This window comes from Ruegeria atlantica, assembly GCF_013032005.1.
Classification (GTDB): Bacteria; Pseudomonadota; Alphaproteobacteria; order Rhodobacterales; family Rhodobacteraceae; genus Ruegeria; species Ruegeria atlantica_A.
Map to the genome: position 1 here is coordinate 230,687 of NZ_WQBE01000003.1, position 115,343 is coordinate 346,029.

The window sequence follows — 115,343 nt, forward strand, 5'->3', positions numbered from 1 at the left end:
ACGCAGCGGTGCCCTGAAACCTGGCCAGACGGTTGTTGAGGCCACCAGTGGTAATACGGGCATCGGTCTTGCGATGGTCTGCGCGCAAAAGGGTTATCCGCTGGTTGTTACCATGGCCGAAAGCTTTTCGACTGAACGTCGTCGCTTGATGCGTATGCTGGGTGCAAAGGTTGTTCTGACGCCAAAGGCGGAAAAAGGCTTTGGCATGTACCGCAAGGCAGTCGAACTGGCCGAGGAACACGGTTGGTTTCTGGCGCGTCAGTTCGAAACCCAGGCCAATGCCGAGATCCACGCTGCAACAACCGCGCGGGAAATTCTGGGGGATTTCAATGGCGACAGGCTGGACTATTTCGTGACTGGCTATGGCACCGGCGGCACGGTCACCGGAGTGTCGCGGGTTTTGCGCGCTGAGAGTCCTGAGACCAAAATTATCCTGACCGAACCGGCCAATGCGCAGTTGGTGGGCAGCGGCGTCGCGACTGAGCGTGGTAAGGACAGCGATCCAGTTTCAAGCCACCCCGCGTTCGAGCCACATGTCATTCAGGGCTGGACGCCGGACTTTATTCCCGCAGTTTTGCAGGAATCCATCGACAACCGCTATTTTGATGAGCTGATCCCGGTGGCTGGTCCGACAGGGGTTGAATGGGCGCAGAAGTTGGCCAGCCAAGAGGGTATCCTAACCGGCATATCCGGCGGCGCGACCTTTGCCGTCGCAATGCAGATTGCTGAACAGGCCGAGCCCGGCGCGTCGGTCCTGTGCATGCTGCCTGACACGGGTGAGCGGTATCTGAGTACACCCCTGTTCGACGGGTTCCCGGTTGAGATGACAGAAGAAGAGACTGCGATCTCACGCTCGACACCCGGATATCACACCGGCTGACGATCAAGCGATTCTTGCCTAATACCCCCTGTAACTGCAATGATATCGGCAAGTTACGGGGGAGCGCAGATGCGAAAACGTCTATTGCTGCTGAAAGTCGCAATCGCGATGACTGTGGTCAGCATTGGTCTTTTTACCCTGGATGCCCGGGCCCAGGGAACGACCAGCCCCGCTGCGCAGGGTCAAAGCTTGGCTGATGTAAAATCGATCATGGACCGTCGCTGTGTCGTCTGCCACAGCTGCTATGACGCACCCTGTCAGTTGAAGCTCACCTCGCCCGCAGGCGTTCAGCGCGGGGCAAGCAAACAGGCCGTTTATCATACCGAGCGTTTGACCGATGCCCAGCCCACGCGGCTGGGGATTGATGCGCAAACGGTCCCCGAATGGCGGGCGCTGGGATTTCACACGGTAACCCGTGATCCAAATGATGCCGAAACTCCGGGCCTGCTGGAACGGTATCTTGAGCTGGGGCGACAGAATCCGATGCCGATTAACGCGCCACTTCCGAGCGAGCTTGGTCTGGCGCTTGATCGCCCTCTGGTTTGTCCGACATCCGGAGAATTTGATCAGTTCAGTCGCGATCATGAGCTTGCCGGCATGCCCTATGGCACTGCACCGTTGGCGGATGCCGAATTTCAGGCCCTCATGACCTGGGCGCGCAGCGGCGCAGCGCTGCCATCTGTTGCAACCGAAATTCCCTCAGAGATTCAGGACCAGATCACGCAGTGGGAGGTATTCCTGAATTCAAACGACATGCGCAGCCAGTTGATGAGCCGGTATCTGTACGAACACCTGTTTCTGGCCCGCCTCCATTTCCAAGATGACAATTCGCGGCGGTTCTTTCAGCTCGTCCGCTCGACCACCGCGCCGGGTGACACCATAGACATTATTGCCACGCGGCGGCCATTCGATGATCCGGGGGCGGGTGCGTTCTACTATCGTTTGCAGCAGGTCACCGAAACGATCGTACACAAGGAACATCTGGTCTATTCGATGGGACCAGATCGCATGGCGCGTTATCAACAATTGTTTTTGGATCCCGATTGGACACTCACTGAGCTACCCCCCTATGGCGATGCCGAGGGCGGCAAACCATTCAGCACCTATATGCAGATGCCCGCCAAAAGCCGCTATCAGTTCCTGTTGGATGATGCGCTGTTTTTTGTCCGCAGCTTCATACGCGGCCCTGTCTGTCACGGAGCGACCGCAGTTGATGTGATCGAAGACCGGTTCTGGGTCAGCTTCCTTGACCCGGAAGCGGATTTGTCAGTTACCGACCCCAGCTTTCTGCAAGACGGGGCCATCTATCTGGAGTTGCCCGTGTCAGAGGCCGACGCCAGTGCATTGGGCGCGTTGCCGGGGTTTTCGCACAAGAACCAGGTTCGGTATCTCGAGTTTCGGGACGCACGGTACAAGAAGGCCCCGATATACGAAACCGGGTTTGACTATGGCTCGATCTGGGACGGCGACAGCTCTAACCCCAACGCTCTGATCACCGTGTTCCGTCACTTCGACAACGCCTCGGCCATGACCGGATTTCACGGCGGCATTCCCGAAACCGCGTGGGTTCTGGATTTCCCGGTGTTCGAACGTATCTACTATGACCTGGTCGCGGGCTATGATGTTTTCGGCCGGGTCGAGCATCAGCTGACCACGCGGCTTTATATGAACGAGCTGCGGATGGAGAGTGAGGATACGTTTCTGTTTTTCATGCCACGGGATGTCAGGTCGCAGATGCATCAAGGCTGGTATCAGGGCGTGTTGGCCGAATGGCTTACCTATTGGCACCGTCGCAACGTTGATGGACATTTCCCCACCGGCATCACCTTTGCAACCACCACTCCTATGCAAGAGTTCCTCTTGACCTTGCTGGAACGTGGCAACGGCCTGTGGCCCACCACCGACCCGATCAACCGATGTGTGGACGGTGATTGCCCCTCGGATCAGTCAGGCATTTTGCTGCGCGATCTGGCGGATCAGACCGGAGATTGGGTGAAATATCTGCCCGACCTGTCCGTTCTTGTGGTCGAGCAAGATGGCGGCGCGGCAGAGCTGTTCACCCTGGCCCATGACAAGGCGCATTCCAACGTCGCCTTTCTGTTTGAAGAAAAGGCGCGCCGACTCCCGGCCGAGGACACGGTGACAATTCTTCCGGGCCTGATCGGCAGTTATCCGAACTTTTTTTTCCATGTCCGGCAGAACCAGTTGGCTCCTTTCATCACTGGATTGAAATCCGTCAGATCGCAAAGCGATTACATGGCCTTGGTGGCAGAATACGGCGTGCGCCGGACAAGCCCCGAATTCTGGGCGCTCAGCGATCGGATTTACGAGATATTCCTGGATCAGAAGCCAATACAGGCAGGGGTGTTTGACCTGAACAGGTACAAAGACCCGAAGGCGGGGGATGATCCGACCTAAACTTGCCGGGTTGCGATCCGGCCCCTAGATTTGAGACATGTGGTCTTTTGCAGATATCCGGCCGGCCTATACCCGGGCCGAACGTATCAGCGATGGGGTTGTACACGTATTGGGCGTGGCCGCGGCCCTTGTTGCCGTGCCAGTTCTGATCACGATCACCGCCCAGCACCGCTCCGAGCCCGAGGCGGTACTGGGAGTTTCGATCTATGGCGTGACGCTGGTGTTGATGCTGACGTTTTCCGCCCTCTACAACATGGTCGACAATGACAGATGGTCCGATCTACTGCGCCGGCTGGATCATTCGGGTATCTACGTCAAGATCGCTGGCACCTACACGCCGTTCGTTTTGCTTTCGGGCGGGCAGGCATGGGGGCTTTTGATTGGCTTATGGTCGTCGGCGACGCTGGGATCAACATTGAAGCTGATCGATCCAAACCGGTTTCGGTGGTTTGGTCTGGGCCTGTATCTGATGATGGGATGGGCCATCATTTGGGCCGGACAATCCATGCTGACCGAGCTGTCGCCGACTATAGTGTGGCTGATGATGGCGGGCGGTGTCGTTTATACCGTCGGCGTTGCATTCTATCTTTCGGAACACCTGCCGTTTCACAACACCATCTGGCACGTGTTTGTCCTGACCGGCAGCGTGCTGTTTTTCATCGCGATTTCGGTTCGAATTCTGTTGGAACCACACCCGTTTTCCTGACGGTGGCGTCGGTTAACGGGGCTCAAACCTGATCGGTACAGAAAAGCGAAAGCTGTCGCCCTGTAACCCCTTGGGTGCTTTCGGTACGCGCTTTGTACGGGCCACAGCGCTAAGCGCGGCCTGATCCAGTGCCGAATTGCCCGAGGATTTCAGCAGTTTATGCGACAGCAGACGCCCATCGCGCGAAACGGTCAGGGTGATCATGGCGCTGCCACCATCCGTGCGGCGCAACGATTGCTTGTTGCGCTCGATGCGGGCGCGAACTTTTGCACCCCAAAACACCTTGAGCTTTGCTTGCTTTCCAGAGGACCCAGCGTTCACTTCCGCCGATCCCGCCCCGGCCTGCGATCCGTCACCTGAACCTGCGGAAACCTGTTTGTTGACACCTGCGGCGGTTACCTTGGCTTTTCGACCGTCCTGCGCGGGCGTCTTGTCTGGCTGTTGAGATTCACGCTCGGCCCTTTCCGTCGGCGCGACAACTGGTGGCGGCTGTGCCGTGTCCACCTGCGGCAGCTTCTCCGGTTCTGGCGGGGCAAGTGCGATTGTCATTTGAGCCATTGGGGCCTGATCGATTTTCAAGGTTGGCCCGGCGGGGACGGCCGGGGTTTGCGGCACTTGCACGGTCGGCGTCTGCCGGGTGGGCGTGATGGGCGCAGCCTCCCACGTATTGACCATCTCGGCCACCGAGGGGGCGGCAGCTTTTATCGTTGCCAGATCCGCACCACCAACACCGCCCGCAACAACACCAGACTTTGGCTGGCTGGCAAAGGCGGCGAGATGCAAGGCGGCGGCCAGAGCAACAAAAACAAAGGCTTCAACCCAGCGTTTCATTTTCGGGCCACCACAAGCTCGACCCGGTTCAGCCCCGCTTGTGCAAGACCACGCAGCAGCCCCGACATCACTTTGGCCTCAAGCTGCGCATCGGCGCGAACCTGGACGACGCTGTTGGTTTCGCTAATCGTTGCCAAGGCGACCAGCGCCGCGTTTCCTTCCTTCCCTTCGAAGGACATACGGCCAGTTTTGTCGACATAAAGCACCCGCTCGACCTTGGGGTCGGTGTCGGATGTCGATTTTGGTGGGGAAACTTCGAACGGCTCGGGTTTGATTAGGTTCGCCGTCATCAGGAAAAAGATCAGCAGTAGAAACACGACATTGATCATCGGCAGGATGGATGCAGGGCGCGGTGTGCCGGATGGGTCCGAGAAATTCATCGCGCTATTCCACCAAAACGACCGAAATAAGCCCGGCGTCACGCAGGATCTCGGTGACGGTCACGATCCGTTGCAATGTCGCGCCATCCCTGCCGCGCAAGATCACCAAATCCGTGGGGGCCTGCATCAGTGGTGCAAGATCGCGAGCTATATCCGCGCTGGCGATGCCGTTCAGCATCTCTTGGTCGGGCAGGACGTCAATCAGGCGCGGCGGTCCGCTATATTCGTGGCCCGCAGAGGCCAGCGGCAGCGGCAAGATGGTCTCGGTCCCGAAGCGGGACGCCAGCATGAAGAACACCAAAAGCAGGAACACCACGTCGATCATCGGCGTGAGGTTGGGCTTGCGTCTGGGTTTTGCAATTGGGGCGAATTGCATCAGATCACTCGGCAGCCAGTTTCAGATTGCCCGGCTTGCCTGATACGAAAATACGGGTTGCGCCGTCTTCCAAATCGCGGCGGATGCGGTCGATTACGGCCTCGAACCACGTCAGCGCGGCCGAGGCTGGGATGGCCACGGCCATACCTGCTGCGGTGGTCAGAAGCGCCTCCCAGATGCCGCCAGCCAATAGGGAGGGATCGGCGCGGTTGCCTGACTGTTGCAGCGCCTGAAACGCTGCAATCATGCCCAGAACTGTGCCTAACAGACCCAACAGAGGTGCGATCGTTGCGATTAGCTCCAGCGCTCGAAGGCCGGTACCGGCATCGGCAATCTCGCGTTTGGCCACGCGCGAAACCTCTTCGCGGGCGCGGTCTTCGGGTAGGGTGCGAATGGACCGGATGGCATGGCTCATCACCTTGGATCGAATTCCCCGGCGGCCATGGAGCGTCGTAACAGCGGCATCGGACTCCCCAGTTTCGAACAAATCCACGGCCTGACCGGCCTTGCCCCGTGACCATGCCCCGATCAGGGCCAGCCGCCAAATCTTCCACAGGATCAGGGCGACGGTGAGCACAGACAGCGCCGCGATGGCCCAGATCGATGGTCCGCCTTTGCGCAGAAACTCGGCCGCCTGGACCGAGGCATCCTGCGCGGTTTCCACACCTGTGCTGTGTTCAGGCGCGGGTTCGTTGGGTTCAGCCGAAACTGGTTGCGCTGGTCCAATCTGGTCGCCTGATACCAGAACCTCTGGCGCTGGGGGTGTCAGGGTGTCTTGCGCGGCGAGGGCAACCGGTACCATCGCAAGGGCCATAAACAGGATCAATCGGGATATCATAAGGTTCTCCTGTGTGCAGGGCCAACCGGGTTACCCCGTGGCCCCGCTGTTCTCCGGGTCAGAAGGTTGCAGTCACGAATAGGTTGATATTGCGTCCTGCAGCCGGGATCTGGTCATTGGCCCGGTAGGACCTGTCGAGGATGTTGTTAAGCTCGAGCGTCAGCAATGCGTTCTCGGTCAAATCCACGCTGCCGCGGAAGTTCAGCGTGGTCCAGCCCGAGGTCGGGTTGGTGCCGGTGGCTGTCCCGCTGTCGACGATATTGCCGTTTTCGTCGCGCAACTTGGCCGCGCTTTCGCCCCGCAGGAACATATCCCAGGTGCCCGTCAAGCTGGCTGTCTGCCAGTCTGAGCGCACACCAAGCGTCCCCGTCCATTCCGGGGTGCCACTGTCTTTGGTGCTGAACCCGTTGGAATAGGTGAACTCTCGGGTCACATTCGACACGATGACATAGGGGCGTACACCGCCCCAGCCGGGATCAACCTCGGCCGCGATTTCAATGCCCCAGCTGTCTGCGCTTTCGACATTGTCATAGATCAGCTCGGCCGGATTGACCGGATCGGCCACGGTGGTGATGTAGTCCTTGGCTTCGGTATAGAAAATGGCCGTATCCAGCACGAAGTTCCCGCGATCCACACGCGCACCGATTTCATAGTTGGTCGCGGTTTCGGGTTTCAGGTTCGGATTGCCATTGATGACCTGGCCGCCAGCCGACGTGGACAGGTACAGCTCGGACAGGGACGGGAAGGTATAACCTTGCGAGATGTTGGCCCGCAGGATGGCGTCATCTGACAGATTGTAGACGGCACCAATCGAGCCGAGCCAGCGGTCATCGCTGTTGCTGGCATCCGGCAGCGGAAACCCGTTGACCTTGCGTTCGTTCAGATCGCTTTCGACGCTATAGTAGCGCGCGCCGACCGTGGCGACGAAATCGCCAAAGGTTGCTTCGTGCTGTCCAAAAATACTGGCCGTTCGGATTTCCGCATCCGTGAAAGAGGGCACGCTGATTTGGCTGGGCGGTCCAAAGGGCGGAATGATCGTGATATCAGAGGTTTTGGTGGTCTCTAGCCGGTCATCGTCATATTCAAGCCCGATGACCGATCGGTGACCGGGTGCAAATTCAAAGTTTGCTGTTGCCACGAATCCGCTGGTTGTCTGTTCATCGTCCGATCCCGCGTTGACAATGGTGGTGACCGGCCCGCCGCTGCTGGTGAATTCGCTGTCGAACACGCGGTCGACCTTTTGCGTATAAGCGCTGAACTTCAGCATCGACATCCAGGGCGTCAGGTCTTCGCCTTCGTAGAACGCGCTGTATTTGCGCAGGTCCCGTTTGGGCAGGTTGATCTGGGCATCCGGGCTGCCGGTGAACACCTCGGTCGAGGCGTCGAAATCCTGTGCGCGCAGGCCGACATAGCTGTTGCCAAAGCGGTATCCGACAAAGCCCAGCACGCCGTGTTCTTCACTGCTGGAGGGCACCAGATCACCGTTGGTTGTTTCGCGGTCGTTCAGGTCCAGTTTCGAATACGACAGACGATAGTCAAAATCGTTGAACGTACCTGCGATGCTGGCAGCGGCGCGATAGCCGTCATTGGACCCGATGTAACCTGCGGTGCCGGAAACCTCGACCGGTTTGTCTGCGCCGCGTTTGGTGATGATGTTCACGACGCCACCGATGGCCCGATTGCCTGAGACAACCGATGAAGGGCCACGCACGATCTCGATCCGTTCGATATCGGTGGGTGACACCAGCAGAGGTGTTCCATAACGGTTGTGATCCGACAGGCGCTGACCGTCCAGCACGATGGCGACGCGCTGCGAATCTTCGCCACGGATACGGATACGATCCAGATCATTCTCGGACACCTGAACGCCCGGCACATCCGACAACAGATTGGCGACTGAGGCTGGGGGGATTTCGCGGATTTCACCGGCATCCACAACGGTGACGGAGGACGGGCTGTCGAAAACCTCGGTTGGAAGCCCGGTGCCGGTGACGATGATGTCATCGAGTTGGATGATGTCGTCTTCTTGTTCTTGCGCCCATAGCGGCGTTGCCGCCAAAACGGCGCTGGTCAGGGCCACGCTTGCGGTAGGCCGCTTTAATGCTGATTTCATTGAAACCCCCAGTATGTGTATCGTGCAGTCAGAGATGCACCCGCCTGAAACAGGCGAAATTCAGATGCTACCTCGCGATGTGCTGGGTGTTTCTACGGGCCTGCGCGCTAGATGCTGCGCGCTGTGGTCCATGTGGGCGGCTCCTTAGCGGATTAGATTTTTCTATACCAGACTATTTTTGTCAGAAAAATGCTGCGTGCCCTTGATGCCACAGGCAGGACCGCTTAGGACAAGGGCAAAGAAAGCTAAAAACAGCGCGCAGCCCGGTCGTCTCGGTCCCAGCCAAATGCGTTTCGATACCATTGTGGAGACGACCATGACCCATCCAAGCCCTTCTGAAATCCGTGCTGCGCGGTTGGAAAACCCCAAGCGGCGCGAGCGTGATCTGGCGGATCAACTCGGCATCACCGAGGCACAGCTGGTGGCCGCGCATGTCGGACACGGAGCCACCCGCATAAGCCCCGACATGGACCGGCTGATGCCCTTAGTGAACCGATTGGGCGAGGTCATGGCACTGACTCGCAACGAAAGCTGCGTGATCGAGAAGGTGGGGATTTACGATGATTACCGTGGCGGCCCCCACGCGGCGCTGATCGCCAATCACGAGATTGATCTGCGCATGTTCCCACGTCACTGGGTTTACGGCTTTGCTGTACACAAAACTCTTGAGGATGGCTCGGAACGCCTGTCCCTTCAGATTTTCGACGCCGCAGGTGATGCGGTTCACAAGGTCTTTTTGCGCGATACCTCTGTGATCGAGGAATGGGATGCCGTGATCGAGGCCCTGAAACTGCCGGACCAGTCAGACACTCTGACAGTTGAATCGCGCGCAGCGGTTGAACCCGCCAAGGTCGAGCCCGAGAAAACCGACCGTCTGCGTGCTGGATGGGATGAAATCACAGATACCCATCAGTTTCTCCAGATGGTTCGCAAGCTCAAGCTGAACAGGTTGGGGGCCTATCGCATGGCCGGGGCGCCATATGTGCGGGCTCTGGTGATATCGGCCGTCGACACAATTCTGCACAGCGCCGCCAAAACAGGCCTGCCGATCATGGTTTTTGTTGGTAATCAGGGGTGCATCGAAATTCACACCGGACCCATCAAGGAGGTCAAGCAGATGGGCCCATGGCTGAATGTGCTGGATCCTGGCTTTAACCTGCACCTACGAACCGATCACATCGCCGAGGTCTGGCAGGCCAGGAAATCCACCAAACGAGGCGATGCGATCTCGGTCGAGGCGTTTGACGCGCAGGGTGCACTGATATTGCAAATCTTTGGCGTGCTGGCCGAGCCTGCCTCAGCTGCAATCTGGAACGACCTTGTTGCGTCGCTTGAGGGCCGCCCAGAGGAGGTTCCGGCATGACTCGGGTGCGCGCAAAACTGAAACTTGCCGGATTGTTGCTGTTGGTATCTGCATTTGGTCTGCATGCCGACCCGGCGCAACGCATTGTCTCGGCCGGGGGATCGATCACCGAGATCATTTATGCGCTGGGACAAGAACACCGGTTGGTGGCACGCGACAGCACGTCGAACCATCCGCCGCAGGTCGCCGCATTGCCAAACATAGGCTACGTGCGCCGCTTGTCCGCCGAGGGGTTGCTGTCGGTCAGCCCCGATCTGATCTTGGCAGAAGAGGGCGCAGGCCCGCCGGAAACGCTGGAGGTTCTGGCCGAAACTCATATCCCTTTTGTCAGTATACCGATGGGCCATGATCGCGCGGCGGTTGTCGCCAAGATCAAGGCCGTTGCCAAGGCGCTGGATGTTCCTGAAGAGGGCGAAGCACTGGCGCAACGCGTTGGCGGCGCAATCGATGCCGCCACTGCGCACAGTGAATTGGCCGATCAGCGTGTTCTGTTTGTACTGGCAATGCAGGGTGGGCGCGTGCTGGCCGCAGGGCAGGATACAGCAGCGCAGGGTATTATCGAACTGGCCGGGGCCACAAATGCTGTTGAGGGGTTTCAGGGCTATAAACCATTGGGGGATGAGGCGATCATTACAGCAGCCCCCGATGTCATCTTGCTGATGGACAGCGGCCGACAGGTTTCCCTGACAGATGAAGAGGTTCTCAAACACCCTGCGATTGCGGCCACACCGGCAGGTCAGAACGCTAAATTGTTGCGGATGGATGGCATGTTGTTGTTGGGTTTCTCGGTGCGCACCGGGCAGGCCATCTCTGATCTTGCAGCTGGATTGCGCGGCGCCAATGGCTGACCAAACCGCTGACGGGATGACAATCGACGGCGACCGGAGCGTAACCGCGCGTCGGCTCAGCTGGGTTTTGATCGTTGTATTGAGTGTGGTGGTGCTGACCGGGCTTGCAACGGGATCGGCGGGCACGTCGTTGTGGCAGGCATTGATTGATATGGCACAGGGCCAAGACCTGTCCTTGCGGGACCGGGTGGTTTTGCTGGATATCCGCGCGCCCCGTGTGATCATGGGTTGTTTTGTTGGGGCGGCGCTGGCTGTGTCTGGGGCGGTGCTGCAGGGCTTATTCCGCAACCCGCTGGCCGATCCGGGCATAGTTGGCGTCAGCGCCGGGGCCAGCTTGGGGGCGGTCGGTGCGATTGTTCTGGGCGGGACTTTGACCGTTGCCGCCGGGCTGGTAACATGGCTTGTCCCGATTGCTGCGTTTCTTGGCGCCTGGATCACCACAATGCTGCTCTATCGGGTTGCAACGCGGCGTGGCCGAACCTCTGTTGCAACGATGCTGCTGGCCGGGATTGCGCTGACCGCACTGGCGATGGCATTGACAGGCATCCTTGTCTATGTGGCGGATGACGCGCAGCTGAGGGATTTCACCTTTTGGTCCATGGGCTCACTGGCGGGCAGCAGTTGGAGCAAGATCATTGTTGCGGCCCCTTTGATCCTGATCCCCCTGATGCTGTCGCCATTTCTGGCGCTTGGTCTGAACGGTCTGGCCTTGGGCGAAGCCGCAGCCGGGCATATCGGCATCCGCGTGCAACATCTGAAAACCTGCGCCATTCTGGTCGTCGCCGCATCGACCGGGGCAGCTGTGGCCGTCAGTGGTGGGATAGGGTTTGTGGGTATCGTGGTGCCACATCTGCTGCGACTGGCCTCGGGGCCCGATCACAAATACCTGCTGGTCAATTCGGCCCTTCTGGGTGCGGCGCTTCTGGTGCTGGCCGACCTGATCAGCCGAATGATCATCGCGCCGTCTGAGCTGCCCATTGGGATTGTCACCGCAGTCATCGGCGCGCCGTTCTTTCTGTGGATTTTGTTGAGGCAACGCGGAATTGTGGACCTTTAGACCATGTTGATTGTCACAGACCTGAGCGTTCGGCTGGGACGCCGCACGATCCTGAGCAATCTGTTTTTCTCAGCCCAGCCCGGACAGGTGACTGCCGTTGTGGGCCCGTCGGGGGCGGGTAAATCCACGTTGTTGGCGGCGCTGACCGGCGATCTGGACCATGACGGGGCCGTTACGTTGAACGGTCGGGATATCGCGCGAACTAGCGCTGCTGAGCTATCCGACATTCGTGCCGTCCTGCCACAAGCGACTCCGATGAGCTTTCCTTTCACCGTGTTAGAGGTGATCCGCATGGGGCGTATGCGCAGATCTATGGACGACCGGATTGCCCTGCATGCGCTGACTCGTGTCGGTTTGGGTGGATTTGAAGGGCGGTTCTATCAGGAACTGTCAGGGGGTGAGCAGCAGCGTGTTCAACTGGCCCGCGTTCTGGTGCAGGTGTGGCAACCGACCGGGCCGGCAGGGTCGCGCTGGTTGTTTCTGGACGAACCCGTTTCCAGCCTGGATATCGGCCACCAATTGCAGGTGATGCAAATTGTTCGGGATTTCGCGACCAGTGGCGGCGGGGTGGTCATGGTGATGCATGATCTGAACCTGACGGCCATGTGCGCCGACAATGTGATTCTACTGTCGGATGGGCAAATCCTCAGCCAGGGCATGCCGGTGGATACATTGTGCGACGATTTGCTCAGTCAGGCGTATGGCTGCCGTATTGCGGTCAATTGTGCCCCTGAAACAGGAGTCTACCTTTTACCGCAGGTGGCTGGGCTTTGATCACGCTTCGCGGTTCGGCGCTGTTGAATTAGATTTAAGTTGTAGTTTGCATGATTATCGATATTAGAAAAGCTAGGCATGGAGTTTTGGATAGATTATCGATAAAATGGAAAACACCTCCCCCACTTGGACCCGCGAGGCGGCGCAGGCCGTATATGATCTTCCCCTGATGGATTTGCTGTTCCGCGCGCAGACCGTGCATCGCGAGAATTTCGATCCCAACAAGATTCAGACCTCCAAGCTGTTGTCGATCAAGACAGGTGGCTGTGCCGAAGATTGTGCCTATTGCTCGCAATCGGCGCGCAACGGCTCAAAACTGTCGGCCTCGAAACTGATTGAGGTTCAGCGCGTGCTGGCCGAGGCCCGCAAGGCCAAGGATGGTGGTGCTACCCGGTTCTGCATGGGCGCGGCCTGGCGTGAACCGAAAGATCGCGACATGGATGCGCTGGTGGCCATGGTCGAAGGCGTTCGCGAGATGGGTATGGAGACTTGCATGACGCTGGGCATGCTGGACGACAACCAGGTGTTTCGCCTGCGTGACGCCGGCCTGGACTATTACAACCACAACATCGACACGTCCGAGCGTTATTACCCCGAGGTGATCACCACCCGCACCTTTGCCGACCGGATCGATACAATGACCCGCGTGCAGGAAGCCGGGATCAAAGTGTGTTCCGGCGGTATCCTGGGGATGGGTGAAGAGGTCGGCGACCGTGTCGATATGTTGGTCACACTGGCCAATATGGGACCCGCACCTGAATCAGTGCCGATCAACATGCTGATGCCGCAGGAAGACACACCGCTGGCGGACGCCAAGCCGATCGATCCAATCGAGTTCGTGCGTGTGATCGCCACCGCCCGTATCATGATGCCGAAATCCTATGTTCGCTTGTCTGCCGGACGCAGCGATATGACCGATGAGCATCAGGCCATGTGTTTCTTGGCCGGGGCGAACTCGATTTTTGTGGGGGAAACGCTGCTGACGGCAGAGAACCCGGAAGAAGACACCGACGCGATCCTGTTTGCCAAGCTTGGGCTGCAAGCCGAAACCGTGGCCGGGCAAAGCTGCGCGGAAGCTGCTGAATGAAAGCATTGGGTCGCCTGAACTCGATGCTTGAAACATTAGGCGCCCGGCATCGTCGCCGGGTGCTGACCCCGAGGCGTGGGCTGGACTTTGCCTCGAATGATTATCTGGGTCTGTCCGAATCTGCATGGCTGCAAGGTGCCGCGCAAAAGGCGCTGGATCGCGGTGTGCCGCTGGGATCGGGTGGGTCGCGGTTGCTGCGCGGCAATCACCCGGAACATGAGGCGTTGGAGGCTGAGGCCGCCGCGTTTTTCGACGCCGAGGCCGCCTTGTTCATGGGTGGCGGGTTTCAGGCCAATCAGGCGATTTTTTCGACCCTTCCCGCCGGCGGTGATCTGATCCTGTATGACGATCTGGTTCATGCCAGCGCTCATGAAGGAATGCGTATGGGCCGGGCCGACACGCGGGCCTTCGCTCATAACGATGTGGCCGACGCACGCCGTGTTATTGCCGACTGGCTTTCCGCAGGAGGGTCCGGTCAAATCTGGATTGCCGTGGAAAGCGTTTATTCGATGGAGGGTGATCTCGCGCCCCTGAACGCGCTGTCCGATCTGGCTGTGGAGCAGGAAGCGGTGTTGGTCGTGGACGAAGCCCATGCAACCGGTGTTTTCGGCCCACACGGCAAAGGACTGGCGCATGGGTTGAAGGCCGAAGTGCTGACATTGCATACCTGCGGTAAGGGTCTGGGCGTTTCGGGCGGACTGATCTGTGGCCCACGGCTGATGATCGACGCGCTGATCAACAGGGCACGGCCGTTCATTTTTGCGACCGCGCCATCTCCGTTTAACGCGGCCCTGGTGCGAGCTGTACTGGCGCATTTGCAATCAGACACCGGACTGACCGAGGCGGCGAATGCTCGAATACATCATGCCCATGCCGAAGCGCGCCGGAACGGCGTGTCGCCGGGTGCGCTGAACAGTCAGATCATCCCCGTCATTCTTGGGGACGAAGCGCGCACGATGCAGACGGCCGCAGCCCTGCAGTCGCAAGGCTTTGACGTGCGCGGCATTCGCCCTCCTACGGTTCCGCGCGGCACATCGCGGCTACGGGTTTCGATTACAGGCAATGTTTCACAGGCCAATATTACCGCCTTGTTCGAAACCCTAGCGCAGCAACAAAGCGAGGCCGCATGAGCCCTGTCATCGTAGTCGGAACGGATACGGGCATCGGGAAAACTGTCTTTGCAGCGGGCCTGACAGCAGCCCTTGGCGCGCGGTATTGGAAACCTGTGCAGTCGGGGCTGGAAGAGGCCACCGACTCGGAAACCGTCAAGGCCCTGACCGGGGCCGAGGTGCTGCCCGAGGCGTATCGGCTGAACATGCCCGCCTCGCCACATCTCTCGGCCGAGGATATGGGGATTGAAATCGACCCGGCCCGCCTAACCTTGCCGCCGGTGCCCGGCCCACTTGTGGTTGAAGGCGCGGGCGGGTTGATGGTGCCGCTTAACCGTCAGATCTTTTTCCTGGATGTGATTGCACAGTGGCAGGCCCCGATTGTGCTGGTGGCGCGTACCGCACTGGGTACGATCAATCACACGACCCTATCCCTGATGGCGTTGCGCAATGCAGGATGCAATGTGATTGGCGTGGCCTTTGTCGGTGATGCTGAGTCGGACGTGGAACAGACCATCGCCGAAATGACCAATATCCGCCATTTGGGCAGGCTGCCCTTCGTCGAAAACCTTTCACGCGAAACTCTGTCTAACGCATTTTCTGCCATCGACATTAACGCGATCCGAGGTGCCTTATGACACCGCTGGAGTTTGATGCCCGCCATCTGTGGCACCCTTACACAAACGTGCTGGAACCCGGCCCGATGCACCTGATCACGGGGGCAGATGGGGTTTGGCTGACGGCTGAGGATGGCACGCAGATGATCGACGCCATGTCGTCCTGGTGGTGTGCGGTGCATGGGCATCGTCACCCGGCCATCATCGCAGCCATGCAGTCGCAGTTGGAACAGATGCCGCATGTGATGTTTGGTGGGCTGACACATGAACCCGCGATTGAACTGGGCCGGAAAATGATCGGGCTTTTGCCCGACGGGCTGGATCGCATTTTCTACAGCGACAGCGGGTCGGTCGCCATCGAAGTAGCCCTGAAAATGGCGGTGCAGTACCAAATTGCGCAGAGTCGCAAGGGGCGAACGCAGTTTGCCACCATCCGCGGCGGCTATCACGGCGACACCTGGAAAGCGATGAGCGTGTGCGACCCGGTCAACGGAATGCACGGGTTGTTTGCGGGCGCCCTGTCCGTTCAGCATTTTCTGCCGCGCCCTCAGATCGCCTTTGGTCAGGACTGGTCCGAGGACGGTGACCTGAACGGGCTGAATGCACTGGAACAGTTGCTGGAGGCGAAAGCTGACCAGATCGCGGGGCTGATTCTTGAACCTGTGGTTCAGGGGGCAGGGGGGATGTATTTCTACCACCCGACCTGGCTGCAGCGCGCCCATGAGATGTGCAAGGCACATGACGTGCTAGTTATCTTCGATGAGATCGCCACTGGCTTTGGCCGCACCGGTGAGCTGTTTGCCCTGCACCATGCCGACATTGTGCCAGATATCCTGTGCGTGGGTAAGGCGCTGACAGGTGGGCATATCACGTTGGCGGCCACGGTCACCACCGAAACCGTCGCACGACGGATTGGGGAAAGCGAGGCCGGCGTCATGATGCACGGGCCCACCTATATGGCTAACCCGCTGGCCTGCGCGGCGGCGGTGGCCAGTCTGGAACAACTCTCGGTCCGCGATTGGCGGTCGGAAGTGGCGGGTATCGCTGCGCAGATGACGCAGGAGCTGGCTCTGGCGCGTGACTTGCCCGGTGTGGCGGATGTGCGCGTCTTGGGTGCCATCGGTGTTATCGAGATGGAAGGCTGGGTCGACCCTTCGGTGGCGCATGGGTTGGCATTGGAAACCGGCGTCTGGCTGCGACCGTTCGCGCGCAACATCTATTGCATGCCGCCCTATATCATCTCATCAGATGAGCTAAGCCGCGTAACCTCGGCCATGGTATCGCTGGTTCGAGGGATGTCATGAAACAGCGCTGGTTGTCCCGCTCAGGCACGGCCGAGGTGCTTTTGGTCTTCGGGGGCTGGGCCCTTGGCCCAGGTCCTTTCGAAAGCCTTGAGGGCAATACGGATGTCTTGTTCGTCGACGACTATATCCGTTTGGATAACCCGCTGAGCGAGCTGTCAAACTATGACAAGGTCACCCTGATCGCGTTCTCGTTTGGTGTGGTCTCGGCCGCGCATTGGTTGGCACAAACGGGGGTGCGGCCAGATCGGCTGATCGCGGTCAGCGGCACATTGCATCCCTCCGATGTCGAACGCGGCATCGCGCCAGACATGATCCGGGCCACGGCCGATCAACTCAGCACCGCCAGCTTTGCCAAGTTCTGCCGCCGAGCTGGGCTGGAAGGTCCAGCGCCCGAAATAGATATCGACACGGCAAAAGCAGAGTTGCACGCGGTGATCGAACGTGGCCCGGCACCCGATCCCGGGTTCGACCGGATTTGGATGCCGCTGAGGGACCGGATCATTTCCACATCCGCCCAAAAGGCAGCGTGGGCCGATCAACAAGAAGCAGTCCGAACTGTTCCAACCGCGCATATACCCTTTGCCAGCGGTCAGAACTGGCAGGAGTGGATCGCATGAATGCCCAGATGACCAGCCGCGTCCAGCGTAGTTTTAGCCGCAGTTTCCGCTCGTACCACGAGGCTGCCAACCAACAGGCGCGGATAGCTGAGCGATTGGCGCAGGATTTGCAACGTGACGGTGCTCCGACGCATTTTGCGTCCGGATTGGAGTTTGGCTGTGGCACCGGTCATTTGACCCAAAGGCTTTGCGCGCAGTTCGCGTTTGATGGTTTGACCGTCAACGATCTGTCACCCGAGGCATATGAGACCGCCGCGTCCTTTGGTGCAGGATTTCTGTGTGGTGATGCGGAAACGGTCGCATGGCCTGCGAAACCGGATCTGATTGCCTCGGCTTCAATGATCCAGTGGTTGCCCGATCCCGCCGCGTTCCTGCACCGGGCCGCGCAGGCGCTGGCCCCCGGAGGCTGGCTGGCGGTTTCCGGTTTTGGCCCGCTGCAATATCAGGAACTGGTGCAGATTGGATCGGCGGCGAAGGCGCCCGGCCTTTGTGGACCGGAGGTTTTGGCCGCTGCTGTCGAAGGTATTCTGAACGTCGTCAGTGCCGGAGAATCCAAACAGCAGATGCAGTTTTCCTCTCCTCGCGACGTGCTGGACCATCTGCGCAGAACCGGAGTGAACGGGCGCGCGCAGAAGCCGTGGACAAAGTCGAGCCTGCTTTCCTTCAATAATGACTATGTTCGGCAGTTTGGCGGCAAGGACGGGGTTCCGTTGACCTATCACCCGACCTGGATCATCGCCCGGAAACCCGACTGATCCCGCCTAGGGCAGGCGGGTCAGGTGGCGCTGCATAACCGAATGCGCCTTGGCCGCATCGCGATCCTTGATGGCGGCCAGAATTGCAGCGTGATCCGGATCGGCGCGCGGTCGCCATTTGGCGGTGTACAGGTTGTTGAAATGCCACGTGTACAGCACTTGCAGGTTCCTGATCTCGTCAATCATGCGCGGCATGTTGCAGGCCGCGATGACGGCCATATGAAAACGCTGATTGGCGTCTTCCCAATCTTCAGCAGTTTGGGCGCTGTCGCAGTCTTCGTGTACTTGTTCGATCTGGGCAATCTGCTGGGCCGTCAGGTTTGGAACGGAATGTAGCAAGGCCACCGGTTCAAGCGCGCGTCGCATCACGCGCAGCTCTTGAATGGCGTTCTGGTCCATTGGCGCCACGCACATACCTCGGCGTGGTACAGCGACGGCCAGTCCTTTTGATGCCAGATTCAGCAGCGCCTCGCGTACAGTGACCTGGCTGACTCCGAACTCACGCGCGATCAGGTCCTGCCGCAGCTTTTCACCGGGTTTCAATGCGCCACGGACAATCCTGGTCAACAGTTTCTGCGCAATGTCATCCGATTTTTTGATCTGCTGCTCAGACACCTGAACTCCGTCGCATTGGTGCTTTGGTCATATGATCAGACGATTATCGCTCTGCAAGGTGATGGGCAACAGGTGATGGTTGTCGTCGCAACAGCTTGGTCGTTAACTCGGCCACGCTTGACGATACAAAACCCGGCAAGTCCTGTCGCAACTCAAATGACCTTGCGGCAAAAACCGTTGGAAACCAACTGGCAGCTTTCACAAATGCGGTGGGTGCGGATAGGGTACCCGCAGAGGCAACGTAGTGTTGCAACGTTCTGAAAAGGGACCGTCATGGACTTTGCCCCATCGCCACGCGCTGCGGAAATCCGCGAGCAGCTGAAACGCTTTATGCAGGCGCATATCTACCCGCGCATCCGTGCCCATAAGGAAGAGATTGAAGCAGGCAAATTCCCGGTCTCATTCATGGAAGACCTCAAGGCGCTGGCCCGGGCCGAAGGGCTGTGGAACCTGTTCCTGCCTTCCTTGCGCGACGATGAACCCGGCACCCGGCTGAGCAATCTGGAATACGCCCCGCTGGCCGAGTTGATGGGGCAGGTCAGCTGGTCCTCTGAGGTGTTCAACTGCAATGCGCCGGACACCGGCAATATGGAGCTGTTGCACATGTTCGCCACGCCCGAGCAGCGCCAAGAATGGCTGGTGCCATTGCTGAACGGCGAAATCCGTTCGGCCTTTGCGATGACGGAACCGGATGTGGCCAGTTCGGACGCGACAAACATCACCACTTCGATCCGGCGCGAGGGGGATGAATATGTCATCAACGGGCGCAAGTGGTTCATCACCAATGCCTGTCATCCGAACACCAGAATGTTCATTGTCATGGGCAAGACCGATCCCAATGCCGACAGGCATAAACAGCAAAGCATGGTGATCGTGCCCAAAAACACATCCGGCCTGGAGATTGTCCGAAACCCCACGATCCTGAATATGCATGACCCCGAAGGCCATGCCGAGCTGCTGTTCAAGGATGTACGCGTGCCGGTCGGCAATCTTCTGGGCGAAGAAGGCAGCGGGTTTGCTCTGGCGCAGGCGCGGCTGGGGCCGGGACGTATCCATCACTGTATGCGCTCAATCGGGGCCGCAGAGATGGCGTTGTCGCTGATGGTTGAACGCGCGCAAGAACGGAAAACCTTTGGCAAGCAACTGTCAGACCAAGGCGTGATCCGGGAATGGATCGCGAAATCGCGGCTTGAGATCGAACAGGCACGTTTGCTGACCCTGCAGGCTGCGTGGAAGATTGACCAGGTGGGCGCCAAGGCGGCGCGGCGTGAGATTTCCCTAATCAAGGTGGTGGCACCCAATGTGCATGCCGCCGTGACCGACCGCGCAATGCAGGTCTTTGGTGCCATGGGGATGACGCCGGATACGCCACTGGCCGACAGCTATACATGGGCGCGGGCATTGCGATATGCGGACGGCCCGGACGAGGTGCATCTGCAAGCCATCGCGAAGCAGGAGATCAAAGAGTCAAACTTCGGGATGTCAGCGCAATGGCTGACTCCGCCGCCGCGCTGAACGCTTACTTTCCTTTCCAGACCGGGTCGCGTTTTTCCGCAAAGGCGCGCGCGCCTTCCAACTGATCTTCGCTGGCATACAGCACATCTACCGTGCGCAACTGGCGCTTGGTGATGCGGTTCATGGCATCCTGAAACTTGCTGTCCTCGGCGTCGCGCACGACCTCTTTGATCGCGGCGTAAACCAGCGGAGGGCCCGAGGCCAGCAGCCGGGCCAACTCCCACGCGCGATCCATCAACTGGTCGGCGGGGATGATTTCGTTCACCAGCCCCCAGCGGTTGGCTTCTTCGGCGTCGAACCAGCGCCCGGTCAGCAGCAGCTCCATCGCGATATGATAGGGGATACGCTTGGGCAGTTTGACGCTGGCCGCATCCGCAACTGTACCCGAGCGGATTTCGGGCAGGGCGAATGTGGCATGCTCTGCCGCCAGGATCATGTCTGCCGACAGGGCCAGTTCCAGACCGCCACCGCAGGCGATCCCGTTCACAGCTGCAATCACCGGCTTGTTCAGATCGCGCAGTTCTTGCAGGCCGCCGAACCCGCCAACGCCGTAATCGCCGTCAACCGCATCGCCATCGGCAGCGGCTTTCAGATCCCAGCCGGGGCAGAAGAATTTTTCGCCCGCGCCTGTCAGAATTGCGACACGCAATTCGGGGTCATCGCGAAATTCGGCAAAGACCTCTCCCATGATGCGGCTGGTGGCCAGATCAATGGCGTTGGCCTTGGGCCGGTCCAGCGTCACCTCAAGGATCGCGCCATCGCGCCGGGTTTTGATTGGATCCATATCTCAGGCCTTTCTAATCAGGGCATCCACTGCGACGGCCGTGTCGGGTGTGCAGAGAAGCGGGTTAATTTCGACCTCGCCAAGCGTGTCGGCATTTTGCATGACATAAGCCTGAACGGCCTGAACTGCGGTGATGATCGCATCCATATCAGCCGCAGGTTGGCCGCGATAGCCCGCAAGTAACGGGGCTATTTTCAACTTGGCCAGTGCGGTGCGGATATCGTCGGATGTGCTGGGTACCAACAGCGACGTGGTATCGCGTAGCACTTCGGTCAGCACACCGCCTGCGCCCAGCGTCAGGACGAACCCATGCGCCGGATCGCGGACGACGCCGATTAAAAGCTCGACTACGGTACCGGTGATCATCTCTTCGATCAGCACCTCATCCGTCCCGATATCGGCGGCCACATCGGCTACGTCGTCAACCTGGACGCCAAGGCATACTGCGCCGTGTTCGGATTTATGGGCCAACCCGATGCCTTTGATAGCAAAGGGCGCGGTCATATCCGACGCCGCAGCGCGTGCTTCGTCAGCGCCCCGAACTGTGCGGTTCTGAGGGACGCGTAAGCCACACACTTCCAACGCTGATTTTGCCTCGGCCTCGGTCAATGTACGCGTTGCCTCGATCGTGCCGGGCAGGCAAACTACGGCCTCGGCGGGTGCTTTGACCTGACCCGCTGCACAGGTGGCGCTAAGCGCTTCTTGCAGACCCATAAGAGGGGCGACGCCACCGGCCATAAGGTCTTGCGCGATGTCCTGGGGCAGAAGTTCAGGCAGAGTTGCCGCGATAGCGAAACGAGCTCCGGTCTCGGCCCGCACTTTCAGCGCCGCTCGCGATGCGCAGGCCCAATCTGTCGGATCAGTGGTCGGGTAATCGACGATCGAGAAGGTCAGGTCGATATCGTCGCCTGTCATTCCCGACCACGCCCGCGTCATCGCACCCTCATCGCGCCAGATATAAGTGTGGTAGTCCAGCGGGTTATTCAAAGCGACCATCGGACCAAGCGCATCACGCAGTTGGGTTTTCTTGTCGTCAGTCAACTGAGGGAAACTCAGACCAGTGCCAATGGCCATATCGGCGATCAAGCTGGCCTCGCCCCCCGAGCAACTGATCGAGGCGATGTTGCCACCCGGCAATGGCCCGTAGCAGTGCAACAGTTTCAGCGTTTCCAGGAAATCGGGTAGGGCAGACAGGCGCGGTATGCCCAATCGCTCCAGCAGCGCCTGCGCCCCGGCGTCGCTGCCTGCCAGAGACGCGGTGTGCGACACGGTTGCCGCCTGCGCCTGTTCCGACGCGCCGACCTTGAGCGCTATCAGGGGGATGCCCTTTGCATGCGCCTTGGCGGCCAGCGCCTCCCACTGTCGGATATCCTTGAACCCTTCGATATGTAGGCCAACGGCGGTCACGCGCGGGTCGTCGATCAGGGCCGAGGCAATCTCGGCCTGACTGGTTTGCGCCATGTTTCCGCAAGTCACCATATAGGCAATCGGTAGCGCGCGTTTCTGCATCGTCAAGTTGATCGAGATGTTCGAGCTTTGCGTCAAGATCGCAACGCCCTTGTCCACCGGCGTTGCACCATGCTGATCCGGCCATAGCAGCGCCCCGTCGAGCGCGTTGATGAAGCCGTAACAATTCGGTCCCAGAATGGGCATGTCTCCTGCGGCGGCTAGCAGCTGCTCCTGCAGGTCCGCGCCGGTGTCATCTTCGGCCACTGCTTCGGAAAAGCCCGAGGCGAAGCATACCGCCCCACCGGCACCCATGGCGGACAGCGTCTGTACCGCCTCAATCGTAGCGTGTCGGTTGATGCCGATGAAAACGGCATCCGGGGCCTGTGGCAAGTCTTCCAGACGGGCGAAAACCGTGTGCCCTGCGATGTCACTTGCCTTGGGATGGACCGGCCAGACCTGGCCGGCATAGCCCATGCGTTCCGATTGCAGGATGACCTGCTGACACCACGCCCCACCGCCGATAACGGCAATGGATTTCGGGCGTAGCAGCCGGTTCAGATCTTTGCTCATCTTCAGGCGCCCAAGGGACGCAGCAGATCGCGGCTGATGATGTGGCGCTGAATCTCGCTGGTGCCGTCCCAGATACGTTCAACTCTTGCATCGCGCCAGAACCGTTCGATCGGGAAGTCATCCATCAGACCCATGCCGCCGAAGATTTGCAGTGTGGTATCGGTCACCCGCGCCAGCGTCTCGGAGGCATAGAGCTTGGCCGAGGCGATCTCGCGGTTCGATGGCAAGTTCTGGTCCAGTCGCCACGCGGCGGCGAGGGTCAGCCAGTCTGCAGCGTCGATCTCGGTGATCATGTCGGCGATCTGAAAGCCGACGCCCTGAAACTTGCCGATGGGTTGGCCGAACTGCTTGCGTTCGGCCGCATAATTCAGCGCATAGTCAAAGCACCGGCGCGCGCGTCCGACTGAAAAGGCCGCAACCGTCAGCCGGGTAGCATATAGCCATTCGTTCATCACCGCAAAGCCACCATCGACTTCGCCCAGAACCTGGGCATCGGGCAGGCGGCAATTGTCGAAATAAAGGATGTAGTTCTTGTAACCTTTATGGCTGACCGAGTTATAGCCCTCGCGAACCTCGAACCCCGGGGTGCCGCGATCCACGAGAAAGGTGGTGATCCGCTTCTTTGGACCTTTCGGGGTCTCATCGACCCCGGTTGCGATGAAGACAATGAAGAAATCCGCGTGTTCCGCGCCCGAGATGAAGTGTTTCGAACCATTGACGACCCAGTCCCCGCCATCGCGCACGGCCTGGCATTTCATGCCCCGCACGTCCGATCCGGCATCTGGTTCGGTCATCGCCAGCGCGTCCATCCTTTCACCACGCACGGCGGGCAGAAGATAGCGCTCGCGCTGATCGTCGTTGCAGGCCATCAGGATGTTTTGCGGGCGGCCAAAGAAGTGGGTCAGCGCCATGGAACCGCGGCCCAATTCTCGTTCGACCAGTGTGAAATCGAGATGCGACAGACCAGCGCCGCCGACTTCTTCGGGGAAGTTGCAGGCGTAAAAACCAAGGTCGATACACTTCTGTTTGATCTCTTCGCCCAGCTCTGATGGCACGGTTCCGCTGCGCTCGACCGCGTCTTCGTGGGGGTAGATCTCTTTCTCGACAAAGCTGCGGACCGTTGAAACGATCATTTCCTGTTCTTCTGACAGACCGAATTGCATGGCGCGTGTTCCCTGGCTGGTGGTTGACGAATGAAACGCCACAGGTCACGGTCACGACATGCAAAGTTAGCCGCTTAGTATGCAGAGTTAGAAAAAATTGTCCCAACGCTATAATATTCTGTTGTTTGATGGGTTTTCGAACCACTGCCTCGCCAACATGGTCGAACCGCTGCGGGCGGCCAACTCGTTGTCGCGGCAGACGCTGTATCTCTGGCGATTCTGTTCGTTGGATGGCAAGCCCGTGCAAAGTTCCAGCGGGCTGGTCGTCACGCCACATGGGGCCTTGCACGATCACAGCGGCGATGTATTGGTCGTGATGCCATCTTACGGCTATTTGTCGCTGGATACCCGTGCCACCACGCGCGCCCTGCTGGCGGCGGCGCGGACCCATCCGCAAGTGGCCGGGCTGGATACCGGCAGTTGGCTACTGGCGCGCGCTGGCTTGCTGGACGATCACCGCGCGACGATTCACTGGGATGAGCTGTCGCGGTTCGAAGAAGCCTTTCCAGCAGTTGACGTTGTGCAGGAACGCTTTGTCATAGACGGCAATCGGTTGACTTGTTCGGGGGCGATGGCGGCCTTTGATCTGGCCTCGGCCCTCATTCGTCGGGATCATGGCCCGCTACTGTCGATGGAGGTAGCCCACCTGCTGATGAGCCGCAGCGCGACCGATCCCTATGCCTTACCTTTGAAATCCGAAGATACGCTGGTCAATCGCACGTTGACGGTGATGCAGGGGAACATAGAAACACCGCTGACGATCCGGGACGTTGCCCGCAAACTTGGCTGTTCGCAAAAGAAGATTGAGATGCGGGTTCAGGCCGAGTTGAGCACCACGCCGCAGGCGCTGTATCGGCGACTGCGGCTGACTATGGCCCGGAAACTGGTCGAGGAGACCGAACAAACCATCGCGGAAATTGCCGGTCGCAGCGGGTATGAAAACGCCAGCGCCATGACCCGTGCGTTCAAGGCCGAATTCGGGCGAACCCCAACTGCATTCCGCAGCGGGGCGCCGAATTGATGCAAAGTTTGGCGAATTCAGACTGTCGCACCCTTGATGCGGATGACCGAACCCAACGTACCTGCGCACAGGCCGATGACGACGGCGATTAACAGTTCGACCATACTGACATTGGCAAAGTTCCAATGGGCGAAGATCACCGTTTCCAGCACGCCGACCACGGCCCCCATCAAGCCGCCCAGCCACAGGCGGCGGGTCATCATGCCAAGCGCAAGGCCCAGAATGCCCGGAAGGCTAATGATGTTGGCCCCGATTGTTCCCAGAAGTTCCAGCATATCGTGCCTCTCTTTAATCCGCGCTCTTGTTCAGAAATGACCGGATCTCATCGCTGCCATCTGCAACCTGATGCGATTGTGCGCCCGTTGTCTCACCAGCCAGCTCATCCGTAACTCTCTGGTATTCCTCAAGGTAATCCGAAGGCAGGCTGTGCGCGATGCCCTGGTGGCAATCGATGCACGTCATGTTGGTGTCGATGGCGCGTTGGTGTTCGGATGCGGCGCGAGTTTCCTGAATGGTGAAATCCATATAGTCGAAGTTGTGGCAATTGCGGCATTCGCGGCTGTCCGACGCCTTCATCTTTTTCCAGACGGCCGAAGCCATGCTCAGACGGTGCGCTTCGTATTTTTCGGGCGTGCTGATGGTTCCGGCCAGCTCGTGATAGACGTCTTTGACGGCCATGATCTTGGCCTTGATCTTGTGGTTCCACTCATGCGGCACGTGGCAGTCGGAACAAATCGCGCGCACACCGGAATGGTTGTTGTAGTGGATCGTTTCGCGATATTCGCCCAGATTGACCTCCATCGTGTGGCACGAGGTACAAAACTCCTCGGTGTTGGTCAGTTCCAGTGTCCAGTGGAACCCACCCCAGAACAGGATGCCGGCCAGAAAGCCCGCTAGGATCAGAAAGCCCGAGCTGAACGCCACGGCCGGTGTCCAGATCCAGTTCCAGAGGCGGCCAATCCAACCGCGTTTTTCGGGGGAGTCTGCCATCTTGGTGCTCCTTTCAGACATGCGTTGGATTAGTTGCCGGACGAGGGTTCAAACACGTTGTCGACCAACGCAGGCGCGTCTGCCTGAGGCACGTGACATTGGTTGCAGAAATAGCGGGTGCCCGCAATGTGATCCAGCTCGTTGCCGTCGCGATCCAGATAGTGGGTCATCGACAGGGTCGGCGCGTTGCGTTCACCTGCCTTGGTCCAGTCGTGGCAGGACAGACACTGATTGGTGCGCACGTCGATTTGGTATTGTTCGATCGAATGAGGAACCAGCGGCGGTTGCTGGCGATAGTTGCGCTGCATGCGCCCTTCGACATTTTTGTGGATCTGATCGAGTGGAATAAGCTCATCCACATCCGCCCCACGCAGGGTTTCCACTTGGGCCGACTGGGCAAGGGCGAACCCGCTCAGGAGCAAAACGGGGATCAGGGCCATTCCGCCTGTCACGATTGATTTTTTCATCTTGGCACTCCCTTAAATAGGTCTGGCTGCGCGCCGGTTGGGCGCGGGAACTGGATCAGAAGGCGCGGCGACATGGTCGTCGAACCGGTGAGTAAAGGTGAAGACATCGACAGCGCATACGTCGATGCAGCGGCCGCAATTGGTGCAGTCCGGGGAAAGGATCAGTGGCGTTGTCCCGGGCTTGCCCTTCAACGCGGGGGATATGATTTGATTTTCTGGGCAGACGGCATAGCAATCCATGCAATCGTCACAGGCCGCCCGGTTTGCGGCGCTGACTCGCAGCAAGCTTTTGCTGCCGATCAGACCATAGAAAGCGCCGACCGGGCAGATATGACCGCACCATCCGTGGCGCGCGACGAACAGGTCAAAGATAAAGATCGCAGCAACCATGGCCCAGACAAAACCCGCGCCAAAAATCAGCCCGCGATGCAGCATGGTGATGGGGTTGATCAGCTCCCAAGCGATCACGCCGGTCAGGCCCGACACGACCAGGACCATTGCCAGTACCCATAGGCGTGTGCTGCGTTTTGGTTGCCAACCTTTCGGCAGGTCCAGTCGCCGGTGCAGCCAATTGGCGGCGTCGGTTACCGGGTTGATTGGGCAGACCCAGGAGCAATAGACACGGCCCCCGATCAGCGCATAGGCGACCAGAACGATTAGCCCGCCGATCAGAGCAGTCAATTCAGGCCAATGCCCGGCAATGATGCTTTGCAATACGATAAACGGATCGGTCAGAGGCAACACGCCTAGGGTCAGGGATCCGGCCAGTGTGCCTTGCACGATCCAGATGCCGAACCAAGGGCCCAGCAGGAACAGGACCAGAAAGAACAACTGGCTGGTACGACGCAGTAGCAGAAAACGATGCGCTCCGATCCAGCCTTTGGCTTCGATCGCTTCGTGACCGACAGGAATATGCGTGCGCGCGCTCATTGGCCTACCCCCGGCAGGTCATATGACGGTGCAAAGCCGCCCGGTGTGGTCAGGTTGTCTGTGCCCGGTCCCGGCAAGCGGTCGGGCAGATCGATCAAGCCGTCCACCAAAGGCCCGCCATGGGCCTCTTTTTCTTCCCAGCCTTTGCGATAGTGGTCGGCCGCGCTGCCCCGCGCCAGTCGTTCCGGCAGAACCTTGATGGCAGCTTCCGGTAGGACACAGCTTTTTTCGCACATGCCGCAACCGGTGCAGCGCTCGGCATGCACGGTGGGGATGAACATCGCATGATGGCCCGATCGGGCGTCATGGGCCGCTTCCAGCGTGATCGCGTCATCAATGACGGGGCAGACGCGATAGCAGACGTCGCAGCGCAGGCCCTGAAAGTTCAGACAGTTCTCCTGATCGACCAGAACGGCAACGCCCATTTTCGCGTCGTCGATATTGTCCAGCCCCGGGTCCAGCGCACCTGTGGGGCAAGCGGCAACGCAGGGAATGTCGTCGCACATCTCACACGGCACATTGCGCGCCGTGAAATAGGGGGTGCCGGTGGCCACGGCATCCACCCCAAGTTCGGCCAGTTTCAACGTATCGTAAGGGCAGTCCCGCACGCACAGCCCACAGCGGATGCAGGCCGACAGGAACGCCTCCTCAGGCAGTGCGCCGGGTGGACGCAGCGCCTCGGCCGGTAACGCACGGGCATCACGGGCCAGCCAGGCCAGCAAAGACCCTGCGACCACGCAGCCGCCTGCCGCGCGCGCCGAATCCTGCAGGAAACGGCGCCGTTGAGGCGAGAGGGGGGTACCAGCCAGAGACATGGGGGCTACCTTTGCGATCCGGGCCGGTTACGCGCGCTCGACCTTGCAGGCGCACTTTTTATAGTCGGTTTCTTTCGACAGTGGGCAGGTCGCGTCCAGCGTCAGTTTGTTGGTCAGCTGGTGTTCGTCGAACCACGGCATGAAGACCAAACCGCGCGGCACCTTGTTGCGTCCGCGGGTTTCGACCCGGCTGGTAACCTCGCCACGGCGAGTGGACAGAATGATCTCTTGCCCGCGGCGCAGACCCCGATCCTTGGCGTCCTGCGGATGCATGTAGACGACAGCGGATGGGAAGGCGCGGTGCAATTCCGGCACCCGGCGGGTCATCGAGCCCGAGTGCCAATGTTCAAGCACACGTCCCGTGGACAACCATAGATCAAATTCTTCATCCGGCTCTTCAGCCGCGGGTTCGTAGGGCGCAAAGATGATCTTGGCCTTGCCATCCTTGTGGCCGTAGAATTTTACGTCAGCCCCTTCGGGAACATACGGGTCAAAGCCTTCGCGGAAGCGGTATAGCGTTTCTTTGCCATCCACGACCGGCCAGCGCATACCGCGTGCCTGATGGTACATTTCGAACGGAGCCAGATCGTGCGCATGGCCGCGACCGAATTCAGCGTATTCTTCGAATAGACCTTTCTGAACGTAGAACCCAAAGTGCTCGGCGTCGTCGTTATGGAACCCTTCTGCCGTTTCGGACAGCGGGAACTGATCCACCTTACCGTTGGCATAAAGCACGTCGAACATGGTCTTACCGCGATGCTCGGGCATCTTGGCCAGCAGTTCTTCGCCCCAAACCTCTTCAACCGTGAAGCGTTTGGAAAATTCCATAAGTTGCCACAGGTCGGACTTGGCCTCACCTGGGGCCTGCACCTGCTGCCGCCAGAACTGGGTGCGGCGTTCGGCGTTGCCATAGGCGCCTTCCTTCTCGACCCACATGGCGGTGGGCAGGATCAGGTCGGCAGAGACAGCGGTGACCGTGGGATAAGGGTCAGAGACAGTGATGAAGTTTTCGGGGTTGCGATAACCGGGATAGCCTTCTTCGTTGATGTTGGGCGCGGCCTGCATGTTGTTGTTGCACTGCACCCAATAGGCGTTCAGCTCACCATCTTTCAGCTTGCGGTGTTGCAACACAGCGTGGAAGCCCGGTTTGGGCGGAATGGTACCTTCGGGGATGTTCCACGCAGTTTCGCAAATCTCGCGGTGTTCATCATTCGCCACCACCATGTCGGCGGGCAGGCGGTGGGCAAAAGTGCCGACTTCGCGTGCAGTCCCGCAAGCTGACGGCTGACCGGTCAGCGAGAAGGGCGAGTTGCCCGGTTCGGAAATCTTACCCACCAGCAGATGGACGTTGTACATCAGCGAGTTCACCCAAGATCCGCGGGTGTGCTGGTTGAAACCCATAGTCCAAAGGCTCATGACCTTGCGGGTCGGGTCCGCGTATTGCTGCGCGAGCTTCTCGAGCTTATCCGCCGGAACGCCCGACAATTCCGAGGTGTATTCCAGCGTATAGGGCGCAACCGCTTCGGCGTATTCTTCAAAGCTGATGCTCTCAAGCGCGCCAGAGTTCGGGTTTTCTGCTTCTTGTTGCAGCGCGTTGGTTTCTCGCAGGCCATAGCCGATATCGGTGGCAGTCTTCGTGATGTTGACGTGATTTCTGACGAAATACTCGTTCACCGCGTTGTTCTGGATGATGTAGTTCGCGATGTAATTCAGGATCGCCAGATCGGTCTGTGGTTCAAACACGATGCCGTTGTCTGCCAGTTCGAACGAACGGTGTTCGAAGGTCGACAGCACGTGGACTTCACATCCCGGCTTGGTCAGGCGCGTATCGGTTAGGCGCGACCACAGGATAGGGTGCATCTCGGCCATGTTCGAGCCCCACAGCACAAAAGTGTCCGCGTGTTCGAAATCGTCATAACAGCCCATCGGCTCATCAATGCCGAATGTGCGCATGAACCCGACAACGGCGGATGCCATACAGTGCCGCGCGTTGGGGTCGATATTGTTAGACCGGAATCCGGCCTTCATCAATTTGGAGGCGGCATAGCCTTCCCAGATTGTCCACTGACCCGAACCGAACATTCCAACACTGGTTGGACCCTTCTTGGCCAGGGCCTCTTTCCACTTGGCGGCCATGACGTCGAAGGCTTCGTCCCAGCTGACCGGTTCGAATTCACCGTTCTTGTCGTATTCGCCGTTGGTCTTGCGCAGTAGCGGCGTGGTCAGACGGTCCTTGCCGTACATGATCTTGGACAGGAAATAGCCCTTGATGCAGTTCAGGCCACGGTTGACCGGCGCGTCCGGGTCGCCTTGCGTGGCCACCACACGGCCGTCCTTGGTGCCGACCAGCACCGAACATCCGGTACCGCAGAACCGGCAGGCCGCCTTGTCCCAGCGGATATCGGGGGCCCCGGCCTGCGCGTTGGCCTGACCGGTGGCCAGAGGAATGCCAGCGGCTGATGCAGTGGCAGCGGCCGCTGAGGCCTTGAGAAAAGTCCGGCGAGATTCTGAAGTAGTCATAGCGTGAGCCTCCGGCTGGTGGTTTGGCTTTGGGCATCGGGATGCGGGGTAGCCTCCGCAAGATCCTCGAAATGGTGATAGGTCAGCGTCAGTGAGACCACTCCGGGGATCTGATGCAGATCCATGATGATCTCGGACGCCAGGTGATCTGATGTGTCTTCGACGACGACGACGAAACGGCCGTCTTCGGCCTGGGCATGCACCTCGACGCCTGGTGTGTCGCGCATCGTTTGCGCCGCGGCCTCAGCTTGGTCAGGGACGATATGTACAAGGCAACCGCAAATATTCATTGTATCGCTTCCGTTTTAGATGTGGGCTGACGGTCAAGCGCGATGGCATTGACAGGGCAGGAGGGCACGCAGGCACCGCACCCAATGCAGGTGTCGGCATCCAGCGAAGGCTCGGCCCGACCGCCCAGTTGTAACCTGAAGCGGATGGCATTCTGTTCGCAATTGTCCTGACAGACGCGACAGCTGACCCCGTTCACGGACAGGCAAGAGGATGTCTCGATCGCCGCGCGCCAGGGCCAGTCCGGCAGGCGTTCGATTTGCAACGCGTCTGTCGGGCAGACCGTGGCGCAATTGCCGCAAAAGGTGCAGGGGTTTTCACTGGGCTTAAACACGGGGAAACCGTCCTGACCGACGACAATCACCGTTTCCTGACAGGCGTCGACGCAGTCGCCACATTTGGTGCAGTGATCCAGGAAACCCGGCACATGTGATCCCGGAGGACGGACAATGCTGCTGTCCTCCCGACATACTTTGGCGCTTAGAAACGCCCGACGACTGGTCATCTGGCTCATTTGGCTGGACTGTACGCGCTTGATTCCCTTACTAGGTTATCCCAATAGCGATTTCGAATGTGATGAATCTTGATCCAGATCATTATTGAAACATTTATTTTTCGCCTTTTCGCCAGTCACCTGACAGTTGAAGTTGTCCAATGCCGCTCAGGCGGTGGCTGCACCAACGGTTAGAACCAAGACGGCGCGGCGCAGAGTTGGATTTGAGTATCATTTCGAAACAAACTATGCTGCGTCGCAGAAATCGACTCGGCCACTGGCAGATTTTTACGGTGGTGGCGCATGTGTTTTCGATGGTTAGAGGACAGGCTCATGGTGACCAATGTGCAGAAGACCTCGTTGAACCTTCGGTCCGAGACGGCTGAAAACGCGGCTGCGGTTCAGGACCGAACGGTTGATATCGTAACCCGCGCTTTGGATCGGTCCGGCGTACAATGGACCCTGTTGTCCCAATCCGTCCGGCTGCAATCGACGCGGATTATCGAAACGCATTCAGAGCGGACCCGAGATCTGATGCAGGGCTTCGCCGAGGTTTCGCAGCGCATTGCGCGTTCGCAATCGATTGTCGACGATTGGACAGCTTATCTGAAAGACGCCACCCAGCGCGTGGTGCTGACCATGGACGCGCTGCGTGAACGCGGAGATGTTTTTCTGGAGCATGAAGCCGCGGGTTGCCCGCCGGTGCTGATCTATGACTATGAGGTCATCGTCGACGGGGCGAACCTGAAACGCCCCTGCAATTACCAACTGCTGCGCATCCTGCCGCCCAAAGGTGTAACCGTTGACGACACCCGGCGTCCCTACATCATCATCGATCCGCGTGCTGGTCATGGTGGCGGGATCGGTGGATTCAAACCAGACAGTCAAGTTGGCGTTGCCCTGTCAAAAGGGCATCCGGTTTATTTCGTCAGTTTCGGGCGAGACCCTGTGCCGGGGCAGACCCTTGCCGACGTCATGCATGCCGAGGCCGGGTTCGTGCGTACTGTCCGCGCGCGCCATCCCAACAGCCCGCAGCCGGTCGTGGCTGGCAATTGCCAAGGTGGCTGGGCCACTTTGCTGATGGCCGCCTGCAACCCGGATCTGACCGGGCCGCTGATCCTGAATGGCGCCCCCATTGCGCCATGGTCGGGCGAGGTAGGGGAAAATCCGATGCGGTATAACGCCGGTGTTCTGGGCGGCACCTGGCAACCGATGTTCTGGTCGGACGTCGGCGCGGGCATGTTCGATGGCGCCAATCTGGTGATGAATTTCGAACAGCTGAACCCCAGCCGGAATTATTTCGGCAAGTATTTCGACCTCTACCGCGACCCTGATGGCGGTCGGAAACGCTTCATTGATTTTGAGCGCTGGTGGGGTGGTTACTTCCTATTGAACGAGGCCGAGATTCATTGGATCGTCGAGCAGCTGTTCGTTGGCAATCGGCTGATCAAGAACACCGCGCAGTTGGAACCGGGCGTGCCGATCGACATCAAGGCGGTGAAAGGCCCGATATTTGTCTTTGCCAGCCAAGGTGACAACATCACCCCGCCCCAGCAGGCACTCAACTGGATTGCCGCCACATACGCAGATGAAGAGGAAATCCGTATGCGCGGTCAACGGATCATCTACATGTTGCATGATGAGGTTGGCCATCTGGGCATTTTTGTTTCGTCCAAAGTGGCGCGTAAGGAACATACGCAGATGGCTTCGACCCTGGAAACGGTCGAAGCAATGGCACCCGGCCTCTACGAGATGGTGATCGAAAACACCCAAGGCGAAGGCCAGGATAAACAGTTCGAGGTTCGGTTCTATGACCGCACACTCGGGGATGTAGCCGCGTTGGACGACGGCCAGCAGGATGAGGCCAGCTTTGCCGCGGTGGCACACATGTCCGAAGTGCAGGCGAATGCGTATGAAACCTTTGGGCGTCCTTTTGTGCGGTCCGTGTCGACACCGATGGGCGCAAAGGCTTTGCGTGATCTGCACCCTCTGCGCGTTCAACGCGCGGCGATGTCCTCGGACAATCCGATGATGAAGGGGGTTGCGCAATTGGCCGGGATGACGCGCGAACTGCGCGCCCCTGCGACAGCTGATAACCCGTTTCTTGAGATGGAAAAGCTGACCGGCGACTGGATCGAACAGGCCATAGATCTGAGTCGAGACCTGCGCGACGCCTGGTATGAAGGGATGTTCTATGCGCTTTGGGGTGGTCCGCTGGCCGCGTGGTTCGGCAAGAAGAACGCTGCCCACCGTACCTTGCCTGATCCTGAAACCCTGAAAGCCCTGCCCGAGGTTGAGGCAGCATTGGCGCATATGAAACAGGGCGGGCTGCCCGAGGCCGTGATCCGGTTGTTGCTGTTGCTGGCCTCAAGCAACCAAAGCTTTCGGGCTGAAATTCTGCATCGCTGGGCGCATGTGTTCCAACATGAAGCCCCGTTCAGGGATCTCACCGTCGAAGACCGCCAACGCATGTTGCGCGAACAGACAGTGATCGTCACTTTTGACGAACAGGGTGCGATAGATACGTTGCCCGACTTGCTTCCGCGGGTTGCTGACAGAAAGCAGACGGTAGATTTGCTCAAGCGTATTCTGGGCGAAATTCCAGACCCGTCGCCTGAGCTTGTTGAGATGGCACAAGCACTGTACGACACGCTTGATCTTGCTGAGATCAAACAGAAAACGGAAACTCGGAGCAAATCTCAAGGGCGCAGTTCGGCTGCTGCGAACAAGGCCAAACAGAAATGAAAATAACGGAAAACCGCACCTACACGCAGATCAAGGTCGGGGACGTGGCGCAGGTGACGCGCTTATGTACGGTCGATGATCTTTATGCCTTTGCCTCGGCCTCGGGCGATCATAATCCATTGCATCTGGCAGGATATGATGGCGATGGCGATGGCCACCCCGAGGCAGTGGCCCCAGCCCTGTGGCCTGCCGGTCTGATTGCGGCAATTTTGGGCAATATCCTGCCCGGCGCGGGCACCCAGGCGCGGTCGGCGAACCTGTCTTTTCATGCGCCTGTTCTGGCTGATGACGAGGTGACAGCCACGCTGACCGTGACCGAAAAGCGGGACGACGGTGATTTGCTTTGTGCGACCGAAGTGCGCCGCGTGGGCGACAACGCTCTGATCCTCAGTGGTGAGGTGCAAGTGACGCCGCCAGCCAAACACCTGACGTTTGACTCGGTTGACGTGCCCGGCTTGATCGTTCAGCGCCATCGCCATTTCGATGCGCTGATCGCAAAGGCAAAGCCTCTGGATCCGATGCCCACAGCCGTGATCGCCCCGGAAGAGCCGAACTCGCTGGGCGGTGCGTTGCTAGGGCATTCCAAAGGTATTATTGCGCCGATCCTTCTGGGTGATCCTGACAAAATCGCTGCTGCAGCCGCCGAGTTGAAGGCCGATTTGTCGAGTCTCGAGATCATTGAAGCCCGCAGTCATGAAAATGCGGCCCATTGCGCTGTGGACCTGGTGGTTGAAGGTAAGGCGCAAACCCTGATGAAGGGGCATTTGCACACCGATGTTTTGCTGCGAGCGGTTCTGCGCCGCGACAAAGGCTTGCGGACAGGCCGTCGCCTGTCGCATGTGTTTGTGATGGACGTGCCGGGCTTTTCACGGCCCATCATGGTGACGGATGCGGCCGTGAACATCGCCCCAGACCTCGAGACCAAGGCAGACATTGTGCAGAATGCCATCCATCTGGCACACTCGATCGGGATAGAAACACCAAAGGTTGGCGTCTTGTCGGCGGTTGAGACGATCAACCCGCATATGCCCTCGTCTGTGGATGCGGCGCTGTTGTCGAAAATGGCCGAGCGGGGTCAGATCACCGGTGGACTGGTCGATGGCCCACTGGCGATGGACAACGCGGTTGATCTGAAGGCGGCGCGAACAAAGGGCATCAAGTCCGCCGTCGCCGGGGCGGCGGATATCCTCGTGGCCCCGAATATCGAAGCTGGCAATATGGTGGCCAAACAGCTGACTTACATTTCCCATGCCGAGGCAGCGGGAATTGTGGTAGGTGCCGCCGCCCCGATCATTCTGACGTCCCGAGCGGATGATGATGCCTCGCGGTTGGCTTCCTGTGCGGTGGCGGCGCTGCATGCGCAGGCAAATAAGGGTAAAATTCATGGCTGACCATGTGCTGGCGCTGAACGCCGGGTCGTCTTCGTTGAAATTCGGGCTGTATGAACTGGTCGAAGGCAATCGCCCCAGCATGCGTTGGCACGGCCAGATCGAACGCTTGGGGGATGCGCCGCGCTTGTTGGCGGAATCTGCCGGGGGCCGCTCGATCAACCAGGCGCTGACGGATACCCAAAGCCATGACGAGGCAATCCAGGCCTTTCTGGACATGACACGCGAATATCTGCCGGACATCCAAATCCGCGCCATAGGTCACCGGGTTGTGCATGGGGGGACGGTGTATTCCGAACCCGTGCGGATCGACGACAAGGTTCTGGATACTCTGGCCGGGTTCATCCCCTTTGCGCCGCTGCACCAGCCATTCAGTCTGGCCGGTATCCGTGCAGCCAGCGCCGCCTTTCCAGACACGGTTCAGGTGGCCTGTTTCGACACCGCCTTTCACCGCACCCATCCATGGGTCAACGATACCTTCGCCCTGCCGCAGAGCTATTATGACAAGGGCGTGCGCCGGTACGGCTTTCACGGCCTGAGCTATGACTACATCACGCAAAAGCTGAAAGAAACCGCGCCCAGCCTGTATGATGGCCGCGTTGTCATCGCGCATCTGGGCAATGGCGCGTCGATGTGTGCTGTGTCAGGCGGGCGGGCTGTGGCGTCGACCATGGGTTTTTCCGCATTGGACGGCCTGCCGATGGGCACCCGCAGCGGTCAGCTGGACCCGGGTGTCGTGCTGTACATGATGCAGCAGGAAGGGATGAGCGCGGATGAAATCGCCGACATGCTCTATCGTAATTCCGGCCTGCTGGGTCTGTCGGGGATGTCATCGGACATGCGCACCCTGCTGGCCGCCGAAACGCCCGAGGCACGCAAGGCGATCGATTATTATGTCTTTCGCATTCGCCGAGAGCTTGGCGCCATGTCTGCTGCGCTGGAAGGGTTGGACGCGCTGGTGTTCACGGGCGGCATTGGTGAGAACGCGGTCCAGATTCGTCAGCGGGTTTGTGACGGGATGCGCTGGATCGGGATTGAAATGGATCCCAACAGGAACGCCGACAATGGCACGGTTCTGTCGACCGATTTCAGTCGCGTGCGCATTCTGGCAATTCCCACGAACGAAGAGATGGTGATCGCCCGCGCCGCCGCCCGGATGGTGCAATAGTCGCTATTGCTCGGGTTTGTCTCTGCGACGCTTGGCGTATTTGATCAGCGTACTCAGAATGGCGCTGATAACATCAGGTGTCAGGGCACCCAGAGGGTCGCGCCGGATGCCTGTCACGGTGTTACGTGCGTCGGACAGAGTGTCTTTGATCTCGGTCTCGATATCTAACAGTGCCATATCGCGCAATTCGACCGCGGCTGTCGTATCTGCCTGCGCGTTCTGCGTGTTGGCCATCAGAACCAGGATCACACCCAGCAACAGGTTGGCCCCAGCCATGATCAGCGCGGCCAGCGGTTTGGACAGGGTTGCGGACAACCAGAAAAAACCGGCCACGTTCAGCATGATGACAGCCAGCCCCGCGGCCAGCCCCGCCGCAGCGTAAAAGCTGGTACGCCGTGCGGCCACGGCAACATGGCGTTGGGCAATCAACCGCTCGGCGCGCAGAATGATCGAGATATTGCGGGAAATGCGGCTCATGTTCAGGCTCCTACCGGGATCGGCCTAGCAGATAGCCAAGCGTAAAAATGCCAAGCGCAAACAGGATCGGTCTTTTGTGCGGCAGATCCTCCAACTCGGTCAGGGCTTCTTCAAGCTGTCCGGTCCAGTTGTCGATGTTCTCGGCAATCTTGTCGGCCACAGTATCGTGTGGTTCCGGCCTTTGTGCCTGTTCACGGGTCGCAGTTTGCTCGGCCAGTTGGCGGCGCAGATCGGCAACTTGCGCTTCAAGCTCGGCTTTCGTGACCATTAGACCGGCCCCCTAACAGTTGTTGCGCTAACAGGTCAGGGTTGGAACCCCCACCCACGGTTTCGCAGCCCATGTTAATGCGTTTTTCCGGTTTAAGAAAAGCGACTTATCATTTTGCGGGTCAGGTCAGCCTGAAAACTGCGTATCAAGCGTAGTAATCCGCGACCAACAGGAAATCCGGCGCGATGTCTTCTTCGATGGTTGCAAAGCGCGGGATCGGGTCTTCGAACACGTTGTCGGTTCGGTCGTCATTGACGGTCGAGACCTCGCCAATCAGGCAATCACCTTTTTCGGCCCAGAAGGCGTGCCATATGCCGGGCATCAGAGTGACGCTTTCGCCGGGTTTCAGGCGAAGCAACTCACCGGGCCGAATTGTGACGGGGCAACCGTCGCTGGGCACAACAACAGGATTTTCACGGTCGATATCGCCTTGCGGGTCCGAGGCATAGATCTCCATCACCAGATCACCACCGCCGCGGTTTATGATGTCTTCGGCTTTCACAATGTGGCGGTGCATTGGCGACAGCTGTTTGTCCCGCGATACCAGCAGCTTTTCGGCATAAAGCATGCCCCGACCGCTGTTCAGATCACCCACATCGCCGTTTCGCAAGGTGAACAGGAACAGGCCCAGCTCATCAAAGCGACCCTGCCCGTAATCGGTGATGTCCCAACCCAGCCCGCGTTCGCGAATGCCTGCGGCTTTGTCACTGCGCATTTGGTCAGGCGACCAATTGGCAAAGGGGGGCAGGACCGCACCGAAGGAACGGATAAAGGCATCGGCCTCGGTTTTGATGGTGTTGATGTCAGAACGTTTCATTTAGATCTCTTTGGGGTTCAAAGCTCGTGCGCCCAGGGAGGGTTGGCCCCGGCGCGGGAAACGGTGATGGCTGCAACCTCTGCGCCTTTGGCCAATGCGGCGCGCAGGTTTTCGGTACTCAGGGTGCGTAGCGCGGTTTTGGTCAGTTGCCCACCGCGCTCCAGCTCGGCCAGCACACCAGCGTTGAACGTGTCACCTGCACCGACGGTATCGACAACCTGAACCGGTCGGACGGGGACTGAGGTTTCGGACCCGTCCGCCAGATAGCCTGACGCGCCGTCACCGCCACGCGTTACAATAACCACGGCAGGCCCGGCTTGCAGCAACAGCGGCACTTTCTCAGTGATGCTTTCCGGGCCGGGAATGATCCAATCCAGATCCTCGTCCGAGACCTTTACGATATCCGCCTGTGCGATCATCCGGTTCAGACGGGTGCGATACCGGGTTTGATCCTTGATGAAATCGGGCCGGATATTGGGATCAATCATCACCGCCCGATCCGCCCCTTGCCGGTCCAACAATGCGGCATAAGCGTCGGCGCAGGGTTCGCACGCCAGGCTGATTCCGCCGAAATACAGCGCCGAAATAGCGGGGAGCTGATCCGGCATATCCTCGGGCATCAGCATGCGACCCGCCGAGTTTTCGTCGATAAAGCTGTAAGAGGCGTGCCCGTCCTTCAACTGCACAAAGGCCAGCGTCGTGGGGCGATCTGATCGGATCACATGGCTTGCATCCACATGGCTGGTCTTCAGGGCTTCGGCCAATTGCTCTCCGAACATATCTGAAGACAGGCCAGTCAGCAGTCCAACCGGCGACCCCAGCCGCCCCAAGGCAATGGCAGTGTTAAAGACCGCGCCACCGGAATGGGGCACAAAGCCATCACCGCCCGAAATGGTCGGGGTGGCGATCATGTCGATCAGGGCTTCACCGCAGCACAGGATCATGCCGGGTCCTTTCTGTCTTGTGGGATCAGGCGGCCATATTAACGCGCGAGCGCACTTTTACAGAAATTGTTAGCGCCAACAATGCCAAATTCGTCCTGTTCCGAAACATACAGGCTCATTGACCTTCGCAAATCGGTAAACCGCCCGCCCGCGTTGAACGCATCGCGGAAGGCTTCCTTGAAGAGCCAGCGGTTTTTCTCGGTCACACCGCCCACAAGGAACACACCGCCCACAGGCATCAGCACGACGGCAAGATCACCCATCACTGCGCCCAGATGGGTGGTGAACATATGCGCCGTTTTTTCGGCGATCAGGTCTGTCTGCGTGCGCGCGTCTTCAAGAATGTCCTTGGCGCTGCGCATTGGCGTGTCGGCCTGTCCGGCGGCCATACCGGCCGCACGGTACAGGATCGGCAGACCTGTGCCGCTAAGGAACATTTCCGCCTCAAGGACCAAAGTTTCATCAAAGAAACAATCCGGCGCGATGTGCCGGGCGGCTTTGAAAATCTCGACCTCATCCACATGGCGCGGTGACAGGCCGATATGGCCGCCTTCACCAGATGCGGTGTGATATCGGCCTTCAGAGTAGAGCAACGCCCCAACCCCAAGACCTGTGCCGGGACCGACAACCAACCGGGTGCCAGGGGGTGGGGTCGCGGCGCCTTGCAACACCTCGACATCATCGCCTGTGATTTCGGCCACCGACCAAGCAGCGGCGGTAAAGTCGTTGATGACAAAGGTATGCTGCGCGCCCGTGGCCTTGCCGATATCACACTCGGATAAGTCGAGCTTTGCATTCGTCAGGCGGATCGTCCCGTTCTTCACAGGCCCGGCCCCGGCGGCCACCACGGCGCGTGGATCGGTGCCGATCTCATCGCGCAGGGTGTGAAAGGCGTCAAGCAATTCTGGCAGGGTGCCGGTTGGGTATTTGCGCAGATCGGTCAGCTTTCCGTCAGCGATCACGCCCAAGCGCGTATTGGTTCCGCCGATATCCGCGACCAAGTTCCAATGCGCGCGCATGGCACCAGGTGGTTGAGCCAGAGGCAATGACACCGCGTCACCAGACAGGACGGGTTTAAGGATGTTATACGACACCTTCGGTTTGCTTTCTGGCGCACTAGAGACTGTGTCGACCAAGTCTTTCGGTTCAGCGTCGTAAGGGGCCCAATTGCCCCGGTCCAGCACAGACCGGATAAACACCCCCTTCACCGGAACACCCTGTTTCAGCGCGTCCTGCACTGCCGATAGGTGTTGGGTAAGATCGTTACCCCACCCATCCCCGTGCGAAGTTTCGCGGCCAGCCATACCGGTGACAAAGATAGGCCTGTCTTGGGTGTAGTCGTGCTGAAAACGGCTCAGGTCCACAGCAGATGGCCAATGCGTGTCAAAGGTCAGACCGCACCAATCAACGCCAGTTCCAATGGTTTCCATGTCGCCCTGCCAGCTTGCTGGCAGATGACGCTCCAGCGATTCAAGCGCCATTGCAGGGTAGGTCTTGTTGAAAACACCAGCCGGACAGAACCGATTGAGGATGTCACCAAGCAGATCGGTGGCGGGGTCCTTGGACGGTTCCGCGCGTGTTTGATCGAACACAACCCCAAGATTGGTCATGCCCAACCCTCGCATCGCCTCAATGGCACACCCATGGGCCAACAGCATGTGGTGCATTGTCCGCGCGGTGGCGCGGGTATTTCCGGTGTCGAGTATCTGGTTAGCGAAATTGTGTAATCTGCCGATGCCAGCCGGGATGCTGATCGGTGCAACGCTGTACATACGGTCGCCGACACGCCCCATGATGATTTCGGTGAAATCCGCAAACCAATCGGCGATGGCGCGGTTTCGCCATCCGCCCAGATCCGCCAGCGCTGCAGGCAATTCGCCGTGATTCAGTGTCGCGCACGGTCGAAGGCCACGCGCCAACAGCGCGTCCGTCAGACGATCGTAAAAGTCCAGCCCGGTCTCGTTCATCGCCCCGCGCCCTTCGGGCAGAACGCGGGCCCAATTGATTGAAAATTGATAACAGTCAAACCCGGCTTCGTGTACCAGATCGAATTCCTGTTCGATCTGGTGCGCTGAGGTTGCCACGCCAAAGAGGAAATCCTTTGGGAAATCGGAGCGGGAGTAATTCATGGTCAAAACCTGTTTGCGCCGGTTGGGCCGCCACCTAACAGTTCGGCCCGATGCATTCTATATGTTAGCGGTATCATCGGTGGATTAGAGTGTTTTGTCAGCACTTCTGGCGAAATACCAGCCCCTTTGGGCCGAATCTTGACAAAAGGGGTGTTGCTGCTTCAACGTTATTGAAACGTTTCAATCGAGAGTCATTCAGTAAGCAGATGCGTATCGCGGCACAGCTTTATACCGTCAGGCAGCTCGGGGGTCTGGCTGCGCAGTTGGATCTGATCCTCGCCTGCGGTTTTGCGGATGTTGAAACAGTTGGATTTCACGATCTGTCCCCTAAACACATGGCGTTGCAGGTTGCGCAGTCGGGCCTGACCGTCCGGTCGGCGCATTTCGATTGGGAGGAATTCGAAACCCGGTTTGACGATATTCTGACCCTGCTTGATCTTTTGAACTGCCCGGTTGCCGTGATGCCATGGCTGGCGCCACAGGCCCGCCCCGGCACGGTCGCGGGATGGCAGGATGTAGCAGACCAACTCTCTGCCTGGGCGGCGCGATTGGCGGGCCAGGGGGTTCGACTGGCTTATCACAACCATGATTTTGATCTGGTTGGCCCTGTTGGAGAAACACCTTTGGACCTGATCCTGGCGCATGACACGCTGCATTGGCAGCCCGATATAGGATGGTTGGCCGTCTCGGTGCCGGAACCGGCCGCGGTGTTGCAGCGGTACGCGGGGCGGATCGTATCAGTACACGCCAAGGATGCAGAACCGGCTTCGGGGCAGGGTGATGATCGCTGGCGCAATCTGGGGCAGGGTGTGGTCGATTGGCCCCGGCTGTTGCGCATTCTGAATGACAGCCCCTGCAGCGATCTGTTTGTCGAACACGATGAAACGCCCGACCACGCCGAGACCTTGCGGACGGGGCGAAAGTTTCTGATGGGACAGATGTCTTTGGAGGTCGGATAATGGCGCGCGCAACGATCAAGTCGATCGCCAAGGAGACGGGCTATTCCGTTGGCACCGTCTCGAACGCGCTGCGGGGGGCTACGTCAGTTCGGGAAAAAACGCGGCAAGAGATTCAGGCTGTAGCGACCCTTCTGGGGTACCGTGTCAATATGGACGGTTTGAAGCTGCGCACCAAAAAATCCTACCGTATCGCGGTGCTGGTCAGTGTGTCACCTGACGCAGCAGAAGAATGGGAAGGGGTGGAATTCACCCGCATTCTGGCCGGTATCTCGGCGTCCTTGCAGGGTTCGCGATATGAGATGTCTGTGTTCAACGTGGCCGATCTGCCGGATGCCCTGGCCGTTCTGGCGCGGATCGTTCAGGACGGTTTGGCCGATGGTGTCATCTTTTCGGGTACATTGCAGGACGATCCGCGCATCGCTTTTCTACAGCAACACAGTTTTCCCTTCGTGACCATGGGTATGAGCGACAGCAAGACAGCCCATGCCTATGTCGATTTCGACAGCCAGGCGGCTGCGTTTGACGCCACCGCGCGGTTGGTGGGATTGGGGCACCGGCGTATTGCCTTGGTGAACCCCCCGGCCGAACTGATCTATGCAGCACAACGTCAAACCGGATACGAACAGGCGTTGGCCAATGGTGGCCTTGCGCCTGACCCAGCGCTGATTTTCAATGGCCCCACAACCGCTCGTACTGGGCAGTTGTGTTTTGAGGCACTGATGCAGCTAAGCGACCGACCCACGGCCTGTATCTGCGCGAATGAGGCAATGACGCTAGGCGTTTTGTCCGCAGCCCATGCTGCGGGTGTGCAGATTGGACGGGACATGGTGGTGATTTCCACCGATGACCTGCAACTTAGCCGATATTTCGTACCCCCGCCCAGCACCTATTATGTGCCCATCGAAGAAACCAGCCGTCTTCTGGGCGAGTACATGTTGAAAGCTTTGGAAGGGGGCGACCCGTCCGAGACCCAGAAAAAGATCAGGGCCACGCTGATCGAGCGCCAACCTGACACCCCCGCGCCGCAAAAGGCGCCCACCACGTAAATCAACTCAGGAGGACTTGAAGATGTTTAAAAATCTACTGGCCGCAGCGGTCGTGACCGCGATAGCAGCCCCCGCAGTTTTTGCTGCCGACCTGGACGGGCGCGTTCTGAAAATCGGAACTGACGCCACCTATCCGCCAATGGAGACTGTCGATGAGACGACCGGTCAGATCGTGGGTTTCGATGTGGATGTGATGAATGCGATCTGCGAACGGGTCAATTGCGTCCCGAATTTCGTCAACACCGCATGGGACGGCATCTTTGCCGCGCTTCAGCAGGGTGAGTTCGATCTGGTGATCTCGGGCGTCTCAATCACGCCGGAACGCGAAGAGACGATGGATTTCTCAGAACCCTACATTGTGGTCAGTCAGGCCATTCTGCTCCAGGTCGACAATGCGGACATGACGCTTGAGGATTTCAAAGCCGGTGGTCAGAAGCTGGCGGCGCAGACCGGTACCACCAACGCGCAATTGGCCGAGGATCTAGTAGGGCGCGAAAATGTCAGCCTGTATGACAACTTCTCTGCCGCGATACTGGCACTGCAAAATGCGGATGTGCAGGGTGTGATCATCGACGGCACCTCGGCCGCCGCATACGAGCAGGAGTTCGCGGGTGAGCTGACCGTGGGCATCACCGGCCTGCAATCCGACCCGCTGGGTATCGTGTTTCAGGAAGGCGACGCTACGGTCGACGCCATCAACGAAGGGCTGGCAGCGATCAAGGCCGACGGCACGCTGGACAAGTTGGTCGGCAAATACTGGGGCACCGAATAAACCTGTCCGATCCGAAACGGCCCGGTGCCGATGGCAACCGGGCCGCCTGTTTGCAGTGAGGTTCCATGAAGCGTCTAAGCTCGATCCGCCCGAGCAATCTTGTTCTGCTCGCCGCGGCCCCGTTCATTATCTACCTGTTCGCTACCTCTTCAAAATACCTGCGCTCTTTGATCGCAATTCTCGGGATCGGGAATAATGCCGGCCCGATTTTTGTCGGGTTCCTGCTGGTTCTTGCGGTGGCCATTCTGGGATATCTCTGCGCCCGAAACGCGCGGTTTCAAACGGCGCCGAGTTGGGTGCGTATCTCGGCATGGGCGGCCTTGCCCGCAGCGTTGGCGCTGGCGGTCTTGGTTTTCGTCGCGCCGCAGGTGCTGATGCCATTTGCCGAGTCCGTCTTCTTTCATGCGCTCAGCGAAAATACTTCGACCTTGATCGACCGCTCCGCGCAGACTTGGGTACTTTTTCCAGACGTTGTTGATCAGGTTCAGACAGGTCTTCAGGTGTTACTGCTAATCTATGCGTTTGTGGTTGCTGGTATTTTGCTGTCGGGCCGGTTGCCCGTCAGGGCGCAGGGACTTGCTCAGCTTGGGTTTGAAATCCTGACCGGGGCCGCGCTGTTCTATCTGATGTTTATGGCCCATTGGCAATTTGCAACCGGAGTGGCTATCACGTTTCGCGCCGCCATTTTTGCTTATATCTTCGCCGCCATTCTGGGGTTGATCTGGGTCGGGCTGCAATCGTTCAAACCCAAGGCGCGCACGACTGTTGTCTATGGCTGCATCAGCCTGACTTTGCTGGGTGTATCGGCGTTTTTCTTCATGCAGCCACAGGTCAAATACGAACTGATAGGTACGCTGGATGCGCGCATCGCCATTGTGCGCGGCACCCCGCAGGCGCAGGCCGACATCATCAGGTTTGGCGAATTCGACGGGGGCGAAGACCAGCAATACCGCATCCGTAGCGCCCCAAACGCTGCCAGCGCGGTGGAACAGATCGAAACCGTCGACAGCGTGTCGGGCGCCTTTGTCCCGGTCGGTGCCAACACCAAGGGCTATCCGGTGATCTGGCAGACGCAATTTCTGCCGGATCAGTACCGCAACCCAGCGCTGGCTTTTGCCGTGTTTGGCTTTCTGTTGCTGACGCTGACGGTGGGCGGCGCGCAGCACAAGCTGCATCCGCTGGCCGTAGGGGCCGAGTTCTTCGTGGACACGATCCGTGGCATTCCGATGCTAGTGATCATCCTCTATATCGGCCTGCCTCTGGCGGGGGCGGTCAAGGATGCCACGGGTGGCGGTATCGATATGACCAATATGACCCGCGGGATCATCGCGATCTCGGTCGGCTATTCCGCTTACATGGCCGAGATTTTTCGATCCGGGATCGAGGCCATCCCACGGGGTCAGATCGAGGCTGGTGGCTCGCTGGGTCTTTCGCGCTGGCAAACTGCGCGGCTGATCATCCTGCCGCAGGCGCTGCGCATCGTCACGCCGCCCTTGGGTAATGAGTTCATTGCGATGATCAAGGATACCTCACTGCTGTCGATCCTGTCAGTCCGCGATATGACCCAGCGGATGCGCGAATTTCAGGCGGCCAGTTTTCTGCCCTTTGCGCCGTTTAACACAGCTGCAATCCTCTATGTGGTGATCACGTTGGGCTGCGCCAGCTTCCTCAAATGGATCGAACGCCGTACGGCAAGGGAAGATCGATGAGCAGGTTGGAACTTGGGGTTTGCTATTACCCCGAACAATGGGACCGGTCGCTCTGGCGTGAAGACGCGCAGCGAATGGTCGAGATGGGACTGGATTGGGTGCGCATCGCCGAATTCACTTGGGGCCTGATTGAACCGGAGCGCGGCGTTTTCCACTGGGATTGGCTGGATGAGGTGATCGACATTCTGGGCGAGGCAGGCCTGCGCGTGATGATGTCCACGCCCACCGCCGCCCCGCCGAAATGGCTGATCGACGAACACCCCGAGATTCTGCCAGTTGGGCCGGACGGGCGCGTGCGAGGGTTTGGATCGCGGCGGCACTATTGCTTTTCCAGCGATTTCTATCTGGCCGAAGCCCGCCGGATTGCCACCGAATATGCCCGTCGTTATGGCCAGAACCCCTATGTTCATGCCTGGCAGATCGACAATGAGTATAACGATCACGACACGGTGCTTAGCTATTCGGATGCTGCGCGGGTCGGATTCCAGCGGTGGCTGGCGGATAGGTACGGGTCGATCGCGATACTGAATGAAACTTGGGGGACCGTGTTCTGGGGCTCGGTCTATTCCAGCTTTGGTCAGATCGAATTGCCGAACGGGCTGGTGGCCAGCCCCAACCCAACCCACGCGCTTGATTTTGCGCGATACTCTTCGGACCGGGTGCGGTTGTTCAACCGCGCGCAGGTGGATGTGCTGCGTCAGTACGCGCCGGACCGGGACATCACCCATAATTTCATGGCGGGCAGTTTTGAGTTCGATCACCATGCCGTTGCCGCCGATCTGGATATTGTTGGCTTCGACAGTTACCCCTTAGGAAATCTGTTGGGCTCGACCCTGTCTGACGACGAAAAGCACCGCTATTTGCGGACCGGCGCGCCGGATTATCAGGGGTTTCACTGCGATCTGTATCGCTCTCAAGGCAAGGGGCGCATGTGGGTGTTGGAGCAGCAACCCGGCCCGGTGGACTGGGCCGAGAAAAACCCCTCACCCGCGGACGGGATGGTGCGACTGTGGACCTGGGCAGCCTATGCGCATGGCGCGCAGGCGGTGATGTTTTTTCGCTGGCGACAGGCTAAATTTGCGCAGGAACAGTATCACACAGCATTGTTGCGTTCGGACGGCAGCCCGGATCAGGCCGCCGTGGAATTGGCGCAGGTTGCGGCGGAGCGCGACTTGTTGCCCGCCGTGGTACGTGAGCGGGCGCAGGTGGCCATAATTCTGGATTACGAATCCATCTGGGCGGCGGATATCCTGCCGCATGACGATGCCTTCCCAAATGCTCAGATCATCCGCGAATGGTATGCCGGGCTGCGCGCGCTTGGGGTCGATCTGGATTTTGTGGGGCCACAAGATGAGCTGAACGGGTATGCCCTGATTGTTGTCCCGCAAAGCATGATCGTTCCATACGATCTGGCCATCAAACTGCGGGACAGTGGGGCGAAACTGCTGATCGGCGCGCGCGCGGGCAGCAAGACACCCGACATGCACACACCGCACAACCTTGCGCCCGGAGCGTTGGCTGAGCTTACCGGTGTGACGGTCTTGCGGGTGGAATCGCTACCAGAACTGGCGCAGGAATCGGTGCGCTTGCAGGACGGAACAACGTATGACTTCACCGGTTGGCGGGAAATCATCGACACCAGCGGAACGGTAACGGCAGAGTTTAGCAGCGCATACCGGGATGGCAGCCCGGCGATTGTACGCTCGGACCGAGCGATCTATCTGGCAATGATCCCACGCGGCCAATTGCTGCATGCCATACTTACGGACGCGTTAAGCTGGGCGGGCCTTCCCGTCACGGAGTGCGGACCGGACCTGCGGATCACACGTCGCGGAGGATTGAAATTTGCCTTCAATTTCGGGGCAGATGGGTTGTCATTACCGACTGACGAACCACATGCCTATTTGGTTGGGGGCACTGAAATCCCACCCTATGGGGTTTCAATCTGGCGGGACACGTGATCTTGCCAGTCCACATTCCTGTTGGCAGCAAGTAGAAGGCTGCAAAACAACTCAATAGCAGGAGAATCAAAATGGCTGAACGGAAAACTCTTTCCAGACGCTCGATGCTGAAAGGCGCGGGCGCGGCTGTTTTGGCGGCTCCGCACTACAGCAAAAGCGCGCTGGCTTCTTCGGGTGAGATCAACGTGGTGATGTGGTCGGATTACCTGCCGCCTGTGTTCCTGGAAGGGTTCGAAGCGGAAACGGGGATCAGGGTCAATCATATCGGGATCGGATCGAACGAAGAAATCCTCAACATGATGACTGCGTCGAATGGCCAGGGGTTTGACCTTGTCGCGCCTACCAACATGCGGTCTTTGCAATGGGCGCCGCTGGACCTGCTGCAACCGTTTGATCTGGATAAGGTGAACCTGGACGCGGTTAACCCTTCCATGGTTAGAATTGGGACCGACGCTTGGAATTTCAACAAAAGCGGAGCGCACTGGCTGCCGCATATCTGGGGGACTGAGGGCATAGCCTACCGTACCGATCTGTGGTCGCCCGAAGGCGACGCTCCATCCTATGGGGATGTCTGGGCGGAAGAAAATGCCGGTATGACCATGGGTCGTGCGCATTCTATGATGCTGTGTGCGGGTCTGTATTTGGAACGCTTGGGTGAGATGGAGCCCGAGTCCGTTTGGGATGCCTATGACGACGAAGACACCATGCGCAGGGTCTGGGACCAGATCACGGACTGGTGCATTGAACGCAGGGATCGGATCAAGCTGATTTGGAACGATGCTGAAACTCAGAAATACGGCTTGCTGAATGGCGGCGTGGTTGTGGGGCAAACATGGGACGGGCCGCCGCTGGCTTTGAAATCAGCAGGGGAACCGGTGAATTATCAGGCTCCGATCGAAGGAGCGATGGCGTGGGTGGATGGTCTTGCAATGCCGGTCGGTGCGGAAAACATCGAACAGGTCTATGCGTTCATCAACTATTTGTACCGACCTGAGCCAGCCGGAGCTGCCGCTGCAGTGAACGGATATAACACAGCCGTACTAGGCGCCGAGGATTTCGCGGGCGATGAGTTCAGAAAGAACTTTGCCGAGGCCTATCCGGGCGACGCGTTGGCTAGCCTCAACCCGTGGCTGGCCGAAGCTCCGTGGTATGCCAAAGCACGGGCCGAGTTTGTCGAGAAATTTTTAAACGCCTGAGCATTACCCCTGTGCGGGTGGACCATTTGGTAGGATGACGACGTCACACGCTGCGATTTCGTGCCCGTTCCAAAGGACGGGTGCGGCGGTGTAGTTGATCAGAAATATATACTGCTCGGTTTCCCGTCGGCGCAGGCCCTCGGGCATTGCATGCAAGGTCATGTCGACCGTTTGGGCGGCCATCGAGATGACCCTGTCCCAAAGAGCCTCATCCGGGAAACCCGCAAGGTACCAAAGACCGTTTTCGCCTTTTAGGGCAGATGTGCCATCAACAAAGGTCAAAAGGTCTGGGGCATCTCCGGAGAGGCGGTCAACCCAGTGTTGCGCCGCGCCACCTCCGTTAACATCACGCTTCACGTTAGGGGGCAGGGTTTCCACAAGATCAACTTCGCAATCCAGCCCGGACAGGCCCGGGCGGCCTGAGGTTGGGATTTGGAAATCGCGAGTGATCGCGCCTGTACGGGGGCCAAGGATGGCCAGATCACAACCCTCTGTCAGGCGGGTTTCCAGATCGTCATCCAGCGTGGCCAGACCGGGGGCGAGGATCAGTTTGTAGCCGGTCTTGGGCGTTTCCGAGGCCGTAATGAAGTCCACCGAAAGCCCAGCCCGCCGCAGCGCGCGATAGGCTGAAAAAACCAGCCGGAAATAGTTGAACCCGGCCCCTTGCGGTTGTGTCGCCCAGGCCCAGTCCGAGGCATAATCGAACACAATCGCCACGTCCGCCTGCGTTTGCGTCAGCGCGCCAAGCTCGGCCAGATCAACTGCGGTTTGACGAGCCTCGGCCATAGCCGGGGCGGGTTTGTTGTTCGGCGTCAAAAGGCCAGCGTGCATTTGTTCCTGCGCGAACGGAGCCTGCCGCCAGCGAAAATAGCTGACCACTTCGGCCCCATGCGCCACCGCCTCAAGCGACCACAGGCGCACCATGCCGGGCAGGGGGGCAGGGTTATAAGGAGCCCAGTTCACCGGGCCTGGTTGTTGTTCCATCACCCACCAGCGCCCGCGCCCAACGGCGCGATAAAGGTCGTGATGAAAGGCCTGCATATCCGGATCGCCCTGTTGCAGGAACGCGGCTTTATGGGCCTCGTCCGCCTCAAGCCGGTCTGAGAGAAACCCAATCGGATAGCTGTCCCATGTGGCGATATCCAGATCCGCACCGACTTTGAAATGATCGAAATCCAGAACCCGACCCATATAATTATGCAGCAGCGGCGCGTCAGTCAGTGGCCGCAATGCATCAACCTGCGCTTTGTTGAACATCACCACCTGATCCGAGCTGAACCGGCGGAAGGCCAGAACATGCGCTGGGTTGGGTTCGGTCACAGTCAGATTGGGCAGGTCGATCTGATCGAAACCTGCGTATTCCATCGACCAGAACACATTGCCCCAGGCGGCGTTCAGAGCGTCGACCGTGCCATATTGATCGGCCAGCCACCGCTGAAACTCTCGCAAGGCAGGCTGGCTGTAGCTGACGGTCGTGTCATGGCAGCCGTATTCGTTGTCGATCTGCCAGGCGGCGACATGCGGGTTGCGCCCATACCGTTCGCCCATGAGCCGGACAATGCGGGCGCATTCGGCGATATATCCCTGATGACTAAAGCAATAGTGCCTGCGTGAACCGAATTTGCGCGGCTGCCCCTGAGCATCCACCGCCAGCATGTCAGGGTGTTTCTCAAGCATCCATCGGGGCGGCGTTGCTGTCGGCGTGCCCAGAACAACCTTAAGGCCCACAGCCCCCAGCACCTCAATCGCTCGGTCCAACCAGTCGAATTGCAGATCACCCGGAGTTGGCTCCATCCGGCTCCAGGCAAACTCACCGATCCGCACCCAGCTCAAGCCGGTTTCGACCATCTGCGCGGCGTCCGTGGCCCACATTTCTTCGGGCCAGTGTTCGGGATAGTAGCAAACACCAAGTTCAGGCTTCATAGAATGACTCTGTGTTCGGCCTGCCCAGTACCCGCGCCGGGGGCGGCAAAGGTCATACCGTTGGTAGGGTGTGCAGCAAGCGTGTCCTTGTCCAGTCCCTCGCGGGCAGTGGTGCAGTAGAGTGTGGTCAAGTCGTTGCCGCCAAATGCGGGGCATGACACATTGGTGGCATCAAATGGGATGGCCGTCAGGAACTGTCCTGACGGTGTATAGGCTGCAACACGGCTTGCACCCCATTGCGCGATCCAGAGGTTGCCTTTCGCATCAACCACGGCGCCGTCGGGGTTCAAACCGTCGACGCGTAGATCCAGGAATACCGTGCTGTCGCCCTTGGGCCAGCCGGTTTCGGAATTCAGCGGCCATTGCATGACCTGCTTGGTGGCCGTGTCCGTGTAATAGGCGCAAGACCGGTCCGGGGCGAAGCAGATCGCGTTCGAGATCGTGACATCGTCCACCAGTTGCCTAAGTTCCCCCCGCCAATACCGATAAATCGCGCCTGCACCGGGTTCGGCGGTTTTACCCATCGTCCCTATCCAGAACCCACCCCAAGGATCCGCGCGCCCGTCATTTGAGCGCGTGACCGGATTGTCCGCCTCAAGTGGAGCGATCAGGTCTTTCTGGTCGTCTTGCAGGTTGAACCGCCACAGGCCCGTTTCAGAGGCTATCAACAGCCTATCCCGGTCTACCCAGCCCGCGGCCGAGACATGTTCGTCGAACTGCCAATTGCGCGGCGCTTCGCCGTCCCGTGTCATCAGACGTTTGCACAGGATGTCAAACCAGAACAGCTGTTGCCGTTCCGGGTGCCACAACGGCCCTTCGCCCAGTTCACAGGCGCGGTTGTCGTAGACGATGCTCATCCAGCGGCCTTGTCGTAGGCGGTGACGATTTGGGTCGCCCGCTCTGCGACTTCCGAGGCGGTCATGCCGGGTTTGAACAGCGCCGATCCGATGCCGAACCCATCAGCGCTGGCCTTGATCCACAGGTCGAAATTCTCGGGGCCTGCCCCGCCGACGGCATAAACCTTTGTGCCTTCTGGCAGCACCGCACGTAAGGCCGCCAACCCTGTTGGTCCTGCCAGCGCTCCGGGGAACAGTTTCAACCCTGATGCCCCAGCTTGGAGCGCGGCGAAAGCTTCGGTCGGGGTAAAAATACCCGGCCAGCTTTCCAGCCCCAGCCGATGTGTGTGCGAGATCACCTCGGGGTCGCAATTCGGTGACACAATCAGACGACCGCCGACCTCTGATACCATGTCGACCTGCTGGGACGTCAAAACCGTGCCTGCCCCGATCAAAGCACGATCACTGAACTCATTGGCCAGAACGGCGATCGAGGCCAGCGGATCGGGTGAATTCAGCGGCACTTCGATCTTGTCGATGCCAGCGTCGATCAGCGCCCGTCCAACGTCCGTTGCGTCCGAGGGGGCTAGTCCGCGCAAAATGGCGATGATGGGTCGGCTCATGCGGTTTGCCTCGTGAGGTTGCGGGCCTGTTGCAGACCGGCCAGGGTACATTTTGTGCTGTTGGCGGTTTCTAAAAACGCGCCCTGTTGTTGTAGCGCCTTGGCATAAACTTCCGACAGGCTCTCGGCCCCGATGATTGCCAATTGCTGACCCAACCAATAGGGGCGGGTGGCCGCCAATTCCGCGCCGATCAGATAACCTGACAGCCGTGCCCGGATAACGCCGCCATCCTGCCCTTGCAGCAGATCAGCGGCCCGCAGGCCAAACAGGCGCGCCGCCAGTTGTTCAGGTTTCGACATCGCATCGGCAGTGGCCTCGGCAAAGGCGGCATCATCCCAGCCCTCGCCGATCGAGTGTTTTAGCACCGATTGCCCACCCAGCAGATCGAACATTTCGCCCGTCATGAAGGTGCGAAAGCTGACAACCTCTCCGGCGCTGATCTGCACCCATTTCGTATGGGTCCCAGGCAGGCAAATCACCCCGTCCCAGTTCTGGCGCGAGGCCAGAAATCCGGCGATCTGGGTTTCTTCGCCGCGCATGATATCGGGTGGTGCGGTTTGTTTCAGACCGGGCACCACGAAGGCGCGAATGCGGGGGTCGGTGCCGGGAACACGAAACGGCGCAACCGACGTTGGCTCACACGGAACGGCGGAATAGGGGGCTTCGACCCAGCCCTGCCGCGCGCCCACCATTCCGCAGGCGATCACTTCAAGCGGCGCCGTGCCCAACCAGCCTTCGATCAGTTCGAACAGCGCGGCTTGGAACCCGCCTTTGTCCACCCGCGCCATGCCTTTGACCGACTGCGCCTGATCCAGCACCGCATCACCCTGCATCGCCCAAGCCCGCAGATGCGAGGTTCCCCAATCGACTGCAATCCATTCCGTATTCATGGCTTTACCCCGTTACGACAACGCCGCCATCGACGGCCATGCATTGCCCGGTCATCGCGCGGCTGGCGTTTGAGGCCAGAAACAAGGTCGGTGCAACCATATCCTCGGGCGTCAGGTGTTCTTTCAGGCATTGACGGTCCAAATGCGCGGCCAGATCTTCGGGCGTGGCCCACATGTCCAGCTGTTTCTGCGTCAGAACCCAGCCCGGAGCCAGCGCATTCACGCGGATGTTCTGCGGCCCAAGCTCGCGCGCCAAGGATCGCGTCATCCCGGTGATCCCGGCATTTGAAGTGGTGTAAATCGGATAACCTGCATTACCCATCATGTAGCTGATCGAGCTGAAATTGACGATAGAACCTCCCTTATCCTGCATCTGGCGCGCGGCTTCCTGACAGGCAAAGTAATAGGCCTTGAGGTTCACTTCTATCATCCAGTCCCAGAACTCGGAAGTAGTGTCCTCAAGCGCGTGGCGTTTGTCATTGGCAGCGTTGTTGATCAGCACGTTCAGGGGGCCATGAGCCTCGGCCGCCTTTTGCATGGTGGCGTGCAGCAATTCGGTATCTGTCATGTCGCCTTGCATGAACAATGGCGCGCGGCCGTGTTTGTCGCGCATCTCTTCGACGAAATCGCTGGCGTCGGACCGGCCGATGAAGGCAACGTTTGCGCCTTGGGCCAGAAACCCGTCCGTGAGCGCGGCGCCCACCCCCGAGCCGCCGCCGGTAATATAGACGGATGCACCGTTCAAATCGTGGAAAGTGGCGGGTTGGTCCATCAGTGGCTCTCTCTGGTCACAAGGCGTGTGTCTTTGCCGACAAGGAAATCAAGGTCCGCGCCCTGATCGGCCTGCAGCACATGATCAATATAAAGCTTCGCGTATCCGCGGGTGTAATGCGGGGCGTCGGGTTGCCATGCTGCGCGCCGGGCGTCCAGTTCCTTTTGGTCCACCAGCAACTCCAGCTCGCCCTTGCTGGCGGATACGCGAATGCGGTCGCCGGTTTTTACCAGTGCCAATGTGCCACCCGCCTGCGCCTCGGGGCTAACATGCAGGATTACAGTGCCGAACGCTGTGCCTGACATCCGCGCGTCCGAGACGCGGATCATGTCGCGCACACCCTCTTTCACCAGCCGCGCGGGGATCGGCATATTGCCGACCTCGGGCATGCCGGGATACCCTTTGGGGCCACAGCCTTTCAGCACCAAAATGGTCTCAGCCGTGACAGGCAGATCGTCGCGGTCGATATTGGCCTTGAGGTCTTCAATGTTCTCAAAGACGTAGACTTCGGCCTCGGTCTCCAACAGCGCGTCCGTCGCGGCCGAGGGTTTCACGATGGCGCCGTTCGGGGCCAGATTGCCGCGCAGCACGCGCAGGCCCGCGGCGGGTTTCACCGGATCGTCAAAGGGGCGGATGACGTCGCGGTTAAAACATTCAGCCCCTTCATAATGGGCCGAGATATCCTTGTTCAAAACCGTTTTCGCGGGCCGCAGGAAGGGTTTCAGCTCGGACAGAACGACGGGAACGCCGCCTGCGTAACAGAAATCCTCCATCAGGTATTTGCCCGAGGGCATGCAGTTCACCAAAAGGGGAATGTCTGAACCGATTTCGAAGTCTTTCAGGGTCAGATCGACTCCGACGCGGCCTGCCAATGCTAGCAAATGAACCACCGCATTTGTCGATCCACCCACGGCGGCGTTGGCCAGGATGGCGTTTTCAAACGCTTCCTTGGTCAGGATGTCCGAGGGTTTGAGATCTTCGTCCACCATCTCGACAATCCGTTTGCCGGTCAGATGTGCCAGCGCCATGCGACGGGCGTCGACAGCGGGCAGGGCGGCGTTGGTGGGCAGGCTCATGCCCATCGCTTCGACCAGCGACGCCATTGTGCTGGCCGTGCCCATCGTCATGCAAACGCCCGCACTGCGCGACATTCCGGATTCCGCACTCATGAAATCCTGCAGGGTCATTTCACCTGCGCGTACGGCTTCAGAGAATTTCCAGACGTCTGTGCCTGACCCGATATCCTGGCCGCGATATTTACCATTCAGCATCGGGCCGGAACTGACCACAATAGACGGCAGATCAACCGAGGCCGCACCCATCAATTGACCCGGTGTGGTTTTGTCGCAACCTCCCAACAGGACAACGCCGTCGATACCATAGGCGCGGATCGATTCCTCAACATCCATCGCCAACAGATTGCGAAACAGCATGGCGGTGGGTTTCATTTGCGTCTCGCCCAGCGACATGACCGGGAATTCGACCGGAAAACCTCCGGCCTCCCACACGCCGCGTTTGACCCCTTCGGCCAGATCGCGCAGGCCCGAGTTGCAGGGCGTTAGTTCCGACCATGTGTTGCAGATCCCGATGATGGGGCGCCCGTCGAACGCGTGGTCTGGAAAGCCCTGGTTCTTCATCCACGAGCGGTGGATGAACCCATCTTTGTCCAGCTTGCCATACCAGTGCTGTGATCGGCGTTTCTTAGTCATTTGTTCTGCCTTCTATTCTTGGGGTCAGGCGGCTTTTGCCGGTTTGCACCAGTCCGGCAGCCAATCGGCATGGGCGATGAGCAGATCATCAACCATGTTGCGGATTTGGCGCAGGTCCAGTTCGGCGGCAGTGTGCGGGTCCATCATGGCGGCGTGATATATGTATTCGGGGTTCCGGTCGACCAGCGCACGCACCGTTAGCTCCTGCACGTTGATCTGACTGCGCATCAGCGCGATCAACTGCGGTGGGATGTCCGCGACCACCGAGGGCTGCACGCCGTTGCTGTCCACCAAGCACGGGGTTTCAACCGCAGCCCCCAAGGGCAATTGCGGGATTTGGCCTGTGTTGGGCAGGTTGCCATAGGCAACGTAGGGCGTGTCGGTGACGATGGCGTTCATCAGGTCGGCGGCGAATTCATGGCTGCGGGTGACATTAATATTGCGCCCGTCGGTCAGGGTCTTGGCCTGTTCTTTCCAACTGGCCACCTGTTCGACGCAGCGGGTGGGGTATTCGTCCAGCGGGATCGAAAACTGCTCGATCAGGTCCGACCGCCCATCCTTGATGAACCACGGCACGTATTCCGCCAGATGCTCGGAGCTTTCGGTGCAGAAATAGCCCAGATGGTCCATTACCTCATACCGGACTTTGTTGGGGCAACGTGGCATCAGCAGCGGGGCCTTGGGTATTTGACCGCTTGCGTATCCCTGCCGCAATGCGGGGTAGAGATCGCGCCCCTGGTGTTCCAACCGTAGAAAGAAGGCGACGTGATTTACGCCAGCGACCTTATAGCGAAACTCGTCCTTAGGCAGGTCCAGATCATGGGCCAGCTCTTCGACCGTGTTCTGAACCGAGTGGCAGAGGCCAACATGCTTCACCGCTGGAAATTGCTCGGCCAGCGCCCAAGTGTTGATCGCCATTGGGTTGACGTATTGCAACAGGGTTGCATTCGGGCACAGCTGCATCATGTCTCGCGCCACATCCCACAGCACAGGAACCGTGCGCAGGCCGCGCATGATGCCCCCAATGCCCAGCGTATCAGCTATGGTTTGTCGCAGACCGTATTGCTTGGGAATTTCAAAATCGGTGACTGTGCAGGGTTCATAGCCGCCAATCTGGAAGGCGGTGATCACGAAATCCGCCCCGTCCAGCGCCGCGCGGCGGTCATTATGGGTGGATACGGTCGCACCCGATCCGACCGAGCGGATCATCGCACGGGCGACCGCCTCGCTTTCAGCCAGGCGTTCGGCGTCGATATCCATCAGCGCAAAGTGGCTGTCGGCCAGCGCAGGGGTCAGCGTGGCATCGCCCACGATGTTCTGCATGAAAATCGTGGAACCCGCACCAATAAAGGTGATCTTGGTCATAAGGCGAACTCCGGTTCGAAGCTATTTGACGGCACCGAGGGTCAGGCCCGCGATGAAGTGTTTCTGCATCAGGAAGAACATAGCGACCGGCGGCAAGGCTGCCACGATGGAGCCGGCGCTCATCAACTGATAGGCGGCGCGGAATTGCGCGTTAAAGCTGGTGATGCCTGCGGTAACAGGTTGGCTTTCGGCCCCTTGGGTCAGGACAACGGCCCAGAAATAATCGTTCCAGATGAAGGTGAAGATCAGCACGCTGAGCGCGGCGATGGCTGGTTTCATCAGTGGCAGGACCACATACCAGAATATACGCCATTCGCTGATACCTTCGACCCGGGCAGCTTCGATCAGCTCAAACGGAAGGGCGCGGATGAAGTTGCGCATGAACAAGGTGCAGAACCCAGTCTGGAAGGCGATGTGGAACAGCACGAGCCCGGTTTTGGTGTTGTAGAGACCCAATTGCAGGGTCAGGTCACGAACCGGCACCATCAGAATTTGAAACGGCACGAAATTGCCTGCCACGAACATGAAGAATATCCAGATGTTCGATTTGAACTTGTAGATCCCCAGCGCGAACCCGGTCATCGTACTGAGCGCGACACACCCGACCACCGTCGGGATGGTGATCAGGAACGAGTTCAGCAGATACCGTGGCATGTCTGAATTAAAGAAGACCTGCCCATAGTTGAACGCGCCCTCAAAGCTGGACGGCATGCCCCAATAGTTCGCGTTGGTGAAGTCCGCAGCCGGTTTGACCGAGAACAGGGCGACCGCCAACAACGGCCCCAGCCACAACAGCAAAGCCAAAGGCAGCATAGCCTGATAGCTGATTTGCGCCGCGCGGGATTGTTTTTCGATAGGTTTGGGAAACATCTCAGTGCCCCTTTTCTTCGCGATACATCGACCACAGGAAGTAGGCGATGAAGCAGAGCATGATCAGGAACAGGATCACAGCGATGGCGGCACCATATCCCATACGGAAGCCGTATTCGGACAGGGCGACCTCGAACATGTAATAGGCCAGCACGCGGGATGATCCGAACGGGCCGCCCTGGGTCATGATTGAAATCAGATCGAAGCTGCGCAGCGCGCCGATGATGGTCACGACAAAGGCGATGAACGTGGCGGGGCGCAGTTGCGGCAGGATGATGTGCCATAACATCCGCAGGCCCTTGGCGCCGTCCAGACGCCCGGCCTCGATCTGTTCGGGGTCCACGGCATTCAGGCCGGTCAGGTACAGGATCATGCAATAGGCCGTTTGCGGCCACAGACCGGCAAAGATGATGCCATAGGTGACAAAGCGTTCATCCCCTAGCACGTTCAGCGGCTCGATGCCGAACAGACCGAGGAATTCATTGAGCAGGCCGAAGGTCGGGTCATAAAACCACGTAAAAACGAGGCCGACGACGACCTGAGAAATAACGAAGGGGAAGAAAAACAGTGATTTGTACAGGCGGATGCCCCAGACCGTCTGGTTCAAGAGCAGCGCGATGAACAGGCCCGCCGGGATGGCGGCCAGATAGAGGATCAGCCAGATCAGGTTGTTTTTCAACGAGGTATAGAATGCATCCCGGTCAACCCATTCCCAATAGAGGTCTTCATAGTTGCGAAAGCCCACATATTCAGCCGCCCCAAGTCCATCCCATTCATAGAGGGACAGGTTGAAGGACTGGAACACCGGGATGATCACATAAACCATGAAGAACAGCAGGCCCGGGGCCAGAAACAGCCAGGGCGCAATGCGTTGTTGGTTTCTGTGGAACCAGCTTTCCTGTTCTGGGACGTCGACGGCTGACATGAGCAAACTCGGGTTTTAGGTAGGTTGAGTAAGACGGGTTGCCACCCGTCTTACGCGGATTGAGGTGCAGGCCGGGCTTTCGCCCGACCCGACCGGTTCAGTTGTCGTAGATGCGCTGACGTGCGCGTTCCAGTTTCGCAAGGATGCGGTCGGCATTGTCCGGCTTGACCATGAATTCCTGAAACCCTTCCATTGACACCTTGGCCATTTCAGCCGGCGCGTCACGATCCCAGAACTGCGCCACGCCACCGGGGCTGTTCGACGACAGCATCTCGAAACCCTGTAGCAGGAACTTGTCGTCATCCACGGTTGATTGCGCGTTCACTGGCAGTTGGCCGAGATTGGCGCCGTTGTTGATCTGGGACTGTTCATCCGCGGATACAACGAAGCGCAGGAACTCACGTGCGGCTTCCTTGTTCGATGCATTGGCCGGGATGTGGAACGTGTCGGTCGGCGCGTCCTCGGCCAGTTCAACGTCAGGGTTGATGGCAACGAACTGGTAGAAATCCAGTTGATCATCGGTCAGCCCGGCCTCGCGCAGCGGAGCGACGGCGAAATTGCCCATCAGATACGCCGCGGCCTCGCCGTTGACCATGAAGGGTAGGGCCTCTTGCCAGCTATAGGTCTGGTGGTTGTCGATGAACGCACCCATGTCGATCAGCTGTTTCCAGTTGGCGAAGGTTTGCTTGACCCGGTCGTCTTCCCAGCTGATTTCGCCATTGGCAAGTTGGTTGTGGAAGTCGAAGCCGTTTGTGCGCATGTTCAGGTAGTCGAACCAGCCACCGGCAGTCCAAAGGAACTTGGTGCCGATGGTGTAACAGGCGCGACCGGAATCGACGATCTTCTGACAGTTGACCAGCTCTTCTTCCCAGGTGGTCGGCTCGGTCAGGCCCAACTCATCAAAGATGTCTTTGCGGTAGTAAACGCCCCATTGATAGTAGGTATAGGGCACGCCCCATTGCTTACCATCAAGGGTCATCGCACCTTTGGTCGAGGCGAGATTGTCTGCGATCTCGGGTTCGGCCCAAAGATCGGACACGTCTTCGAACAGGCCGGCCTCAACATAGGGCTTCATCCGGTTGGCTGCATACCATGTCGCAACGTCCGGTGTGTCCGCCGTAAGGAAGTTGCGGATCTGAGTCTTATACGCCTCGCGGTCGATCACGGTGGTTTCAATCTCGAGCCCCGGATGCTGTTGCGCGAACCGATCGATCATCGCTTCCATCGTCGCGCGGGGCGCCGGGTTCGATGTGTCGAGGAAGATTCGCAGCTCGCCGGACAGTTCGGCTGCTACTGGCGCGGCAAGTGCCGCACTGGCCGCCAACGCCACCGCAGTACGCTTGAACATGGAATGCATGGTTTCCTCCCTTAGCTTCCATTTTTAGTTTCAAATAATGAAACCGTGTTTTATATATTGAAAACTACACATCGACTCGGTTAGTCTTGTCAAGACCCTCGTGAAGATGGCGATGGGTCAATAGGAGGAGAACACACGCCAGTGGCAGGTGACGGAACAATAGGAAAAGCATGTGAGGTGCTGGATCAGGTGGCGGCTTTTGCGCGCCCGGTCCGATTTGCGGAACTATTGGAGAGCAGCGATTTCCCCAAGGCTACGCTCTATCGGTTTCTGCAAACGCTGACCAATCAGGGCATGTTGTCATATGACCCTGATCGGCAAACCTATACGCCCGGTTTGCGGCTGGTGCGGCTTGCGCATTCGGCCTGGACACAAAGCTCATTGGCGCCGATAGCGCGGCCGTTTCTGGATGCTTTGAGCGCAGAGACTGGGGAAACGGTGCATCTGGCGCAGCTGGATGCCAGTCAGGTTCTGTACGTCGACAAGCGCAACGCCGCGCAACCGATCGAGATGTATTCGCAGGCGGGCAAGGTCGGCCCGGCCTATTGTACCGGCGTCGGTAAGGCGATGATGGCGTATTTGGATGAGGTCGCGCTGGAGCGCGCCGTTTCTCAGCAGAGCTATCACCGATTCACGGATAAAACCCTGACCTCTGAGGCGGCGCTACGCGCTGACCTCGACCTGATCCGCAGTCGCGGCTATGCCATCGACGATGAAGAACACGAGCCGGGCATTATTTGCATCGCTTGTCCGATTCTGACGTCGGGCGGGCGGATGCTGGGGGCAATTTCGGTCACCGGATCGACCGAGCGGATGAATTTCGAACAATTGGAAACCTGGGTTCCCCGTGTTCGCCGAGTGGCCGAACAGATCGGAGCCGAAGCACAGGCCTGGCGGTTCCCCGAGACCCGCCAAAGCGCCGACAACAACAGGATGCAAGCGACATGACCGGAGTGACTCTGAACCAGGCGATCAAGCGATATGGCGAGACGCAGGTAATCCACGGTATTGATCTGGACATCGAAGATGGTGAGTTTTGTGTTTTCGTTGGCCCCTCTGGCTGCGGCAAATCCACTTTGCTGCGCATGATCGCGGGGCTTGAAGAGACGACCGAGGGTCAGATTAATATTGGTGCGCGTGACGTAACCCATATGGATCCGGCCAAGCGTGGCGTGGCGATGGTGTTTCAGACCTACGCTCTGTATCCGCATATGACTGTGGCCGAGAACATGGGCTTTGGTCTGCGTATGAACGGGGTGGCCAAATCCGAGATCGACCAAAAGGTTGAGCAGGCGTCGAATATCCTGAAACTGGATCAGTACCTCAAACGCAAGCCCAAGGCCCTGTCTGGTGGTCAGCGACAGCGGGTTGCCATTGGCCGCGCCATCGTTCGGGGACCCGAGGTGTTTTTGTTCGACGAACCTCTGTCTAACCTCGACGCTGAACTGCGTGTCGAGATGCGGGTCGAAATCGCGCGGCTGCACAATGAGATCGGCGCAACGATGATTTATGTGACCCATGATCAGGTCGAGGCGATGACCATGGCCGACAAGATCGTGGTATTGCGGGACGGCCGGATTGAGCAGGTCGGCGCGCCGATGGATCTGTATCGCGACCCGGACAACCGCTTTGTTGCTGGGTTCATCGGCTCGCCCGCGATGAATTTTCTGGAGTGTGATTTTGCGGACGGTAAAGTCTCGCATCCCGCCCTTAGCGCACCGTTGAAGGTGACGGCCAATGTACCTGCGGGACTGAACAAGGTGACCCTGGGCATCCGTCCCGAACATATCGAAGTTGATCGTGCAGCCGAAACCTGCGCCGTTGATCTGACCGAAGCGCTTGGTGGGGTAAGTTATACCTATCTGTTGACCCCCAATGGCGACAAGCTGATCATTGAAGAGCGCGAAGACCAGCGCAGCAAGCAAGGGGAGCGTATCGGTATCACCGTGCGGTCAGATCGAGCAATGCTATTCGATCCTGAAACCGGGCAACGGTTCCGGTAATCGCAAAATCCTGAGTGAAGCAAAACGCACCGGTCTCTGTGATCTGGTGCGTTTTCGTCAGCCGCAAATTTTCTGGATTTTGTATCCAATATCCGTTATGGCGAGTCAAAAGGGTGAATTCAACCCGCCTCTACGTTGCCTATTGGAAGGAAAACTTCGATGACGACCAATGTTTTCACCGGCACCATGCCTGCTCTTATGACCCCCTGTAAGGCTGATCGCACACCTGATTTCGACGCGCTGGTGCGTAAGGGAAAGCAGATGATCGACGCGGGAATGTCAGCGGTGGTCTATTGCGGCTCGATGGGGGATTGGCCGTTGTTGACAGACGCACAGCGGATGGAGGGTGTTGAACGGTTGATCGATGCAGGGTTGCCCGTGGTGGTTGGGACCGGTGCCATCAATACAAAATCTGCTGTGGCCCATGCGGCCCATGCGCAAAAGGTTGGGGCGGTTGGCCTGATGGTAATCCCGCGCGTGTTGTCGCGTGGCAGCTCTCCGGCAGCGCAAAAGAACCATTTCCAGGCGATCCTGACCGCCGCGCCGGATGTGCCCGCGATCATCTACAACAGCCCGTATTACGGATTCGCCACGCGGGCAGACCTGTTTTTTGCCCTGCGCTCCGAGCATCCAAACCTAATCGGATTCAAGGAATTCGGCGGCAAGGAAGATCTGCGTTATGCGGCCGAAAACATCACCAGTCAGGATGATCAGGTCACCCTGATGGTCGGCGTGGATACCGAGGTTTATCATGGCTTTGTCAATTGCGGCGCGACGGGCTCGATCACCGGGATAGGCACCGCCTTGCCGCGTGAGGCATTGTTGCTGGCCGGGTTGTCCAAAAAGGCGGCCCAAGGCCATGCCGAGGCCCGCCAGCGCGCGCGAGAGCTGACCGAGGCGATCCATGTGCTGTCCAGCTTTGACGAAGGCCCTGACCTGGTGCTGTATTACAAGCATCTTCTGGTGCTGAACGGGGAACAGGAATACCGTCTGCACTTCAATGAAACGGACGAGTTGACAGATGCGCAGCGCAACTATTGCGAACAGCAATATGACCTATTCCGCACATGGTTCGCCGACTGGTCCAAACAGGGCGGAGTAATCGCTGAATGCATGTGATCGACAGCCACACCGGGGGCGAACCCACACGGGTTATCCTAAGTGGCGCACCCGATTTGGGTTCCGGCCCGTTGGGCGAACGCGCCCACCGGTTGGCGACAGACCATGAGGAGTTCTATCGCTCGATCATGTTAGAGCCGCGCGGCCAGCCTGCCATGGTTGGCGCGCTGCTGGTCGAGCCGGTTGATCCGACCTGTGTGACTGGCGTGATCTATTTTGACGTGGATGCCGTGCTGGGCATGTGCGGTCACGGAACCATCGGGCTAACCGTCACGTTGGCCCATCTGGGGCGGATCGGTGTTGGACAACATCGCATTGAAACGCCTGCTGGGATCGTAACGGTCGACCTGCACGACGCCAACACTGTCACCGTCACGAATATCGAAAGCCGCCGGGTGCATCGCGGGGTGACGCTGGATGTGCCGGGTTATGGCGCGGTGACCGGCGATGTGGCTTATGGCGGCAACTGGTTCTTTATCGTTGATCCCAGCCCTATACCGGTGGAAACTGAAAATATCCCTCAGCTGACCGATATGACCGTTGCGATCCGAGAGGCCTCGATTGCGCAAAGGATTGGCGGAGAACAGGGTGAACCGATCGATCATGTGATCTTTCAGGGCGCCTCGGATGATCCGGCGGTCCATGGTCGCAACTTTGTGCTGTGCCCGGACGACAATTATGACCGGTCCCCCTGTGGCACCGGCAGTTCCGCGCGTCTGGCCTGTCTGGCCGCTGATGGGGTGCTGAAACCCGGCGAAGAGATTGTGCAACACAGCGTCATAGGCAGCGCCTATCACCTGTCCTATCAGCCCGGCACGAATGGTGGTGTCATCCCGTCGATAACCGGGCGGGCCCATATTATGGCCGAGGCGACGCTAATCTTTGGGGACAATGACCCCTTCAAGGCGGGCATTAACCTATGACCTCGCGGGTCGTCGTGATTGGCGCGGGGGTAATCGGCATCACAACCGCGCTTGAGTTGCAGCGCCGGGGCCATCGCGTTCTGGTTCTGGATCGTGAGGGTGTTGCAGCACAAGCCTCGGCCGGGAACGCAGGCGCATTTGCCTTTTCTGAGGTCGAACCTCTGGCAAAGCCAGGGATTATGCGCAAGGCACCTAAATGGCTTCTGGACCCGCTGGGGCCGCTGTCCGTACCACCTGCTTATGCACTGAAAATCGCGCCGTGGATGTACCGGTTTTGGCGGGCCAGCCGACCGGGACGGTATCAAGATCACCTGCGCGCGCAGGCGCGTCTGATGGACTTGTCCCGCGCGGCTTTGGACCGTTTGGTTACTTCGGTGAACGGCGAAGCGATGATGCGGCGTGACGGACAAATGCAGCTGTACGAAAGCGAGGCCGAGTTCCGCGCCAGCCTGCCCGAGTGGGAGCTGCGGCGCCAACATGGGATCGATTTCGAACTGCTGGACAGTCGCGAGGCACTTGCCGAAAAACAACCCGGCCTGAGCCCCCGTTTTACCCATGCAGGGTTCACGCCGAACTGGATGAACACTGTCGACCCAAAGAAATGGGTTGCGCATCTGGCCCAGACTTTTCGCGATCGTGGAGGGCAGATTGAAATTCATGACACGCGCGGACTGACTGCTGATGAAGGCGGCGTGCAGATCGCTTTGCCAGATGATGAAATCAAGGCGGCCAAGGTGGTTCTGTGTGCCGGCGCATGGTCGCATCACCTTGCGCGGACACTGGGCGACGCGATTCCGCTTGAGACTGAACGTGGCTACAACACTACCCTTCCTGCCGGTGCGTTTGACCTGCGTATGCATCTGACATTTGCGGGCCACGGGTTTGTCGCCACACGAATCAATGGCGGTGTTCGGATCGGCGGAGCGGTTGAATTGGGTGGGCTGACCCTTCCGCCGAATTACAAACGAGCGGACGCGTTGCTGAAAAAAGCGGTGCAATTCCTGCCCGGATTGAACACCGATGGGGGATCGCAGTGGATGGGGTTCCGCCCATCCCTGCCAGACAGTCTGCCGGTGATCGGAGCCTCGCCGAACGCGCCGGACGTCATTTATGCCTTTGGCCACGGTCATCTGGGTCTGACGCAATCGGCAGGAACGGCTGAATTAGTCGGAGCTTTGATTGACGGGCAACCTTCTCAGATTTCCCTAACCCCTTTTTCCGCCACCCGGTTCTAAGGACAAGACATGCGCAGCATCAAAACCATCCACGTGATTTCGGCCCATGCAGAAGGTGAGGTGGGGGATGTCATCGTCGGCGGGGTCCAGCCACCGCCCGGAGAAACCCTGTGGGATCAGCGCGCGTTCATCGCCCAGGATCAGACTCTGCGCAATTTTGTATTGAACGAACCCCGCGGCGGCGTGTTTCGCCATGTCAATCTGTTAGTGCCACCCAAACACCCCGAGGCGGACGCCGCCTTTATCATCATGGAGCCCGAAGACACGCCGCCCATGTCGGGATCGAACTCGATCTGCGTGTTGACGGTGCTGCTTGATAGTGGGATCATCCCGATGCAGGAACCCGAAACCTATATGACGCTTGAGGCGCCGGGCGGATTGGTCCGGGTCCGCGCAGAATGCCGGGACGGCAAGGCCCAGCGTATTAACGTGCAGAACTTGCCAAGTTTCGCCGACAAAATCGCAGTACCGTTGGAGGTTCCCGGCGTTGGTACGTTGACCGTGGACACGGCCTATGGCGGCGACAGCTTTGTGGTGGTCGACGCCGCCGCACTTGGGATCGAGATTGTTGAAAATGAGGCCCGCGATATTGCGCGCATGGGTGTGGCGATCACGAATGCCGCCAACGAACAGCTTGGCTTTGCCCATCCCGAGAACCCGGATTGGAACCACATCTCATTCTGCGCCTTTTGTGGCCCGCTTGAGGTCACCGAAACCGGCCTGACGGGCAAGTCCGCTGTGGCCATCCAGCCGGGCAAGGTCGACCGATCACCCACCGGTACGGCCGTATCGGCGCGTATGGCGTTGATGGCTGCAAAGGGGCAGATGACGGCCGGGCAGACGTTCGATGCAGTTTCGATCATCGGTTCTCACTTTAAAGGCCGGATCGTTGAAGAAACCCGGGTCGGTGACCGAACGGCGATTATCCCCGAGATCAGCGGCCGCGGCTGGATCACCGGCACCCATCAGCACATGCTGGACCCAGACGACCCCTGGCCTGAGGGATACAGGTTGAGCGACACGTGGGGCGTGTGATCAATCACCGCGGTTGCGCGTGTGGTTTTTATGGCTCACTTACAGCAGGTTGACGGTTAAGGCATCTTGAGAATGGGCCGGGGATAACCACCTAAAGGTGAGTATCTCTGACCCAAAGGAGCCTAGATGCATATACGCCTTGCTGCCCTGATCATTGTGATTGCTGCTTTCGTTTAATTCACCTTCCAGATTGGAAGCGAAATACACGCAGCTGACCGCAACATGTCTAGGCAACAATGGCAGTACGGCTACGGTTGTTTCGGCATGTACGGCATTGATAGAGGTCGATGGGCTCACTCCGGATCAGAGAAATGAACTGATGAAGGCACGGGGGTGGGCCTATTACTGCGGTCGGCGTTACGCTGAGGCCATTTCCAACTATGATGCGGCTTTGGCCCTGCGACCGAACGATGCGACCTCGCATCTAAGACGCGGCATGGCGTTGGACGCACAGGGAAATTTCGATGCGGCTGAAACAGAGTATGCCAAAACGCTGCAAATTGATCCGAACAACATCAATGCCTTGCTTGAAAAGTCGAAAATTGACGAAAAACATGGGCGTCTTGAAGACGCTGCCCAAGGTCATAAACGGGTGCTCGAGATAAAGCCGGACAGCAGCAAAAGCGGTTATGCGGTTGCACGCTTACTAAATCGTATTGACGGGAAAGATGGGGTAAAGGCGTTTTTGGATCAGGCTTCAACGCGTTGGCCGGAACAGGCTTGGGTTCACAATGTGCGAGTTTACTATCACCTTGGCTACACAGGGGACCTCTCGCGCGCATTGGAGGCAGTGTCAGAGGTTGATCGTTTGACTTCGGATGTAGAAGGGGTGTTGCTGATGCAAGCAACTATCCACCTTACAATTGGAGATGAAGAGCAGGGGATAGAATACGTTCAGAGACTTGCTGCGTACATGAATGAAAGCGATGAGCATTTAAAAGGAATATTCACTAAAAGATGGTTCTACGCGGCTATTAACTGGCATTTGTGGAAGGACAAAAGAGAAGCGTTGTGGCGCGGTCATCTTTTTGCGGTTATGGGTCGCCCGGATTTGGCGACACCAGAATTAGAGAGTGCTTTACCAACGCTTGCGTACAAAGGCCGAAAAGCGGTCTTGGACATGTTTAGCAAGCGAGGGGTGTCAGTTGCGCCACAAGCTTATGCTGGGTCGACTAAACATCTGAACGAAGCGGTTGCAGACTACGTTATACAAGCCGGGAAGTTGTTGGAGAACCTCAGCTTTCGCTCGGAAAATGCGACATCAGGTAACTAGAGAAAGTGATTGCCGGCTCAAGTTTAGCATTTTCCAGCTCGTATAGCCCTGTAATCTTACGACCCGTGTCAATTTGCGCCCCCACTAGACGATTGATCCCAAGGCAAACCTGATTTAAGGGAGACCCTGTCAAATCAGAGTCACCATTGGGGCGCTTGGATTCCCGCGCCCCAGTACCAGCCACGCAGATGTGGCGCTACTCTTGGATCGCACGCCCCGAAAGGCTGAAAAAAGGTAAAAGAATATGGCAGAAAAATCGAACTTCGATATATTGTATACCATTGTAGACGAAGCGCCCGAGCTGGCCAGCGCGTCCTTCCTGCCCATCATTCGCAAATTCGCCGGCGCCGCGGGTGTCAGTGTTGGAACCAAGGATATTTCGCTGGCAGGACGTATTCTTTCGACCTTCCCCGAAAACCTGACCGACGAACAGCGCATCACCGATGATCTGGCCGCGTTGGGTGAGCTGGTGAAAACGCCCGAGGCCAACGTGATCAAGCTGCCGAACATCTCGGCCTCGGTCCCGCAATTGGTTGCGGCCATCGAAGAACTGCAATCGCAGGGCTATGATATCCCGAACTACCCCGAAGAGCCTTCGACCGAAGAGGAAAAGGCGATCCGCGCGCGGTATGACGCGATCAAGGGTTCGGCCGTGAACCCGGTTCTGCGCGAAGGCAACAGCGATCGTCGCGCCGCAAAGGCCGTCAAGAATTATGCCCAGAAAAACCCGCATTCGATGGGAGAATGGGCCGCTGACAGCAAGACCAAAGTGTCGTCGATGTCCGGCAATGACTTCTATGCCAACGAAAAATCGGCCACCATCACCGCGGCACAAGCGGGCGATGCAAAGATCGAATTCGTCGGTAAAGACGGCAGCGTGACTGTCCTGAAAGACGGCTGGCCGCTGGACGAAGGCACCGTGGCGGACGCCACCTTTATGTCGGTCAAAGCCCTGTCTGCCTTCCTGACCGAAGCCATTGAGGACACCAAGAAAGACGGCACCATGTTCTCGCTTCATATGAAGGCGACCATGATGAAAGTGTCGGACCCGATCATCTTTGGCTATGCCGTCAAAGCCTGGTTGGCGCCGGTGTTCGAAAAATACGGCGCTGAGCTGGATGCTTTGGGTGTGAACCCGAACTCGGGCCTGGGTGATCTGCTGGACCGCGTCAAAGGCGACGCCGAGATCGTCGCCGCCATTGACGCCCTGAAAGCTGATCGTCCGTCCATGTACATGGTCGACAGCGACAAGGGCATTACCAACCTGCACGTACCGTCGGATGTGATCATCGACGCCTCGATGCCCGCAGTGATCCGCGCGGGCGGCAAGGGTTGGGATGAGACTGGTGCCAAGGGCGACACCAACTGTGTGATCCCTGACCGCTGCTATGCCGGTGTTTATGATGAGGCGATCAACTTCTTCAAAGCCAATGGCGCGCTGAACCCGGCCACAGCCGGTGCTGTCGCCAACGTTGGCCTGATGGCGCAGAAAGCCGAAGAATACGGCTCGCATCCGACCACGTTCGAAGCGCCTGCTGATGGCGTGATCCGCATCGTGCTGGCTAACGGTGACGTCCTGCTGTCACATGAGGTTGAGGCTGGCGATATCTGGCGCGCTTGCACCGTCAAGAAAGCTCCGATCGAAAACTGGATTCAGCTGGCATTGGACCGCCAGCGTCTGACAGGTTCCGAGGCGATCTTCTGGCTGGACGCAAACCGCGCCCACGATGCAGAGCTGATCAAATACGTCAAACCGGCGCTTGAGGCCGCTGGCGTGGCGGATAAGTTCCTGATCATGGCCCCGCGCGAAGCGACCCAGCAAAGCTTGCAAACGATCACCGCTGGCAAGGATTCGATCGCCATCACCGGCAATGTGTTGCGGGATTACCTGACGGACTTGTTCCCGATCCTGGAACTAGGCACCTCGGCCAAGATGCTGTCTATCGTCAAGCTGATGAACGGCGGTGGCCTGTTTGAAACCGGTGCTGGTGGCTCGGCTCCGAAACACGTGCAGCAGCTGGTTGAGGAAAACCACCTGCGTTGGGACTCGATGGGTGAGTTCTGCGCGTTGGGTGAATCGCTGAACTTCCTGGCCGATAGCAAAGGCAACGCCAAGGCAGGTGTTCTGGGTGCGGCAGCCGAGGCCGCAACGCAAGGCATTTTGGACAACAATAAATCGCCCAGCCGTAAGGTTGGCCAGCCCGACAACCGCGACAGCCACTATTGGTTTGCGCGCTATTGGGCCGAGGCACTGGCGGCACAGTCCGACGATGCAGACCTTGCGGCCGAATTTGCGCCGATCGCCAAAGAGCTGGCCGAAAAGGAAGGTCAGATCCTGGGTGAACTGGCCGCCGCGCAAGGCGCGCCTGCCGATCTTGGTGGCTACTATCACACCGACCCGGCCAAGGCCGCCGCTGTGATGCGCCCCAGCGCAACATTGAATGCGATCATCGGCTGATCGCCGAAAGTCACGCCTTTAGCCGTGGCTTTTTCGCTGAAAAATGGAGATCAAAATAGAAAAAAGGGCCGACCCCCAAAAGTCGGCCCTTTTTTGAGTGAGTGGGGAGGCTGCGCCTCTCCGGTTTAGTTGATTTCAGAATATCACTCTGAGCTATTCCGGGTATTAGGGGATTCCCGTAGGCTCCGCATTTGAACCCCAAGAAATTGACCGAATAACGGTACCAGAAACCAAAAAAAGGCCGGTCCTAAGACCGGCCCTAAGGGTTTCAGGTGAACTAAAAGATCAGTTCGACGCTGCGTTCAGCTTTTCGTTCTGCTCACGCAGGGTATCCGAGATGATCGCGTACCACTCGCCGGACTCACGCATCTCAATCAGGCCTTTGTTCATCATCGCAATGTATTCGCGTGCGAACGGGTTGGTGCGGTGCGCGAGGAAGCTCATCGAGGACAAGGTGGATACATATGGGTTTTCAACGATGTCAGCCGAGGTCAAGCCCATGTCATTCATTGTCGATGCGAACAGATCCACTTCGAATGCCGCCACATCTGCGGTGCCGGTCAATACGGCATCCAGACACTCACGGGCTGTATTGGGCTGGACCACGGTTGTGTTGTTGTGGTTCAAGCCTTGCTCTTCAAGCACCACCATGCTCCAGCCTGCCATGCGGCAGATGGTCGAGCCTTCAAGGTCCTTGAAAGAAGTCGCGCTTGCATAGTCGCTTTCTGGCAGTGTGAAGAAGCCACCCACGATGTCATAGACCGGGACCGATGCGACAAACTGCGTGCAGCGTGCTTCGGTAGCTTCAGACCACTCATACGAGCGGTTAGTGCAGTCCGGAACGGTCCATGCAATCGAGATGTCAAACGCCCCAAGCGGCAACAGGGTGTCCAGGTGCGAGCTCCAGTCATCAACAAAGCTGACCGAGTATTCGCGCTGGTTGCCCGCACGCTGAAGGCTGGTTGTTGCCAGACGGGTCATAATACCGCCACCGTTGAGAGTTTCAGTTGTAAATGGCTCCCATCCGTTGCCCGCGACCATCTTGATCGGCGGAGCATAGACATTCGAACGCTTGACGCTTGCCGCACGCTGTTCCTCGGCCGCAATAACTTCCTGAGCGGATTGACCGTTCGGCAGGCTGCCGTCTTCACAAGGCAGCGCAAGAACCAGACCAGGGGCCAGATCGTTCGGGTTGGTGATCAGGTTGCGGTTCGCGTTAAAGATCGGCTGATAGTTCGACGTGCCATAGGCTGCGATGGCGATGGTGGCCATCGTGTCGCCATCCGCGACGGTATAGTTGGTGCAGGCTTCTTGTGCGGCGGCGGCTCCGGCGCTCAGGGCGGTGACGGCTGTTGCCGACAGCGCGACTTTCTTCAGGTTGAATTCAAACATGTCCACTTCCTCCAGACTTTTTAGTTGTCAGGCCGGTTGAGGCCTTAGCCATTTTCCATTTGATGACGCAGAGCGGTCGAAACGATGTCACGCCATTCGCCAGATTGCTGCATGATTGCCAGACCCTGGTTGAGCGTCTCAAGGATCGCTTCCCCATCCGGATTATCTTTGTGGGTCATGACGTTAAGCGACTTGATCGCCGCCAGGTTGGGGTTTTCGAGAATGCGATGCTCATAGCCCAGGCGGCTGATTGCACCGACGGCCAAGTGAGCTTCGATCGCGACGATGTCGGCGGTGCCTTCCATAACCGCGTGAAAGCAATCATCCGGTGACACCGGGCGCATCAGCGTGATCGCCGGTTCATAAAGACCCACTGCATCCATATGCGACAGTGACCAACCCTCGGGGCGGCAGATCGTGGTGCCCGCAAAATCGGCATAGGTCAGCGTCTGTTCATAGCCCGAGCCTTCGCGGGCAAAGAAGGTGTCCACAACCTCATAGAACGGGTTCGAGAAATTGTAAGTCTCGCACCGCGCGCGGTCATTTTCCGAGAGGGCTTCGGCCGTTTCGCAATTGGGGCGCGACCAGGGGAAGGTGCCGTCAAAGGCCAGTGTCGGCATCAGCAGGTCCAGATGCGAGGACCAGTCGTTGACGAACTGGATCTTGTAGGCCTGCTCGGGTGCGGCCCGAAGCATCGCGGTTTCCACCAGATTTGTATAAAGGCCGCGATGGGGCAGGGCCTCATCTGTGAACGGCGCATAGTTGCCGCCGGTGATCAGCAGCAACTGGCGATCCCGAATATCGGGGCGGATCCCGCCATCCGCGTCGCGGATCAGTGCGGCACCCTCGGCGCGGGCGGCTTCGATTTCTTCGCGGGCCGCGGCTTTGGCTGCAACCACCGCGTCCTCGCTTGTCTTTTTGGCTTCGGCCTCGGCTTCTGCTACGCGGGCTTCGGCCTCGGCTATTGCTTTAGCTGCCCGCTTTTCGGCTGCTGCGACCAGTTCGGCTGCCATCTCGGCTGCCATGGCTTCTGCTTCCGTTTGCGGAACTTCCCGCGCACGCCCGATATCTTCCAGACAGGGCAGGGTCAGTACGTCGCCCACGCGGATGATATTCGGGTTGTTGCCGATCACGTCGCGGTTGGCGTCAAAGATGATGCGGAAATCCTCGGTCGAATAAACATTGATCGTCAATTCGCGCAGGCTGTCGCCTGATTGGATTTCGTAGGTTGAGCACGCCTCTTGCGCCGAGGCGGCTCCGGCCGCGGCAGCAAGTGCCAGGCTGGATATGAACAGATGGGTTTTCATGGGTCCTGTATCTTTGCCTTGGTTAGTTTCTTGTTAATTTCACAACACCGATCGAGGCATTGTCCTGATCGGGGTCAAACTTGGCGTGAAGCGCCTGCAACAACGCTTCGGCGATGTCCTGCGCCCATGCATGCGCGTTGGCCTGCACAATGGTCTGAATTTCCGCGTCACTGAGGAACTGCAGCCCGTCACTGCCCAGGATCAACACGTCTGCTGCAGTCAGGTGCAGCGGCTCTTCCGGGCAATCGACCTTGGGGATTTCGGCTCCCATGACCACTGATGTCAGTTGGTTGCGATCCGGGTGAACCTGCGCTTCAGCCTCTGTCAGAGTGCCTTGGGCCACCTGCGCGTCAATGACCGGAGCCATGGAGTGATCTTCGTTGATCTGGCGCAGCACCCCGTCGCGGAACAGGTACAACGGGCTGTCGCCGATCGAAATCCAGAACACGCGCTGTTCCAGCAACAGCACCCCCAAAAGGGTAGACCCCATGTTGAGGCCCTCGCCGTTTTCCTCGCAGCGCGCGGCAATTGCGGCATTGGCTTGCATGGCAGCCAAGGGCAACGCGTCGATTATCGCGCTTTCGGTCGGGGTATTGCTCTCAAGCTCAGCGTCCAGGGCCTCGCGCCAGGCGGCAATCACAAGTTCCGAGGCGACTTCGCCTGCCGCATGACCACCCATGCCGTCGGCGACGACAACATAGCTGGCATTGGCCGCATCGAACATGCGCGCCGCGATCGCGTCTTCCTGCGAGTCGCGCTGACCCTGTTCCAGGATCAGAGCAATGTCATATGCCGGTTGCGCCAGCATCTATTAAGCATCCCGCCAGTCAAAGCCGTCATCGCAAAAGGCGGCAAATCGAACTGAGGTTTCGCTGATCCGGATCAGGTCGCCACTGGACAGCGCAACAGTACTCAGCACCGGTTTGCCGTTCAGACGGACCAGGTTGGCTTTGCCGCCGTGACCCAGATAGCATTTGCGGTCTTCGGGATCATAGGCGATCACCGCATGATTGCTGCGTGAAATGCCGGTGTCGCCAAAGTCCAGTTGAATAGCCTGATCGTCGTTGCGGCCAATCTGCATCAGCCCCTCAGTCAGGGTGATGCAGGATCCACGACCCGGTCCGGCGGTTACGACCAGCCAACCCACAGGGAAGGTTTCCTGCGCAGTCTCGGTCTTGGCTACCGGTTCTGCGCTTTCGATCATCTCCTGAACGTGCGTGTCGGCGCGTTCAAAACCAAGGAACGTGGTCTTGACGCGGCCACGGCGGTCCTCGGAGGCGGGCGCTTGAACCGGCTGAGGCAGTTCCGGTGTAATTTCTGGTTCAGGCGCGATTTCAGCGACTGGTTCGGGTTGCGCAGGTTCAACCGGCTCGGGCTGAGCGGTCTCAAGTGTTTCAACAACAACCTCAAGAATGGCCTCTTCCTGCGGTTCCTCGGCCTGTGCGGGTTCTTCCGTCTCGACCTCTTCGTCGGTGGCGATGTGCAGGGTTACAACCGGCTCTTCTGGTTCGGGCTGGGTTTCGGGTGTTTCGAAGATGTTATCCTCGGCCTCTTCGACCACTTCGGTCACCACGACGTCATCCGAGGCATCTTCTTCCGGCTCGTCGGAAAACTCGGGCATGTCCTTTTCGGGGATCAGTTCGTCAGCTTCTTCGTAGGATTCCGACGACATGTTGCCACCGGCCAGCGCGTTACGCAGTGCGTTGAAATCCGCAATCGGCTGGGGCTTTTCCGCCTCGGGCTCTGCGGCTTCTTCCGCGACCACTTCTACTTCGGTTTCTGCTTCTTTAGGTTTGCCGGCACCTTCGAGAAGCCGGCTGAGAGGGCTTTTATATTTGAACATGGTGTCGACACCTTTGCTTTTTGACACAGGGTTTTCGTCCTGCGGGGCTGCTACTCGCCTCTGCGCGCATCGGCACAACGGCACTTACATTTTGGAAATCAAACCAACTTTTATCTGCCGCGACGGGCCGGTCCCCGTCAGGGTGGCGGATTTCCAGGCACCACCCTTCGCTTTCACTTTGCGGCAGATCACTTTCGAACCGGTCAGATTACTCCTGCGCTAGCTGCATCACGGCCTCAGCTTCGGCACCGTTGCGCAGCACGGTCAGTCGGGCCTGCGTGAGATTGTCCGAAACCAGAGCTTCCAGCAGGGCATCCAGGCTTTCTTCTTCGTTCAGGATGGCCCCGGTTTGCGCTTCCGAGATTAGAACGTCACCAGTCCGAAGGCTTCCCGCCGTGTCGGTGGGGGTGGTTGTTACAGTCGCCTTCCAGCCCTGACCGTCTTCATTGCGGACGGTAAAGCCAATGCCGTTTTCCAAACCGATCACACGGATGGCAGGCAGGGCCAGCAAGCCGTTCTGGGCCAAGGTCTTGCCCAGCGGACGATAACGCGCGGTCACACGGATATACCCGTCAGGATCAACGGACAGATCATCCAGAACATGCGCGGCGAAGCTTGCGTTCTCGCGGATGGGTTTGCCATTTAGCGTATAGATCGCAGCGCCGCGCGTGACCCAATCGCCGATCACCGACATGTCTTGTGCCGGGTCAACACCGGTAACGGCGATGATGCTGCCGGTGGATACACGACGTCGCGAGAACTGGAACGGAATCTCGACATCCCAATGCGAGAAGGCAACTTGCGTTTCCGCAGGGGTTCCCGACGAAACCTCTGCGGGTGAAGGTTCGGCTGTCTGGGCTTGGGCCTCTTGTGTGTCAGCCGAGGGGGCCTGTGTCTGCTCGACAGGCTCTGGCGTCGGTTCTGCCGTAACGGGCGCCGGTTCAACTGGTTCCGGCGTAGGTTCGGTGTTGGCCACCTGCTCGACAGGGGCTTCGGTATCAGCAGTCTGCTCGACAGGTGCTGCCGTTTCAGTTTCGACCTGGGTTGTTGCTGGGGTGGTAGTCTCGGTCGTTGCGGGTTCGGCCACAACCGCAATGTCCTGTGCGGGTTCCGGTTTTTCGCTGGTCATCAGGAAGTATCCGCCCGCCGCCAGACCGGCCACAACAACGGCAATGCCCGCAACCAGTTTTCCGCTGCCGCCTGATCCACTTTTGACCACAGTGTCAACGGCGACGGCCGTGTCTTCCTTGGACGTGAACTTGGCCAGTTCATCGTCGTTTTTATCTTCGTTGCCCAGAGCCAGATCTGCGTTGCCAGCCAGCAGCGCGGTGACCACCGCCTCGGCGTTTTCGCTTTCGGCTTTGATCCGGGCTTTTTCAACCTCATCATCCTTACGGTCCATCGCAACGATGACGGAAACCGGACGATAGTCGAACGTATCGAACATCACGCCCGGACCGCGGAACATGCGCAACCAATCCAACGCGCTTTGCAGCCGGTCAGTGACGTGAACCTCCATCGCCTTGTCGATCGCTTCAAGGAACCCATCCGGGTAGCCTTTGAACTGTCCAGCCAACGGAGAGTATGGGTCGTCCTGGTCATTGTTGAATGCGTTCAGGCGGGTCTGACCATCAATTGGGCGTTCTCCGCTGATGGCGTGATACAGCGTGGCGGCCAGCACATAGAGATCACTGCTGGGGCCTTGATCGGCGCCACGCACATAGAATTCGTGGGGAGAATAACCGTCCTTGATAACCCGCAGGGTCAACAGAGCCGCGGATTGCTGTGCCGCTTGCTCGCGCGCGGCGCCAAAGTCGATCAGCACCGGATCGCCGTTCTCGTTGATCAGGATATTGTCGGGTGAGATATCCCGGTGCAGCATGCCGCTTTGGTGGATGAAGGACACCGCAGACAACATCCTTTCGGTCACCTGTACGATGAAATCCGGCCCGGCCTTGTTGTCGGAGTTCTCAACGTAATCCAACAGATCGCATCCCTTGATGAAATCCATCGCGATATAGGCGGTGTTGTTGTCTTCAAAGACCTGGTGGACGTCTACGATATTGGGATGCACCAGACGCGCGTGGTTGCGTGCCTCTTGAATGAACAAATCAATGATGGCGCGCAGATCGTCCTTGTGGTCAGGATCGGCGGGTTCGACCATGTCGCCATTGCGACGGCACAAGGCACTCGGAAAGCACTCTTTGATCACCACGTCACGCTCTAGGCTGTCGCGGGCCAAATAGGTGATCCCAAAGCCGCCATTGCTTAGGAAACGCAGGATTTCATACTGACCGCGCAGTAGTTTTGCGCCGGGTTGAAGTCCTTCAATTTTCGGTTCGTCGTGCGATGCACCGACCGCCTGGTTGTGGCTCATTTCTTTCCGCCCGTTCTGATCGTTTTGCGGTTTATTTAACTGGGCTAAATCGCCCTCGAACTCACAACCAAACACAACCGCAGGACACTTAAGACGGTTAGACGTTTCAAATTTGACTTTATTGGGGCCGCCTCATGGCTTCACTATGGACCGTTTTCAGATCAATACTACATATTGTATATCGGTGAAGCGGTGTCTCTAAATGTTGAAAATCAGCCTGCACAAAATGCAAGCTGATCGACTGTTTGTCTCCGCTTGGTCAACGGAGTCAGAAAGTTTTAGGTGCGATTCTGGGGCATTCGAATCGCTGTATCGCGACTCAATTTTAACGAGAAGTTATCAGGTTCCGGTTTTTGGTTGCGCCGAATCCACTCGGCTGCCTGCCCAGGCAAGGTTATCGCTGAGCTGTGCCAGAATGCTGATCGCGTCCTTCAAGGGGGCGTCACCGCTTTCAAATTGCAACAACAACAACAGGTCGGTGGCCTTTTCGAACTCGCCCGGGATCCAGTCGGCCGTGGGGTCGATTTCTCCCCCTTGCTCTAACCGTTCGGCGAAATCTTCGACGATTTCCTGGCACGAATGCAAAAAGGCCGACGGTTTGATATCCGACGATTCACGCAGGTCTTCGTAGATGCTGGCAATTGCGGCCAGCCAGTCCTCAAGGATCGGGTTTTCAAGCGGCGGCAGTGCGGATTCCAGCGTGGCATGCATCGAGGCAGTGTCGGCTGGCTGCGGCTCGGCCTCGGGCAGGTCCAGCGTTTCCAGAAAGGGCAGAAAGTCCTGTTTCAGGTCTGCCTGTGCGGCTTCAAGGTCAGCCAGACGGCGGGCGGATGCGATCTCTAAAACCTGTTCGGCCAGATTTTGGCCTCCACAAGTTTCCCACAGGGTATAATCGGGCTCGGGCTCCTGCGCCATGGCGCGGACGGCAACCGGCGTGCCAATAGGCACGACCGAGCGGAACAAATCGCCCTTTTCCTTGTTGAGCCGCGACAGAACCCGATCCAGTGCTTCGCTGACATGCGGCAGATCGGTGTGGGTGACGGCCAGCAGACTATTGGCGCGCAGCTCTTGCGGGACTTGTACCCACAGATGCCGTTCGGTTTCACGCCAGGCATTGGTCCCGTTGGTACACCAGATCGCACAATCGACGAATTTCAGCAGATCGAGCGTCTCTTTGTAATTGTCGTCCAGGGCGCCGGTTCCCGGCAGATCGAACAAAGAGATTTCCTGCAGGGCAGGGGTGTTCAGCCCAACCGAAATGAAATCGGGTTCATCCGCGGCTGCTTTTTCCAGAGCGATGCCGGAATAAATCTTGGGTTCACGATCCCACCAGCCCACGGTGGTTTCCGGAGTTTCGGAATAGGCGACGATAACCAGTGGCAATTTCAGGTGTTGTGGCCCGGTGGGCAGGATATCGGCCCCGGCCAACATGTTGGCAAGGCTGGACTTGCCAGCCCCGAATTCCCCGGCAAAACCGATGTTGACCGCGTTGGACAGCCGTTCGGCATGGGCCAGCGCTCTATCGCGCATATCGCCCAGTGCCTCATCGGCTGTCAGGTTTTCGGTCACGGTCAGAAAGCGTTCAAGTTGTCTTACTTCCTGTTCGGTTCCGGGAAATTCGATCATTCCGCCGCCTCTGCTAGTAATTTGTCTACGTCATCCGCGCCGAATACTGCGCTTAGTTCTGCCACGATGCGCTGTGCCTGATCAAAGGCCATTTGGGCCTCGGTGCGCTCATTGGTTTCACCGCTTCCAATGCGATGTTCAAGATGCCCGGCCAGCAAGGCCAGATAGTGATCCAAAACGGTGTTCAGGCGCTCCAACAAATCGCTGCGGGCGGTGTCTACCAGATCATCGCCGATCATCTCGAATTCCTGAACGATCATGCGTTCGGCGCGGGCGACAACGCTTTTGCGTGAAATCAGACGTGACAGCCAGCTGACCCGCAGTTCAACCGTAATGCCGCGGGTCAGAGCTGTGGTATCCGGGCGGAACCAGCGCACGGCACTGGTATTCATGCGGTTGTCGCTTGTGTCTTGCCAGCCGGGCAGGGCGCGCAAGGCGGCATTGCTTTGCATATCAATCGAGTACAATTCGCTCAGCATCCGCTGCCGCACCACTTGCGTGGCCCCTTGAACCAACTCGCGCATACGGTCGCGCAGCGGAGTGAAGTTCAGTTCGGTATCCCCACCCTTAGCAAGCAGGGGTGAGTCGCCGTTCGGTCCCCGAACCACAGCCGAGACAGACTCGGCCACGGTATCGTCCATGACCCCGCGCAGATTGGCCAGAACATCGTCCATGTCATTGACGATTTCCGAGGTTTTTTGCGTTACCAGTGTGCGCAGATCGGCGAGCGTCTTACTATTCTCGTCACCGCTGTCGGGGGCAGGGCTGATTTCCTCTTCGATGACGCGCAGATGGGCCTTGCTGCGCTCAAGCTCGCCATGGGCAAAACTGTTGAGGTGCTGCCAAGCCATCCGCAGCTGTTCATTGCGCGGTCCCTCGGTCAGCGCACTGGTCACGTGACGGCGCAGGTCTGGCAAGCCCGAAGCGATCATGGCGGCAAACCGCAAGACGCCTTCGCGGCTGATCGGGCCCGAGCCGCGTTTGATTTCTTCGACCCCGTCCAGATATTGCTTCATTTGTTCCGGATGCGCGCGCAGCCAGGCCAGGACTTCATCATGGTTGATACCTGTTTCGTCCCCGGTCAGCGCATAGTGCGCCCACTGGGCGCTGCCCATCAGCACATCGATATCCGAATTGCCAAGTGCTTTTTCCAGACCGTCCATCACATCGGCCCGGACCTTGCCCGCATCTTCGGCTCCACCGCCCAATTCGTCGACGCGGTTGATGAAGACTACGATCTGACCCAGTTCCAGCGCCTGCATCAGGCGGAACAGTTTCAGATCGGCGCGGGACAGGGCCTGATGCGCAGACAGAACCACAACAAAGAAGTCGGATTCCTTGAGGTATTGGCGCGAGATCTCCTCGCGGATCAAAAGCGGGTCGTTGACGCCCGGCGTGTCCGTCACCGTCAGCGGGAACGGGAAGTGGCCGATGTCGAAATAGACCTCGGCCTTGCGGGTGATGTCGCTGTAGAGACCACGATCTGATCCAGGGTCGTGCTCACCCTCTTCGGTCGGATCATCCCCGGCACAGACATAGCGCGCCAGATCGTCCGAATTCAGGTCATCCAGATCGTGATGCTGACCCAGCAGGTGTTTATAGCTTTCACCCAGACGCAGCTTGGCGCGGGTTTTCATCGCCTCGACCTGCTCTTCGATCATTTCGCGCTTATAGCTGTCCTCGTCATCGGGGAACATGTTGCGCAGCTCTTCGCCTTCGGCGATCAGCGCTTGCCACTGGCGGTTGTCGAAAAAGTGGAATTCGGCCCCTGCGGTGCGTCCCGATGGGTGGCCGAAATGCATATCGGTAATCACCGTCGTCCACGGGTTCACATCCGACGGCAGGTATTCGGCCTGCCCGGTGAAGCCGTTGATCAAACGGGATTTGCCGGCCTTGATCTGCCCGACAAAGGCAATCGAAGGTTTCAGATTCGTCAGGTCGCTGACAATTCGCGAAATGAACTGGCGGGTCTCTTCATTAGAGGTGCCGTTCATGTCATCGGCAATACGGATTAACTCGCGACGGTTGTTCTCACTCATAAACTTTACCCTGGTAACTTGTAATCACGGATAGAATTAGTCGAAAAATTGAATGTTTTGGCCGAAATCATCCGTCCGGCCTCTTTAGGTTGGTCCACAGATTGACGACGGCCCCCAGCTTGCGCGCCTCGTGTACGGCCATTGCCAGGTTTTTACCATCGTTCAGGATTGCCAGCCCGGCGTCTTTGCCACCCGAAGGGCGCATGACAATCAATTGCGGATGGTCCATCACGGCGGCGCTGTCGCCATTCCAACCAGCAAGATCGCGGGCAAAGCGGGCCAGCAGGTCAGAATCGGGGTGTAATGATCCATTTTCTTGGCAATCACCTGCCTTTTGCAGTGCTGCCCCGTCGGCCCCGGCTGCCAGAACACGCCCCTGTGCAAACCGCTCGGACCCGTCATAGAAACGCTGCGCAAGAGTGTCGTTTTCTTCGCTTTCCAAAGCTTCATCGGCGGATGCTATTTCGTCCGGGTTGGCATCCGCAACAATGGAAATAACCGGCTCTGTCGGCACTTCTATGTTTTCACAGGCGGTTTCGATCTCGCTGTAGGTTATGCCAACGTCATCCGCCTCAAGCGCCGTGTCTGGTTGCAGGGAAACAAGCTCAAGCGGAGCAGGAGCGCAGGCGATGTCAGTGACCAGCTGCGCCAGTTTGACGGCCAGATCCTCACGCGATTCTGTTTCGAAATCCGGTGCAATACCGGATTGCACGCGAAACACATCCGTCACCCGAGAGCTGTTGACCTCAATCGCCAGGCAATCGCCGTTGGCGGCGGTGAATTCCAACCGACGGGGCAGGATGGTGCCGCGAATGGTACGCAAAACCTTTTCGCGCCGCGCCTGGGCTGTTTCGCCTGGTACGGTCACCGCCGGATTCAGGCGGGCGACAGATGCGCGACCGATATTGTCGAGCAGATCAAGTATGTCCGTGTCCATCATGCCGTGACCCCCCTCTGGTCCGGTCTAAACTGCAGCCGCTACCGGCCCCAGGCTGAGATGCGATTTGGTCAACGCCAACCCGACATTGGCGCTGTTGTGACAGATGTAGCAGACCACGTGATCGGGATATTCCCGGGTCCGCAGAAAGATGTGCAGCCGATCGTTCGAAAACACCGCGATTTCCCCAAATCCCGGACTATCCGACTCTTCTGCTGTGGCCGAGCGCAACAATTCCTCAAAGGCTTTGACGCCGCGACCCTGAAACAGGTTAGTCACGGCAATGGCCAAAGTGTCCAGAACGTCCGCGCTGTCTGTGTCCAAGGTGTTGGTCGCCAGCAACATCCCCGTTTCCATATCGACATACCCGGCTGCAATGCAGTCGGGTATGGTGTCCATCGCGGTGTTCAATGCGGCTTCGATTGTCATCGCTTGCTACCTGCGCTTCGGGTCACAACACATGGAATTCCGCCCCGCCGTTTTTCGAAGCGTTCGGAACCGTATGCATCGAGCCCTTGGCCTGACGTGCGTAATGTTCGGCTGCGATCTGGTCGAATTCCTTGAGGAACGCGTCGAACACATTTTTCATGCCTTCAGCGTCGTCCGGCAAATCTTCATCCGCAGTGATGTCGCGCCACATGGATGCCGCGCTCAGCGGTTTTCCTGCCGGTACGTTCAGCAAATCTTCCAGTTTTTCGCCGGTTTTTGCGGCCGGGGTTGCCTCGTCAGGGGCAGCACCGTTGGACAGCGGCACAACTTGCATGTCCACAAGACCACTGGATTCGGGCTCGGGCTCATACTCATCATCTGCGCCTTTCGCCTGTTCCGCCAGCAAAGCCGTAATTGATGACACCGAGACATCGGCGCGACGGTCTTCCGGTGCGTGTTCGGCGTTCTCACCCTGCTCGGACGTGTCTGCCAACTCGTTTTCGGGCGAGGAAAGGATCGGGTCCGAAGCGGCCAGTTCTTCGGCAGGGCTGTCCACTTCGGGGTCAGACAACAGGTTGATATCGTCATCTTCGTCCAATTCGTCATCATCCAGCAGATCGAACGAGTCTTCCTCGTCGAAACCCCGCACGTGTTCGGACAGGTTCAGGCCGGTATCCGGTGTGTCGCGGAAAAAGGCGCGCAGCTCGTCCTCTTGGGCGTCCTGGGCGGGTTCAGCATCCTGCTTTTCCGCCACCATTTCGGCGCGCAGGCGCTCGGCCTCGGCCGCATCGATGCGTTCTTCCCGGTCGGTATCCTCGGCGCGGCGCTCGACACGCGTTGGACGAATTGGGAAGTTGGTGACCACTTCGTCTGCGCCACCCGCCTCGGATTCGGATACGGGGTCGACCAATTTCAACGGCGCCGGTTCGTCGGCCTGTTCTTCCTTTCGCTTGGGGCGAATTGGCTGAACGCGAAGGCCGCCTGACAGGCTGTTGTCGATCTGGTAGCGCGCCAGCATATCGGCGCGGTTGTCCATGATCTGTTCGGTGATTTCGAGGAAGCTGTCGACCATCTTGCCGCCACCGCTGCGGGCCCACAGCTCGGCGTCACCGCTTTTGTCCCGCGCCGTGATCGCGTCACGAGCCGAGAACAGGATCGATCTGTTAAACAGATGACCGGCTTCGCGGTTCACGCGGCGCAGCACTTTTTGGCGATCTTTCTGGCCCAACACATCTGCGCGGGTCACCAACAGCAGCGAGTTATGCTGCAACCGTTCGGGCAAAGACACCCACGTCGCCCGCTCGGTCTCGCGCCAGGCTTGGGTGGCATGAGTACACCACAGAACGCCATTGGCTTGCCCGACCGCGCGACGCCAGACATCGCTGGAAATTTTCGGGTCGGAAATGCCGGGGGTGTCGATCAGGTCCACCGCTTCCAGAATGTCGGATTCAAGGAAAATGCGAACGAACTGAACGTCGTTGACCCCTACGGTATCAAGCTGGTCCAGCGTAATGTTCTCGCGGCTACCATCATGGCGCTGCACATAGGCCGAACCTTTTCCCCAACTGAACCAGACGGGGGGCAGTTGCGTGGCCGTGACCTGCGTTGGCAGCGCGTGCGAGCGCAGCAAAAAGTTCATCAGCGTCGATTTTCCGGCACTGAACTCTCCCATCAGCGCAAAGATCGGTTTGCGCCGGGACCACTGCTCGATGCGTTCCCATGCCTTAGGAGAGACGAAGCGGGTTTGTGTGTCTTTTGCCATATCGCTACTTATGCTGCCTCGTTACTAAGATCTTTCAGGATGTCACCCAGGATATCGTCGCGCGATTTCTTGGGTGCTATACCGGCCATAAGCGCGGCCTGGCTTGGGTCTTGCTCGGCTGAGGCCGAGATGTTCAACAGGGTCTCGGCCTGCTCGCGCAGGAAGTCAGATAACCCGGCCCGGACATTTTCCAGAACCGCGGCGATCTGATTTTCCTCAAGGTCCTTGGTGATCGAGTTCGCCTCGGATGCGATCAGGCGCGTATAATCGGCAGCGTATGCTTCGAACCCTTTGCGGCGTTGCCACCAGCGGCGCCACCATGTGCTTTGCAGGTCCAGCGCAATGGTGCGCCCGATGCCCAGTGGCGGAGGTACGCGAGGGACAATTGGGGCTTCGATGCTGAATTCACCCAGATGGTTGCCCAAAAGCTTCTGATACAGCGCTTCGACATCCGCCGCGGCGGTACTGTAAAGCGCGCCTGCCTCTTTGCGCATCGCGCGGGCAAAGCTGAAATAGGCCGCTTTCTGCAATGTGCGCAGACCCGCCGGGTCATATTGCCAAGTGCCTTCCTCGCCATTCTGTTCGAGATGCGAAATCAAAGAGTCCGTTGCGCGTTTGACAAAGTTCGCCTCGGCCGATTTCAGACGTTCCAGCACTTTGTCGCGCAAGGCGGTCGTCAGTTCCGCAGCCTTCTTATCGTATTCCTCAGCAACCTTGGCGATTGCCTCTTCGGGGGTCACACCATCCAGATCCCGCACGATCCCTTGGCCGTCGGACAGGTTCTTGGCCACAGCCGTCGCCCGAATCTGGCTGGCGATATTGCGGGCGCGATGCCGGACGCGATCCAACAGGCGAGTACCCGCTCCGTCAGCGATCCGTTCATTCATCGCCAGCAGCAGATCGGGAAGACCCGACAATGCCCAGATTTTATCCAGCGACGGGGCCTGATCACCAAACCCTGCTGCCAAATAGAAGGTATTCAGAGCTTGCCGCGACTCTTCTGTCAGAATGTCGGGATTGCCGGTCAGGGCGGCTTCGGCCCAAAGGGCACTGCCGAACACAACGCTTGTGCTCGTGTCGATATTATTCTGTTTCAGCGTGTCCTGAATGCGGTCGCGGATTTCCGGCACTTGATTGACCGGATCTGACAATTCGTCGATGCGGTTCACAAACAGGATAATCTGGCGGTTTTCAAACTGTGCGATGATCCGCATCAGCGCCATATCCATGGTGGTCAGCGCCTGGCTGGCGGCCAGAACAACAACGCAAACCTCGGACCCGCGCAGGCTGCGCAGCGTAATCTGTTCGCGCACCATAAACGTATCGTTCACGCCGGGTGTATCGCAGAGTTTCAGCGAAATCGGATATTGCGGAATGTCCATGAACAGTTCCGCAGATTTGGTGACGTCGGCAAAACGCCCGGTCTTGGGGTTGATATCCGGGTCTTCGTCATCGCCCAGACAGACATAGCGCTGGATCAGTTCGTCGTCGAAATAGTCATACTGGTGGCTTTGTCCCAGGATCAGGTCAAAATGCTGGCCCAGGCGGGATTCGGATTTGGCCTTCATCTCGCCGATCTGGCGGCGAATATCTTCCATCTCATCATCGGCCCCGGCGCGATTGGCCAGTTCTCCCAATCGGCCACCGCCGACCATCAGGTTGTCCCACTCTTCTTGTTCGAAAAAGGTGAACTTGGCTTTTTTGTCGCCTTCTGTGCGGGTGTTGATGTTCAGCGTGGTTACCACCGAGGTCCACGGGTTCACATCCGACGGCAGCAGGGCGGGGCGCCCGGCCAGAATGTTCACGATCGAGGATTTGCCAGCCTTGACCTGCCCAACCAGTGTCACACTGGCCGTAAAATTCTCCATCTTCGTCTTTAGCGTTGCAAGCCGCGCCGAGGATCGCGCATCTGCTACCTCTGTCAATTGGTCGATCTGCGTAGACAGGGCAGTCATGGCCGAAGTCATCGGCGTCAGCGCCTCATTTCCAACGGACAGAAGATGGTCGTTTCGGGCCATGGTCAGCCTCCGGTTCCAGTGGCAGCAATGGGATTGTGGTCCTGACCGTCATGAGAGCTGGTCATGATGTCGATACGAGCAATCAGATTCAGCGCGGTGCCCAGAATATCGGCCTCGTCACCGGGTGAGATCGTTTCATAAGCTTGAGAATCGGCAAGCACTTCGATCTCGCTGAACTGTTCACTGTTTTCCAGCAGAGCCAGGCGACGTCCGGTCGGAAAACTCTTTGATTTCGTTCGGGGCAACGGCATGCGCGAGTTGGCCAACAGGTAGTGACCCCCCGAATGCGTACGCAATGACACGCCGAAGCCTGTGTTCGGATGATTCCGGTTCAAGGACTTCAGTTCACCAAGAAAACTTTCACGGGCAAGACCAATGGCGTCTTGCTCGGCAGAAGCAGCGTTCATCATATTGGTCACGGTTAAGATCCTCGTGTTCGAGTTGAGCAAAAAAAAACTCGTACTTGCCCGAAGGCAAAAAGACTCATTAATTCCCGCTCTCCATAATTATTGGCAAGGCGGTGTTATTTTGACGCGAATAAGATTTTTTGGCGTTTGAATTGTGGCGCAAATATGGTCACAGCCCCAACAATTGCTCAACTCATGGCCGAGTGGGAAGGATTTCGACACTGAAGGATCAAGGCGCCATAGCTGAGCAAGGCGTTGATTGTAGGATGAATTATCTTGAGGGAGTGGCGGATAATATATTGTTTTATAACAATATAAATTCGATAAGAGATTTTATCTACGAACCGGTTTTCCGACCCTCCCGGTGCGATGATCGAAGCAGCCGTGTTAGGCGCGCCCGTTTTTCAATCAGATAACTCAACGTAAGCGAGTGTAATTTTTCGGCCATCTTTAATGTGCATGAATCGTCAACTATTGGTAGGGCGACCAATTGAGGGATCAAATGCTGTCGTACTGATTTTCGCCAGGGGTCTAAGTTCCAAACATTCAATAAATTGGGACTATTGGCCCGATTTAGTCTGCTCACGCACCCTCAGAGGCTTGAATTCTGCGCGCCGGGTATGACGATCAGCCTCGCCAAGATTGTCGCCAATAAGGAGGCAATAATCTTTGCCAAAAGCCAATTTCCCTCTCGCACTCGGTCGCAGCCTTTGTTATTGAGCACGTCAATCCGGCGCTCAAGGCCGGTCGTGCGGGTGTGGCGAAATTGGTAGACGCACCAGATTTAGGTTCTGGCGCCGCAAGGCGTGGGGGTTCAAGTCCCTCCACCCGCACCACTTTTTCTGATTGTTTGCGTATCACCACTGTCCTGAAGAAACTGTCCAAACCTAATGTCTGGTTGGGCAGCAGCACCGCGCAGGCGCGCGTTGCTTTGTTCGTTGCGACACTTATGCCGCCGAGAAGGCCTGAACGCTGCCGCGCAGTTCGAAGACGTGCAGGAACGCGTCGGGATGAGGGCGTATGCGATAGTTGTCCGTCTCATCGCCGAAGATCACTGTGCCATCTTCATCCAGTGCGATGACAGTCGCTTTGACAGTTTCGCTAGGGTAACCGGGCATCTCAGACGGTGCTCCACCCAAATCTTCGTTACCCAGGGTCTTGGCGGCGGCCAATCCGTTGTCCTGAAGGATCTCGAAATGTGCCGGTAACATCAGTTTCTTTGCCAGTTTCTCGGAATTCTTGATACCTTGGTTAGAGATAAACTTTACCTTCACACCCGCCTTTGCCTTCACCTCTTTGAGCTGGTTCAAGCAGAAAGGACACCAGTTGGCGCGAAAAAACACCAGCAGTGTTTGTTCGCCTGTAAAGGACGCGGAGGTCGTGTGCGTTTCGTCCAGCCGTTGCAGCGGCAATTCAGATAACGCTTGGCCTTTCACAATGGCAACGTTCGGCTTGCGGCCATAGTTCGAGAAGATGTGGATGTACAATTGCATGGAGATCGCGCCAAACAAGGCCAGTCCTACGGCAACGTATTCACTTGGGGTCGTGAAACCGCCGCGCGCGGAAATTTGGTAAACTACCCAAGCTACGCAGACAGGTTGATAAGTTGGATCACCGGCATGTTCTTCGAGGTTCGGGAAATGCCAAACGCTCCGGCCAGCACCATCAGGAAGAACGGCATGGTGAACGTCGCAAAGAATGAACCGATCCAGATCGGATCGTAGCCTGACATCCAGAACATAATAGTTAAACCAGCGTCCCTGGCCTTCTTGCGGCTCCAGGGTGAGAACGTCGCCGGGCTTCACGCTAAGCTCACTGTCCAGTACCGCGCGGAACTGGTGCCCTTCCACGTCACACGTCACACGTCACCAGCATATGCGGACCCAATGGCTCCACAATCTTGGCCCGTGCCAAGGCCCTGATCCGAAACGCGCAAATCTTCCGGGCGAATGGCCCATTTCAGGTTTTTGCCGCTGACTGGACCCTCAAGGCTTTGCCCTGCAACTGTCCAGCGACCAGAGCCCGAAGACTCAGCCGGAAGGAAATTCATTGGCGGGTCGCCGATGAAACTGGCCACAAACTCGGCCGCTGGATCCCGATATACCTCGATGGGTGAGGCTGCCTGAACAATTTTGCCCTGATGCATGACACTGATCCGGTCAGCCATGGACATGGCCTCGACCTGATCGTGAGTCACGTAAGTGGCAGCGGTTTTGCTTTCGGCCAGAAACCCTTCAACTCGGCACGCATTTCCATCCGCAACAGCGCGTCGAGGTTCGACAGGGGTTCGACGATATCGAAGACGCGGCCGTTTCGACGCCGGGCCTTTCAACCATGGCAATCAACCCAAAGAAACTAGGCACGCGATTGGCTGAAATCCTTCTGGACCGAATGCGAACACCCGAACTGCCAGTCCGTCATTTTGAGTATTCCGCGACCTTGGTTGCACGGGGAACATCAGGGCCAGTTCCTGACCATTGAACCTATTCCCAGAATTTGCTGTAGGTATTCATCGCTGCCCTCGCTGACATTGTGCGAGCAGGGGAGCGGTCATAAATGATCGGTGCAGCGAATGTTCGGTTTGAACCCGTACTTTGCAACACAGCCTGGGAAAACGGCCCTTTGCGTTCAGCGGTTCTCTGCGATTTTGACAAGCTACACTAATTAATCTGCGCTCATTTAGCGCCACACGACAGCTCTAGCGTGTCGAATGCTAAATGCTCCAAAATCGTTTTGATGAACTGATGGATTTCGTCTGCGTCCGCTATGGCTATTGTGGAGGTGTCGTTGATGGGAAACCGATGCAAGTAACGCATTTCATTCATGAATATGGGAACGTAGCTGCAAGTGAATTTTCTGAATGGGTGATGTTGGCAGAAGATATTGGTCCGGATTCGAACTTGGATTTTCGTGACCAGCATAAAAAGGACATAGAGGCTGCATTCATAAAGATCATGGGAAGCGCAGTAGTTCCTGCCAAAGAATTGAGATGGGATGCAGAAGTCTAAGTGACTTGTGTCGAAGCAGTTGAAGCGAATGATGCTCTATCCGCAATGCGTGAGTTCGACCAATTGGAATTCCGCGGCACCGTTCCGGGTGCCGCGGAGATTTTTTATTTAGAACGACCAGCGAAGTCCCGCCCGAAGGAAGGGGCCCTGGGCGTCGCTGCCGATTTCCTGTTCGGCATTCAGTTCAAGCTGAATGTCCTCAACAATATCTTGCTCGTAGCCAACCGCGACACGAGCGCCGGTGAAGTCGGTAGATGCAAATATCAGCGACTGAGTCGATGAGAATACGGTCACATCAGCATCTGTTGTTCCCAGATCGCGCCGCAGAACACCGCTGAGCTGCCCGCTTAGGATACCGCCATTACCGAACTGCTTTTTAGCCTCTACACCCAGTTGGGCTTCGATGACTTCGGTGGTGACATCTCCGACCGTGGCGTTGGCGCTTGAGCGTGTTTCGGTGTAGCCATCGTCCTTTTGGTTGGTATAGCGCGCATTCGCAAATCCGAGCAGCCCGAAATCACCACTGACGTCGAACCCACGTTCGACCGCGATATGCGCTGTCAACAGCCTGCTGTCATAATCGGCATGAGCATCATCGCTGCCATTGATTTGACGGGTGCGGTCTGTCGAGAGCCAGCCATAGCCAAACCCAGCTTCAAGCGTATAGGCACCAATCTGTCGACCCACGGCGGCGTCAAGAAAAAAGCCGGTCGTGTCAAAGTCCGCGGACTCGTTATCTCCGTCCGCCGAGAACACGCCCATGCCAACAGCCAACGCAATGCCGTTGTCCATTTGACCGGTAATCCCGGCGCTGCCGCTGAAAAGCGATACGTCCAGATCGCTGCCGGTTTCAGGGTCGAACTCTCGATACTGTGCGTCGATCATCGCATATGGCCTGAAGCCCGCAAAGGTGAACCCCTGCGCAACTTGCTCTGACGGTGCATAGTTCAGCGCGTTGCCACTGCTGCCTACGACGCTGCCGTAAAAGGCGACGACGTCGCCTGAAACCGCAAAATCATCAGCATCTACAGCGGCATATACCGGTGCTGCTCCGCCCTCATCCTGTACGAACCAGGCAGAGCCCTCTTCGGACACGGTGGTCGTGAAAACACCCGCTCCGGGCGTGGCGTCTTCAAAGTTGAACACTGCGCTGCCGCCCTGCGCGTCGAGATTTACGTTGTGCGCGTCGACTCGTATGACGCCGTCGACATCATCATTGGTGTCAGCGTTAAGCGTGCCCGAACCCGTCCCGAGATAAACGGCATAAACCTCGTCATTGCCGGAAACCCGGATGGTTCCCAGGCCGTCGATCGTGCCGTCAAAGTTGTCGAATTGGATACCGGCAGCACGTGTCCCGGCAGAACCGGTCCCATGAACAGTGATCTGTCCGGTGTTCGAGAACGATCCCTGCATGTCGTTGGCGTAGATACCGATTGCCGTTGATTGGTCCGGCGATAGTCCACCGCCATCCATCCCACCCTGGGCGGTGACCGTGATATTGCCCGAGTTCGAGATGTCTCCGGTTGCGGTTTCGTCGACGTATACGCCGTAGGCTTCGGCCTCGGTATCCCGCGAGATGGCGGTGGCCGTGATATTGCCCGAGTTTGTGATGGTGCCGCTCAGATTGTCTGTCAGATAAAAGCCTGCGGCAGTTGCCGAGTCTTCGGCAGCCTCGGCACGCAAGGTCATGGTCCCCGAGTTGGTGACCGTTCCCGAAACGTCATCGCCAATATACATGCCCGAAGCTGTCGCCTCGTCACCGGTATTAAGAGAAAGCGCGGTCCCGGTGATCGTACCCGAGTTGATTACGGTGCCTTCAACCAGATCTTCGAGGTAAAAGCCGCCTGCATAGGCCTCATCATCGGTATCGGCACTTGCGAATGCAGTGATCGTGCCGCTGTTGATGATGGTTGCGCCTTCCAGCATATCGTCATCGACGAAGATACCATATGCCGAAGCGTCGGATTCAACCGCCAAGGCAGTTACTTTGATCGTACCGCTGTTTTCAATTCGGCCGGACAGATCACTATCGACAGCAATGCCATAGGCGATCGCTTCATAGGTCGTTGGAGCAGATGCGAAAATGTCCAGAGTGCCCGTGTTCAAGATCACACCGGACGCATCGCCATCAACGAAAATCCCGAATGCAGATGCAGTACTGTCAACGGTGGTGATGGCAACCGATTTTATGGTGCCCGAGTTCACAATCTCACCGGTCTCTAGCAGGTCATCCTCGACATAGATGCCCCAGGCATAGGCGTAATCGTCGGCGAAGGATCTGGCGCGTACATCGATTGTGCCCGTGTTTCGGATGGAGCCACCAACGTCGCCATCAACGGCGATACCGTAGATAGATGCGGTGCTTCCTGCAGAGGTGTTGATAAGCCCATCGACCCTTATCGTGCCGGTGTTCAGGATTTCGCCGGTCTCTGTAAGGTTTCCATCGACATAGATACCCCAAGCTTCGATGTCCCCATCAGTCGATTGCACATCGACCTCTATGGTGCCGTTGTTGACGATCGAACCGGCGACATCACCATTGACCTGGACTGCATAAATATCCTGAGGGTCAGAGCCCGTAATATCCAGCGATATGGAGCCGTTATTCACCAGTTCGCCGCCCTCAAGCAGGCCGCCATCCAGGCGCAGGCCCGTCGCCGTATCCGTGTCGGTGGCAGTGACCGAAATCGACCCGTTATTGGTAAACGTGCTTGAGTAATCCGTAGTGATCGTCAGGGCGGCGGCCGTCGAAGATGTAATCTCAATCGCGCCGCTTGCGGTCACTTCGTGATCCGCATCGGTTGCGAAAACCTGAGGCGTCGTCACCACATTCGAGATCGTATCCGCATGTACGTTCCCGGCAGTCAGTGCAACCATCGATACCTGTGCCAGCAACGCGGCAGGAGCCGCACTCACAATTTGGCCTTTCCACTTGAAAAGACGCCCCCCACGGAGCTTGGGGGCGTTCACCCCCGACCCATTTTTAGACATTTACTATCCCGTTAGATTTTTTTTGTCTTTTTTTGTCGAAGCTTGCCGCGTATTCGCGATCGGCTACGCTTATGAACTGTTAAAAAGTCGTTAACATATATGCAATCCACCAATTTTGCATTGCATAAGATGATCTATTGCTGTTGGAAATTCGTAGGAAAACTGCAACACAATGTGGCAATTTGACGGCGCTTGGTATCAGGTTGCTATCATGCGCCAGCCCGGAGCTACTTGAATGCCAAAAAACCAGACTTTGTCCATCGGAGAAGCCTATAACCAAGGTGTTCAGGCATTTGAAACAGGGCAATTGAACAAAGCTGTCAAGGTTCTGAACCAAGTCCTCAAGGCGGCGCCCGAATATGCCCCTGCGCATCAACTGCTTGGCGTAATTGCGTTTCAAACCGGTCAGACCGGGCCTGCGGAAAATGCCATGCGCGAAGCGATCCGATTGCAGCCAGACAATGCCGGGTTCCTGTCAAATTTTACCGAGGTATTGCGCACGAACGGAAAACCTGAAGAAGCACTCAAGGTCGGTAAACGTGCGGTTCAGCTTGCTCCGGGGGTTGCAAATGGGCATTCAAACCTTGGGTTGGCCTATTATGATATGGGCGAACTGTCCGAAGCCGAAGCCTGTCAGAAAAGAGCGTTGGCCCTAAACCCCGATCTGATTGCGGCGTTGAATAATCTGGGATCGATCGCGCGCGACAACGAGGACAGAGAAGGGGCAATTTCATTCTACCGCCGGGTGCTGGACCTGCGCCCGGGCTATCTGGAGAGTGTCAACAACCTCATTTCCGTATTGATAGAAGCTGAACAGTCGGAAGAGGCCATAGAGCTGGCAGATGATTACCTAGGCAAGGGACATGTTTCCGCAGAGCTGCATCGCAATCGGGGACGGTTACACGTTTTGCAGTGCGAATGGGACGAAGCCGAACGCTGTTTTCGGAATGCAATTTCGCTGGATGAGAAGAAGCCCGAATCCTATGTCGGGCTTGCACAAGTTCTGACCGAGAAAAACCTGCATGAACTTGCCCTTGCCGAGGCTGAAAAAGCGCAGCGTTTAGACCCCAGCCACGCACCTGCGTATCACTATATCGCCGTCTGCAAATCGCACCTTGGCGACCTTGAGGCCGGTTTTGCCAATTACGAAAAGACCCTTGAGCTAAAGCCAGATTTTTCGGCCACGATGATCGCATTGGGGCATCTGGAGATGGAGCGCGGCAACTTTGACGCCGCCCGCAGTTGGTTCAACAAGGCAGCTGAAAGGGACAAGGCGCGTCTGAATGCGCAGATCGCGTTGGTCAGGTTGGACAAGGTTGCCGAAGACAACCCTGATTTTCAGGCTCTTGTGGCCGCGTTGCCCGGGGTCGACAAGTTGCCGCCCGAACAATCGGTTTCGTATCACTACGCTTTGGGGAAATGCTATGAGGACCTCAAGCGCTACGACAGCGCTTTTGAGCATTTTGCAAAAGGGGCCGCGCTAAAGCGCAGCATTATCGATTTTGACGCGGACCAGATCGAGGAAACCGCCGATGATCTGATTTCGATGTTTACGCCAGAGCTGGTCCAAAAGCTCCGCCAAAATTCTGTGGATAGCAGCCAGCCGATCTTTGTTGTTGGTATGCCCCGATCTGGAACCACGCTGACTGAGTCGATCCTCGCCAGCCACCCCTACGTTTTTGGGGCCGGAGAGTTGAGCTATATGCACAAGCTGTTTACCGATCAGCTGCGCGGTGGAAACAAGAAAACGGGCAGTCTGATCGCCGCTCTGCCGGATCACGAGATTTCGAAACGCGCCCAACAATATATCCAGCAGCTTGACGCGCACGCGCCTGGTAAACCGTTTATCGTCGATAAAATGCCTGCGAATTTTCTGATGGTTGGTCTGATACACGCGATCATGCCCAACGCACGGATCGTGCATGTCGCGCGCAACCCAATGGATACGTGCCTGTCCTGTTTCACACGGGTTTTTCAGCGCAGCCAGTATCACAGCTATGACCAGGTCGAGCTTGGCCGGTACTTCAACGCCTATGTTCGCGTCATGCAACACTGGAATGATATCCTTCCGTCGGGCAGTTTTCACACCGTTCACTATGAAAACCTGGTCGAGAACATTGAGTTTGAAGCGCGTCGCCTGATCGCCTTTTGTGGTCTTGAATGGGATGATCGCTGCCTTGAATTTCACAAAGATGCGCGGCGAGTTCGTACCGCCAGTGTTCAGCAAGTGCGCCAGCCACTGTACAAGTCCTCAAAGGAAAAATGGCTAAACTACAAATCCCATCTAACCCCGCTTATTGAAACTATCGGAGGAGCAAGGATTTCTTTCTGAAAGATTTTCGCTGAAACCTAAAATTGAAGGTTGCCGGTGTGAAGTAGGGCGCTGTTTTCGATCCAAAATCACCAATGTCAGCTGGTTTAGAACTCCCGGAATGTGCGTTTCGCGATTTGCTAAAGGCTCAGAACCTAACTCTCGCAATACATAGATGAACCGATTTATTCCCGCCGCGCCTTCATGTGATGCATGACCAAGTTCAGCACTTCGACATCATCCTGATTAAATGTCCGATAGCGAAACCGTACCGTTCCCCGGTCGGGCTTGGAACGAGACGGCTTAAGCGCTTCGACCGAAATACGAGCGCAGAGCGTGTTGCCTGAGAACACAGGAGCAGGCCACCGAATTTCGTCCAGCCATGGCCACCCTAGTTGGTGCCGGTGAGTATGCCGGTGTCACGAAAAAGGCGGAAGGTGAGGGGAAGGGTTTGAAACCTACTGGCAATTCCTAGCTCCTGGTCCACCAGTGCTATCGCTCACCTACGTCAGAAGTTATCGTCCTTTCGAGTGTGCAGCAGACGCGGTCTCTAACCACCGAATAGGTACAGGTTCGCGGATATCAACTCGTTAAATTTCCAAGCATGACGATCAACACTTGCAACAGAATGTTTGAAACACCCTCTGAGGTTATGGGCAATTCCAAGCAGCGACTTCCTCGGCAGTTATTGGGTATCTTGTCGCCTCCATCACTTCGGGTACCTGACTTGCATCATACCGGTCCATGACCCATTCCCAGACGGGATCGCCCGTACTGGTCACTTCCAGCGCTCGTCCGGCGCGGGATTCGGTTAGCAGAAGATTGCCATTGGGCAGCTTTTGCCATTTCCCGGACCACTTGGTGTAGAACGGTTGGTCGGGCCGTTTGGGAAAGAGAATGGCGCGTTCTTGCGTATGGGGTTGTACTGCGACGATACGCGATCCTCCCTGCAGGCCTCCGCCCTCGGTTCGGTCGTAGTTGTTGTCAAAGATGCCGATCCATCCGTCACCGATGAAATCCGGGTCGTGCTGAAAAAGAGTGTCTGAATAGGTGTGCCATTTCACCTCTAGCGTCTCCGGATCGAGCACTATGACCATATGAAGGTCGCGGAGGGACACGACGATGTCGCCCGCATCGAACAACGGATATTCAGCGGCCATATCCGGTGACAGTTCTTCTATGTCGTTGAGGTGAAAGATATCGCCATGATAATTCCTGCCTGTCCTCAGGTACACGTCGCTCAGGCCATTTTTCTCAAACACTTCGATCGAGCTGATGGATTTCAGGACCTCGCCGTCGGCGCTGACTTTCATAAAGTAATCTTCGTAGACGGGGAAGGACAGGATATTCAAAAGCTTTTCATCGCGCCCATCGCGCGAGCGAAGCTCTTGATTGCCGGACACCCAGAACGAGCCGTCATCATTTGCCGAGATTGAATGATGTGCCCGAGGCTCTGAAAGGGCCCACAACACATCGCCACAGGCCGACATCCGGGCGATCCCGATAAATTCGAAGTTGAACAGGATGTCGCCGTTGGGAAAAAGATGCGAGCCGTGAATGTATGGGTAGTTATGCCGCCCGCCGAAAATCTCGCCGGGGTCAGGCGCCCAGGAGTGCAGGACAGCGCCGGATTCGTCGATCAGCCGAACACCTGCATGCCAGTCGAATTCCGGGAAATACGATGTGATAAGCGTAGAACCGGGGGCAATGGCGTTGGCATCGTGAATGCGTACACCTTCAAAATCATACCGCACCGGCATCAGCCGGTCAGGTTCCTTCATAAAGGCTTTGATCTCCCCCCAAGTCTGAACGGCGATCCTGTAAGGGGCAAGATACAGGTAAGCTGATGCAAGCCCTGCCAAGAAAGTGATTGCCAACAGGCAAGCCAGCGACAGCAATGCAAGCAGGCGATCAGACATAATTTCAAAATCCTAAGCTACAATCTGTGTGACAAAGTTGGAATTTTGTCTGTTGGTGATCAAGCTTTAATCAACTCACACTGCCCATTTTGCGGCATATCCATTCAGCTTCGTGCGCTTTTTCGGGCAATTGAAGGGTTTGGGTCACCTTTTAACTTGCGCCTACATAGGCATCTGAATTGGCAATAATACAACTGATCTCGCAAAGTTGTTGCCAAATCGCTGCAATATGAGCGTCTGTTATTCGTAATTTTTGCAAGCTGGTTTAGTTTCGATGACAAGGTGTAATTTTTGCTTGGTGTTGAGTGTCGTGTTACAGAGTTTGAAGAACAGACAATGAAGCCTGCCTTTGAAAAGTTGCCAGAACGGCTGTTCCGGGTTTGCCTGGTCTTTTCGGTTATCTGTGTGTCTGTTCTCTATGGGATGTTTGCGCAAAAGAAAAATTGGCCTCCGGCCCCGCAATTTCGGACGGCATATAATGTCCTGTTCGTCTATGAAGCTTTGTCACGCAAAGCCAGAGCATACCGTCAGCATCTTCAACCGTCACGCGGTCAAGGCGACGGCGTCATGGTAAACGAACACCCTGACCGCCAGGATACGATCCTGCTGATGGGATATTTCGAAGGAGAGAACCAGGCGAGGCTTGTGAAGCGAGACGGCAGTGTGATCCGAAAGTGGACACTAGACTACTTTCAACATTACCCCGATGTTCAAGATCGTCCCTGTGCCCACCTTACAGCCCCTTTGTTGACAGATGTGCACGGCGCGTTGCTAACGCCAAAGGGTGAGCTTGTGTTCAACTACGAGTATTGCGGAACGGTCAAGTTGGATCAGTGTTCCAATCTACTCTGGCGGTTGGATGAAAAAACTCATCATTCGATGGTTGCATCGGAAACAGGCGGGTACCTGACGCTTGGCCGCAATGTTTGGAATGCGGCCGAGGTTGTTGACCGTTTTCCGCCGTTTTCGACACCGGCGACAAACGATTTGATATGGGAAGACGTGGTCTTGAGGCTTGATGACAATGGCCAGGTACTAGAAAGGGTATCGATCCCAGGCATGATCATGGACAGCGGTCTGACAGCGTTGCTGACAGCAAACAATGAAGAGATCACATCCGCAAAAGTGGTTCGGAACGAGCTGCTTCATTCAAACAAGATTGATGAACTCCCCTCTGAACTGGCGGAACAGTTTCCAATTTTCAATGCCGGTGACTGGGTTATTTCGATGCGAGGGCTGAACCTTGTCATCGTAGTTGACCCTGCCTCACGGGTGGTGAAATGGCACCAGACCGGTCCATGGATTCGTCAGCACGACCCAGAGTTTCGCCCTGACGGTAAAATTTCGATATTCAACAATAATGCTTATCTGACCTCATACGACAAGCACAAGAAGACAAGGTTGGCTGCGCCTCGAGATACGAACATTGTGATTATTGACCCGGTCACACGAGAGACCGAAGTTGTCTTCGGCAACAAGCCCGGTCAGGAAATGTTATCGGTCATTCGGGGACAACATGAAGTTTTGGAGGACGGCGGGCTTCTGATCACGGAGTTCGACGCGGGCCGAGTGCTAGAAGTGGACGGCGCCGGAAACGTGACCTGGGAATATATTAATAAATACGATGCTGAATTTGTGGGTGAGATCACCAATGCAAAACTCTACCCATTGAGTTATTTTGAAACTGATTGGAAGGAATGCATGCAATGAAATGGTTCAGGAGAATCTGGGTAGGAGAACGTCTGATCCCGCTTTGTCTTACCGGAGCGCTGTCTTTTCTGATTCAGGCAAGCCCGGCTCACGCCTATATCGGGCCCGGTGCCGGGTTAGGCGCGGTCGCGGTCACGATTGCTGTGGTGCTGGGCGGCCTCTTTCTTATTGTCGGGCTCGTCTGGTTTCCGTTGAAGAGATTGCTCCGCGGCAAGAAAGTCGCGGCTGAAGCAGGTAAAGAGACCGACGCGGCGCAATGATACAGGCTGTTGCCGTTTCGCTTTTGGCGGTGGCGGGGTTCATTCTTGCTTTGTGGTGGACGAATATCGCGGATATTGCCCGCGGGATTGTTGGTGCAAGCATGGCGGGTGTGGCCGCCCTGTTTGACAACCAGTTGTCTGACGATGCCAAAGAAGTTGCAGCGCGGCGGGCAGGGGGTCAGTTAATTTTAGGGGGATTAAACCTGGCAGGGCGCATTGTTGTGGCGTTGGCTGCGGCGGGCCTTCCCATCTTGCTGGCGGATTTTGTGGGCCTGGTGCCCGGCAGCGCGGTTCTGGATGTCATGCTGCGGTTGGATTACATCGTCATCGTTTCCATCCTGGCCTTTGCAACGGTGAAGATCGTCAACCGTCTGCGTCGTACCGATGCAGCGGCAGAGAATAGCGGCCCCCAATATTCGCCTGTGGATCAGTTCGTTCACAACTTAGCCTTTTCCGGCCCCGGGGTTCAGAAAATGGCCGCACGGGCCGAGGCGCGCCTGATACCGCGCCCTCCGATGCCTGACGTTTCGCAACCCATTTTTGTGACGTCCCTGGCGCGTGGTGGCACCACAGCGGTTCTCAACGCCCTTCATGATGCACCCGAAGTGGCGACTCACACGTATCGGGATATGCCTTTTGTTACGGCACCTGTGCTGTGGAACAAGCTGGCCGGCGGCAAGAGACGCGGGGTGCGCAGACGGCAGCGTGCCCACGGCGACGGAATGGAGATCGACCTTGAAAGCGCAGAAGCGTTTGAGGAAGTGATCTGGAGAATGTTCTGGCCAGAGAGGTACAAGGAAGCCTCAATCCCGCTGTGGCAGGCCGGGGATACAAATGAACAGGCCGACCGGTTTCTACAAAACCACATGAGCAGCATTATCCGGGCGCGCAATCTTCAGGCCGGGCCGCAGAGCGTTGAGAAGACACGCTATTGTTCAAAGAACAATGCCAACATTGCCCGGATTCCCTATCTGCTGAAATCCTTTCCTGATTGCAGGATCGTGGTTCCCGTAAGACGTCCTGAAAGCCATGCTGAGTCCCTACTGCGGCAACACAATAACTTTAGCAAGCTGCAAACCCAGGACAATTTTGTGACCCGCTACATGGCCGATATTGGTCATTTCGAGTTCGGCAATCTGCATAAGCCCTTTTTGTTTTCCGGAATGGAACCGACGCAAAAGGACACCCACACACCTGATTACTGGCTGCAATACTGGACTTGCGCCTTTCGGGAACTGCTTGAGTACAAGGATAGGTGTATCTTTCTTCTGCAGGACGATTTGCGCGCATCGCCTCAGGCGACGATGGAGGGGTTGTATGACACCCTTGAGCTTTCGTCTGATGGCCAGAGTTTCGAACAGTATTTTCATTCGAAGCCTGACGTGGCTGCCGCAGAACATTTCGACCCCATCTGCCTGCAGGCCGCGCAAGATGTCTATGAGGCATTGGAAGAATGCGCCCATCGGAACCTGCTGCGAAACGTGATTTGAGACTGGTACGAATAGAACTACAAGTTTTGAGAACAAGTTCCTGCTGACCTGCTTCAAGCGGAAAAAGTCATACATTCAATCGCCGAGAGCATTTTTGTTCCAGGCAGCGTGTGTCGCGCTAACCTTCACATTTTTTGCCCTCAATATGAACTGGCAATGAACATCGCGTTGTACGTGAGTTCAAGCAAAATGGCCTTTAATTGCTGCGTTAAGTTCGGGATTGGTAATGCAAATGAAGTTAGTACGATTTTTGGAGAAACATCTCTCCGCGGTGTTGTTTGGGCTTTCGATTTTGAGCGGAGCGTATATCTACGGAGTAGTCAGCTACAAATATGAATGGTTTCCTGTTCCAATTCTGCAAAAAGCCAAAGCAGGATACGAGGCTTGGCGAAAACTTGAAGCCAAAGAAGAAATTTTCGGAAAGGTGGAATATGTAGCAGTCCCAAAGGAAGATCTGACAACCTGGCTTGTTGAACCTAGGGACTACGACGATTTGTTGCTGATTACAGGTGGGTTCGAGGAACAGCCCGAACTCTGTCCGGAGGTCGGTTGCATCGCCTGGATAATGGATCGCCAGGGGAACGTATACCACACTTGGAGCGTGTCGAGAGCAGACCTTTTTGATGGGCAAGAATTTGAAGGCTTCAGCGGACAACCCGGAAGAGACAATGTGAATGTGTTGGGAGTTGACCTAGACGACAACGGTGATCTGGTTGTTACGTTTCAGGCCAAAAACATGTTCCCTTACCATATTGGTTCGATGCGAATTGATCGGAACAGCAAAATTCTCTGGTCTTTTATTAATCACGCACATCACTGGCCTTATGTTGCGGACAACGGCGAGGCCCTTTTACCTTGGGCTCAACTTGAGCAGCCTCCGGAACAGTATATTGGACCCACTCGGATCGAAACCAATTGTTCAATACTTGGAGCGGTTTACGAGGAGGGTTTCCAAATCTTCGATCGGGCTGGGGAGAGAATACGTGCGGTACGGTTTGAAGATCTTTTTGTACAAAATGGGCTGATGGGGCTAGCGTACTCAGTGCGCGAAGGGTGTGACCCTTATCACATCAATGGGGTTGTGGAGATAAATGAAGCAACCGCTGCTAAGATTGAGGGGGCAGAGGCGGGCGATATTGCTATGTCACTACGATCCTCGAGCTCACTAATTGTTGTCGATCGGCACGATGATACTATTCATCGTGTCATAATGGGGCCAATGGTTGCTCAGCATTCGCCAGTCGTCACAGAGCGCGGCACTTTCGTACTGTTCGACAATCTTGGTGGTCTCGCGTCGCAAGGTGGATCTCGTATACTCGAAATAGACCCTGTATCTGGTTTGGGCACATCCCTTTTCCCATTGGCTGGTGATACAGAACACTATCTGTTCTCAGAAGAGCAGGGCTTAGTAAGATTAAGCGAGAACAACGAACGGGCGCTCGTATCGGTTTCCGAAACTGGCCAGGTTTTAGAAGTTGACTTATTGGAAGGCAGACCAATTTGGGAATACCTTAATCAAACTAGTCTCTCAGCGTTCCAACGTCGCATTGGCCAAGTCACAGATGTCAATTACGCCTTAATGGAAACTCTAGGTGCAGACTATGTGTCCCGGGATTTTGTGGAAACGGTGTTGGGTGGAACAGTGCCAATTGGAGCAGTTCAGCCAAGAGCTAGCGATAGGAATCATAACCAATAATTGACGGTAGCATCGAACACGATGGTGGGTGGGAAGACCTTGGTTTGGCGGTCATAGCGCGTCGCGTCCGTTAGTTTCGTCGCTTCTCCGGCAAGGCCATCAACCCGTCGTAGCTTCTGTAAATTTCCATTGGCTTTTGTCGGTTGTTGTCCATTTTCTGATCGCCGAAGTAGATCGGTTCAGATAAGGGGGCTCAGGTTCTCGATGGGCTATTTGCGCCTCGCTCAGTCAAAAAAGATCACCTTTCGATCCCTGGGCGCAGATTAAACAGATTGATGGAAATCAATTTGAGCCAAACTTTAAGTCTGCTTGACCAAAAATTTGGTTCTCAACTATCGCACGGGCAAGCTTTTGATGACCCGTTTCCGACAAATGCCCGTCCGGGAAAAGATAGTCCTCGGGCTCCAGTATGTCCGGCGTATGAAGGATCGTTAAGTCAGATACCTTTGCGCGCAAAAGGTCGAGGTCTGGTGAGGTCGAGAGGACTTCGGTGAAACGCCCCCCCCGACCGCCTGTGTTCACGTCGAATACAATCAGGTGCGGTGGGGTGGGGCCCCAATCCCAATTGGCCAAAACCTCGATCAACACATCGGGGCCACTCAGGTCTGCCATTTGCAGATCGTACTGCTCATCCTCGCCATCCTCGCCGCCAATGAAACGCCAGCGAAGCTCATTAAGGAAGGCGGGCAAGTAATGCCCAAACCCTCCGCCTGTCCCTTCGTTTTCGGCGACGAGTTTGGCATAGGTTTCTTGCGACATAGCAGACAGCGTGCCGTCGTGAAGATAGCGTCGGTTTTCATAGCCGTCATTGTCGCTGTATTGGACAATCACTGTCTTCAGGTTGCTGCGGTCAAGTCGGTCCAGCGTCATAAGCTCTCGGACTGTGCCATAGGACGACACGCCGGTGTTCAGCGTTTTGCGCCCGGTTTCGGCCTCGATAACGTCGGCAAAGGTCATTCCTTGCCCGACACCCCAACCCATTGCCTGGCTATCGCCAAGAACCACGATTTCGGGCGCATCAAGAGACGCCTCATCATCGCGATATCCTGCCGAATTTACGACAAGCTCGGTTGAAAAACCAGTGTTTTCGAAGGTGCAATTGCCTGGCTGCAACGTATAGCCCAGCTCAGGATCGTAGCGTGCGCATTCCGGAAGGTATTGAACATACGAGACATTCGCCCAGTAAATCTTTTGCGCAAGCCGGTCTACTGCACGGATGCCCGTCGGAGACTCCCGCGCGACAAGCCAGGCAAGCGTGGCTTCCAGACCAATCAGAAGAACCGCAAGGATCAAGGCATTTATAGCGACGACGCGCCACATCCGGTTTCAGTCCAACCCACAGCTGATTTTGTTGTCTATTGCCTTCGACTGGTCCTGACCTTTAATCCACAACACGACAAACCCTTTAACAAAGTAACATTCCGCTCATAGCACAAAATGCCGCGTCAAGGGAACGATGTTGTCTGCAACTCAGAATGCCAGCCGCGTTGGTCTGTGGCATTTTTTGTCCTTTTGGCCTCGTTCTTCATGCCTTTCATCTCTTCGCCTGAGAATGAGACAATGATGCTTGATTGGAAACAACGTCAGGATTCCATTGACTTGCTCAAAAATGCTATGAAACTGACACATGGTGTACCAGTACACGGCCCGATCTGTGTTGAAACTATTTGGTTTCAGTATCTGATGTTTTCAGGGGCCGGCACGCGGGAAAGGGTGAAAAGTATTCGGTTTTGAGTATTAGTTCAGAGTGAAATGTTCATAGATTTGCTATCTTGGGAATTCCTGCTGTTTTCGGCGTTTGCCATAATCTTGGTTGCGTCTTCGACAGGGCCTGTGCGGACGGTCGGCTTTCTTGGCGCCAATATCGCCTTCATTTTTGCGCTTCTCGGTCCAATCGGTTTGGCTTCAACTTTGTTCTTTTCAGGTTTGGGGTGGGGGCTGACCCGGGTGCATCTGACGGCGTCCAGATGGGCGGCAATTCTGTCGGCAACTTTGCTGGTCCTCGTTTTTATCTACATGCTGGACTATGAATTCCTGGGATTGTTCCTGCCGGACGCAGCACGCCTGTCATTCCTGCAAACAGTTGGTTTGAGCTTTCTGTTGTTTCGTATCTTGCATGTCATGATTGATGCCCGGTCGGGTGTCATCGACCGCATTGATCCCGCTGTTTATCCCAACTATCTCTTGGCGTTTTCCACGTTCATGATGGGTCCGATCCAACGATATCAGGATTTTCGCGACCAATGGGCAGATCGTACTCAAGCCATCGAGATGACGTATGAAGCTCATCTTGATGCCGGGCTGAGAATTCTCTGGGGGCTTGTCAAAGTATACGTCATTGGAACATTCATCTTCCGTTTTGCGCTACAGCCCAATACCGATGTCCTTGCGCTGAGTTTGGGTGAATTCTGGCTTCAGTTGGTGGCTTTCTACTTTTTTCTTTATATGAATTTTTCCGGCTACTGCGACGTCGTGATCGGTATCGGCAGTCTGATGGGCATTCGCCCGCCAGAGAATTTCAACAACCCGTATTTTGCTCAGAACATTGCGGATTTCTGGCTCCGCCAGCACAGATCTCTCACGTTGTGGTTAACGGACTACGTGTTCAACCCGGTGTATAAAAAGGCCCTCAGTTCCAGTTCTTTTGCCAGTCTGCCGCTGGCCGCCGGGATCATTGCGGCCATGCTGACCATGCTTGTTTCTGGCCTTTGGCACGGCACCACAATCGGGTTTTTGATCTTTGGTCTCGTGCATGGGACGTGGCTCGCGATTTATCGGATATGGGATCACGTTTTGGTGGCGCGCCTTGGGAAAAAACGGCTGCGAAAGATCAGGGCAAGCTGGCCCGGACGGGTAGTCGGAATGGCGATTACCTTGCACGCGGCTGCCTTTGCGTTCCTGTTCTTCCAGTTGGACACACCAAGCGTCGTTGCGCTTTTGAAAGGTCTTTTGTGATGTGGTCGGCCCTTTTCCCCAATCGGTCTGTTCGGATGACCATGAAGATTCTCGTCGCAGCCGGGCTTGTTGGTATTCTTTTTGTTTTCTCCGCGACGGAGGTCGACTTTGTCTACACGGGTTTCTAGGAAACTGCGCCTTTCGCTCGCGGCCCTTGGGACAATTGGGGTCGTCGTTGTGTTGGTCTTTTCGGCGCTGACATGGCTGGCCATCAGCGCCGAGCGCAGCTTTTTCATGTTCCCATATAAACAGGAAAGCTGGTACCGCTTTCTGCTGCCGTCGCAATTTGTGGTCCAGGACAAACCCGTCATCATGTTGGCTGGCCCCTCTACAGTACGCGAGAACCTGCGATGGGAGCAGGTGCAGGAGGCGTTTCCCGATTATCACATCTATCAGGGGGGGATCAGTCTGGGCACGATTGAAGACGTGACAATCTCGCTAAAACTGATCGAGGCAGCATACGGTGAAGACGCGTTGCCGGATTATGTCGTCCTTGGCCTCGGGCCCCGTTTCATTGCCAACCTGCCGCCCGATCGGCCTTTCAAATCAATTGTTGATACCTACAGCCCCTGGTTCGTGACAACTGGTCCAAACGGGGTTGAGCTGCATAAAAAATCGCTATTTGGCGCTGCGCGGGCCAAAATCCGCTTTGTCGGAAAGCAGCCCGAGCGTTTCAGGTCTGCGCTGCGTGCTTGGGCTGCCTATTGGGGTCGCGAGTTCGAAGAATGGCCCATTGGCGAGTCTGTCTTGCGCCAAACCGGGTTGCTGAATATGTGGCAATCGCAGGTCGAAAGGCAGGGAAGGCTTGTATCACCTTACAAATTTGCCAGAAGCGCTGGCCTGAACGAAGCGGATCTTGCTAATTTTATGTCAGGCGGCTGGTGGGAGTCCGTTTTCGATTGGGATGCGCGCAAGAATAGCGGCGCTGCAGCTGAACGTCTGCGCCAGCTTATGGAGTTCCTTGATGCACATGGCATAGGCGTCGCAGTCGTAAATATGCCCGAGCGGTCATATTCCCGCGACCGATTTACTTTCGAGTATGACGACTATCTCGGAGCGATCCACGACGGCATTGGTCAAGCACCGTTTCTCGATCTAAGTGTTTTTGCGCACGATAGTGAATTTTTCGATGCTGAACACACCATACCAGAAGGGTCACAGCGTTTGACGGCCCACGTAACAGCTTGGATTCAGTCATTATTGAATTAATGTGAGGGGGAAAGAGAATATATTGCCGAAGTGATTGATTATAGTGTTACTAGTTAAGCAATTACCCTGAATTTTGGGGGAGGTTAAATGGTTTCAGGTGTAAAGGCAGGGAGTGTTTCCCCTGACACAGCTATGCCCGACGAACAAACGCGGACCCAGATTCTGGGTGCTCTGCGAGCGACCGAGTCCATTCAGGACTATCTCTCGTTGTGTCGCAAATGGCGCAAGATCGACCGGACCGCTGGCGATGACGGGCGCGCCGAATTGCGGGTTGTGCTTCTGAGCGGCGCAACAACGGACTTCCTTGAACTTCCTCTTCGTGCAGAGCTTGACAGCTTTGGCCTTCGCGCCCGCATTCACCGCCCGGACTTCAACACTCATGTCTCCGAGCTTTTGGATCCTGCCAGTGCTACGGCCGAGTTCTCTCCGCAGATTGCAGTTCTTCTGCTTGGGGCATCGGATATCACTGAATGGCCAGCCGTGGGCGATACTGAGGCAGACGTGGCGACGCTGGCCGACCGGTTTGCCGATCTGTGGCTGAACAACATCTGTGCAACGTTCAACAGGGAAACTGGCGCTGAAATCATACTCGGCAACCTGCATCTGCCCCCGACTTCCTCGACCGGTCATCTTAGCCGCCGCCTGCCTTGGGATCGAACTAACTTCGTGCGTCGGATCAATCAGCTTTTGGCGGAACGGGCGCCGAAATTTGTTCATACACTGGACGTAGAGCTTCTCTCGGCCCAATACGGGGTCCAACAATGGTTTGACCCCCGCTTTTGGTACCATGCCAAACAACCTGTCTCATTCGATTGCATGATCCCGCTTGTGCGCGACATGGCTGGGATTATCGCGGCCATCTACGGCAAGACTTCGAAATGTATCGTACTGGATCTGGATAATACCCTGTGGGGCGGAATTGTCGGTGACGATGGGGTGAATGGCATCAAGATTGGCCAGGGCAGCGCTGAAGGTGAGGCCTTCCTGGCCTTTCAAAACTATCTGCTTGAGTTGAAGGCGCGTGGCATTCTTCTTGCCGTGGCCTCAAAAAACGAAGACGCCAACGCGCGCGCGCCATTCGATACGCTGGATGACATGGCGTTGAAATTCGCCGATTTCGTGTCGTTCAAGGCAAACTGGGGACCCAAGCCCGATAGTATCGCAGCCATCGCAAAGGAACTGAACATCGGGCTCGACGCGATCATATTTGTCGATGACAACCCGGCGGAGCGTGCTTTGGTACGGCAGAGCTTACCGGAAGTGCGTGTTCTGGAAATGGGCGACGATCCTTCGGAATACCCATATCTTCTAAGCAGGTCCGGCTGGCTTGAGACAATCGAGATTACCAGTGAGGACCGCAAGAAATCCGAACAATACGCAGCCAATCGATCGCGTACCGAGCTTGCGGAAAGCGCAGTAGACTATGACAGCTATCTGCGCTCGTTGAATCAGAAAGCGGTGATCCGCCCGTTCGAGCCAGAGCATTTCGACCGGATTACGCAGCTTATCAATAAAACCAATCAGTTTAACCTGACCACCCAACGGATGACGCAATCCGAGGTAGAGGCACTGGCAGCCAGTGACAGCACGCTTACGGCGTATATGAGGTTGAAGGACAGCTTTGGTGACAATGGCCTCATCAGCGTAGCTGCAGGATCTGTTGTGGGTGACACGCTGACACTCGATCTTTGGCTGATGAGCTGCCGCGTTTTCAAAAGAGGCGCCGAGTTCGCCATGGCGAATTATCTTTTGCAGGAAGCCGTGCGCCGAGGGATTGCAAATGTAAGGGGTCTCTACCGGCCAACGGCAAAGAACGGCCTGGTAGAAAACCTCTATGCCGACCTTAACTTTGAAAAGGACGGTCCTGCGGAACAAAGTGGTACAAATTGGAGCCGAACACTTGCAGGGTTCGAACCGTTTCCAGTCAGCATTGAAATAGTGGAGGATTTTGCGTGACCGAAAGTGAGGTATGGCAGCGTTTAACATCGGTCTTTCAGGACGTCTTCGAGGATGACGAGATCACCTTGAGCCCTGAGACCACGGCCGAAGCGATTGAGGATTGGGATTCCCTGACGAACATCCAGTTGCTGATCGCCATCGAGAAAGCTTTTCCAGGGCTTCAGTTCAGCACCGGTGAGGTTGCGAACCTCCAAAATGTGGGCGATCTGGTGTCGGCGATAATAAAGCGCGTTGCAACTTGACGCCTCCACGATCAGGATTCGATGCAGTTGTTGACGGATTTTACTCGGCACGTTGCCGATGCGCGTTGATCGATCCACCTGTTTGATCAAGGTGTGGGCTGGTCTTTGGGTGCAACATGATCTGCTCTATTCGCGCGCCCATTCATGACAGCCCTGTATTCAATTGCTAATAATATGTTGTGCTAACACGGGTTTTGAGTGCATGCAGATTGAAGATACCGCCTTACCTGGCGTCCTTATTCTGACGCCCAAGCGGTTCGGGGATGAGCGCGGTTTTTTCTCTGAATCCTGGAACCGAAAAACCTTGGGCGCACATGGGATCGTCCTGGAATTTGTGCAGGATAATCATTCGGTTTCTGCTGGTGTTGGGACTCTGCGGGGGTTTCATTTCCAGTCGCCGCCCCATGCGCAGGATAAGCTTGTACGCTGCGGGCAGGGGGCATTGTTTGATGTAGTGATCGATATCCGCAAAGGTTCACCCACATACGGGCGGTGGCTGGGTATTGAGCTGACGGCAGAGAACGGAAAACAGCTTTTGGTGCCCAAGGGGTTCTTGCACGGATTTGTCACGCGGAAAACCAATACTGAGATTTGCTATAAATGCACCGACTATTACGCACCCGAGTGCGAGGCAACAGTGCGCTGGGACAGTTGCGGTGTGGATTGGGGCCTGACCGGCGACCCGGTGCTGTCTAATAAGGACGCAGTGGCCCCCATATTTGCCGAATTCGACAGCCCATTTGTCTGGGAGGGCATGCCATGAAGCTGCTGGTCACAGGGGGTGCGGGGTTTATCGGATCGGCCGTCGTGCGGCGGGCGGTTCGGGATGGGCATCAGGTGGTCAATCTGGATGCGCTGACCTATGCGGCCTGCCTCGACAATGTGGCCGAGGTGGCGGACGACCCTAACTACACCTTTATAGAGGCTGATATTCGGGATCGCGCGACCCTGGACCGGGCGCTGGCGGAATATGCCCCGGACGTGATCATGCACCTTGCGGCTGAAAGCCATGTGGATCGCTCGATCGACGGGCCCGGTGCCTTTATCGAGACCAACGTGACCGGCACCTATACCCTACTTGAAGCGGCCCGGGCATATTGGGAAGGGCAGGGGAAGCCGGACAGCTTCAGGTTCCACCATATCTCTACCGATGAGGTCTATGGCTCGCTAGGTCCAACCGGTCAGTTCACCGAAGAGACGCCCTATGATCCGCGTTCACCCTATTCGGCGAGCAAGGCCGCAAGCGATCATCTGGTGCGGGCGTGGTTCGAAACCTATGGCTTGCCGGTGGTGTTGACAAATTGCTCGAACAATTACGGGCCGTATCATTTCCCCGAAAAGCTGATCCCCGTCACCATTCTGAACGCTTTGGCAGGCAACCCGTTGCCGATCTACGGCGATGGGTCAAATGTTAGAGACTGGTTATACGTCGAAGACCATGCCGAGGCGCTGCTGCTGGTAATTCAGAAAGGCCAGATCGGACGCAGCTACAACATCGGCGGTGAAAACGAGTGCACCAACCTGCAACTGGTGCAGATGCTGTGTGGTATTCTGGATCGTCTGCGCCCAGGACCGGTGCCTTACGCTGACCTGATTACCTTTGTCGCCGACCGTCCGGGTCACGATGCCCGCTATGCCATCGACCCAACCCGCATCCGACAGGAGCTTGGCTGGCGACCATCGGTTAGCATCAAAGAGGGGCTGGAGCGGACCGTTCAGTGGTATCTGGACAATGAAAGCTGGTGGCGCGCGCTGCAAAACCGGGACGGTGTTGGCAAGCGATTGGGTATGAAAGCATGACCATCCTTGTCTTTGGGCGAACCGGGCAGGTTGCACGGGAAATGGCAGCGCATGCAGGTGTGACATGCCTGGGCCGCTCCAAGGCGAACCTGGAACAGCCTGCCTCCTGCGCGGCGGCCATTCGTGCCGCTGCGCCACAGGCAGTGATCAACGCGGCGGCCTTTACAGCCGTTGACCGGGCGGAAGAAGAAGAGGCGCTTGCAACCGTCATCAACGCGGCGGCTCCCACTGCGATGGCGCGGGAATGTGCGGCGTTAGGCATCCCCTTCGTCTCTATTTCGACGGATTACGTGTTTGACGGCTCGGGGGACGCCCCGTGGAAACCCGCAGATCCCACCAGACCGTTGGGGGCGTATGGGCGTTCCAAACTTGCAGGAGAACAAGGTATAAAGCAGGCCGGAGGGGCCTACGGCATCCTGCGTACTTCGTGGGTGGTGTCGGCCCATGGCAACAACTTCGTCAAGACGATGCGGCGGCTTGGAGCCGAACGAGGCCAGTTGTCGATTGTGGCCGACCAGATCGGCGGCCCGACGCCCGCACGGAACATCGCGGCGGCTTGTCTGTTCATGGCGCAGCAACTGATCAAGGATGCGGGCAAAACGGGTATCTACCACTTTGCGGGCGCACCAGACACCAGTTGGGCCGGGTTTGCCCGGTCAATTTTTGCCGAATTAGAGATTGATTGTGATGTAACGGACATTCCGTCCGGCGAATATCCCACTCCCGCCAGACGCCCATTGAATTCCCGCCTTGATTGTTCCTCACTGGAAACAACTTTTGGCATTACACGTCCTGATTGGCGGCAGGGGTTAAGGGATATTTTGCAAGATTTGGAAAACGCGTCATGAGTACACGGAAAGGCATCATACTTGCGGGGGGATCGGGTACACGCCTCTATCCGATCACGATGGCCGTCTCGAAACAGCTGTTGCCGCTTTATGACAAGCCGATGATCTATTACCCGCTGTCGGTGCTGATGCTGGCCGGTATTCGCGACATTTGTGTGATCACCACCCCGCAGGATCAGGACCAGTTCAAGCGCACGCTAGGGGATGGCAGCCAGTGGGGGGTTAGCCTGACCTATGTGGTGCAGCCCAGCCCTGACGGTCTGGCGCAGGCATATATTCTGGCCGAAGAATTTCTTGCCGGCGCGCCTTCGGCGCTGGTTCTGGGGGACAACATCTTTTTTGGCCACGGCCTGCCCAAATTGCTGGCCGCCGCGGATGGGCATGCCGAGGGTGGGACTGTGTTCGGCTATCACGTGGCCGACCCTCAGCGCTATGGCGTGGTTGCTTTTGACTCGGATGGACGAGCACGCGAGATTATCGAGAAGCCTTCGGTACCTCCTTCGAACTATGCCGTTACCGGCCTTTACTTTCTGGATGGTTCGGCACCTCAGCGCGCCCGACAGGTCAAACCTTCACAGCGGGGCGAGTTGGAGATCACCGACTTGCTGCAGATGTACCTGGAAAAAGGTCATCTCAGGGTCGAAACCATGGGGCGGGGCTATGCCTGGCTGGATACGGGCACCCATGCCAGCCTGTTGGATGCCGGCAATTTTGTGCGCACCCTTGAAGAACGTCAGGGGTTACAGACGGGATGCCCCGAAGAGATAGCCTGGCAACTGGGTTGGATCAGTGACGCGCAGTTACGTCAGCGGGCCGAGATGTTCGCGAAGAATGAGTATGGGACTTATCTGGACGGTTTGTTGGAATAACAGACCGGCTGAGAGAAGGGAGCATTGAACAGGGGGCCGCAAGCCTTGCTGTATAAAGTCAAAAAATGCACCTTGGGATTTGGGTGAAATGAAATAGAAGTGGTGAAAATTTTCTGGGTTAAATAGTTTGTGTGAACGATGTGTCGAAAATTTCCTACAGACCGGACATTGATGGGCTTCGCGCGGTCGCCGTAGTTCCTGTTGTTCTGCACCATGCTGGTTTTAGCGCGGTTCCGGGCGGGTTCGTCGGTGTGGATATATTTTTCGTCATCTCTGGCTTTTTGATAACCAGAATTCTCACGCGGGAAATCCGGGACGGGCAGTTTTCGCTGCTATCTTTTTACGAACGCAGGGCCAGGCGCATCCTGCCCGCACTTTTTATAGTGCTTGTCGCTTGCCTGGCTGTCGGCTGGTTTCTTCTACTGCCCAGCCAGTATGACGCGCTTGCCAGGTCTACGGCTGCAACGCTGCTTTTTGTGTCTAACGTCTGGTTTTGGGATGCGGCTGGTGACTATTTCGGCAGGGGGGTCGAATTGGCGCCGCTGCTTCATACCTGGTCTTTGGCGGTCGAAGAACAGTTCTATCTTGGATTTCCAATATTATTGTGGGTAATGGCGAAACAATCGCGCCGCTTTTGGGTTGGTGTGATTGCGCTGATTTCACTCATATCTCTGGGGCTTTCGATATGGGCGACGACCGCTGCGCCGATTGCCAACTTCTATTTTACCTCAATGCGGGTTTGGGAACTGGGGCTGGGTGCGCTGTTGGCCATCGGTGCGTTTCCGGCACTCCGTCGCCCGCTGGTGGCTGAGGTAATCGGGCTGATTGGATTGGCAATTATCCTAAGCAGCATCGTTCTGATCTCGGACAACACCCCGTTCCCCGGGTTGATGGCTGTGCCGCCCTGTGCAGGTGCCGCTTTTTTGATCTGGGCGGGAATGAATAACACAACGTCTGCCGGCCGGTTGTTGGCCTTGCGCCCGATAGTCTGGATTGGGCTCATTTCCTATTCGCTGTACCTGTGGCATTGGCCGGTACTGGTCGCGGCCAGAGTGCAAAACGGCAGTGCGGATCTGCCCGCTATGACGGCGATGATTTGTGTATTTCTGTCTGTTCTGCTTGCAGCGGCTAGCTTGTATCTGATCGAGCGACCCTTTCGCATTCCGGCCAGCAAAGGGGGCTTTTCGCGAGCCAGTATTTTTACGGGTGCAGGCACAGGTGCCACGCTTATATTGGGGCTAGCCGTCATACTTGTTGTGAAAGAGGGCGTTCCAAGCAGGGTTCCGGCTGAGTTGGCAGCCAAAATGAACAAGTTCAAGGAATCCCATTATCTGATGGATGCGTGCAGACAGTGGGAAGACGGTAAAGAACCCTGCAAAATAGGAGCATCCAATCAGGCCGACGCAGAACCTCGCGTCGTCGTGTGGGGGGATTCCCATGCCGGGTCTTTGTTACCCGGCATAGATTCCTGGCTGAAGGACAACAACATTCTGGGCGAGGCCTTTGTAAAGTTTGGCTGCCCTGCGCTGTTGGGGGTCCGCCGCGCCGACATGGCGCCTGCTCATGGTTGCGACACTCATAACGAATTGGTGGTGCGCTATATCGAACAACTGCCCGAATTAGACGCGGTTGTCGTGGCGTCGCGTTGGGCTTTGGCGACCGAAGGTGTTCGGGTTTCGGGCGAAGAGGGGAGAATAGCCGTTCTGGCGGCAACCGATGAGCGCCCCACTGGGGTTGAGGATAATCCAAAACACGTGGAACAGGGTCTGAAACGGCTGCTTCAAAGGCTGGAAAGCCGGGGTATCGAGGTTCTTATCGTCGGGTCAATACCAGAGATCGGGTTCAACGTCCCCGATGCCCTCGCAGGCAGCGCTGCGTTCGGGACTCAGTTGCGCGTGCCCCCGTCACGGGAAGAGTTTGATCTACGCAATTCCCGCTCTTACGCAATTCTGGCGGATGCCGGGCGGGAATTCGACGCGGCGCTTGCGCGTCCGGCTGATATTTTATGCGATGAGTTCTGCCGTATTCATCTGGACGGTCGCCCTCTTTACCGGGATGACGATCATCTGAGCGAGTTTGGAGCAAACTGGGTTATGCCGGCCTTGCTGGATCAGCATTTCCTGCGAAATTAGTGCATTCCGTCTGTACACTGGGGCATATCCGCAAGGCTGGACTGCCCGACCCCACAACAATCTGGGCCATCTAGCGAAAATGTCTGCAATCAAGAGACAGTCCATATCAAAATACACCAGCGACGGTACATTCGCTTCGACGCGTGGCATGGAAACGGGGATAATCGGACAAGTTTCAGCGGGCGGCTGTGTCTGGCTCGTGCAAGGTTAGGATAGGTTTTGTACCCGGAGATGCGCGCGTGATCGGAGAAGCTGACATGAAGCCGCCATCCCCCGCGATTGGCCGCAGTGATTTGGCAATTCTATTGTTCATTCTGCTGTTCGCTGCCGCGTTGAGAATTGCAGGGCTGAACTCACCGCTTTGGTATGATGAAATCTGGACTGTCGACACGCATATTCGTTTGCCCTGGGGCGACATGATGCGCGAATATTCCATGAACCATCATTATTTCTTCAGCATGAAGGCAAAGCTGTTTTCTCAGATATTCGGAGAGGAATCCTGGGTCTACCGTTTCCCAGCCGTAGTGTTCGGCGTCGGCATCGTCGCCGCGATCTGGTGGCTGGCCAAAGAGGTCGCAAACACCTGGATCGCCCATGTCTCTTCCTTGCTTGTGGCCCTGTCCTATCATCAGGTCTGGTTCTCACAGAATGCGCGCGGATATACCGAGCTTGCTTTCTGGAGTATGCTTGGCCTCATTCTTTTTCTGCGGGGAGCGCGCAATCCGACGATGGGAATCTGGCTCGCCTTCGGGCTGACTGCCGCCGCCGCTGTTTTTACGCACCTGACCGGTGCATTTTTCTTTGTTGCCCTAGGGTTCGTCTGGCTGATCTCACTGGTGACCGGGTTCGGTCGTGAGGCCCCTCTGACTCGCGAATGGATGCTGCAGCCGCTGATCGGCGTTGCCCTTGCGCTGGTTCTGACCTTTTTAGCCTATTTGCCGATTTTACCCAGTGTTCTGAATACCATGGGTGAGATATCGGCGACGTCCTCTGTCGACAAGATGCAGGTCTATCAAAACCCGATCTGGACTATGTTCGAAGGCGTGCGAACTGCAATTGGTAATACCGGGCCATTGACAGTGATCGTGGCCGTGGCAGGGTTGGTGACCATTGCTTTTGGCGCGTTGGGGACGCATACGAAACAGCCTCTGTTTTTTGTCACCATCGCCATGCATATCGTCGTGACGCTGGTTATTCTCATGTCGCTGGATATGCGGAT

Annotated in this window: 98 protein-coding genes and 1 tRNA gene (2 of these 99 running past the window's edge); 50 read left to right on the top strand and 49 right to left on the bottom strand. The window is 57.3% G+C overall.

The features are described 5' to 3' along the window. The 3 genes from GOX21_RS08640 to trhA form a co-directional block, all read left to right on the top strand. Positions 1-880: the 3' portion of a PLP-dependent cysteine synthase family protein gene (locus GOX21_RS08640; protein WP_170376994.1), read on the top strand. Its footprint begins 200 nt before the window's first position; 880 of the gene's 1,080 nt are visible here — the last part of the coding sequence; its start codon lies beyond the left edge, outside the window; its stop codon occupies positions 878-880. Between the two features lie 69 nt (positions 881-949). Beyond that, entirely contained in the window at positions 950-3,298 is a 2,349-nt protein-coding gene (locus tag GOX21_RS08645) for a fatty acid cis/trans isomerase (protein WP_254428498.1), read from the top strand. A gap of 37 nt (positions 3,299-3,335) precedes the next feature. Continuing rightward, entirely contained in the window at positions 3,336-4,004 is a 669-nt protein-coding gene (gene trhA / locus GOX21_RS08650) for a PAQR family membrane homeostasis protein TrhA (protein WP_170376996.1), read from the top strand. A gap of 12 nt (positions 4,005-4,016) precedes the next feature. Here trhA and GOX21_RS08655 read toward each other — a convergent pair whose 3' ends face one another. Genes GOX21_RS08655 through GOX21_RS08675 form a run of 5 tightly spaced genes read right to left on the bottom strand, consistent with a single transcriptional unit; the run spans position 4,017 to position 8,542 of the window. Next, the gene (locus tag GOX21_RS08655; RefSeq protein WP_170376998.1) at positions 4,017-4,835 is read right to left on the bottom strand and encodes a cell envelope integrity protein TolA; all 819 of its coding nucleotides are present in this window, start codon (positions 4,833-4,835) and stop codon (positions 4,017-4,019) included. After that, entirely contained in the window at positions 4,832-5,215 is a 384-nt protein-coding gene (locus GOX21_RS08660; protein WP_170377000.1) for an ExbD/TolR family protein, read from the bottom strand. The genes GOX21_RS08655 and GOX21_RS08660 overlap by 4 nt, the downstream gene beginning before the upstream one ends. Positions 5,216-5,219: 4 nt before the next feature. Continuing rightward, positions 5,220-5,591: an ExbD/TolR family protein gene (locus tag GOX21_RS08665; RefSeq protein ID WP_170377002.1), complete on the bottom strand. Its 372-nt coding sequence runs from the start codon at positions 5,589-5,591 to the stop codon at positions 5,220-5,222. Between the two features lie 4 nt (positions 5,592-5,595). Further along, positions 5,596-6,429: a MotA/TolQ/ExbB proton channel family protein gene (locus GOX21_RS08670; RefSeq protein ID WP_170377004.1), complete on the bottom strand. Its 834-nt coding sequence runs from the start codon at positions 6,427-6,429 to the stop codon at positions 5,596-5,598. Between the two features lie 58 nt (positions 6,430-6,487). Beyond that, positions 6,488-8,542, bottom strand: coding sequence for a TonB-dependent receptor (locus GOX21_RS08675; protein WP_170377006.1), 2,055 nt, complete (start codon positions 8,540-8,542; stop codon positions 6,488-6,490). Positions 8,543-8,858: 316 nt separating this feature from the next. Between GOX21_RS08675 and GOX21_RS08680 the strand changes: the two genes are divergently transcribed. The 10 genes from GOX21_RS08680 to GOX21_RS08725 all read left to right on the top strand — a co-directional run bounded on the left by GOX21_RS08680 (position 8,859) and on the right by GOX21_RS08725 (position 18,073). After that, positions 8,859-9,905 (top strand): hemin-degrading factor, encoded by a 1,047-nt coding sequence (locus GOX21_RS08680; RefSeq protein ID WP_170377008.1) that lies wholly within the window; start codon positions 8,859-8,861, stop codon positions 9,903-9,905. After that, positions 9,902-10,753, top strand: a complete 852-nt coding sequence (locus GOX21_RS08685) for a heme/hemin ABC transporter substrate-binding protein (RefSeq protein ID WP_170377009.1) — start codon at positions 9,902-9,904, stop codon at positions 10,751-10,753. Before GOX21_RS08680 ends, GOX21_RS08685 begins: the two co-directional genes overlap by 4 nt. Then, positions 10,746-11,810 carry a FecCD family ABC transporter permease gene (locus GOX21_RS08690; RefSeq protein ID WP_170377012.1) on the top strand — a complete coding sequence of 355 codons (1,065 nt, stop codon included), beginning with the start codon at positions 10,746-10,748 and terminating at the stop codon, positions 11,808-11,810. The genes GOX21_RS08685 and GOX21_RS08690 overlap by 8 nt, the downstream gene beginning before the upstream one ends. Positions 11,811-11,813: 3 nt before the next feature. Continuing rightward, entirely contained in the window at positions 11,814-12,584 is a 771-nt protein-coding gene (locus GOX21_RS08695) for a heme ABC transporter ATP-binding protein (protein ID WP_170377014.1), read from the top strand. A gap of 106 nt (positions 12,585-12,690) precedes the next feature. Continuing rightward, positions 12,691-13,671, top strand: a complete 981-nt coding sequence (gene bioB / locus GOX21_RS08700) for a biotin synthase BioB (protein ID WP_170349946.1) — start codon at positions 12,691-12,693, stop codon at positions 13,669-13,671. After that, entirely contained in the window at positions 13,668-14,801 is a 1,134-nt protein-coding gene (locus GOX21_RS08705; RefSeq protein ID WP_170377016.1) for an 8-amino-7-oxononanoate synthase, read from the top strand. Before bioB ends, GOX21_RS08705 begins: the two co-directional genes overlap by 4 nt. Next, a complete protein-coding gene (gene bioD / locus GOX21_RS08710) occupies positions 14,798-15,418 on the top strand; it encodes a dethiobiotin synthase (RefSeq protein WP_170377018.1) in 621 nt (206 codons plus the stop codon). The genes GOX21_RS08705 and bioD overlap by 4 nt, the downstream gene beginning before the upstream one ends. Continuing rightward, positions 15,415-16,701 (top strand): adenosylmethionine--8-amino-7-oxononanoate transaminase, encoded by a 1,287-nt coding sequence (gene bioA, locus GOX21_RS08715; protein ID WP_170377020.1) that lies wholly within the window; start codon positions 15,415-15,417, stop codon positions 16,699-16,701. The genes bioD and bioA overlap by 4 nt, the downstream gene beginning before the upstream one ends. Next, the gene (locus GOX21_RS08720; RefSeq protein ID WP_170377022.1) at positions 16,698-17,318 is read left to right on the top strand and encodes a pimeloyl-ACP methyl esterase BioG family protein; all 621 of its coding nucleotides are present in this window, start codon (positions 16,698-16,700) and stop codon (positions 17,316-17,318) included. The genes bioA and GOX21_RS08720 overlap by 4 nt, the downstream gene beginning before the upstream one ends. Beyond that, positions 17,315-18,073: a methyltransferase domain-containing protein gene (locus tag GOX21_RS08725; RefSeq protein ID WP_170377024.1), complete on the top strand. Its 759-nt coding sequence runs from the start codon at positions 17,315-17,317 to the stop codon at positions 18,071-18,073. Before GOX21_RS08720 ends, GOX21_RS08725 begins: the two co-directional genes overlap by 4 nt. Before the next feature lie 6 nt (positions 18,074-18,079). On the opposite strand, the gene GOX21_RS21710 is transcribed toward GOX21_RS08725, so the two are convergent. Beyond that, positions 18,080-18,688, bottom strand: a complete 609-nt coding sequence (locus GOX21_RS21710; RefSeq protein ID WP_170349940.1) for a GntR family transcriptional regulator — start codon at positions 18,686-18,688, stop codon at positions 18,080-18,082. Positions 18,689-18,961: 273 nt separating this feature from the next. Here GOX21_RS21710 and GOX21_RS08735 point away from each other — a divergent pair, with 273 nt between their 5' ends. Then, positions 18,962-20,203: an acyl-CoA dehydrogenase family protein gene (locus tag GOX21_RS08735; RefSeq protein ID WP_170349939.1), complete on the top strand. Its 1,242-nt coding sequence runs from the start codon at positions 18,962-18,964 to the stop codon at positions 20,201-20,203. Positions 20,204-20,207: 4 nt separating this feature from the next. Here GOX21_RS08735 and GOX21_RS08740 read toward each other — a convergent pair whose 3' ends face one another. From GOX21_RS08740 to GOX21_RS08750, 3 genes are read right to left on the bottom strand one after another with little or no spacing between them, the layout of a single operon-like run. Beyond that, positions 20,208-20,987, bottom strand: a complete 780-nt coding sequence (locus GOX21_RS08740) for a carnitinyl-CoA dehydratase (RefSeq protein WP_170377026.1) — start codon at positions 20,985-20,987, stop codon at positions 20,208-20,210. Between the two features lie 3 nt (positions 20,988-20,990). Beyond that, positions 20,991-23,006, bottom strand: coding sequence for an acetate--CoA ligase family protein (locus GOX21_RS08745; RefSeq protein WP_170377027.1), 2,016 nt, complete (start codon positions 23,004-23,006; stop codon positions 20,991-20,993). 2 nt (positions 23,007-23,008) lie between these two features. Beyond that, complete coding sequence (locus tag GOX21_RS08750) at positions 23,009-24,169, bottom strand: acyl-CoA dehydrogenase family protein (protein ID WP_170349936.1); 1,161 nt, start codon at positions 24,167-24,169, stop codon at positions 23,009-23,011. Positions 24,170-24,266: 97 nt separating this feature from the next. Here GOX21_RS08750 and GOX21_RS08755 point away from each other — a divergent pair, with 97 nt between their 5' ends. Then, positions 24,267-25,190: a GlxA family transcriptional regulator gene (locus GOX21_RS08755; RefSeq protein WP_254428499.1), complete on the top strand. Its 924-nt coding sequence runs from the start codon at positions 24,267-24,269 to the stop codon at positions 25,188-25,190. A gap of 17 nt (positions 25,191-25,207) precedes the next feature. Here GOX21_RS08755 and GOX21_RS08760 read toward each other — a convergent pair whose 3' ends face one another. Genes GOX21_RS08760 through napF form a run of 8 tightly spaced genes read right to left on the bottom strand, consistent with a single transcriptional unit; the run spans position 25,208 to position 31,714 of the window. Beyond that, positions 25,208-25,465, bottom strand: a complete 258-nt coding sequence (locus GOX21_RS08760; RefSeq protein WP_170349935.1) for a hypothetical protein — start codon at positions 25,463-25,465, stop codon at positions 25,208-25,210. 13 nt (positions 25,466-25,478) lie between these two features. Next, positions 25,479-26,180 (bottom strand): NapC/NirT family cytochrome c, encoded by a 702-nt coding sequence (locus GOX21_RS08765; protein WP_170377029.1) that lies wholly within the window; start codon positions 26,178-26,180, stop codon positions 25,479-25,481. Positions 26,181-26,209: 29 nt separating this feature from the next. Further along, entirely contained in the window at positions 26,210-26,647 is a 438-nt protein-coding gene (locus tag GOX21_RS08770) for a nitrate reductase cytochrome c-type subunit (RefSeq protein WP_170361759.1), read from the bottom strand. Positions 26,648-26,659: 12 nt separating this feature from the next. Further along, positions 26,660-27,577: a quinol dehydrogenase ferredoxin subunit NapH gene (napH, locus tag GOX21_RS08775; protein ID WP_170377031.1), complete on the bottom strand. Its 918-nt coding sequence runs from the start codon at positions 27,575-27,577 to the stop codon at positions 26,660-26,662. Beyond that, positions 27,574-28,392 (bottom strand): ferredoxin-type protein NapG, encoded by an 819-nt coding sequence (napG, locus tag GOX21_RS08780; RefSeq protein WP_170349931.1) that lies wholly within the window; start codon positions 28,390-28,392, stop codon positions 27,574-27,576. Before napG ends, napH begins: the two co-directional genes overlap by 4 nt. A 27-nt stretch (positions 28,393-28,419) precedes the next feature. After that, the gene (gene napA, locus GOX21_RS08785; RefSeq protein WP_170349930.1) at positions 28,420-30,912 is read right to left on the bottom strand and encodes a nitrate reductase catalytic subunit NapA; all 2,493 of its coding nucleotides are present in this window, start codon (positions 30,910-30,912) and stop codon (positions 28,420-28,422) included. After that, positions 30,909-31,202: a chaperone NapD gene (locus GOX21_RS08790; RefSeq protein WP_170349929.1), complete on the bottom strand. Its 294-nt coding sequence runs from the start codon at positions 31,200-31,202 to the stop codon at positions 30,909-30,911. The genes napA and GOX21_RS08790 overlap by 4 nt, the downstream gene beginning before the upstream one ends. Continuing rightward, positions 31,199-31,714, bottom strand: coding sequence for a ferredoxin-type protein NapF (gene napF / locus GOX21_RS08795; RefSeq protein WP_170377033.1), 516 nt, complete (start codon positions 31,712-31,714; stop codon positions 31,199-31,201). Before napF ends, GOX21_RS08790 begins: the two co-directional genes overlap by 4 nt. Before the next feature lie 312 nt (positions 31,715-32,026). On the opposite strand from napF, the gene GOX21_RS08800 reads away from it, so the two are divergent. The 3 genes from GOX21_RS08800 to GOX21_RS08810 are packed head-to-tail and all read left to right on the top strand — an operon-like array spanning position 32,027 to position 36,994. Further along, the gene (locus GOX21_RS08800; RefSeq protein WP_170377035.1) at positions 32,027-34,438 is read left to right on the top strand and encodes a DUF3141 domain-containing protein; all 2,412 of its coding nucleotides are present in this window, start codon (positions 32,027-32,029) and stop codon (positions 34,436-34,438) included. Continuing rightward, complete coding sequence (locus GOX21_RS08805; RefSeq protein WP_170377037.1) at positions 34,435-35,829, top strand: bifunctional enoyl-CoA hydratase/phosphate acetyltransferase; 1,395 nt, start codon at positions 34,435-34,437, stop codon at positions 35,827-35,829. The genes GOX21_RS08800 and GOX21_RS08805 overlap by 4 nt, the downstream gene beginning before the upstream one ends. Next, complete coding sequence (locus GOX21_RS08810; RefSeq protein ID WP_170377040.1) at positions 35,822-36,994, top strand: acetate/propionate family kinase; 1,173 nt, start codon at positions 35,822-35,824, stop codon at positions 36,992-36,994. Before GOX21_RS08805 ends, GOX21_RS08810 begins: the two co-directional genes overlap by 8 nt. 3 nt (positions 36,995-36,997) lie before the next feature. On the opposite strand, the gene GOX21_RS08815 is transcribed toward GOX21_RS08810, so the two are convergent. The 5 genes from GOX21_RS08815 to GOX21_RS08835 all read right to left on the bottom strand — a co-directional run bounded on the left by GOX21_RS08815 (position 36,998) and on the right by GOX21_RS08835 (position 41,629). Next, a complete protein-coding gene (locus GOX21_RS08815; protein ID WP_170377042.1) occupies positions 36,998-37,471 on the bottom strand; it encodes a hypothetical protein in 474 nt (157 codons plus the stop codon). A gap of 10 nt (positions 37,472-37,481) precedes the next feature. Then, complete coding sequence (locus GOX21_RS08820; RefSeq protein ID WP_170377044.1) at positions 37,482-37,739, bottom strand: hypothetical protein; 258 nt, start codon at positions 37,737-37,739, stop codon at positions 37,482-37,484. Positions 37,740-37,884: 145 nt separating this feature from the next. After that, the gene (locus GOX21_RS08825) at positions 37,885-38,556 is read right to left on the bottom strand and encodes a D-lyxose/D-mannose family sugar isomerase (RefSeq protein ID WP_170377046.1); all 672 of its coding nucleotides are present in this window, start codon (positions 38,554-38,556) and stop codon (positions 37,885-37,887) included. A 17-nt stretch (positions 38,557-38,573) separates the two neighbouring features. After that, positions 38,574-39,500, bottom strand: a complete 927-nt coding sequence (locus tag GOX21_RS08830; protein WP_170377048.1) for a carbohydrate kinase family protein — start codon at positions 39,498-39,500, stop codon at positions 38,574-38,576. A 38-nt stretch (positions 39,501-39,538) separates the two neighbouring features. After that, positions 39,539-41,629: a family 1 glycosylhydrolase gene (locus GOX21_RS08835; protein ID WP_170377050.1), complete on the bottom strand. Its 2,091-nt coding sequence runs from the start codon at positions 41,627-41,629 to the stop codon at positions 39,539-39,541. 206 nt (positions 41,630-41,835) lie between these two features. Here GOX21_RS08835 and GOX21_RS08840 point away from each other — a divergent pair, with 206 nt between their 5' ends. The 6 genes from GOX21_RS08840 (at position 41,836) to GOX21_RS08865 (ending at position 49,272) form a co-directional block, all read left to right on the top strand. Further along, the gene (locus tag GOX21_RS08840) at positions 41,836-42,588 is read left to right on the top strand and encodes a sugar phosphate isomerase/epimerase family protein (RefSeq protein ID WP_170377052.1); all 753 of its coding nucleotides are present in this window, start codon (positions 41,836-41,838) and stop codon (positions 42,586-42,588) included. After that, positions 42,588-43,634, top strand: a complete 1,047-nt coding sequence (locus tag GOX21_RS08845) for a LacI family DNA-binding transcriptional regulator (protein ID WP_170377054.1) — start codon at positions 42,588-42,590, stop codon at positions 43,632-43,634. Before GOX21_RS08840 ends, GOX21_RS08845 begins: the two co-directional genes overlap by 1 nt. A gap of 22 nt (positions 43,635-43,656) precedes the next feature. After that, positions 43,657-44,406, top strand: coding sequence for a basic amino acid ABC transporter substrate-binding protein (locus GOX21_RS08850; protein WP_170349916.1), 750 nt, complete (start codon positions 43,657-43,659; stop codon positions 44,404-44,406). Positions 44,407-44,471: 65 nt separating this feature from the next. Then, on the top strand, positions 44,472-46,115 hold the full coding sequence (locus GOX21_RS08855; protein ID WP_170377056.1) for an amino acid ABC transporter permease: 1,644 nt from the start codon (positions 44,472-44,474) through the stop codon (positions 46,113-46,115). Continuing rightward, on the top strand, positions 46,112-48,076 hold the full coding sequence (locus tag GOX21_RS08860) for a beta-galactosidase (RefSeq protein ID WP_217353037.1): 1,965 nt from the start codon (positions 46,112-46,114) through the stop codon (positions 48,074-48,076). The genes GOX21_RS08855 and GOX21_RS08860 overlap by 4 nt, the downstream gene beginning before the upstream one ends. Before the next feature lie 71 nt (positions 48,077-48,147). After that, on the top strand, positions 48,148-49,272 hold the full coding sequence (locus GOX21_RS08865; protein ID WP_170377059.1) for an extracellular solute-binding protein: 1,125 nt from the start codon (positions 48,148-48,150) through the stop codon (positions 49,270-49,272). A gap of 3 nt (positions 49,273-49,275) precedes the next feature. Here the strand turns inward: GOX21_RS08865 and GOX21_RS08870 are convergent, their stop codons facing one another. The 10 genes from GOX21_RS08870 to GOX21_RS08915 all read right to left on the bottom strand — a co-directional run bounded on the left by GOX21_RS08870 (position 49,276) and on the right by GOX21_RS08915 (position 60,542). Beyond that, a complete protein-coding gene (locus GOX21_RS08870; RefSeq protein ID WP_170377061.1) occupies positions 49,276-51,195 on the bottom strand; it encodes a beta-galactosidase in 1,920 nt (639 codons plus the stop codon). Then, complete coding sequence (locus GOX21_RS08875; protein ID WP_170377063.1) at positions 51,192-52,052, bottom strand: SMP-30/gluconolactonase/LRE family protein; 861 nt, start codon at positions 52,050-52,052, stop codon at positions 51,192-51,194. The genes GOX21_RS08870 and GOX21_RS08875 overlap by 4 nt, the downstream gene beginning before the upstream one ends. Beyond that, positions 52,049-52,654, bottom strand: coding sequence for a 2-dehydro-3-deoxy-6-phosphogalactonate aldolase (locus GOX21_RS08880; RefSeq protein ID WP_170377065.1), 606 nt, complete (start codon positions 52,652-52,654; stop codon positions 52,049-52,051). The genes GOX21_RS08875 and GOX21_RS08880 overlap by 4 nt, the downstream gene beginning before the upstream one ends. Next, complete coding sequence (locus GOX21_RS08885) at positions 52,651-53,544, bottom strand: 2-dehydro-3-deoxygalactonokinase (RefSeq protein ID WP_170377067.1); 894 nt, start codon at positions 53,542-53,544, stop codon at positions 52,651-52,653. The genes GOX21_RS08880 and GOX21_RS08885 overlap by 4 nt, the downstream gene beginning before the upstream one ends. A 4-nt stretch (positions 53,545-53,548) precedes the next feature. After that, the gene (locus GOX21_RS08890) at positions 53,549-54,316 is read right to left on the bottom strand and encodes an SDR family NAD(P)-dependent oxidoreductase (RefSeq protein ID WP_170377069.1); all 768 of its coding nucleotides are present in this window, start codon (positions 54,314-54,316) and stop codon (positions 53,549-53,551) included. Next, on the bottom strand, positions 54,316-56,025 hold the full coding sequence (locus GOX21_RS08895) for an IlvD/Edd family dehydratase (RefSeq protein WP_170377071.1): 1,710 nt from the start codon (positions 56,023-56,025) through the stop codon (positions 54,316-54,318). The genes GOX21_RS08890 and GOX21_RS08895 overlap by 1 nt, the downstream gene beginning before the upstream one ends. 24 nt (positions 56,026-56,049) lie before the next feature. Beyond that, positions 56,050-57,390, bottom strand: coding sequence for an alpha-glucosidase/alpha-galactosidase (locus GOX21_RS08900; protein ID WP_170377073.1), 1,341 nt, complete (start codon positions 57,388-57,390; stop codon positions 56,050-56,052). A gap of 21 nt (positions 57,391-57,411) precedes the next feature. Next, positions 57,412-58,260 carry a carbohydrate ABC transporter permease gene (locus GOX21_RS08905; protein WP_170349905.1) on the bottom strand — a complete coding sequence of 283 codons (849 nt, stop codon included), beginning with the start codon at positions 58,258-58,260 and terminating at the stop codon, positions 57,412-57,414. A 1-nt stretch (position 58,261) separates the two neighbouring features. Continuing rightward, the gene (locus tag GOX21_RS08910) at positions 58,262-59,185 is read right to left on the bottom strand and encodes a carbohydrate ABC transporter permease (protein ID WP_170349904.1); all 924 of its coding nucleotides are present in this window, start codon (positions 59,183-59,185) and stop codon (positions 58,262-58,264) included. Positions 59,186-59,282: 97 nt separating this feature from the next. Beyond that, the gene (locus GOX21_RS08915) at positions 59,283-60,542 is read right to left on the bottom strand and encodes an ABC transporter substrate-binding protein (protein ID WP_170361732.1); all 1,260 of its coding nucleotides are present in this window, start codon (positions 60,540-60,542) and stop codon (positions 59,283-59,285) included. Positions 60,543-60,683: 141 nt separating this feature from the next. On the opposite strand from GOX21_RS08915, the gene GOX21_RS08920 reads away from it, so the two are divergent. The 8 genes from GOX21_RS08920 (at position 60,684) to GOX21_RS08955 (ending at position 70,588) form a co-directional block, all read left to right on the top strand. Continuing rightward, positions 60,684-61,490 (top strand): IclR family transcriptional regulator, encoded by an 807-nt coding sequence (locus GOX21_RS08920; protein WP_170361731.1) that lies wholly within the window; start codon positions 60,684-60,686, stop codon positions 61,488-61,490. Continuing rightward, positions 61,487-62,545 carry an ABC transporter ATP-binding protein gene (locus GOX21_RS08925; RefSeq protein WP_170377075.1) on the top strand — a complete coding sequence of 353 codons (1,059 nt, stop codon included), beginning with the start codon at positions 61,487-61,489 and terminating at the stop codon, positions 62,543-62,545. Before GOX21_RS08920 ends, GOX21_RS08925 begins: the two co-directional genes overlap by 4 nt. A gap of 159 nt (positions 62,546-62,704) precedes the next feature. After that, positions 62,705-63,664 (top strand): dihydrodipicolinate synthase family protein, encoded by a 960-nt coding sequence (locus tag GOX21_RS08930; protein ID WP_170361729.1) that lies wholly within the window; start codon positions 62,705-62,707, stop codon positions 63,662-63,664. Continuing rightward, on the top strand, positions 63,655-64,587 hold the full coding sequence (locus GOX21_RS08935; protein ID WP_170377077.1) for a proline racemase family protein: 933 nt from the start codon (positions 63,655-63,657) through the stop codon (positions 64,585-64,587). The genes GOX21_RS08930 and GOX21_RS08935 overlap by 10 nt, the downstream gene beginning before the upstream one ends. Beyond that, entirely contained in the window at positions 64,584-65,822 is a 1,239-nt protein-coding gene (locus GOX21_RS08940; protein ID WP_170377079.1) for an NAD(P)/FAD-dependent oxidoreductase, read from the top strand. Before GOX21_RS08935 ends, GOX21_RS08940 begins: the two co-directional genes overlap by 4 nt. A gap of 9 nt (positions 65,823-65,831) precedes the next feature. After that, positions 65,832-66,857: a trans-3-hydroxy-L-proline dehydratase gene (locus GOX21_RS08945; RefSeq protein ID WP_170377081.1), complete on the top strand. Its 1,026-nt coding sequence runs from the start codon at positions 65,832-65,834 to the stop codon at positions 66,855-66,857. Between the two features lie 319 nt (positions 66,858-67,176). Continuing rightward, complete coding sequence (locus GOX21_RS08950) at positions 67,177-68,130, top strand: tetratricopeptide repeat protein (protein WP_254428511.1); 954 nt, start codon at positions 67,177-67,179, stop codon at positions 68,128-68,130. Between the two features lie 244 nt (positions 68,131-68,374). Further along, complete coding sequence (locus tag GOX21_RS08955) at positions 68,375-70,588, top strand: NADP-dependent isocitrate dehydrogenase (RefSeq protein ID WP_170377085.1); 2,214 nt, start codon at positions 68,375-68,377, stop codon at positions 70,586-70,588. 285 nt (positions 70,589-70,873) lie between these two features. Here the strand turns inward: GOX21_RS08955 and GOX21_RS08960 are convergent, their stop codons facing one another. From GOX21_RS08960 to GOX21_RS09015, 12 genes are all read right to left on the bottom strand, one after another. Then, on the bottom strand, positions 70,874-71,980 hold the full coding sequence (locus tag GOX21_RS08960) for a transporter substrate-binding domain-containing protein (RefSeq protein ID WP_170349894.1): 1,107 nt from the start codon (positions 71,978-71,980) through the stop codon (positions 70,874-70,876). A gap of 44 nt (positions 71,981-72,024) precedes the next feature. After that, positions 72,025-73,287 (bottom strand): substrate-binding periplasmic protein, encoded by a 1,263-nt coding sequence (locus tag GOX21_RS08965; RefSeq protein ID WP_170349893.1) that lies wholly within the window; start codon positions 73,285-73,287, stop codon positions 72,025-72,027. A 22-nt stretch (positions 73,288-73,309) separates the two neighbouring features. Beyond that, positions 73,310-74,095, bottom strand: a complete 786-nt coding sequence (locus GOX21_RS08970; protein WP_170361723.1) for a PP2C family protein-serine/threonine phosphatase — start codon at positions 74,093-74,095, stop codon at positions 73,310-73,312. Between the two features lie 3 nt (positions 74,096-74,098). Then, complete coding sequence (locus GOX21_RS08975) at positions 74,099-75,130, bottom strand: FHA domain-containing protein (protein ID WP_170377087.1); 1,032 nt, start codon at positions 75,128-75,130, stop codon at positions 74,099-74,101. A 208-nt stretch (positions 75,131-75,338) separates the two neighbouring features. Further along, complete coding sequence (locus tag GOX21_RS08980; RefSeq protein ID WP_170377089.1) at positions 75,339-77,507, bottom strand: serine/threonine protein kinase; 2,169 nt, start codon at positions 77,505-77,507, stop codon at positions 75,339-75,341. A 339-nt stretch (positions 77,508-77,846) separates the two neighbouring features. Continuing rightward, the gene (locus GOX21_RS08985) at positions 77,847-79,133 is read right to left on the bottom strand and encodes a dynamin family protein (protein ID WP_170377091.1); all 1,287 of its coding nucleotides are present in this window, start codon (positions 79,131-79,133) and stop codon (positions 77,847-77,849) included. Further along, positions 79,130-81,172: a dynamin family protein gene (locus GOX21_RS08990; RefSeq protein WP_170377093.1), complete on the bottom strand. Its 2,043-nt coding sequence runs from the start codon at positions 81,170-81,172 to the stop codon at positions 79,130-79,132. The genes GOX21_RS08985 and GOX21_RS08990 overlap by 4 nt, the downstream gene beginning before the upstream one ends. Before the next feature lie 67 nt (positions 81,173-81,239). Continuing rightward, a complete protein-coding gene (locus GOX21_RS08995; RefSeq protein WP_170377095.1) occupies positions 81,240-82,112 on the bottom strand; it encodes a hypothetical protein in 873 nt (290 codons plus the stop codon). Between the two features lie 24 nt (positions 82,113-82,136). Continuing rightward, the gene (locus GOX21_RS09000) at positions 82,137-82,538 is read right to left on the bottom strand and encodes a hypothetical protein (protein ID WP_170377097.1); all 402 of its coding nucleotides are present in this window, start codon (positions 82,536-82,538) and stop codon (positions 82,137-82,139) included. A 22-nt stretch (positions 82,539-82,560) separates the two neighbouring features. Then, positions 82,561-84,300: a dynamin family protein gene (locus tag GOX21_RS09005; protein ID WP_170377099.1), complete on the bottom strand. Its 1,740-nt coding sequence runs from the start codon at positions 84,298-84,300 to the stop codon at positions 82,561-82,563. Positions 84,301-84,308: 8 nt separating this feature from the next. Beyond that, positions 84,309-86,318: a dynamin family protein gene (locus tag GOX21_RS09010; RefSeq protein ID WP_170377101.1), complete on the bottom strand. Its 2,010-nt coding sequence runs from the start codon at positions 86,316-86,318 to the stop codon at positions 84,309-84,311. A gap of 2 nt (positions 86,319-86,320) precedes the next feature. Beyond that, positions 86,321-86,728: a hypothetical protein gene (locus GOX21_RS09015; protein WP_174818865.1), complete on the bottom strand. Its 408-nt coding sequence runs from the start codon at positions 86,726-86,728 to the stop codon at positions 86,321-86,323. A gap of 748 nt (positions 86,729-87,476) precedes the next feature. Here GOX21_RS09015 and GOX21_RS09020 point away from each other — a divergent pair. Next, positions 87,477-87,561: transfer RNA gene (locus GOX21_RS09020), tRNA-Leu, on the top strand. Positions 87,562-87,672: 111 nt separating this feature from the next. Here the strand turns inward: GOX21_RS09020 and GOX21_RS21715 are convergent. Together GOX21_RS21715 and GOX21_RS21425 are read right to left on the bottom strand one after the other, a co-directional pair. Continuing rightward, complete coding sequence (locus tag GOX21_RS21715) at positions 87,673-88,530, bottom strand: peroxiredoxin family protein (protein WP_174818859.1); 858 nt, start codon at positions 88,528-88,530, stop codon at positions 87,673-87,675. 53 nt (positions 88,531-88,583) lie between these two features. Next, the gene (locus tag GOX21_RS21425; RefSeq protein ID WP_174818860.1) at positions 88,584-88,922 is read right to left on the bottom strand and encodes a hypothetical protein; all 339 of its coding nucleotides are present in this window, start codon (positions 88,920-88,922) and stop codon (positions 88,584-88,586) included. Between the two features lie 137 nt (positions 88,923-89,059). Here GOX21_RS21425 and GOX21_RS21720 point away from each other — a divergent pair, with 137 nt between their 5' ends. Together GOX21_RS21720 and GOX21_RS09040 are read left to right on the top strand one after the other, a co-directional pair. Continuing rightward, complete coding sequence (locus GOX21_RS21720; RefSeq protein WP_368040002.1) at positions 89,060-89,206, top strand: hypothetical protein; 147 nt, start codon at positions 89,060-89,062, stop codon at positions 89,204-89,206. A gap of 236 nt (positions 89,207-89,442) precedes the next feature. Further along, positions 89,443-89,733 carry a hypothetical protein gene (locus GOX21_RS09040; RefSeq protein ID WP_170377103.1) on the top strand — a complete coding sequence of 97 codons (291 nt, stop codon included), beginning with the start codon at positions 89,443-89,445 and terminating at the stop codon, positions 89,731-89,733. 108 nt (positions 89,734-89,841) lie between these two features. On the opposite strand, the gene GOX21_RS21725 is transcribed toward GOX21_RS09040, so the two are convergent. Then, entirely contained in the window at positions 89,842-92,649 is a 2,808-nt protein-coding gene (locus tag GOX21_RS21725; RefSeq protein WP_170377105.1) for an autotransporter outer membrane beta-barrel domain-containing protein, read from the bottom strand. A gap of 310 nt (positions 92,650-92,959) precedes the next feature. Between GOX21_RS21725 and GOX21_RS09050 the strand changes: the two genes are divergently transcribed. Next, a complete protein-coding gene (locus GOX21_RS09050) occupies positions 92,960-95,056 on the top strand; it encodes a tetratricopeptide repeat-containing sulfotransferase family protein (protein ID WP_170377107.1) in 2,097 nt (698 codons plus the stop codon). A gap of 629 nt (positions 95,057-95,685) precedes the next feature. On the opposite strand, the gene GOX21_RS09055 is transcribed toward GOX21_RS09050, so the two are convergent. Next, positions 95,686-96,954: an arylsulfotransferase family protein gene (locus tag GOX21_RS09055; protein WP_170377109.1), complete on the bottom strand. Its 1,269-nt coding sequence runs from the start codon at positions 96,952-96,954 to the stop codon at positions 95,686-95,688. Between the two features lie 291 nt (positions 96,955-97,245). Between GOX21_RS09055 and GOX21_RS09060 the strand changes: the two genes are divergently transcribed. From GOX21_RS09060 to GOX21_RS09075, 4 genes are all read left to right on the top strand, one after another. Then, complete coding sequence (locus GOX21_RS09060) at positions 97,246-98,664, top strand: arylsulfotransferase family protein (protein WP_170377111.1); 1,419 nt, start codon at positions 97,246-97,248, stop codon at positions 98,662-98,664. Continuing rightward, positions 98,661-98,924, top strand: a complete 264-nt coding sequence (locus tag GOX21_RS09065; protein WP_254428500.1) for a hypothetical protein — start codon at positions 98,661-98,663, stop codon at positions 98,922-98,924. Before GOX21_RS09060 ends, GOX21_RS09065 begins: the two co-directional genes overlap by 4 nt. After that, a complete protein-coding gene (locus GOX21_RS09070; protein ID WP_170377113.1) occupies positions 98,921-100,414 on the top strand; it encodes a sulfotransferase in 1,494 nt (497 codons plus the stop codon). The genes GOX21_RS09065 and GOX21_RS09070 overlap by 4 nt, the downstream gene beginning before the upstream one ends. Before the next feature lie 232 nt (positions 100,415-100,646). Beyond that, complete coding sequence (locus tag GOX21_RS09075) at positions 100,647-102,110, top strand: arylsulfotransferase family protein (RefSeq protein ID WP_170377115.1); 1,464 nt, start codon at positions 100,647-100,649, stop codon at positions 102,108-102,110. A 282-nt stretch (positions 102,111-102,392) separates the two neighbouring features. On the opposite strand, the gene GOX21_RS09080 is transcribed toward GOX21_RS09075, so the two are convergent. Then, positions 102,393-103,430: a hypothetical protein gene (locus tag GOX21_RS09080; protein WP_170377117.1), complete on the bottom strand. Its 1,038-nt coding sequence runs from the start codon at positions 103,428-103,430 to the stop codon at positions 102,393-102,395. A gap of 432 nt (positions 103,431-103,862) precedes the next feature. On the opposite strand from GOX21_RS09080, the gene GOX21_RS09085 reads away from it, so the two are divergent. From GOX21_RS09085 to GOX21_RS09130, 10 genes are all read left to right on the top strand, one after another. Next, positions 103,863-105,065, top strand: coding sequence for an MBOAT family O-acyltransferase (locus tag GOX21_RS09085; protein WP_170377119.1), 1,203 nt, complete (start codon positions 103,863-103,865; stop codon positions 105,063-105,065). A 360-nt stretch (positions 105,066-105,425) separates the two neighbouring features. Next, positions 105,426-106,274 (top strand): hypothetical protein, encoded by an 849-nt coding sequence (locus tag GOX21_RS09090; RefSeq protein WP_170377121.1) that lies wholly within the window; start codon positions 105,426-105,428, stop codon positions 106,272-106,274. Between the two features lie 132 nt (positions 106,275-106,406). Then, entirely contained in the window at positions 106,407-108,230 is a 1,824-nt protein-coding gene (locus GOX21_RS09095; RefSeq protein ID WP_170377123.1) for an HAD-IIIC family phosphatase, read from the top strand. Further along, positions 108,227-108,475, top strand: coding sequence for an acyl carrier protein (locus GOX21_RS09100; RefSeq protein WP_170349869.1), 249 nt, complete (start codon positions 108,227-108,229; stop codon positions 108,473-108,475). Before GOX21_RS09095 ends, GOX21_RS09100 begins: the two co-directional genes overlap by 4 nt. 202 nt (positions 108,476-108,677) lie before the next feature. Beyond that, a complete protein-coding gene (gene rfbC, locus GOX21_RS09105) occupies positions 108,678-109,238 on the top strand; it encodes a dTDP-4-dehydrorhamnose 3,5-epimerase (RefSeq protein ID WP_170377125.1) in 561 nt (186 codons plus the stop codon). Next, the gene (rfbB, locus tag GOX21_RS09110; protein ID WP_170377127.1) at positions 109,235-110,275 is read left to right on the top strand and encodes a dTDP-glucose 4,6-dehydratase; all 1,041 of its coding nucleotides are present in this window, start codon (positions 109,235-109,237) and stop codon (positions 110,273-110,275) included. Before rfbC ends, rfbB begins: the two co-directional genes overlap by 4 nt. Then, positions 110,272-111,123: a dTDP-4-dehydrorhamnose reductase gene (gene rfbD, locus GOX21_RS09115; protein ID WP_170377129.1), complete on the top strand. Its 852-nt coding sequence runs from the start codon at positions 110,272-110,274 to the stop codon at positions 111,121-111,123. The genes rfbB and rfbD overlap by 4 nt, the downstream gene beginning before the upstream one ends. Beyond that, positions 111,120-111,992, top strand: coding sequence for a glucose-1-phosphate thymidylyltransferase RfbA (gene rfbA, locus GOX21_RS09120; RefSeq protein WP_170349865.1), 873 nt, complete (start codon positions 111,120-111,122; stop codon positions 111,990-111,992). Before rfbD ends, rfbA begins: the two co-directional genes overlap by 4 nt. A 140-nt stretch (positions 111,993-112,132) precedes the next feature. Further along, positions 112,133-114,124: an acyltransferase family protein gene (locus GOX21_RS21730; RefSeq protein WP_170377131.1), complete on the top strand. Its 1,992-nt coding sequence runs from the start codon at positions 112,133-112,135 to the stop codon at positions 114,122-114,124. 257 nt (positions 114,125-114,381) lie between these two features. Then, a protein-coding gene (locus tag GOX21_RS09130; RefSeq protein ID WP_170377133.1) for a glycosyltransferase family 39 protein crosses the window boundary here: on the top strand, positions 114,382-115,343 show its 5' portion. 505 nt of this gene lie beyond the right edge of the window; 962 of the gene's 1,467 nt are visible here — the first part of the coding sequence; the start codon lies at positions 114,382-114,384; the stop codon falls past the right edge of the window.

Excerpts from the sequence above, each read along its gene's own strand:
- GOX21_RS08645 (WP_254428498.1), top strand. The coding sequence starts at position 950 with ATGCGAAAACGTCTATTGCTGCTGAAAGTCGCAATCGCGATGACTGTG.
- trhA (WP_170376996.1), top strand. The coding sequence starts at position 3,336 with ATGTGGTCTTTTGCAGATATCCGGCCGGCCTATACCCGGGCCGAACGT.
- GOX21_RS08655 (WP_170376998.1), bottom strand. The coding sequence starts at position 4,835 with ATGAAACGCTGGGTTGAAGCCTTTGTTTTTGTTGCTCTGGCCGCCGCC.
- GOX21_RS08660 (WP_170377000.1), bottom strand. The coding sequence starts at position 5,215 with ATGAATTTCTCGGACCCATCCGGCACACCGCGCCCTGCATCCATCCTG.
- GOX21_RS08665 (WP_170377002.1), bottom strand. The coding sequence starts at position 5,591 with ATGCAATTCGCCCCAATTGCAAAACCCAGACGCAAGCCCAACCTCACG.
- GOX21_RS08670 (WP_170377004.1), bottom strand. The coding sequence starts at position 6,429 with ATGATATCCCGATTGATCCTGTTTATGGCCCTTGCGATGGTACCGGTT.
- GOX21_RS08675 (WP_170377006.1), bottom strand. The coding sequence starts at position 8,542 with ATGAAATCAGCATTAAAGCGGCCTACCGCAAGCGTGGCCCTGACCAGC.
- GOX21_RS08680 (WP_170377008.1), top strand. The coding sequence starts at position 8,859 with ATGACCCATCCAAGCCCTTCTGAAATCCGTGCTGCGCGGTTGGAAAAC.
- GOX21_RS08685 (WP_170377009.1), top strand. The coding sequence starts at position 9,902 with ATGACTCGGGTGCGCGCAAAACTGAAACTTGCCGGATTGTTGCTGTTG.
- GOX21_RS08690 (WP_170377012.1), top strand. The coding sequence starts at position 10,746 with ATGGCTGACCAAACCGCTGACGGGATGACAATCGACGGCGACCGGAGC.
- GOX21_RS08695 (WP_170377014.1), top strand. The coding sequence starts at position 11,814 with ATGTTGATTGTCACAGACCTGAGCGTTCGGCTGGGACGCCGCACGATC.
- bioB (WP_170349946.1), top strand. The coding sequence starts at position 12,691 with ATGGAAAACACCTCCCCCACTTGGACCCGCGAGGCGGCGCAGGCCGTA.
- GOX21_RS08705 (WP_170377016.1), top strand. The coding sequence starts at position 13,668 with ATGAAAGCATTGGGTCGCCTGAACTCGATGCTTGAAACATTAGGCGCC.
- bioD (WP_170377018.1), top strand. The coding sequence starts at position 14,798 with ATGAGCCCTGTCATCGTAGTCGGAACGGATACGGGCATCGGGAAAACT.
- bioA (WP_170377020.1), top strand. The coding sequence starts at position 15,415 with ATGACACCGCTGGAGTTTGATGCCCGCCATCTGTGGCACCCTTACACA.
- GOX21_RS08720 (WP_170377022.1), top strand. The coding sequence starts at position 16,698 with ATGAAACAGCGCTGGTTGTCCCGCTCAGGCACGGCCGAGGTGCTTTTG.
- GOX21_RS08725 (WP_170377024.1), top strand. The coding sequence starts at position 17,315 with ATGAATGCCCAGATGACCAGCCGCGTCCAGCGTAGTTTTAGCCGCAGT.
- GOX21_RS08735 (WP_170349939.1), top strand. The coding sequence starts at position 18,962 with ATGGACTTTGCCCCATCGCCACGCGCTGCGGAAATCCGCGAGCAGCTG.
- GOX21_RS08740 (WP_170377026.1), bottom strand. The coding sequence starts at position 20,987 with ATGGATCCAATCAAAACCCGGCGCGATGGCGCGATCCTTGAGGTGACG.
- GOX21_RS08745 (WP_170377027.1), bottom strand. The coding sequence starts at position 23,006 with ATGAGCAAAGATCTGAACCGGCTGCTACGCCCGAAATCCATTGCCGTT.
- GOX21_RS08750 (WP_170349936.1), bottom strand. The coding sequence starts at position 24,169 with ATGCAATTCGGTCTGTCAGAAGAACAGGAAATGATCGTTTCAACGGTC.
- GOX21_RS08760 (WP_170349935.1), bottom strand. The coding sequence starts at position 25,465 with ATGCTGGAACTTCTGGGAACAATCGGGGCCAACATCATTAGCCTTCCG.
- GOX21_RS08765 (WP_170377029.1), bottom strand. The coding sequence starts at position 26,180 with ATGGCAGACTCCCCCGAAAAACGCGGTTGGATTGGCCGCCTCTGGAAC.
- GOX21_RS08770 (WP_170361759.1), bottom strand. The coding sequence starts at position 26,647 with ATGAAAAAATCAATCGTGACAGGCGGAATGGCCCTGATCCCCGTTTTG.
- napH (WP_170377031.1), bottom strand. The coding sequence starts at position 27,577 with ATGAGCGCGCGCACGCATATTCCTGTCGGTCACGAAGCGATCGAAGCC.
- napG (WP_170349931.1), bottom strand. The coding sequence starts at position 28,392 with ATGTCTCTGGCTGGTACCCCCCTCTCGCCTCAACGGCGCCGTTTCCTG.
- napA (WP_170349930.1), bottom strand. The coding sequence starts at position 30,912 with ATGACTACTTCAGAATCTCGCCGGACTTTTCTCAAGGCCTCAGCGGCC.
- GOX21_RS08790 (WP_170349929.1), bottom strand. The coding sequence starts at position 31,202 with ATGAATATTTGCGGTTGCCTTGTACATATCGTCCCTGACCAAGCTGAG.
- napF (WP_170377033.1), bottom strand. The coding sequence starts at position 31,714 with ATGAGCCAGATGACCAGTCGTCGGGCGTTTCTAAGCGCCAAAGTATGT.
- GOX21_RS08800 (WP_170377035.1), top strand. The coding sequence starts at position 32,027 with ATGGTGACCAATGTGCAGAAGACCTCGTTGAACCTTCGGTCCGAGACG.
- GOX21_RS08805 (WP_170377037.1), top strand. The coding sequence starts at position 34,435 with ATGAAAATAACGGAAAACCGCACCTACACGCAGATCAAGGTCGGGGAC.
- GOX21_RS08810 (WP_170377040.1), top strand. The coding sequence starts at position 35,822 with ATGGCTGACCATGTGCTGGCGCTGAACGCCGGGTCGTCTTCGTTGAAA.
- GOX21_RS08815 (WP_170377042.1), bottom strand. The coding sequence starts at position 37,471 with ATGAGCCGCATTTCCCGCAATATCTCGATCATTCTGCGCGCCGAGCGG.
- GOX21_RS08820 (WP_170377044.1), bottom strand. The coding sequence starts at position 37,739 with ATGGTCACGAAAGCCGAGCTTGAAGCGCAAGTTGCCGATCTGCGCCGC.
- GOX21_RS08825 (WP_170377046.1), bottom strand. The coding sequence starts at position 38,556 with ATGAAACGTTCTGACATCAACACCATCAAAACCGAGGCCGATGCCTTT.
- GOX21_RS08830 (WP_170377048.1), bottom strand. The coding sequence starts at position 39,500 with ATGATCCTGTGCTGCGGTGAAGCCCTGATCGACATGATCGCCACCCCG.
- GOX21_RS08835 (WP_170377050.1), bottom strand. The coding sequence starts at position 41,629 with ATGAATTACTCCCGCTCCGATTTCCCAAAGGATTTCCTCTTTGGCGTG.
- GOX21_RS08840 (WP_170377052.1), top strand. The coding sequence starts at position 41,836 with ATGCGTATCGCGGCACAGCTTTATACCGTCAGGCAGCTCGGGGGTCTG.
- GOX21_RS08845 (WP_170377054.1), top strand. The coding sequence starts at position 42,588 with ATGGCGCGCGCAACGATCAAGTCGATCGCCAAGGAGACGGGCTATTCC.
- GOX21_RS08850 (WP_170349916.1), top strand. The coding sequence starts at position 43,657 with ATGTTTAAAAATCTACTGGCCGCAGCGGTCGTGACCGCGATAGCAGCC.
- GOX21_RS08855 (WP_170377056.1), top strand. The coding sequence starts at position 44,472 with ATGAAGCGTCTAAGCTCGATCCGCCCGAGCAATCTTGTTCTGCTCGCC.
- GOX21_RS08860 (WP_217353037.1), top strand. The coding sequence starts at position 46,112 with ATGAGCAGGTTGGAACTTGGGGTTTGCTATTACCCCGAACAATGGGAC.
- GOX21_RS08865 (WP_170377059.1), top strand. The coding sequence starts at position 48,148 with ATGGCTGAACGGAAAACTCTTTCCAGACGCTCGATGCTGAAAGGCGCG.
- GOX21_RS08870 (WP_170377061.1), bottom strand. The coding sequence starts at position 51,195 with ATGAAGCCTGAACTTGGTGTTTGCTACTATCCCGAACACTGGCCCGAA.
- GOX21_RS08875 (WP_170377063.1), bottom strand. The coding sequence starts at position 52,052 with ATGAGCATCGTCTACGACAACCGCGCCTGTGAACTGGGCGAAGGGCCG.
- GOX21_RS08880 (WP_170377065.1), bottom strand. The coding sequence starts at position 52,654 with ATGAGCCGACCCATCATCGCCATTTTGCGCGGACTAGCCCCCTCGGAC.
- GOX21_RS08885 (WP_170377067.1), bottom strand. The coding sequence starts at position 53,544 with ATGAATACGGAATGGATTGCAGTCGATTGGGGAACCTCGCATCTGCGG.
- GOX21_RS08890 (WP_170377069.1), bottom strand. The coding sequence starts at position 54,316 with ATGGACCAACCCGCCACTTTCCACGATTTGAACGGTGCATCCGTCTAT.
- GOX21_RS08895 (WP_170377071.1), bottom strand. The coding sequence starts at position 56,025 with ATGACTAAGAAACGCCGATCACAGCACTGGTATGGCAAGCTGGACAAA.
- GOX21_RS08900 (WP_170377073.1), bottom strand. The coding sequence starts at position 57,390 with ATGACCAAGATCACCTTTATTGGTGCGGGTTCCACGATTTTCATGCAG.
- GOX21_RS08905 (WP_170349905.1), bottom strand. The coding sequence starts at position 58,260 with ATGTTTCCCAAACCTATCGAAAAACAATCCCGCGCGGCGCAAATCAGC.
- GOX21_RS08910 (WP_170349904.1), bottom strand. The coding sequence starts at position 59,185 with ATGTCAGCCGTCGACGTCCCAGAACAGGAAAGCTGGTTCCACAGAAAC.
- GOX21_RS08915 (WP_170361732.1), bottom strand. The coding sequence starts at position 60,542 with ATGCATTCCATGTTCAAGCGTACTGCGGTGGCGTTGGCGGCCAGTGCG.
- GOX21_RS08925 (WP_170377075.1), top strand. The coding sequence starts at position 61,487 with ATGACCGGAGTGACTCTGAACCAGGCGATCAAGCGATATGGCGAGACG.
- GOX21_RS08930 (WP_170361729.1), top strand. The coding sequence starts at position 62,705 with ATGACGACCAATGTTTTCACCGGCACCATGCCTGCTCTTATGACCCCC.
- GOX21_RS08935 (WP_170377077.1), top strand. The coding sequence starts at position 63,655 with ATGCATGTGATCGACAGCCACACCGGGGGCGAACCCACACGGGTTATC.
- GOX21_RS08940 (WP_170377079.1), top strand. The coding sequence starts at position 64,584 with ATGACCTCGCGGGTCGTCGTGATTGGCGCGGGGGTAATCGGCATCACA.
- GOX21_RS08945 (WP_170377081.1), top strand. The coding sequence starts at position 65,832 with ATGCGCAGCATCAAAACCATCCACGTGATTTCGGCCCATGCAGAAGGT.
- GOX21_RS08950 (WP_254428511.1), top strand. The coding sequence starts at position 67,177 with ATGAAGGCACGGGGGTGGGCCTATTACTGCGGTCGGCGTTACGCTGAG.
- GOX21_RS08955 (WP_170377085.1), top strand. The coding sequence starts at position 68,375 with ATGGCAGAAAAATCGAACTTCGATATATTGTATACCATTGTAGACGAA.
- GOX21_RS08960 (WP_170349894.1), bottom strand. The coding sequence starts at position 71,980 with ATGTTTGAATTCAACCTGAAGAAAGTCGCGCTGTCGGCAACAGCCGTC.
- GOX21_RS08965 (WP_170349893.1), bottom strand. The coding sequence starts at position 73,287 with ATGAAAACCCATCTGTTCATATCCAGCCTGGCACTTGCTGCCGCGGCC.
- GOX21_RS08970 (WP_170361723.1), bottom strand. The coding sequence starts at position 74,095 with ATGCTGGCGCAACCGGCATATGACATTGCTCTGATCCTGGAACAGGGT.
- GOX21_RS08975 (WP_170377087.1), bottom strand. The coding sequence starts at position 75,130 with ATGTTCAAATATAAAAGCCCTCTCAGCCGGCTTCTCGAAGGTGCCGGC.
- GOX21_RS08980 (WP_170377089.1), bottom strand. The coding sequence starts at position 77,507 with ATGAGCCACAACCAGGCGGTCGGTGCATCGCACGACGAACCGAAAATT.
- GOX21_RS08985 (WP_170377091.1), bottom strand. The coding sequence starts at position 79,133 with ATGATCGAATTTCCCGGAACCGAACAGGAAGTAAGACAACTTGAACGC.
- GOX21_RS08990 (WP_170377093.1), bottom strand. The coding sequence starts at position 81,172 with ATGAGTGAGAACAACCGTCGCGAGTTAATCCGTATTGCCGATGACATG.
- GOX21_RS08995 (WP_170377095.1), bottom strand. The coding sequence starts at position 82,112 with ATGATGGACACGGACATACTTGATCTGCTCGACAATATCGGTCGCGCA.
- GOX21_RS09000 (WP_170377097.1), bottom strand. The coding sequence starts at position 82,538 with ATGACAATCGAAGCCGCATTGAACACCGCGATGGACACCATACCCGAC.
- GOX21_RS09005 (WP_170377099.1), bottom strand. The coding sequence starts at position 84,300 with ATGGCAAAAGACACACAAACCCGCTTCGTCTCTCCTAAGGCATGGGAA.
- GOX21_RS09010 (WP_170377101.1), bottom strand. The coding sequence starts at position 86,318 with ATGGCCCGAAACGACCATCTTCTGTCCGTTGGAAATGAGGCGCTGACG.
- GOX21_RS09015 (WP_174818865.1), bottom strand. The coding sequence starts at position 86,728 with ATGATGAACGCTGCTTCTGCCGAGCAAGACGCCATTGGTCTTGCCCGT.
- GOX21_RS21720 (WP_368040002.1), top strand. The coding sequence starts at position 89,060 with ATGGCAATCAACCCAAAGAAACTAGGCACGCGATTGGCTGAAATCCTT.
- GOX21_RS09040 (WP_170377103.1), top strand. The coding sequence starts at position 89,443 with ATGCTCCAAAATCGTTTTGATGAACTGATGGATTTCGTCTGCGTCCGC.
- GOX21_RS09050 (WP_170377107.1), top strand. The coding sequence starts at position 92,960 with ATGCCAAAAAACCAGACTTTGTCCATCGGAGAAGCCTATAACCAAGGT.
- GOX21_RS09055 (WP_170377109.1), bottom strand. The coding sequence starts at position 96,954 with ATGTCTGATCGCCTGCTTGCATTGCTGTCGCTGGCTTGCCTGTTGGCA.
- GOX21_RS09065 (WP_254428500.1), top strand. The coding sequence starts at position 98,661 with ATGAAATGGTTCAGGAGAATCTGGGTAGGAGAACGTCTGATCCCGCTT.
- GOX21_RS09070 (WP_170377113.1), top strand. The coding sequence starts at position 98,921 with ATGATACAGGCTGTTGCCGTTTCGCTTTTGGCGGTGGCGGGGTTCATT.
- GOX21_RS09075 (WP_170377115.1), top strand. The coding sequence starts at position 100,647 with ATGAAGTTAGTACGATTTTTGGAGAAACATCTCTCCGCGGTGTTGTTT.
- GOX21_RS09080 (WP_170377117.1), bottom strand. The coding sequence starts at position 103,430 with ATGTGGCGCGTCGTCGCTATAAATGCCTTGATCCTTGCGGTTCTTCTG.
- GOX21_RS09085 (WP_170377119.1), top strand. The coding sequence starts at position 103,863 with ATGTTCATAGATTTGCTATCTTGGGAATTCCTGCTGTTTTCGGCGTTT.
- GOX21_RS09095 (WP_170377123.1), top strand. The coding sequence starts at position 106,407 with ATGCCCGACGAACAAACGCGGACCCAGATTCTGGGTGCTCTGCGAGCG.
- rfbC (WP_170377125.1), top strand. The coding sequence starts at position 108,678 with ATGCAGATTGAAGATACCGCCTTACCTGGCGTCCTTATTCTGACGCCC.
- rfbB (WP_170377127.1), top strand. The coding sequence starts at position 109,235 with ATGAAGCTGCTGGTCACAGGGGGTGCGGGGTTTATCGGATCGGCCGTC.
- rfbD (WP_170377129.1), top strand. The coding sequence starts at position 110,272 with ATGACCATCCTTGTCTTTGGGCGAACCGGGCAGGTTGCACGGGAAATG.
- rfbA (WP_170349865.1), top strand. The coding sequence starts at position 111,120 with ATGAGTACACGGAAAGGCATCATACTTGCGGGGGGATCGGGTACACGC.